The organism is Nocardia sp. NPDC050713 (genome assembly GCF_040654315.1).
GTDB lineage: Bacteria > Actinomycetota > Actinomycetes > Mycobacteriales > Mycobacteriaceae > Nocardia.
In genome coordinates this window covers 567,083-663,599 of sequence record NZ_JBFAHS010000002.1, presented here as the reverse complement: position 1 = coordinate 663,599, position 96,517 = coordinate 567,083, and the positions used below count along the sequence as shown (strand labels likewise).

At 69.0% G+C, this 96,517-nt stretch carries 98 protein-coding genes and 1 riboswitch (1 of these 99 only partly in view); of the genes, 43 read left to right on the top strand and 55 right to left on the bottom strand.

The genetic code is table 11. The annotated features are described in order from the left end of the window. Positions 1–249 precede the first annotated feature (249 nt). Both AB0H49_RS06505 and AB0H49_RS06500 read right to left on the bottom strand, forming a co-directional pair. Entirely contained in the window at positions 250–405 is a 156-nt protein-coding gene (locus AB0H49_RS06505; protein ID WP_357247907.1) for a hypothetical protein, read from the bottom strand. Between the two features lie 37 nt (positions 406–442). Then, positions 443–625 carry a hypothetical protein gene (locus AB0H49_RS06500; RefSeq protein WP_357247904.1) on the bottom strand — a complete coding sequence of 61 codons (183 nt, stop codon included), beginning with the start codon at positions 623–625 and terminating at the stop codon, positions 443–445. Positions 626–1,474: 849 nt separating this feature from the next. On the opposite strand from AB0H49_RS06500, the gene AB0H49_RS06495 reads away from it, so the two are divergent. Further along, positions 1,475–1,825 (top strand): hypothetical protein, encoded by a 351-nt coding sequence (locus AB0H49_RS06495; protein ID WP_355001698.1) that lies wholly within the window; start codon positions 1,475–1,477, stop codon positions 1,823–1,825. 40 nt (positions 1,826–1,865) lie between these two features. Here AB0H49_RS06495 and AB0H49_RS06490 read toward each other — a convergent pair whose 3' ends face one another. The 6 genes from AB0H49_RS06490 to AB0H49_RS06465 form a co-directional block, all read right to left on the bottom strand. After that, positions 1,866–3,068: a Dyp-type peroxidase gene (locus tag AB0H49_RS06490; protein WP_357247901.1), complete on the bottom strand. Its 1,203-nt coding sequence runs from the start codon at positions 3,066–3,068 to the stop codon at positions 1,866–1,868. Continuing rightward, positions 3,061–3,621, bottom strand: coding sequence for a copper chaperone PCu(A)C (locus AB0H49_RS06485; RefSeq protein ID WP_357247898.1), 561 nt, complete (start codon positions 3,619–3,621; stop codon positions 3,061–3,063). Before AB0H49_RS06485 ends, AB0H49_RS06490 begins: the two co-directional genes overlap by 8 nt. 370 nt (positions 3,622–3,991) lie before the next feature. After that, complete coding sequence (locus tag AB0H49_RS06480; protein WP_357247895.1) at positions 3,992–4,420, bottom strand: hypothetical protein; 429 nt, start codon at positions 4,418–4,420, stop codon at positions 3,992–3,994. A 185-nt stretch (positions 4,421–4,605) separates the two neighbouring features. Further along, the gene (locus AB0H49_RS06475; RefSeq protein WP_357247892.1) at positions 4,606–5,412 is read right to left on the bottom strand and encodes an SGNH/GDSL hydrolase family protein; all 807 of its coding nucleotides are present in this window, start codon (positions 5,410–5,412) and stop codon (positions 4,606–4,608) included. Positions 5,413–5,520: 108 nt separating this feature from the next. Next, positions 5,521–6,198: a hypothetical protein gene (locus tag AB0H49_RS06470; protein WP_355001230.1), complete on the bottom strand. Its 678-nt coding sequence runs from the start codon at positions 6,196–6,198 to the stop codon at positions 5,521–5,523. A gap of 65 nt (positions 6,199–6,263) precedes the next feature. After that, positions 6,264–7,670, bottom strand: coding sequence for an FAD-binding oxidoreductase (locus tag AB0H49_RS06465; RefSeq protein ID WP_357247889.1), 1,407 nt, complete (start codon positions 7,668–7,670; stop codon positions 6,264–6,266). Positions 7,671–8,052: 382 nt separating this feature from the next. Between AB0H49_RS06465 and AB0H49_RS06460 the strand changes: the two genes are divergently transcribed. The 3 genes from AB0H49_RS06460 (at position 8,053) to AB0H49_RS06450 (ending at position 11,967) form a co-directional block, all read left to right on the top strand. Next, on the top strand, positions 8,053–10,080 hold the full coding sequence (locus tag AB0H49_RS06460; RefSeq protein ID WP_357247886.1) for a heavy metal translocating P-type ATPase: 2,028 nt from the start codon (positions 8,053–8,055) through the stop codon (positions 10,078–10,080). A gap of 103 nt (positions 10,081–10,183) precedes the next feature. After that, positions 10,184–10,897, top strand: a complete 714-nt coding sequence (locus AB0H49_RS06455; RefSeq protein ID WP_357247883.1) for a response regulator transcription factor — start codon at positions 10,184–10,186, stop codon at positions 10,895–10,897. Then, positions 10,894–11,967: an ATP-binding protein gene (locus AB0H49_RS06450; RefSeq protein ID WP_357247879.1), complete on the top strand. Its 1,074-nt coding sequence runs from the start codon at positions 10,894–10,896 to the stop codon at positions 11,965–11,967. Before AB0H49_RS06455 ends, AB0H49_RS06450 begins: the two co-directional genes overlap by 4 nt. Positions 11,968–12,031: 64 nt before the next feature. Here the strand turns inward: AB0H49_RS06450 and AB0H49_RS06445 are convergent, their stop codons facing one another. Further along, a complete protein-coding gene (locus AB0H49_RS06445; protein WP_357247875.1) occupies positions 12,032–12,769 on the bottom strand; it encodes a hypothetical protein in 738 nt (245 codons plus the stop codon). A gap of 52 nt (positions 12,770–12,821) precedes the next feature. Here AB0H49_RS06445 and AB0H49_RS06440 point away from each other — a divergent pair, with 52 nt between their 5' ends. Continuing rightward, positions 12,822–14,309, top strand: a complete 1,488-nt coding sequence (locus tag AB0H49_RS06440) for a DUF4173 domain-containing protein (RefSeq protein WP_357247872.1) — start codon at positions 12,822–12,824, stop codon at positions 14,307–14,309. Between the two features lie 16 nt (positions 14,310–14,325). Here AB0H49_RS06440 and AB0H49_RS06435 read toward each other — a convergent pair whose 3' ends face one another. The 4 genes from AB0H49_RS06435 to AB0H49_RS06420 all read right to left on the bottom strand — a co-directional run bounded on the left by AB0H49_RS06435 (position 14,326) and on the right by AB0H49_RS06420 (position 16,649). Continuing rightward, positions 14,326–14,832, bottom strand: a complete 507-nt coding sequence (locus AB0H49_RS06435) for an LOG family protein (RefSeq protein ID WP_355001282.1) — start codon at positions 14,830–14,832, stop codon at positions 14,326–14,328. Positions 14,833–15,126: 294 nt separating this feature from the next. Next, on the bottom strand, positions 15,127–15,441 hold the full coding sequence (locus tag AB0H49_RS06430; protein ID WP_357247868.1) for a multidrug efflux SMR transporter: 315 nt from the start codon (positions 15,439–15,441) through the stop codon (positions 15,127–15,129). 1 nt (position 15,442) lies between these two features. Then, positions 15,443–15,757, bottom strand: a complete 315-nt coding sequence (locus tag AB0H49_RS06425; RefSeq protein WP_355001284.1) for a multidrug efflux SMR transporter — start codon at positions 15,755–15,757, stop codon at positions 15,443–15,445. Between the two features lie 10 nt (positions 15,758–15,767). Further along, positions 15,768–15,831, bottom strand: a riboswitch (guanidine-III (ykkC-III) riboswitch). A gap of 8 nt (positions 15,832–15,839) precedes the next feature. Beyond that, on the bottom strand, positions 15,840–16,649 hold the full coding sequence (locus AB0H49_RS06420; protein WP_355001285.1) for a DUF72 domain-containing protein: 810 nt from the start codon (positions 16,647–16,649) through the stop codon (positions 15,840–15,842). Positions 16,650–16,824: 175 nt separating this feature from the next. On the opposite strand from AB0H49_RS06420, the gene AB0H49_RS06415 reads away from it, so the two are divergent. After that, entirely contained in the window at positions 16,825–16,986 is a 162-nt protein-coding gene (locus AB0H49_RS06415; RefSeq protein WP_355001286.1) for a hypothetical protein, read from the top strand. 39 nt (positions 16,987–17,025) lie between these two features. Here the strand turns inward: AB0H49_RS06415 and AB0H49_RS06410 are convergent, their stop codons facing one another. After that, complete coding sequence (locus AB0H49_RS06410; protein WP_357247863.1) at positions 17,026–17,403, bottom strand: hypothetical protein; 378 nt, start codon at positions 17,401–17,403, stop codon at positions 17,026–17,028. Between the two features lie 168 nt (positions 17,404–17,571). On the opposite strand from AB0H49_RS06410, the gene AB0H49_RS06405 reads away from it, so the two are divergent. Beyond that, on the top strand, positions 17,572–18,081 hold the full coding sequence (locus tag AB0H49_RS06405) for a DUF664 domain-containing protein (RefSeq protein WP_357247860.1): 510 nt from the start codon (positions 17,572–17,574) through the stop codon (positions 18,079–18,081). A gap of 6 nt (positions 18,082–18,087) precedes the next feature. Here AB0H49_RS06405 and AB0H49_RS06400 read toward each other — a convergent pair whose 3' ends face one another. Continuing rightward, positions 18,088–19,665, bottom strand: a complete 1,578-nt coding sequence (locus AB0H49_RS06400) for a serine hydrolase (RefSeq protein WP_357247857.1) — start codon at positions 19,663–19,665, stop codon at positions 18,088–18,090. 254 nt (positions 19,666–19,919) lie between these two features. Between AB0H49_RS06400 and AB0H49_RS06395 the strand changes: the two genes are divergently transcribed. The 3 genes from AB0H49_RS06395 (at position 19,920) to AB0H49_RS06385 (ending at position 22,095) form a co-directional block, all read left to right on the top strand. Next, positions 19,920–20,543, top strand: a complete 624-nt coding sequence (locus AB0H49_RS06395; protein WP_357247994.1) for a S1 family peptidase — start codon at positions 19,920–19,922, stop codon at positions 20,541–20,543. Positions 20,544–20,894: 351 nt separating this feature from the next. After that, positions 20,895–21,254 carry a hypothetical protein gene (locus AB0H49_RS06390; protein WP_355001290.1) on the top strand — a complete coding sequence of 120 codons (360 nt, stop codon included), beginning with the start codon at positions 20,895–20,897 and terminating at the stop codon, positions 21,252–21,254. 61 nt (positions 21,255–21,315) lie between these two features. Continuing rightward, positions 21,316–22,095, top strand: coding sequence for a helix-turn-helix transcriptional regulator (locus tag AB0H49_RS06385; protein WP_357247854.1), 780 nt, complete (start codon positions 21,316–21,318; stop codon positions 22,093–22,095). Between the two features lies 1 nt (position 22,096). Here the strand turns inward: AB0H49_RS06385 and AB0H49_RS06380 are convergent, their stop codons facing one another. Next, positions 22,097–22,942 carry a fructosamine kinase family protein gene (locus AB0H49_RS06380; protein WP_357247851.1) on the bottom strand — a complete coding sequence of 282 codons (846 nt, stop codon included), beginning with the start codon at positions 22,940–22,942 and terminating at the stop codon, positions 22,097–22,099. A gap of 195 nt (positions 22,943–23,137) precedes the next feature. Further along, the gene (locus AB0H49_RS06375; protein ID WP_067783268.1) at positions 23,138–24,013 is read right to left on the bottom strand and encodes a TIGR03619 family F420-dependent LLM class oxidoreductase; all 876 of its coding nucleotides are present in this window, start codon (positions 24,011–24,013) and stop codon (positions 23,138–23,140) included. A gap of 147 nt (positions 24,014–24,160) precedes the next feature. Here AB0H49_RS06375 and AB0H49_RS06370 point away from each other — a divergent pair, with 147 nt between their 5' ends. After that, positions 24,161–24,784 carry a TetR family transcriptional regulator gene (locus AB0H49_RS06370; protein ID WP_355001293.1) on the top strand — a complete coding sequence of 208 codons (624 nt, stop codon included), beginning with the start codon at positions 24,161–24,163 and terminating at the stop codon, positions 24,782–24,784. 524 nt (positions 24,785–25,308) lie between these two features. Here the strand turns inward: AB0H49_RS06370 and AB0H49_RS06365 are convergent. Beyond that, positions 25,309–26,106: a DUF2470 domain-containing protein gene (locus tag AB0H49_RS06365; protein ID WP_357247846.1), complete on the bottom strand. Its 798-nt coding sequence runs from the start codon at positions 26,104–26,106 to the stop codon at positions 25,309–25,311. A gap of 94 nt (positions 26,107–26,200) precedes the next feature. Between AB0H49_RS06365 and AB0H49_RS06360 the strand changes: the two genes are divergently transcribed. Next, positions 26,201–27,292, top strand: a complete 1,092-nt coding sequence (locus AB0H49_RS06360) for a hypothetical protein (RefSeq protein WP_355001295.1) — start codon at positions 26,201–26,203, stop codon at positions 27,290–27,292. Here the strand turns inward: AB0H49_RS06360 and AB0H49_RS06355 are convergent. The 3 genes from AB0H49_RS06355 to AB0H49_RS06345 all read right to left on the bottom strand — a co-directional run bounded on the left by AB0H49_RS06355 (position 27,271) and on the right by AB0H49_RS06345 (position 31,009). After that, on the bottom strand, positions 27,271–28,551 hold the full coding sequence (locus tag AB0H49_RS06355; RefSeq protein ID WP_357247843.1) for an alpha/beta hydrolase: 1,281 nt from the start codon (positions 28,549–28,551) through the stop codon (positions 27,271–27,273). The genes AB0H49_RS06360 and AB0H49_RS06355 overlap by 22 nt on opposite strands. Before the next feature lie 45 nt (positions 28,552–28,596). Next, entirely contained in the window at positions 28,597–29,601 is a 1,005-nt protein-coding gene (locus AB0H49_RS06350) for an SMP-30/gluconolactonase/LRE family protein (protein WP_357247840.1), read from the bottom strand. 691 nt (positions 29,602–30,292) lie between these two features. Next, positions 30,293–31,009, bottom strand: a complete 717-nt coding sequence (locus tag AB0H49_RS06345; RefSeq protein ID WP_355001298.1) for a metal-dependent hydrolase — start codon at positions 31,007–31,009, stop codon at positions 30,293–30,295. 427 nt (positions 31,010–31,436) lie between these two features. Between AB0H49_RS06345 and AB0H49_RS06340 the strand changes: the two genes are divergently transcribed. Beyond that, a complete protein-coding gene (locus tag AB0H49_RS06340; RefSeq protein WP_355001299.1) occupies positions 31,437–31,841 on the top strand; it encodes a DUF6463 family protein in 405 nt (134 codons plus the stop codon). Here the strand turns inward: AB0H49_RS06340 and AB0H49_RS06335 are convergent. Beyond that, positions 31,822–32,628, bottom strand: a complete 807-nt coding sequence (locus tag AB0H49_RS06335) for a LysR family transcriptional regulator (RefSeq protein ID WP_357247836.1) — start codon at positions 32,626–32,628, stop codon at positions 31,822–31,824. The two genes, AB0H49_RS06340 and AB0H49_RS06335, sit on opposite strands and share 20 nt — an antisense overlap. Positions 32,629–32,695: 67 nt before the next feature. Between AB0H49_RS06335 and AB0H49_RS06330 the strand changes: the two genes are divergently transcribed. The 6 genes from AB0H49_RS06330 (at position 32,696) to AB0H49_RS06305 (ending at position 38,997) form a co-directional block, all read left to right on the top strand. Continuing rightward, complete coding sequence (locus AB0H49_RS06330) at positions 32,696–33,589, top strand: NAD(P)H-binding protein (protein WP_357247833.1); 894 nt, start codon at positions 32,696–32,698, stop codon at positions 33,587–33,589. Between the two features lie 800 nt (positions 33,590–34,389). Beyond that, entirely contained in the window at positions 34,390–35,001 is a 612-nt protein-coding gene (locus AB0H49_RS06325) for a phosphoribosylanthranilate isomerase (RefSeq protein WP_357247830.1), read from the top strand. A 132-nt stretch (positions 35,002–35,133) separates the two neighbouring features. After that, positions 35,134–36,303, top strand: a complete 1,170-nt coding sequence (locus tag AB0H49_RS06320; RefSeq protein WP_357247827.1) for a 3-oxoacyl-[acyl-carrier-protein] synthase III C-terminal domain-containing protein — start codon at positions 35,134–35,136, stop codon at positions 36,301–36,303. A gap of 170 nt (positions 36,304–36,473) precedes the next feature. Then, positions 36,474–36,908, top strand: coding sequence for a nuclear transport factor 2 family protein (locus AB0H49_RS06315; RefSeq protein WP_357247824.1), 435 nt, complete (start codon positions 36,474–36,476; stop codon positions 36,906–36,908). Positions 36,909–37,168: 260 nt separating this feature from the next. Then, positions 37,169–37,345: a hypothetical protein gene (locus AB0H49_RS06310; protein WP_355001304.1), complete on the top strand. Its 177-nt coding sequence runs from the start codon at positions 37,169–37,171 to the stop codon at positions 37,343–37,345. Between the two features lie 59 nt (positions 37,346–37,404). After that, a complete protein-coding gene (locus AB0H49_RS06305) occupies positions 37,405–38,997 on the top strand; it encodes an HD domain-containing phosphohydrolase (RefSeq protein WP_357247819.1) in 1,593 nt (530 codons plus the stop codon). 22 nt (positions 38,998–39,019) lie between these two features. Here AB0H49_RS06305 and AB0H49_RS06300 read toward each other — a convergent pair whose 3' ends face one another. From AB0H49_RS06300 to AB0H49_RS06290, 3 genes are all read right to left on the bottom strand, one after another. Then, positions 39,020–40,813, bottom strand: a complete 1,794-nt coding sequence (locus tag AB0H49_RS06300; protein ID WP_357247816.1) for an ATP-binding cassette domain-containing protein — start codon at positions 40,811–40,813, stop codon at positions 39,020–39,022. 96 nt (positions 40,814–40,909) lie between these two features. Beyond that, positions 40,910–42,112: a lipid-transfer protein gene (locus AB0H49_RS06295; protein ID WP_355001307.1), complete on the bottom strand. Its 1,203-nt coding sequence runs from the start codon at positions 42,110–42,112 to the stop codon at positions 40,910–40,912. Further along, a complete protein-coding gene (locus AB0H49_RS06290) occupies positions 42,105–42,494 on the bottom strand; it encodes an OB-fold domain-containing protein (protein ID WP_357247991.1) in 390 nt (129 codons plus the stop codon). The genes AB0H49_RS06295 and AB0H49_RS06290 overlap by 8 nt, the downstream gene beginning before the upstream one ends. Positions 42,495–42,681: 187 nt before the next feature. On the opposite strand from AB0H49_RS06290, the gene AB0H49_RS06285 reads away from it, so the two are divergent. Further along, a complete protein-coding gene (locus AB0H49_RS06285) occupies positions 42,682–43,464 on the top strand; it encodes a GTP-binding protein (RefSeq protein WP_357247812.1) in 783 nt (260 codons plus the stop codon). Between the two features lie 141 nt (positions 43,465–43,605). After that, entirely contained in the window at positions 43,606–45,822 is a 2,217-nt protein-coding gene (locus tag AB0H49_RS06280; protein WP_357247809.1) for a molybdopterin oxidoreductase family protein, read from the top strand. 272 nt (positions 45,823–46,094) lie between these two features. On the opposite strand, the gene AB0H49_RS06275 is transcribed toward AB0H49_RS06280, so the two are convergent. From AB0H49_RS06275 to AB0H49_RS06265, 3 genes are all read right to left on the bottom strand, one after another. After that, positions 46,095–46,829 carry an alpha/beta hydrolase gene (locus AB0H49_RS06275; protein ID WP_357247806.1) on the bottom strand — a complete coding sequence of 245 codons (735 nt, stop codon included), beginning with the start codon at positions 46,827–46,829 and terminating at the stop codon, positions 46,095–46,097. A 304-nt stretch (positions 46,830–47,133) separates the two neighbouring features. Next, positions 47,134–49,371 carry a molybdopterin-dependent oxidoreductase gene (locus AB0H49_RS06270; protein WP_357247803.1) on the bottom strand — a complete coding sequence of 746 codons (2,238 nt, stop codon included), beginning with the start codon at positions 49,369–49,371 and terminating at the stop codon, positions 47,134–47,136. Further along, positions 49,368–50,339, bottom strand: coding sequence for an enoyl-CoA hydratase/isomerase family protein (locus AB0H49_RS06265; protein ID WP_357247800.1), 972 nt, complete (start codon positions 50,337–50,339; stop codon positions 49,368–49,370). Before AB0H49_RS06265 ends, AB0H49_RS06270 begins: the two co-directional genes overlap by 4 nt. A gap of 291 nt (positions 50,340–50,630) precedes the next feature. Between AB0H49_RS06265 and AB0H49_RS06260 the strand changes: the two genes are divergently transcribed. Continuing rightward, on the top strand, positions 50,631–51,020 hold the full coding sequence (locus tag AB0H49_RS06260) for a hypothetical protein (RefSeq protein ID WP_357247797.1): 390 nt from the start codon (positions 50,631–50,633) through the stop codon (positions 51,018–51,020). A 162-nt stretch (positions 51,021–51,182) separates the two neighbouring features. Beyond that, on the top strand, positions 51,183–51,698 hold the full coding sequence (locus tag AB0H49_RS06255) for a GNAT family N-acetyltransferase (RefSeq protein ID WP_357247794.1): 516 nt from the start codon (positions 51,183–51,185) through the stop codon (positions 51,696–51,698). 200 nt (positions 51,699–51,898) lie between these two features. Here the strand turns inward: AB0H49_RS06255 and AB0H49_RS06250 are convergent, their stop codons facing one another. The 3 genes from AB0H49_RS06250 to AB0H49_RS06240 form a co-directional block, all read right to left on the bottom strand. Further along, complete coding sequence (locus AB0H49_RS06250; RefSeq protein ID WP_357247790.1) at positions 51,899–52,690, bottom strand: SDR family NAD(P)-dependent oxidoreductase; 792 nt, start codon at positions 52,688–52,690, stop codon at positions 51,899–51,901. A 140-nt stretch (positions 52,691–52,830) separates the two neighbouring features. Further along, a complete protein-coding gene (locus tag AB0H49_RS06245; RefSeq protein WP_355001337.1) occupies positions 52,831–53,439 on the bottom strand; it encodes a TetR/AcrR family transcriptional regulator in 609 nt (202 codons plus the stop codon). A gap of 41 nt (positions 53,440–53,480) precedes the next feature. Beyond that, positions 53,481–54,371, bottom strand: a complete 891-nt coding sequence (locus AB0H49_RS06240; RefSeq protein ID WP_355001338.1) for an alpha/beta hydrolase — start codon at positions 54,369–54,371, stop codon at positions 53,481–53,483. A 114-nt stretch (positions 54,372–54,485) separates the two neighbouring features. Between AB0H49_RS06240 and AB0H49_RS06235 the strand changes: the two genes are divergently transcribed. Further along, positions 54,486–56,342 carry a Na+/H+ antiporter gene (locus AB0H49_RS06235; RefSeq protein WP_357247786.1) on the top strand — a complete coding sequence of 619 codons (1,857 nt, stop codon included), beginning with the start codon at positions 54,486–54,488 and terminating at the stop codon, positions 56,340–56,342. On the opposite strand, the gene AB0H49_RS06230 is transcribed toward AB0H49_RS06235, so the two are convergent. Next, a complete protein-coding gene (locus AB0H49_RS06230; RefSeq protein WP_355001340.1) occupies positions 56,318–56,905 on the bottom strand; it encodes a TetR/AcrR family transcriptional regulator in 588 nt (195 codons plus the stop codon). The two genes, AB0H49_RS06235 and AB0H49_RS06230, sit on opposite strands and share 25 nt — an antisense overlap. A 192-nt stretch (positions 56,906–57,097) precedes the next feature. Between AB0H49_RS06230 and AB0H49_RS06225 the strand changes: the two genes are divergently transcribed. Beyond that, the gene (locus AB0H49_RS06225; RefSeq protein WP_357247782.1) at positions 57,098–57,769 is read left to right on the top strand and encodes a helix-turn-helix domain-containing protein; all 672 of its coding nucleotides are present in this window, start codon (positions 57,098–57,100) and stop codon (positions 57,767–57,769) included. Between the two features lie 38 nt (positions 57,770–57,807). Next, positions 57,808–58,461, top strand: coding sequence for an enoyl-CoA hydratase-related protein (locus AB0H49_RS06220; RefSeq protein ID WP_357247777.1), 654 nt, complete (start codon positions 57,808–57,810; stop codon positions 58,459–58,461). A 26-nt stretch (positions 58,462–58,487) separates the two neighbouring features. Here the strand turns inward: AB0H49_RS06220 and AB0H49_RS06215 are convergent, their stop codons facing one another. Continuing rightward, positions 58,488–59,216, bottom strand: coding sequence for a dienelactone hydrolase family protein (locus AB0H49_RS06215; RefSeq protein WP_357247775.1), 729 nt, complete (start codon positions 59,214–59,216; stop codon positions 58,488–58,490). 178 nt (positions 59,217–59,394) lie between these two features. After that, positions 59,395–60,033: a histidine phosphatase family protein gene (locus AB0H49_RS06210; protein WP_357247772.1), complete on the bottom strand. Its 639-nt coding sequence runs from the start codon at positions 60,031–60,033 to the stop codon at positions 59,395–59,397. A gap of 292 nt (positions 60,034–60,325) precedes the next feature. Between AB0H49_RS06210 and AB0H49_RS06205 the strand changes: the two genes are divergently transcribed. Continuing rightward, complete coding sequence (locus AB0H49_RS06205; protein WP_357247769.1) at positions 60,326–61,315, top strand: aminoglycoside phosphotransferase family protein; 990 nt, start codon at positions 60,326–60,328, stop codon at positions 61,313–61,315. A gap of 74 nt (positions 61,316–61,389) precedes the next feature. Continuing rightward, a complete protein-coding gene (gene ligD / locus AB0H49_RS06200; RefSeq protein WP_357247766.1) occupies positions 61,390–62,352 on the top strand; it encodes a non-homologous end-joining DNA ligase in 963 nt (320 codons plus the stop codon). A gap of 297 nt (positions 62,353–62,649) precedes the next feature. Here the strand turns inward: ligD and AB0H49_RS06195 are convergent, their stop codons facing one another. The 6 genes from AB0H49_RS06195 to AB0H49_RS06170 form a co-directional block, all read right to left on the bottom strand. Next, positions 62,650–63,195: a hypothetical protein gene (locus AB0H49_RS06195; protein WP_357247763.1), complete on the bottom strand. Its 546-nt coding sequence runs from the start codon at positions 63,193–63,195 to the stop codon at positions 62,650–62,652. Next, positions 63,192–63,650 carry a F0F1 ATP synthase subunit B gene (locus AB0H49_RS06190; protein ID WP_357247760.1) on the bottom strand — a complete coding sequence of 153 codons (459 nt, stop codon included), beginning with the start codon at positions 63,648–63,650 and terminating at the stop codon, positions 63,192–63,194. The genes AB0H49_RS06195 and AB0H49_RS06190 overlap by 4 nt, the downstream gene beginning before the upstream one ends. Before the next feature lie 4 nt (positions 63,651–63,654). Beyond that, positions 63,655–63,915 carry an ATP synthase F0 subunit C gene (gene atpE / locus AB0H49_RS06185; protein ID WP_067783390.1) on the bottom strand — a complete coding sequence of 87 codons (261 nt, stop codon included), beginning with the start codon at positions 63,913–63,915 and terminating at the stop codon, positions 63,655–63,657. 62 nt (positions 63,916–63,977) lie between these two features. Further along, positions 63,978–64,700 (bottom strand): F0F1 ATP synthase subunit A, encoded by a 723-nt coding sequence (atpB, locus tag AB0H49_RS06180; RefSeq protein WP_355001349.1) that lies wholly within the window; start codon positions 64,698–64,700, stop codon positions 63,978–63,980. Then, on the bottom strand, positions 64,697–65,062 hold the full coding sequence (locus tag AB0H49_RS06175; RefSeq protein ID WP_357247756.1) for a hypothetical protein: 366 nt from the start codon (positions 65,060–65,062) through the stop codon (positions 64,697–64,699). Before AB0H49_RS06175 ends, atpB begins: the two co-directional genes overlap by 4 nt. Positions 65,063–65,361: 299 nt before the next feature. Beyond that, the gene (locus AB0H49_RS06170) at positions 65,362–65,949 is read right to left on the bottom strand and encodes a DUF1992 domain-containing protein (RefSeq protein WP_357247753.1); all 588 of its coding nucleotides are present in this window, start codon (positions 65,947–65,949) and stop codon (positions 65,362–65,364) included. 157 nt (positions 65,950–66,106) lie between these two features. Between AB0H49_RS06170 and fadD11 the strand changes: the two genes are divergently transcribed. The 3 genes from fadD11 to AB0H49_RS06155 all read left to right on the top strand — a co-directional run bounded on the left by fadD11 (position 66,107) and on the right by AB0H49_RS06155 (position 70,330). Continuing rightward, positions 66,107–67,924, top strand: coding sequence for a fatty acid--CoA ligase FadD11 (gene fadD11 / locus AB0H49_RS06165; RefSeq protein WP_357247988.1), 1,818 nt, complete (start codon positions 66,107–66,109; stop codon positions 67,922–67,924). 118 nt (positions 67,925–68,042) lie between these two features. After that, entirely contained in the window at positions 68,043–69,089 is a 1,047-nt protein-coding gene (locus AB0H49_RS06160; protein ID WP_357247750.1) for a multicopper oxidase domain-containing protein, read from the top strand. Next, complete coding sequence (locus tag AB0H49_RS06155; protein ID WP_357247747.1) at positions 69,089–70,330, top strand: ZIP family metal transporter; 1,242 nt, start codon at positions 69,089–69,091, stop codon at positions 70,328–70,330. Before AB0H49_RS06160 ends, AB0H49_RS06155 begins: the two co-directional genes overlap by 1 nt. Positions 70,331–70,432: 102 nt before the next feature. Here AB0H49_RS06155 and AB0H49_RS06150 read toward each other — a convergent pair whose 3' ends face one another. From AB0H49_RS06150 to AB0H49_RS06140, 3 genes are all read right to left on the bottom strand, one after another. Beyond that, on the bottom strand, positions 70,433–71,446 hold the full coding sequence (locus AB0H49_RS06150; RefSeq protein ID WP_357247744.1) for an MBL fold metallo-hydrolase: 1,014 nt from the start codon (positions 71,444–71,446) through the stop codon (positions 70,433–70,435). Between the two features lie 302 nt (positions 71,447–71,748). Next, on the bottom strand, positions 71,749–72,987 hold the full coding sequence (mshC, locus tag AB0H49_RS06145; protein WP_355001355.1) for a cysteine--1-D-myo-inosityl 2-amino-2-deoxy-alpha-D-glucopyranoside ligase: 1,239 nt from the start codon (positions 72,985–72,987) through the stop codon (positions 71,749–71,751). 237 nt (positions 72,988–73,224) lie between these two features. After that, a complete protein-coding gene (locus tag AB0H49_RS06140) occupies positions 73,225–74,214 on the bottom strand; it encodes an aldo/keto reductase (protein ID WP_357247741.1) in 990 nt (329 codons plus the stop codon). 100 nt (positions 74,215–74,314) lie between these two features. Between AB0H49_RS06140 and AB0H49_RS06135 the strand changes: the two genes are divergently transcribed. Continuing rightward, a complete protein-coding gene (locus AB0H49_RS06135; RefSeq protein ID WP_357247738.1) occupies positions 74,315–75,181 on the top strand; it encodes an LLM class flavin-dependent oxidoreductase in 867 nt (288 codons plus the stop codon). Positions 75,182–75,205: 24 nt separating this feature from the next. Here AB0H49_RS06135 and AB0H49_RS06130 read toward each other — a convergent pair whose 3' ends face one another. The 4 genes from AB0H49_RS06130 to AB0H49_RS06115 all read right to left on the bottom strand — a co-directional run bounded on the left by AB0H49_RS06130 (position 75,206) and on the right by AB0H49_RS06115 (position 78,449). Then, a complete protein-coding gene (locus AB0H49_RS06130; RefSeq protein ID WP_355001358.1) occupies positions 75,206–76,015 on the bottom strand; it encodes an SCO1664 family protein in 810 nt (269 codons plus the stop codon). A 1-nt stretch (position 76,016) separates the two neighbouring features. Further along, entirely contained in the window at positions 76,017–76,601 is a 585-nt protein-coding gene (locus tag AB0H49_RS06125) for a DUF3090 domain-containing protein (protein ID WP_355001359.1), read from the bottom strand. Between the two features lie 89 nt (positions 76,602–76,690). Continuing rightward, positions 76,691–77,431 carry a histidine phosphatase family protein gene (locus AB0H49_RS06120; protein WP_355001360.1) on the bottom strand — a complete coding sequence of 247 codons (741 nt, stop codon included), beginning with the start codon at positions 77,429–77,431 and terminating at the stop codon, positions 76,691–76,693. An 85-nt stretch (positions 77,432–77,516) separates the two neighbouring features. Beyond that, a complete protein-coding gene (locus AB0H49_RS06115; RefSeq protein WP_355001706.1) occupies positions 77,517–78,449 on the bottom strand; it encodes an undecaprenyl-diphosphate phosphatase in 933 nt (310 codons plus the stop codon). Positions 78,450–78,680: 231 nt separating this feature from the next. Here AB0H49_RS06115 and AB0H49_RS06110 point away from each other — a divergent pair, with 231 nt between their 5' ends. The 4 genes from AB0H49_RS06110 (at position 78,681) to AB0H49_RS06095 (ending at position 83,147) form a co-directional block, all read left to right on the top strand. Further along, a complete protein-coding gene (locus AB0H49_RS06110) occupies positions 78,681–79,646 on the top strand; it encodes an aldo/keto reductase (RefSeq protein WP_355001361.1) in 966 nt (321 codons plus the stop codon). A gap of 22 nt (positions 79,647–79,668) precedes the next feature. Beyond that, positions 79,669–80,709 carry an ABC transporter substrate-binding protein gene (locus AB0H49_RS06105; RefSeq protein WP_357247731.1) on the top strand — a complete coding sequence of 347 codons (1,041 nt, stop codon included), beginning with the start codon at positions 79,669–79,671 and terminating at the stop codon, positions 80,707–80,709. Positions 80,710–80,782: 73 nt separating this feature from the next. Further along, positions 80,783–82,009, top strand: coding sequence for an iron ABC transporter permease (locus tag AB0H49_RS06100; RefSeq protein ID WP_357247728.1), 1,227 nt, complete (start codon positions 80,783–80,785; stop codon positions 82,007–82,009). A 283-nt stretch (positions 82,010–82,292) separates the two neighbouring features. Further along, positions 82,293–83,147, top strand: coding sequence for a heme ABC transporter ATP-binding protein (locus AB0H49_RS06095; protein WP_355001707.1), 855 nt, complete (start codon positions 82,293–82,295; stop codon positions 83,145–83,147). Positions 83,148–83,228: 81 nt separating this feature from the next. Here AB0H49_RS06095 and AB0H49_RS06090 read toward each other — a convergent pair whose 3' ends face one another. From AB0H49_RS06090 to AB0H49_RS06075, 4 genes are read right to left on the bottom strand one after another with little or no spacing between them, the layout of a single operon-like run. Continuing rightward, a complete protein-coding gene (locus AB0H49_RS06090) occupies positions 83,229–83,597 on the bottom strand; it encodes a YrdB family protein (RefSeq protein ID WP_357247724.1) in 369 nt (122 codons plus the stop codon). Between the two features lie 5 nt (positions 83,598–83,602). Beyond that, the gene (locus AB0H49_RS06085; protein ID WP_357247721.1) at positions 83,603–85,696 is read right to left on the bottom strand and encodes an MMPL family transporter; all 2,094 of its coding nucleotides are present in this window, start codon (positions 85,694–85,696) and stop codon (positions 83,603–83,605) included. Positions 85,697–85,711: 15 nt separating this feature from the next. Next, on the bottom strand, positions 85,712–86,248 hold the full coding sequence (locus AB0H49_RS06080; protein WP_357247718.1) for a hypothetical protein: 537 nt from the start codon (positions 86,246–86,248) through the stop codon (positions 85,712–85,714). A gap of 6 nt (positions 86,249–86,254) precedes the next feature. Continuing rightward, positions 86,255–86,611, bottom strand: a complete 357-nt coding sequence (locus tag AB0H49_RS06075; RefSeq protein ID WP_357247714.1) for a hypothetical protein — start codon at positions 86,609–86,611, stop codon at positions 86,255–86,257. Positions 86,612–86,762: 151 nt separating this feature from the next. On the opposite strand from AB0H49_RS06075, the gene AB0H49_RS06070 reads away from it, so the two are divergent. From AB0H49_RS06070 to AB0H49_RS06060, 3 genes are read left to right on the top strand one after another with little or no spacing between them, the layout of a single operon-like run. Beyond that, positions 86,763–87,788: a hypothetical protein gene (locus tag AB0H49_RS06070; RefSeq protein ID WP_357247984.1), complete on the top strand. Its 1,026-nt coding sequence runs from the start codon at positions 86,763–86,765 to the stop codon at positions 87,786–87,788. Then, positions 87,788–88,036, top strand: a complete 249-nt coding sequence (locus AB0H49_RS06065) for a DUF5703 family protein (protein WP_067783446.1) — start codon at positions 87,788–87,790, stop codon at positions 88,034–88,036. The genes AB0H49_RS06070 and AB0H49_RS06065 overlap by 1 nt, the downstream gene beginning before the upstream one ends. 5 nt (positions 88,037–88,041) lie before the next feature. After that, a complete protein-coding gene (locus tag AB0H49_RS06060) occupies positions 88,042–89,118 on the top strand; it encodes a quinone-dependent dihydroorotate dehydrogenase (protein WP_357247710.1) in 1,077 nt (358 codons plus the stop codon). Positions 89,119–89,143: 25 nt separating this feature from the next. Here the strand turns inward: AB0H49_RS06060 and AB0H49_RS06055 are convergent, their stop codons facing one another. Both AB0H49_RS06055 and AB0H49_RS06050 read right to left on the bottom strand, forming a co-directional pair. After that, complete coding sequence (locus tag AB0H49_RS06055; protein WP_357247707.1) at positions 89,144–89,539, bottom strand: hypothetical protein; 396 nt, start codon at positions 89,537–89,539, stop codon at positions 89,144–89,146. 15 nt (positions 89,540–89,554) lie between these two features. Next, positions 89,555–89,677 carry a hypothetical protein gene (locus AB0H49_RS06050; RefSeq protein ID WP_355001371.1) on the bottom strand — a complete coding sequence of 41 codons (123 nt, stop codon included), beginning with the start codon at positions 89,675–89,677 and terminating at the stop codon, positions 89,555–89,557. A gap of 389 nt (positions 89,678–90,066) precedes the next feature. Between AB0H49_RS06050 and AB0H49_RS06045 the strand changes: the two genes are divergently transcribed. From AB0H49_RS06045 to AB0H49_RS06030, 4 genes are all read left to right on the top strand, one after another. Beyond that, positions 90,067–91,551 (top strand): PfkB family carbohydrate kinase, encoded by a 1,485-nt coding sequence (locus AB0H49_RS06045; RefSeq protein WP_355001372.1) that lies wholly within the window; start codon positions 90,067–90,069, stop codon positions 91,549–91,551. Between the two features lie 205 nt (positions 91,552–91,756). Further along, positions 91,757–92,377 (top strand): GTP cyclohydrolase II, encoded by a 621-nt coding sequence (locus AB0H49_RS06040; RefSeq protein ID WP_357247703.1) that lies wholly within the window; start codon positions 91,757–91,759, stop codon positions 92,375–92,377. Positions 92,378–92,474: 97 nt separating this feature from the next. After that, entirely contained in the window at positions 92,475–93,164 is a 690-nt protein-coding gene (locus AB0H49_RS06035) for a GTP cyclohydrolase II (RefSeq protein ID WP_357247700.1), read from the top strand. Positions 93,165–93,326: 162 nt separating this feature from the next. After that, on the top strand, positions 93,327–95,159 hold the full coding sequence (locus AB0H49_RS06030; RefSeq protein ID WP_357247697.1) for a long-chain fatty acid--CoA ligase: 1,833 nt from the start codon (positions 93,327–93,329) through the stop codon (positions 95,157–95,159). Positions 95,160–95,223: 64 nt separating this feature from the next. Here AB0H49_RS06030 and AB0H49_RS06025 read toward each other — a convergent pair whose 3' ends face one another. Together AB0H49_RS06025 and AB0H49_RS06020 are read right to left on the bottom strand one after the other, a co-directional pair. Beyond that, complete coding sequence (locus tag AB0H49_RS06025) at positions 95,224–95,748, bottom strand: YbhB/YbcL family Raf kinase inhibitor-like protein (RefSeq protein WP_357247694.1); 525 nt, start codon at positions 95,746–95,748, stop codon at positions 95,224–95,226. A 30-nt stretch (positions 95,749–95,778) separates the two neighbouring features. Next, positions 95,779–96,517, bottom strand: partial view of a M20/M25/M40 family metallo-hydrolase gene (locus tag AB0H49_RS06020; protein ID WP_357247690.1) — the 3' portion only. It continues 623 nt past the right edge of the window; 739 of the gene's 1,362 nt are visible here — the last part of the coding sequence; its start codon lies beyond the right edge, outside the window; the stop codon is at positions 95,779–95,781.

Below are 96,517 nucleotides of genomic sequence, written 5' to 3'. Positions count from 1 at the left end.
ACAGCCTTCTCACGAACCTCGGGCGGGTAACGCTTCGACATGATGGCGACCATCTTCCTCTAAGAAGAAGCGGCCCCCAACCCGTGACAGTTCACAGCGATGCGAGAGCCCCAACTGGTCTGCGATCTGACAACCTCGAATTAGCGCGGACCAGGATCACCTCGATAGCGCCAGATCGAACGAATCTCAGCGCTCACCGGTAGTGACCGGCCAGGCCGGTCAGCGCGGGCTGGGGGGCATCTCGGCCGGTTAGCCCTGGTACTCCCATCCGTCTGGCCGCCATCCGGTCGGCATGTGCTCGCGGGCGAATGCGAGGTAGATGCGGATCAGTTCGGAGCGGTTCGGATCACCAGCCTTCATTACCAACCCTTCCTCGTTCGCGAGCTGTTCGATCTGTTCATCCAACAGCCGGATTCCGACATTCGTGCGGCGCGGTCCTTGCCTAGGCATGTGTGTTGTCCCGCTGCCGCGCGCGGTTGCGCCGGTCGTTCCAGATCAGCAGGATGGCGATGAGCGCCCAGCCGGCAAGGTAGGCGACGGCGCGTATGGGGTGCCAGTTGGTGGTGAGGAGGGCGACGCCAAAGACGGCGAGGCCGACGAGCAGCAGTGCTGTTCGGGTGGTCATCGTTTTCCTTTGTGCGCAGGGTTGTTGTTCAACTTAGAGAGTGGGACTCCTGTGGGTGGCGCCTTTGGATGCGTTACCTGGCGGGCGGGTATCTTTGGCTCCCTGGAACGCTGGCTTCTGCCTGACGTTGTCGGTACGCATGCTGTCGGCGAGCATTGCTGAAGTACTTACTTGGGTGGTGTGGCGGAGCCAGTGGATGCTGAGTCCCATGGTTTCGATTTCCGGGATGTGTCTGCTGAGGCGTGGAACAAGCCTTGGTAGCGGCCCTCAGCGATCGGGGTTCGGTGGGCGGATTGCAGGGGTTGGGCGCTGCCGGTGGCGCCGCGTTCGGAGGCGTGATGGGACAAGGCGTTCATCAGTGAGGGGGAAACCGGTTGCCAGCGTTCGGTGTTGCGTTTTCCCGTAAGCGGATGAGGAAGTGTGCCGGGTTGAGTTCCATGGGGCGCAGGGTCAGCGCTCCGCCGCGGCGGCAGGCGGTTTCGGTGTGCAGGCGCAGTAGCAGGATGTCGAGATCGGGGTCGCGTCCAGAGATGGTGGCGTAGTGGTTGATTGCTCTTGTGGGATGACCGCGTTCGAGAGACGGCCGCGCACGCACATCGCCGCTATGCCCACCGGCGGACGCCGTTCGATCAGCGGCGGCGGTAGTGGCGCGACGACTCGTCCGCGAAAGGCACCCGATCCCGGATAGTCCGCTTCAGTCGGGTGGTGGAGGGGAGCCAGCGTGACCTTCTCTGTCTCAGACAAACCGGCCTCCTGGTGTGGAATCGCCACGATTGGTGCCTTCCGCGATCGACGGAGTAAAACGGTCTTCTAACGCCCAAACCGTCAGGAGTTCGCAACGTGAGCGTGCTGGAATTCGTCTACAACGTCGTGGTCGTCACGCACTTACTCGGTATGGCCGCGGTGATCGGCGGGTACGCCGCCGGGCAGCCGAAGGTGAACGAGGTGATGGTGTGGGGTGCGCGGGCGCAGCTCATCACCGGGATCGTGCTGGTCGGGATGGCCGAGTCGATCGGTTCGCTGGACAAGGATCTGAACATGATGAAGATCGGCGTCAAGCTGGTGATCTCCGTGCTGGTCGCCGGGTTCGCCGAGGTGAGTCGCGCCGATGCCAAGCGGGGCAAGGATGTGCCGTGGATGACGCACGCGGCCGGTGGTCTCGGCATCGTGAACGTCTTCGTGGCCGTGCTCTGGAGCTGAGCGGGTGGAGGTCCGGGGCCGCAAACAGCCCCGGACCGTCTCACGACTCGAACAGCGTCTGGCCGAGGTAGCCGCCGGGTTCCGGCACGCCGGGCGGGATCACGAAGACCGACGATCCGATCGGCGTCGTCCAGACGTTCAGCGCGTCGACATCCGCCAGCCGCTGCTGCACCGGCAGGTACTGGGCGTCGACGTCGCGTTGATAGGCGGCGAACAGCAGCCCCGAGTTGGAGGTCTGGCCGGGGGCGGGGGCGTCGTCGTAGTTGTAGCCGCGGCGCAGGAACCGTTCGCCGTCGTGGGTGTGGCGGGCGCGGGCGATGTGCGCCGACGGCGGGATCACCGGAATGCCGTGCGCGTCGACGGCCGCGAAATCCGGTTCGTCGAATTCGCGGCTGCCGGTGAGCGGGGCGCCGTTGCCGAGCTTGCGCCCGACGGTGAGTTCCCTTCCCTCCGGGTCGATTTCGTCCCAGGTGTCCAGCGTCATGGCGATCCGGCGCAGCACCAGTGAGGTGCCGCCGGCGAGCCACGGCTGGGCGGCGCCGTCGTCCCAGACCAGCCGGTCGAAGTCCGGTGTACCGGCGGGGATGTTGACCGTGCCGTCGACCTGGCCCATCAGGTTGCGCGGGGTCTGGCCGGGCGCCGCGTCGCGGAAGCCGCGCTGCACCCAGCGCACCGTGAGCAGCGAGGTGACGCTGCGGCACAGTACCCGCACCGCGTGCGCGACGGTGGTGGCCTCGTCCGCGCAGACCTGCAGCAGCAGATCCCCGTCGCTCCACGCCGGTTCCAGCCGGTCGATGACGAACGGCGGCAACGGCCGCAGCCAGGCGGGCCTGCGGTGCTCGAGACCGGCGGCGGTGAAGACCCCCGGCCCCAGTCCGGCCGTCACCGTGAGCCGCGCCGGACGGGCCGCCAGCTCGGGTTCGGTGTCGGCCAGCGCCGCGGCGCCCTGGGTGAGGCGGGCGGCGTCGCCGGTCCAGATCTTCAGGATGCCCGCGATGTCGTCGCGGTCGAGACCGGGACGCAGATCGAATCCGACGAACGCGGCGTGCGTTTGTGGCGCGGTCGCGATTCCGGCCTGGTGCGGGCCGTAGAACGGTTCGCTGGCCGGTGCGGTGTGCGCGCCGGTGTCGCGGCCGGTGAGTGCGATCGCCCCCGCCCCGAGCCCGACGGCGCCCGCCGCGGCGGCGCCCCCGCCGAGGAGGCGCCTGCGGGTGAAGCCCCGGGATCTGATCGGCTCAGGCACCGGGCGCGGGGGCCGGGGCGGGTGCGCCCGCGTGATGGTCGCCGTCGGGCACGTAGTTCTCCTGGTTGCCGGGGAAGTCACGCACCTGCGCGGTGAAGGTCATGGTCGAACCGTCGTCGAAGGACAGCGTGACCGGGGTTTCGGAACCGGTGCGCAGCGGACCGTTCAAGCCCATGAACATGATGTGGTCGGCGCCCGGCGCCAGCGCGAGCGAGCCGCCCGCGGGGATGACGAACCCGCCCTTCTTCGGGCGCATCGTCTTGGTGCCCGCGGCGTCGGCCACCACCTCGTGCAGCTCGACGCGTTCGGAGGCGGGACTGGTCGCGGACACGACGGTCAGCGCCTTGTCGCCGGTGTTGGTCAGCTCGCCGAACGCGGCGGACATCCCGCTGTCGGCGGCCTTGATCCACTGGTCCTGAATGGTGATCGCGTCGGCGGCGCGCGCCGAGGCGGGCGTGCTGTCGTTGGACGAACAGGCGACCAGCAGCAGGGGAGTGGCGGCGAGCGCGACGGCGCCGCGTATGACGCGGGAGGTTCGGGTGATGGGGAACATGGAAAAGCTCCGTTCGGATTCGGGATGTGTGTGAGGGACCGCCACCGGTCCGGCGTCGTGTTCGCGCGGCAGAACGCCATCTGGTTCCCACGGCGCTTCGCGTTGTCGCGCAAGGGTTTACAGATGGATGGTGCGAAAGTCGCGCACTCCGAGCGCGGCGCACTGTGCCGCAGTTGGGCGGACGGGAGCGCTCTTACAGCATGTTCAGGCGTGCCGGATCTATCCGCCGGTGTCATATCTCGGCGTGGTGACCCCGTGCGACATGTCTCGGAGAGCCGACACCTATCGACGTCCGAGGCGGATACGACGGCGAAAGCCCAGGCGCTCGACGGATGTTTCGAGCCGCTGACTGCTCGGTGGCGGTGTGGGTCTACCGGTGAGCCGGTGGCCCCCGGGTCCCGATACCCGAACTGAGAAGCAGCCTGCGAGGGTTCGCGTCAGCGCGTGGCGCTATCCGAACGATCGGCGCGAGCGCGGGTACCGGTACGGTCCCCAACACGCGCACGATGCCCCGCACACTGGACGCCGCCCTCGCCAACGCCGCCTCGGCGCTGCGAATCAGCATCGCCCCCACCGGAATCGCCGCGAGGTGGGCGAACAGCATCATCGTGGTCGCGTGTGATCCATGGTGATGACCCGGAGACACGGTCAGGGCGGTATGCCCGACGGCCTGGCCGATCGCCAGCAGCCCCATGATTTCGACGAACCCGGCGCGCATTCGAAGCGAGCCCACGAGCACGCCCACGGCCGCGCAGGCCCCGATCAGCAGGGCGACCGACGGCTGCTCCAGTGCGACCACGCCACCGCCGAGCGCGTGCGCGGCGATACTGACAGCCCCCGATGCCGATCCGACGAAGGCACCGCGCAGCCGCGCCGATCCCTCCGCCGGTTTACGCACCGGGCCATACTACCGCCGGTCGTAGGCCTCGGACCAGACGGATCTCGCGCCGCTGCCCGGTGTTGCGGCGAGGCGTGAAAGCCGACTCAGGCGTTGGCGTCGTCCGGCCGCCGGACGAGCACGGGCAGCAGCTCGGGTCGTTTCGGCCGAATGCCGGTTCCGGAGGAACGGCCGCGCACTCGGCGGGCGACCCACGGAAGCATGTGCCGGGCCGTCCAGCTGAACTCGGTCGCGACGATCTCGGCCACGCTGTGCCGCACCGGCGGCAGCGGATCGCGCCAGGTCGCGTCGGCGCCGGGGAGGGTGAGAATGTCGGCGACGGCGCGGGCGACGAGGTCGTGGCCGAGCGGGCTCAGATGCAGGCGGTCGGCCGACCAGACCAGCGGGTGCGTGGTGGCGGCGACGGGTTCGAAATCGACCAGGGTGAGCCCGTATCGATCCGCGAGGCGGCGCATTTCGGCGTTGAGCTCGCGCACGCGCGGGGACAGCGGTCGCACGAAGGGCGCGATGCCGCCGATGTCGGGATAGGTGAAGGTGATCACGCGGGCGCCGGTGGCGGTGAGCGCTTCGAACATGGCGTGCAGGTCGGCGAGCAGGGCGGCGCGGTCGAGTCGCGGACGGATGATGTCGTTCATGCCCGCCATCACGGTGACCAGGTCGGGTCGCAACGCCACGGCGGGGGCGAGTTGTTCGGCGCGGATCTGGGCGGCGCGACGGCCGCGGATGGCGAGATTGGCATAGCGCAGGGCCGGTGCGCCCGCGCCGAGGAGTGCGGCGAATCGGTCGGCCCAGCCGCGGTGTCCGCCGTCGCCGTCGGGGTCGCCGATGCCCTCGGTCTGGCTGTCGCCGATGGCGACGTAGCGGAGGTAGGAGGGGACGGATCCGGTGTCCACGTTCGGCTCCTGCGGGTTGGCGGCGACGCGCGCGCACCGGGCACCTCCGGCGCAGCAACATCCTACGAGCGCCGTGCTGTTCGAGCCATTCGGTCGAGCCGCCGTGAATCAGAACGGCCGGAAGCCCGTACCGGGCCCGCCGATCCGGTCGATGTCGGCGAACACTGTGCCGATCTGCGTGGCCACCGCCGGATCGTGCACCGGTACCTGCGGGTGCTGACAGGCGACGTCGAAGACCGTCGCCCCGAACGCGGTGACGCCCACGTGGCCGACATTCATGCCGACCAGGCGATCACCGACGGTGACTGGTCCACCGGAATCGCCCGGCTTCGAACACACCTGGTTGCGGAACCACGACTCGTTCTGATCCCACACCACCCCGCAGCCGTAGCCGGAGGTGCGGCCGTTCTTGCAGACGATCGTGCCGGGCTGCGGCGGTGCGCCGACGTCCTCGATCACCAGCGGTCCCACGTTGCGCAGCGGCGTGACCCGGGTGGGATCGAACTCGATGACGGCGTAGTCGTCGACCACGTCGACCAGGACCACGACACCGACCGGTCCCGCTGTCAGCGCGTGTTCGGCGCGCACGGGCATGCCGCGCATGGTGCAGTGGCCTGCCGTCAGCCCGACGAGTCGCCCGGCGTTGTCGTACCCGATCGTGGTCAGCGTGCACGCCGCGTGCTGGCCGATCACGATGCCCGATCCGCCGCCGAGCACCGCCGGGGCCGCCGACGCGTGCCCGGGCGAGACCATGCCGATCACCAGCGCGGCGATCGCGGTCAGCACCACTCGCAGGGCAGGTCCGGCCGTCGCCCGCGTGGCGGACCGGAGAGGCCGTGTCGTCGCGGGATTCATGAGCGTGGCCCTGCGGTGGCGGCCGCGGGATGGATGTTGTGATGCAGGTGGAAGACGTTGCGCGGATCGTATTCCAGTTTGACCGCCGCCAGTTTCGCGTAGTTCTCCCGGCCGTAGCCCGCGATCACCCGGTCCGTTCCCTCGTTGCCGATGAAGTTCAGGTACACCGCTCCGGTGGCGTAGGGCCGCATCGCGGCGACGGTGTTCTTGACCCAGGAGATGCCGTACGCGTCGTCGGCGGGGTCCTCCCACAGTCCGAACGGGTGCACCACCCACGCGGCGCCGCGGTGGGGTTGCGGCCAGTCCCGTGCGCCCGCCGCGACGGCGCCGCCCCACGGCACGAGCAGGCTCTGCGACGGCGTGGGAACCGGCATGGCCATGCCCTGTTCGGCGAACCGCCGCACCGCTTCGTCCGGCAGGCCCGCGAGGTGTGCGTCGGACCAGTAGTTGCGGACGCCCGGCGGATCGTCGAGCGCGCATTGGATGTCGCAGTACGGCATCTCGGTGAGCAGCACGCCGTCCGGGCGCAGCGCGAACATCGGTGCGAGCACATCGCGCAGTTCGGCCGCGGTGCCCGCGTAGACGGCGACGCAGACCGCCAACCGCTTGCCATGGAGTTCGGTGGGCACGAAGTCCTCGGGCGGTCCGGTCAGATACACGACGGCTCCGCCGAGATCCTCGGTGACACCGCCCTCGACGAGGTCTCGGTAGGCAGTGGCGACCTCGAGTCCGCGCTCGGCTTCCCACAGCAGCAGGCCCAGCGTCGTGACCGGCAGCGGATGCAGCCGGAAGGTCAATCGGCTGGCCACGCCGAAATTTCCGCCGCCGCCGTGCAGCGCCCAGAACAGGTCGGGATGCTCGTCCTCTGAAGCTCGGACCTCGACTCCGTCGGCGGTGACGAGGTCGACCGACAGCAGGCTGTCGCTGGCCAAGCCGAATTTGCGCTCGAACCACCCCGAGCCGCCGCCGAGGGTCAGCCCGGCCACGCCGGTGCTGGACACTCGCCCTCCGGTGGTGCCGAGGCCGTGCGGCTGGCAGGCGCGATCGAAATCCGCCCAGGTGGCGCCGCCCTCGACGACCGCGGTGCGCGCGTGCGGGTCGACGGTGACCGACCGCATGCGCCGCAGATCCACGACCAATCCGCCTTCGGTGAGGCTCGCGCCAGCGACGCTGTGGCCGCCGCCGCGCACGGCCACCTCGAGACCCCTGCGGTCGGCGAAGGCCAAGGCGGCGCGCACGTCCTCGACGCCGGTGCACTGGGCGATCACCGCGGGCCTGCGGTCGACCATCGCGTTGAAGATCGCCCGGGCCGCGTCGTAACCGGAGTCCTCCGGTGCCAGCACCGATCCCGCGAACTGGGGCCGCAGGTCGTCCGCGGCAGCGTAGGGGGAGTGAGTGGTCATACCGCCTCCGTCGGACCGCTGTCGGCATCATGTCGGCAAACTTTCAACCGTCCAGTCACGCTACGCGCGCGGATGCGGGGGTTGGCGCGGTTGCCGAGAGCGATGCCGAGATGCAATCCCGGCGTGTCGGCGGTGGCCGGTGCGGTATCCGTCGCGATGCCCAGGGTTTGCCGGTGAATTGGGGCCGACCGCTCCGGTGCGATAAATGCCCAGCTGTCAACAGGTTTGGCGTCGCTCGAGGCGTCGGGATCGCGGCCGGGAAATATTCGAGGAGGCCGCGGCGATGTCGAGACCCGACATGGCCGATCGTCGCGGCGGGGACACGGTTCGGTGACGACGCCTTGCCTATGCAAATATAGCGATCTATGCATATGATCGCCGTATGAAGTCGACAGCGAACATGCACGAACACGGGCACTCGACTCTGGGCGAGCGCGGCGAGCTGATCTTCGCCATCGCCGCCGGTGTCACCTACGCCGCGGGCATGGCGGCGGAGTATCTGTTCTCCGCGCCGCCCTGGGCCGCGATCACGCTGTTCGCCGCGACCTATTTCCTCGGCGGCTTCTTCACGATCCGCACGGCCGTCGCGACGGTGCGGCGCGGCCGGTTCGAGGTCGACTTCCTGATGCTGGTCGCGGCGCTCGGCGCGGCCGCGGTCGGCAAGTGGGCCGAGGGATCGGTGCTGCTGTTCCTGTTCAGCCTCGGGCACGCGCTCGAGGAGTACGCGATGGGCCGCGCCAAGCGCTCCATCGAGGCGCTCGCGGACCTCGCGCCGAGCACCGCGCTGGTTCGTGGCGACGACGGCGCGGTGCGCGATGTCGATGTCGAGGACCTCGCGGTCGGCGATGTCGTCGTGGTACTGCCCAATTCGCGGCTGGCGGCCGACGGCATCGTGATCGACGGAACGAGCAGCGTCGACGAATCATCGGTCACCGGTGAGAGCATTCCGGTGGAGAAGAGCGCCCTGACCGGAGCGACCGTGGACCGCGCACCGGTGTCCGAGCCGCACCGGGTGTTCGCGGGCACGGTGAACGGCTCGGGCGCGATGGACGTCCTGGTGACCAGCCGCGCCGCGGACAGCATGCTGGCGCGGGTCATCACCATGGTCCGCGAGGCCGATACGCACAAGTCGCCCACCCAGCGCTTCATCGACCGGTTCCAGCTGTTCTACGTGCCTGCCGTGCTGGCCGCGGTCTTCGGTGTGCTCGCCTTCGGCATGATCGCGCTGACCGAACCGTTCGCCGACAGCTTCTACCGCGCGATGGTGGTGCTCGTCGCGGCCAGCCCGTGCGCGCTGGCGATCGCGACGCCCAGCGCCGTGCTCTCGGGTGTGGCGCGGGCCGCGCAGGCCGGTGTGCTCGCCAAGGGCGGCGGGCCGCTGGAGACGCTGGGCCGGGTCCGTTCCATCGCCTTCGACAAGACCGGCACGCTCACCTGGGGGCTGCCCCGGGTCACCGACATCGTCGCGGTCCGTCCGGAATCGCGCGCCGAGCTGATCGCGACGCTGCACGCGGTCGAGTCCTACAGCGACCATCCGCTGGCCACCGCCATCACCCGCGACCTCGCGCCGCTGCTGCCGGAAGAATCGGCTCGCCGCGCGACCGAGGTGAACTCGGTGACCGGACGCGGCGTGACCGCCCTGGTGGACGGACATCCCACCGAAGTCGGCAACCTCACCATGTTCGGCGAGCTGGAGGCCGACGGGGTGCCCGCGCCGATCGCGGACATCGTCGACGACCTGCACGCGCGCGGACGCACCACGATGATCGTCCGGCACGCGGGCGCCTACCTGGGTGTCGTCGGGGTGATGGACACCCCGCGCGCCGAGGCCGCGCCCGTCATCGCGCGGCTGCGCGCCCTCGGCATCGAGGACGTGGTGCTGATCTCCGGCGACCACCAGCGCGTCGCCGACGCCGTCGCCGCCGACATGGGCTTGGACGCCGCGCACGGCGGGTTGCTGCCGGAGGACAAGGTCACCATGATCGGGCGGCTCGGCGGCGGCACCGCCATGGTCGGCGACGGCGTCAACGACGCGCCCGCGATGGTGAACTCCTCGGTCGGCATCGCCATGGGCGCGGGCGGCTCCGCCGTCGCGCTGGAGACCGCCGATGTCGCGCTGATGGTCGACGACATCGGCCGCCTGCCCTTCGCCGTGGCGCTGAGCAGGCGCACCGCCAGGATCATCCGGCAGAACCTGACTTTCGCGCTGGTGATCGTCGCCGTCCTGGTGCCCGCGACGCTGATCGGCCTGCCCATCGGTCCTGCGGTGTTCATCCACGAGGGATCGACCTTGCTCGTGGTGGCGAATGCCTTGCGGCTGCTGCGTTTCCGGCGCGGCGCGGAGCACGAGGGCATCGTCCACGAGGCGCGCCCGGTCGACGCCGGTGGACGGATCACGTCGACAACCTGAACATGGGCGAAGGCCCGCCGATGAGGATGGCCGCCGGGAGTGCACACCGAATCTCCACAATTGCCGACGCTGCTCTCCACAGCGGGTGGTTAGGGTTCCGGGCATGGAGCTTCGGAATGGGGAGCGCGGCGCGGCGGCCAACGGGCAGGCGCGGCGGATTCTGGTGGTCGACGACGAGGTCACCATCGCCGAATCCGTGGCCGCGCGGTTGCGGGCGGAGGGGTTCGCCGTCGAACTGGCCCACGACGGACCCGGCGCGGTGGCCGCGGTCGAGGCGAACGAGCCCGACTTGGTCGTGCTGGATGTGATGCTGCCCGGCTTCGACGGCCTCGAGGTGTGCAGGCGCATCCAGGCCGGGCGCGGCGTGCCGGTGCTCATGCTCACCGCGCGCACCGACGAGACCGACCAGCTCGTCGGGCTCGGCGTCGGCGCGGACGACTACTTGACCAAGCCGTTCTCGATGCGCGTGCTCGCGGCCCGGGTGCACGCGCTGCTGCGCCGGGTCGAGCGCGCCACCGACCGGGAGGGCGCCGCGATCGTCGTCGGCGATCTGCGCATCGATCTGGAGCAGCATCGCGTCTGGCGCGGCGACACCGAAGCCAAGCTGACGCCACTGGAATTCGAGCTGCTCGCCCGGCTGGCGCGGCGGCCGCGGGTGGTGCTGGCCAGGGAACGTCTGCTCGAGGAGGTCTGGGATTGGGCCGACGCCGCGGGCACCCGCGCGGTCGACAGTCACGTGAAAGCGTTGCGACGCAAGCTCGGCGCGGATCTGATCCGCACGGTGCACGGCGTGGGTTACGCGTTGGAGGCGCGATGACCACCGACGCGCGCACGAAGGACGCCACACCGTCGGAGTTCACGCGCCGATGCCGCGCGCTCGCCGACACGGTGGCCGAGGCGCTTCCCCGGCCGCTGGATCCGGTGCGGTCGGTGAAACTCAAGCTGGCGATCCTGATGGTGGTCTCGGGTGGTCTCGCGTTCGGGTTCTTCCGTTTCCAGATCGGCTGGCTGCCGCCGCGAACCACCCTGACCGCGGTGTTGATCGCCCTGATCACCTCTCAGATCCTCGCGCACGGCATCACCAGGCCGTTGCGGGATATGACCGCGGTCGCTCAGCGCATGGCCCAGGGCGACTACACCCGCCGGGTGCGGGCGAGTTCGCGCGACGAGGTGGGGCAGCTCGCCGAGGCGTTCAACCGGATGGCCGCCGACCTCGCCGCCGTCGACCAGCAGCGCCGCGACCTTATCGCCAACGTCTCGCACGAACTGCGCACACCGATCACCGCGCTGCACGCCGTGCTGGAGAACCTGGTCGACGGTGTATCCGAACCCGATCCGAGCACGCTGCGCACCGCGCTGGCCCAGACCGAACGGCTCGGGCTGCTGGTCTCCGAACTGCTCGACCTGTCCAGCATCGAGGCGGGCGCCTTGGCGTTGGATCGCGAGAACATCCCGGTCGCGCCGTTGCTCGCCGAGGTGGTCGCCGAGGCCGAGGTGATGGCGGCGGCGCAGGGCCGCGGCGTGCGATTCAGCACCGACGTGCGGCCTGACACCGCGTGCGTCGACGCCGACCGTGCACGCTTGCACCAAGTGCTGATCAACCTGCTCGACAACGCCGCGCGGCACGGCCCGGCGGGCGGCGAGGTGCGGATCACCGCCCACGCGCAGCACGGCGAACTCGTCATCGATGTCCAGGACGAGGGTCCCGGCATCCCGGCCGCCGAACGCGCCACCGTCTTCGACCGCTTCACCCGCGGCGGACGCACCAACGGCGGCGGCACCGGACTCGGCCTCGCCATTTCCCGCTGGCTGGTCGACCTGCACGGCGGCACCATCGCCGTGGCCGACCCCGGCTCCCGCATCCGCGTGGTCCTGCCCGCACCCTGACGGGCCGGACCCGACCGAAACAACCCACCCACCGCAACCCGGACCGCCAGAGGTGCCGGGGCGATCACGCACACCCGAAATCGGAGGGGCTCATGAGTAAAGAACCGACCGGACGGAATGATTCGCCGCCCGAACCGCCGGACACAACGGCTGCGGCCCCGGAAAGCGCCAGCGAGAGTGCCACGCGGTCGACGGCCCTGGAGACGGCGGCCGCTGAGACTCGCGAAGGCTCCGATGGTGGAGCAGGATCGACCGGCCTCGAGATGGCGACGAGCCCGGCGGCCGCCGAAACGCGGAAAGGTTCGGCGGGTGGAGCCGACCAGTCGGCCGCCGCCCCCGACACGGCGACCGTCGCGTCCACCGACGGAAGCGACAAGACGGTGGACGGCGCGACGGTGGGTTCGTCCTCGCATGACGCCGCCGCGAAACGTACTCGCTCGCCCGGGTCGCCGGGTGCTGGCGAATCCTCGGACCGCGGCACGGCTTCGCGGGGGTCCGGCACGGTCTCGTCTGAGGCAGGCGAGCAGGCTGCGCGCGCCACGGCCGCCGCAGAGTCCGCGGATGCTCCGGTAGACGGCAAAACGGCGGCATCGTCGGACGCTTCGGCCGACGCCATGACTGCGACATCGTCAGTTGCTTCGGCAGAGGCCGGGGCGGTGACAACGCCGAGTGCTTCGGCTGACACCCGAACGGTGACCTCGTCGGATGCTCCGGCTACCAGCAAGACGTCGATTTCCTCCGACAAGACCGCCGAACAGCCCACCGAATCCGGGACGAAGCTCGTGAAGACCGCGGATACCACCGCGAAAGACCCTGACAGTCAGGCGAATTCGACCCCAGGCGCACTCCAGCCGATGAGTCCAGTACCCGGACGATCCGGCCTACTGACCATCGCGCCGATACCCAAGTGGCGCAGGGTCGCCTATCCGCTCGCGGCATTGCCCGCCGCCTTGGTCGCCGGAGTCGCGGCCGCGGTACTGGTCCCGTGGGACCGCCCCGGCATCGGCTGGGTGCTCGCCGCCTTGGTCGCCGCGGGCGCGGTGTTCGTCGTCGATCGACGGGCGCGCGCGTCAGTCGAGCAGGGCGAGTCGACCGGCGACCGTTCGATTCGCGCACTGCTGCGGCACAACCCGGCGCGACTGTGGTGGACCGCGCTCGCCCTGGCGCTGCTGGCGGTGGGCGCGGTGCGGGCGGCGGGGTGGCTGTTCGTGCTGTGCGTCCTGGCGGCGGTCTTCGCCAGTTCGCTCGCCGTGGTGCCGCGCCGCTCGGTGCACGGCATCTGGTACGACGCGATCGCCGTGCCGCTGGAAGCGTCCGCCGCGGTGCTGTGGGTGTCCGAGGGTGCGCGCCGGGCGCGCGACGCGCGAAAGACGCGCACGTGGCGGGCCGGACTCTCGGTGGGCGCGACCGTCGCGCTGCTCGCTGTCTTCGCGCCGCTGCTCGGCAGCGCCGACGCCACCTTCGGTTCGATATTGAACCGGCTGGTCCCCGCCGTCGACACGGGGTCGCTCGTGCGATGGACGCTGGTGTCCGTCGCGGTGGCGCTGGGGTGCCTCGGCGCGATGTTCCTGCTGGCCGGTCCGCCGAGGTCGGCGGATTCGATGCCGCGCGAGAAAGTTTCGGGCCGCACGGTGAGCCGGTGGGAGTGGGCGCTGCCGGTGGGCGCTTTGACGGCGCTGTTCGCCGCGTTCGTCGCCGCTCAGTTCGCGGCGCTGTTCGGCGGCGACGACTACGTGCAGAAGACCGCGGGCCTCACCTACGCGCAGTACGCGCGCAGCGGTTTCGGGCAGCTGTCCATCGTCACCATGCTGGCGCTGGCGGTGATCCTCACGGTGCTGCGGTTCGCCGACCAGGATTCGGCACGCGACCGAACGTGGCTACGCGCGCTGCTCGGCTCGGTGACCGCGCTGTCGCTGGTGCTCGTCGCCTCCGCGCTCGGCCGCATGTGGACCTATCAGCAGGCCTACGGCTTCACGGTGCTGCGCGTGCTCGTGGAGGCGTTCGAGCTCTGGCTCGGACTGATCTACGTGCTGGTGCTCGCGGCGGTGGTCCGGTTGCGCCGCGCCTGGCTGCCGCGCGCCGCGCTCGGCACGGCGTTGGCGACGCTGCTGATGCTCGCGATCCTGAATCCGGAACGCCTGGTCGCCGAGCGCAACATCGACCGCTGGACGAACGGCAAGACGCTCGACACGGACTATCTGAGCACCCTCTCGCCCGACGTCGTCCCCGCACTGGACCGGCTCCCGGAACCGATGCGCGCCGAGGTGCTCGAACCGATCCGCGACGACCTGCCCGAGGACACCTGGCAGAGCTGGAACCTCTCCCGCGCCGCCGCCCGCTGAACCCGGCGCGCCACACTCAACCCCGGCGTGACCCGATCGCGAGCCGCACCGCTTCAGCGGGGTCGGCGGCGGTGAGTGTGGCCTGCAACGGCTCACCCGCGGCGTCGAGGATCTGCCAACCGCCGAGCGAGACGACCGGGATATCGCCGCGGTGCCGTGCCAGCGCCAGTTCGGACAGCGTGCCCCAGGACCCGCCGATGACGATGACGGCGTCGGCGGAGCGCACCAGGATCGCGTTGCGCGCCTCGCCCATGTTCGTGAACAGCACGGCGGAAAGTCCCGCGCAGGCGGCGTCGCGGTCGATGTCGGGCCGCACCCCGATCACCAGTCCGCCCGCCCGCGACGCGCCTTCGGCGACGGCGGCCATCACACCGAAGCCGCCGCCGCACAGCACGGTCGCCCCCGCGGTGGCGAGCAGTCGGCCGACCTCGGTGGCGTTCGCGGCGTCGGCGCGGGTGCACGCGGTGGGCCCGCACACGGCGACCTGCTTGGCGTAGGTGCGTCGGGTGGTCAGCGCTGCCATATCGACAGTGTGCCGGGTCGAGGGGGCAGCCGCGGGTTCCTCCGGCGAGTCGCGCCGCGGCGTCGTCGGGGAAGCCGAACGCCATCTCGGTCTCCGCGCGCAACGCGGCGGTCCGTTCCATCGACCGGGTGTTGGCGTAGAGCGCCTTGTAGATGCGGTGCGAGCCGGGCGAATTCGCGGCGATGCGCTCGGCGAGATCGATGACATACCGATCGAGTTCGGCGTCGGGCGCGCAGTGGTCGACCAGCCCGATGCCCGCGGCTTCGGCGCACGCCACGCCGGTGTCTTCGCACCCTATTGCACGAACTTCAGTCCGATGACGCAGGCGATGATGCCGCCGAGGAAGGCGATCCTGGCCGCCGAGACGGTCTCGGCGCCGCTCGCCATGGCGTACCCGACGGTGAGCGCCGCACCGATGCCGATCCACACGGCGTAAGCCACGCCGATCGGTATGCGCCGGGTGGCCAGCGCCAACCCGATCATGCTCACCGCCAACGCGATTCCGAACACCGCCGTGGGCACCGGCCGAGAGAACCCGTCCGACATGCCGAGCGCGGTCGCCCACACGGCCTCGAACACCGCGCTGACGATCAGCAGCGGCCACGCCATCTCAGCTCACCGCCTTCAGTCCGGCCACACAGGCGACCAGCCCGCACAGCAGCAGCGTCCGCGCCAGGCTCGTCCGCTCTTTGCCGGTCGACACCGCCCACACCGCGGTGAGCACCGCGCCGACGCCGACCCACACCGCATAGGCGGTGCCGGTGGGCAGGCTGCGCATGGCGAACGCCAGTCCGATCATGCTGGCGACGAGCGCCGCCGCGAACACGAGGGTGGGAACGAGACGCCGGAAACCGCGGGATTCGGCGAGCGCCGTGGCCCATACGGCCTCCAACACCCCGGCGACGAGAAGAACGACCCAAGCCACGACCGACCTCCATGGTCAGTCTTGTCGCTGTCCGGGTACTGAGCCCTCGTCCGGAGGCCCGCCGCGGACCTTGTCTTCGACGCTAGCACGCGACGCGGGCCCGCAACGCCAGCGCGTCGCGCGGGGCCATCACCTTGGCGTCGTTGTCGAAGTAGACGTACACGTCGCCGTCGCGCGCCCAGGACCGGATCTTCTCGGCCCACATGTCCAGCCCCTCGTCGGTGTACCCGCTGACGTAGAGCTCGTCGTGCCCGTGCAGCCGGACGTACACGAAATCCGCGGTGACGTCCTCGAGCAGCGGATACTTGCCCGCCGCGTCCGCGACCACGAGCGCGATTCCGTGCTCGCGCAACAGCTCCGGGAATTCCGGCGTGACGAAGCTGGGATGCCGGATCTCCAGCGCGTGGCGCAGCGGCCGGTCCGCGTCGGCGGTGGTGTGGGCGGGGTCGACGCGGTGATCGTGTCTGCTCGCGATCTCGGCGGCCTGCGCGGTGCTGCGCGGCAGGTGGGCGAAGAAGCCGGTGAGCAGGTCCGGGTCGAACGGCATGGTCGGCGGCAGCTGCCACAGGATCGGCCCGAGTTTGGGGCCGAGAGCGAGAACGCCGGAGGCGAGGAAATTCGCCAGCAGCGTGTCGCCGTCGCGCAGCCGTTTCATGTGGGTGATGAAACGGCTGCCCTTCACGGCGAACACGAAGTCCTCCGGTGTCTGTTCGGCCCAGCGCAGGTAGCTCGACGGTCGCTGCAACGAGTAGAACGATCCGTTGATCTCCACGCTGTCCATTCGCTCGGACAGGTAGCCGAGCTCGAGCCGCTGGGTCAGTCCCACCGGGTAGAACACGCCGCGCCAGCCTCGGTACAACCATCCCGAGGTGCCGATCCGGATGTCGCCCATGGATCCCATGGTGGCAGGCGGGGCAGCGGGAGACGAGTTCGCGGGCGAGTGGCGGGGGTGGGTGAAAGGCGGAAAACGAGGCGCGGCAGGATCTTCGAGGGTTCGACGGCCCGCGGTTCGGGTACGTCATGGTCGGATCATTCGCTTTTCAACTGAGTTCAATCGGAGGAATCACATGTCGAAGGTCGATGCCGTGCGGCTGTCGAGCGTGCTGGGCATCGATGTGGCGCAGGCGATGCTGCGGCTGCGCAACGAACGGTATCCCGGCGAGAACGAGCACGACACGTGCCTGCGTCTGATCGCCGAGGCCGCGCAGCGCAGGCGCCACGGCGCCTGAGGCGCGTCGTCCGAGCCGAACGCAGGTCGGCTCGGGCTTCTATCGGTTGCGGTGATCGACGCGGCCGCAGTCGCCGCTGACGTGGAGCGCACCGTCCCCGCGCGACCTCGCCGAGAACCTGGCCAACGCCTCGCTCAACGCGCTGACGTCGCCGAAGGCGAGGGTGCGAGCGTCGATCGCACGGGCGATCTCGCTTTCCAGCTCGATCACACGCACCAGGACGCGCAGCACCTCCGCATCGCGCGGCCTCCACGTTTCCGCATCACGAACCAATTCCTCGGCGATCGCCCCGGCCCGGTGGAGATCGCGCACCGCGCCCGCGGCGTCGCGGCGGCGGACCGACAGCTGTGCCTGAGTGCGCAGGGCCTCGATGTCGCCGAGGCGAACGTCGAGATGGCGGGATCCGGGTGACGTCACGATGTCCTCACTGGGTACCTGTGGCAACGGGTGGTCCGGTTGTGTGCTCTACGCGGTGCAGTGCATATCGCCGGTGTACCCCGCGCCGTGACACTGTCGCGTGGATCGCCCCGCAGTGGGTAGGTCCCGAGGACGGGAGCACATCGACGACGCGAGGAGGCGATGGCGATGACGAGCGCGCAGCTGCTCACCGACGGGTACGAGCGGGTGAGGGAAGCGGTGTACGAGGCCGTGGACGGCTTGGACGAGGACGCGCTGACCTTCCGGATCGACCCGGGCGCCAACACGATCGCCTGGCTGATCTGGCACCTGACCCGGGTGCAGGACGATCATGTCGCGGACGTCGCGGGCACCGAGCAGGTGTGGACCGCACAGGATTGGTACGGCCGTTTCGGCCTGCCGCTGGACGAACAAGCGACCGGCTACGGCGACGGCCCCGAGGAGGTCGCGTTGGTGCGCGCGTCCGCCGACTCGCTGTCGGGCTACTACGACGCCGTGCACGAGCGGACCCTCGACTTCGTGCGCGAGCTGACCGACACGGATCTGGCGAAGGTGATCGACACCCGCTGGGACCCACCGGTCACCCTCGCCGTTCGACTGGTGAGCGTGATCTCCGACGATCTCCAGCACGCGGGCCAGGCGGCGTACGTGCGCGGGGTGTTCGACCGTACGAGGTGAACCGCGTCAGGTTCGGGTGAAGACGCCGAGACCGTCGGCGTCGAAGTATTCGAGGGTGAGGGTGTTCCCGGAGAAGGTGGCGCGGGAGACCGAGCCGGTGGTGGCGTTCTCGCCGGTCGGGGTGAACACGAAGGTGTCGCCGTCCCAGTGACGCAGCGGGAAACGCATGTTCCGCGGCCCCAGGGTGAGGGTGAGCGCGTCGTCCTCGACGGCGACGGTGGCCGGACCGTAGTAGGCGTTGTCGTAGCGACCCGCGTAGGACGGCAGCGGTTGCGCAGGGGCGGGCCGCGCGGGTGGTGACGCACCAGCCAGGCTGCCGCTCGGCGCGCTGAACGGCGCGAACGCCTCCCGATAGAGCGCGCGCCAGTCCTCGCGGACGGTGCCGAACTGGACGAGGTCGGCGAATTCGGCGTTGAGCGTCTCGGGCAGCCCGATCGGCGCGGCGTTGGTGAGCGTCACGATGCCGACGTTCACCGAGGGGATCAGGGTGAACGCGGTGGCGGCGCCGAGGTCGAAGGCGCCCGAATGGCCGAGCACGACCCGTCCCGCAGGGGAGACGCCGACGTTGAAGCCGTAGCCGTAGAACCCGGCGCGCGCGTCGAAGGCCGTCGGCGGGGCGGACACCGCTTGCGGCGACACCGCGGGTCGTAACGCGTCCGCCGCGAGGAACGGTCGGCCCTCGGCGAGCATCATCGTCATCCATTTGGTGAGATCGTCCACCGACGAACTGACCCCGCCCGCAGGGGACTGGGCGTCGGGATCGCGCGGCGGGTCCGCGACCCGATACGTGCCGTCGACGAGCACGTGACCGTCGGCGCGGTCGGTGCGTGCGCGGAAGTCGCTGTACCGCGAACTCGTCGAGGTCATGCCGAGCGGCTGGTAGATCTCCTTGTCCGACAGCGTCTCCCAGTCGGTGCCCGCCGCGGTGGCGACCGCGACGGCGGCGGCGGTGAGACCGAAATTGGTGTAGGCGTAGGAGTCGCGGAAGGCGTCCAGCGGCAGCTCCCGCAACCGCTCCAGCACCTGGTCGCGGTCGTAGCCGAGATCCTCGAGCAGATCGCCCGCGTGATCGGGGAGCCCGGACCGATGCGCGAACAGATCACCGACGGTGACCTTCTCGGTGACGTACGGATCGCTCAACGCGAACGTGGGCAGCAGCTGGCGCACCGGAGTATCCCATCGCACGGCGCCCGTGGGGACCTGCCGTGCGACGACCGTCGCCGCGAGCGATTTCGACACCGACGCCAGCTGGAACACCGTCTCCGGACCGACCTTGGCGTCCGAGCCCACCGCGCGCACGCCGAAACCCTTGCGGTACACCACTTTTCCGTCGTGCACGACAGCGACGGCGAGTCCGGGGACATGCGAGGTCGCCAGCAGGCTCTGGGCGAGTTCGTCGAGCCGATCCACCGCCTGGCCGACCTGTCCGTCGGGGATCGTCACCCCGGCGACCTGGTTCGGCGACTCGACGGAGGTGCTGGGCGCGGGCGACTGCGGAGCGGGTGCGTCGACGCAGCCGCCGACGAGCAGTCCCGCGGCCAGTAGCGCCGCGAGACCCGGAATTCTCCGCCGATCTCCGCGCACGGCCACTCCCGGGGCTCGTTGTCGACACAAACCCTCCTCGAGCGTAGAGCAACCGATCTTGCGACGAAAGGCTCGGCGGAGGGCGGTGGTGTTTGCCGCACGGGTTTCGCGGTAGTCCTCACCAACGAACCACTGACCGTCGGCGGACACCTCCGGTCGCCGACCCGCGGAGAGGAGCTTCGATGAGTCAGCTGCCGAAAGGCCGCGACGTCAGACGGCACACCGTAGTGACGCGCGGCGCTTCCGCCTTGGCGATGGCGGCCACGGTATTCCTCGCTCCGGTCGCGGGCACCGCGACCGCCGCCGATCCGCCGGTACTCGGCGGCGGCTCGGGCATCGTCATCGCCAACCAGGCCGAATGCACGCTCACCGCGATCGGCAATGATCGCGCCGGGCGTCTGGTCGGCCTCACCGCGGGACACTGCGGGAACGCGGGAGCGACAGTGCTCGCCGAATCCGATCCCAACTACGGCGTGATCGGCAGGTTCGCCCATACCGATCCCGTACTGGACTACGCGGTCATCGAATTCGACCCGGAGCGGGTCACGCCGGTGCGTCAGCTCGGCGACCTCGCGATCACCGGCCTCGGCGCACCGGCACGGTTCCCGGCGGTCGTCTGCAAGAAGGGCCGCACTACCGGAACCACCTGCGGCGTCGCGTGGGGCGGTGTGGGCCCGGCCGCCGAGACCTGGACCCAGTTGTGCGTGCTCGAAGGCGACTCCGGCGCGCCCGTGGTGGTCGGCACGACGCTCGTCGGCATGGTGAACGCCTACCTCGGCGTGGGTTGCTTCGGGCCGGAAGTGGGTACCGACATCCATGCGGTGGTCGCGGATCTGGACGCACGTGACCTCGTGGGTGCGGGTTTCCGGCCGATCTGATCGGCGCCGTTCGCGAAAGCTCGGCGGGTGCTCGCGGGTTGCCGCAGGTGAGCGATTGCCGGGCGGTTCGATCGAGGTGCGCGTCGGTGCGATCGCCGGTCCATCATGTGAATCGTGCGTCTTTTTCATCCTGCGCGCGCCAGTTCTCCTATTTCACCAAATGCCAATGGATTCCGTGTGCGTCGCATTAGTCAAGTGGTGCTCGAATCTCAACACGAGGCGTCCCGGTTTGGGGTTGGTCACAACGACCAGATCGCCCGGCGAGGGTGTTTGCCGAATTCGCGCCGCCGAATCGCTTTCGAGGTTGCTGGTGGATACCGTGGGGGCACATCGGGAGGAAGCGGAATCCACATGGGCCCCAACGACGCCGAGGACGACGGCATGTCTGCTCCGGTGCGGGACTTCGGCACGGCGATCCGCATGGGCCTCGACCTCGCGCTGGCGTTGGTGGAGGACACCGACACCTCGCTGGACGGCATGCTGCGCACCCTCGAGCGTCACACCACCCGGTGGGCGCTGGACGGTGTACCCATCGACGAGATCCAGCACGCGGTCCACGACGGCGTCAGATCCGGGCTCGCCCAACTGCGCGACGACGCGGAACCGGACCTCGACTGCGTACTCGTCGTGGATCTGCTCGACGTCATGACCTCGGCGGTGTCGCGCGCGTACGTGGCGGCCGACCGCACCGTGCGCGGCACCGCGCCCTGAGCCGCGCTCATTACCTCGCGGGTAATCGTGCGGCGCCCGCCGGATTCGTAGGATCGGCGAGGTGAGTACTCGAACAGCGGGCGATCTGCTGCGGCACTGGCGGCTCGAGCGTCGACTGAGTCAGCTGGAGCTGGCCGGCCGCGCCGAAACCTCCGCGCGCCACCTCAGTTTCATCGAGACCGGCCGCGCCACCCCGAGCCGCACGATGCTCGCGCACCTGTGCGATCACCTCGACATACCGCTGCGCGAACGCAACCGTCTGCTGCTGGCGGCGGGCTACGCGCCCGCCTACGCCGAACCGACCCTCGACACCCCCGAGATGGACGCGGTGCGGCAGGCGATGCGCCAGATCCTGGTCGGCCACGAGCCCTACCCGGCGCTGGCCATCGACCGGAACTGGAACATGGTGGAAGCCAACGCCGGTGTGGCAGTGATGCTCACCGGTATCGACGCGGGGCTGCTCACCGCGCCGGTCAACGCGCTGCGGCTGAGCCTGCATCCCGGCGGCCTCGCGCCGCGGATCGCCAACCTCCCCGAATGGCGCGGACACCTGTTCGCCCGGCTGTCGCGCCAGATCGAGATCACCGGCGCCCCGGAACTGATCGCGCTGCGCGCGGAATTGCGCGCCTACCCGGGCGGGGAAACCGAGGTCGCGCTACCGGAGCCGGAGCAGGTCACCGTCCCGCTGCGGCTGCGCCACGACGGCGCGGAACTGTCGTTTCTGTCGGTGACCACCGTGTTCGGCACGCCGATGAACGTCACCGTCGCCGAGCTCGCCATCGAATCGTTCTTCCCCGCCGACGCCGAAACGCGAAAGTACTTGAACGCGTTGAGTTCCTGAGTCATGCCGAGAGTGCGGCGCGGGCGGCGGCGAGAGTCTGCGCGCGATACCCGGAACCGAACAGCGCGACGTGCACCAGCAGCGGATGCAGCTGATGCAGCGGAACCCGAGAACGCCACCCCGCCGCCAGCGGGCGAGTCCGCTCGTAGGCGGCGACGACCCGATCCAGGTGCGGTGCGCCGAACAATGCGAGCATCGCGAGATCAGTCTCCCGGTGCCCGCCGTGCGCCGCCGGGTCGATGAGCACCACGCCCGCCTCGGTCCAGCGCAGATTGCCCGACCACAGATCACCGTGGAGGCGCGCCGGTGGCTCGGGCGGACCCGCCAACTCCTCGATGGACTCCATCACTCGCTCCAACAGCCGCACCCCGTCCGCGCCGAGCACGTCCGCGGTGCGGGACACGAACGGGCGCAACCTGCGTTCGGCGTACCAGCGTGCCCACGGACCCTCGCTCGGCGTGTTGTCCAGCGGGAGTTCGGCGATCCAGCCGGGCCACGGCGCGCCGAAGACCCCCGGCGAATCCGCGTGCAGCACAGCGAGATCCCGGCCGAAGCGTGCCGCCGCGGCAGGCGAGGGCGCGACGTCGGGCAACCACGGCAACACCAGCATCCCGTCCTCGGCGGCCAGCACCGGCGGAACCAGCGCGGAATGGCCCGCCCCGAGCCAGCGCAGACCGGCCGCCTCCGCCGCGAACACCCCATCCCGGTCCGCGGCGGCCTTGACGAAGACGACGCGACCGTCGGAAAGCTCCGCCCGGTGCAGCGTCCAGTCGTGGCTCGTCCCGAGGTCGGTCACCGCGTGGACGGCGACACCCAGCGATGCGCTCAATCGGTCGGCGATGCTCACCGCACCACCGTATGCGTACCTCCGCCTTCGCTACGGCCGTGCGCGGCTCGCGAACGGACTTCGTCCGACTGCGCCCCTGGTGCGTACCTGTGCCTTCGCTATGGCCATGCGCGGCTCGAGGCCCGACTTCGTCCGGCTGCCCTCGCTCGGCCGTGCGCGAGTCTTCGGGCGGGCATGCGGCCGACCGCGCCGATCTCAGGACGCGGTGCGCGCGATGACGTGCTCGGCGAACCGGGACAGGTTCGCGATCTTGGTCTCCAGACTCTCGGTGTCCTGATCGCGGGTATACGGATTGCGGAAGCCGACGATGACGTCGGTGACGCCCTTGTCCTCCAGCCGCTTCACACCGTCGACGGTGAAACCGTCCAGCGAGATGACGTGCACCTCGAAATCCTTGCGGGTGCCGTACTCGGCCCGCAGCTTGTCCAGCTTGGCCAGCAGCCGATCGAGCTCGGCGGGATCGCCGCCCGCGTGCATCCATCCGTCGCCGCGCTGGGCGGCACGCCGCAGCGCCGGACCGCTGTGCCCGCCGATGAGGATCGGGATCGGCTCGGTGGGCACCGGATTGATCTTGATCGGCGGCAGGTCGTAGAACTCGCCGTGGTACTCGAAATAGCCGCCCGCGGTGAGGCCGCGCACGATGTCGACGCACTCGTCCATGCGCGCGCCGCGCTTCTCGAACGGCACGTCCATGATCTCGAAGTCGTCCGGCCACGGGCTGATCCCGACACCGAGGCCGAATCGGTTGCCGCTCAGCGCCGCCACCGACGCGGCCTGCTTGGCCACCAGCACCGGCGGGCGGATGGGCAGCTTCAGCACGAACGGGGTGAACCGCAGCTTCGTCGTCGCGGCCGCCATCGCCGCCGAGAGCACGAACGCCTCGATGAACGGCTTGTCCTCCAGGAACTCCCGGCTGCCGTCGGGGGTGTAGGGGTAGGTGGCGTCGGAGTCGCGCGGATAGGCGACGCTGTCGGCCACCGCCATCGAGGTGTACCCGGCCGCCTCGGCGGCCTGCGCCAAAGGCACGTAGTAGGACGGGTCGGTCATCGTCTCCGCGTACGTGAACCGCATGGAATCAGCCTTCCTGCTCGGTCGTCGCCGGACAACAGCTCGTCGGTGGGCGGCACGCCCACGGCATCGCCATGGCGAACATCTCCCAGCCAATTAATCACTGGTGATTAACTTGGTCAAGACTCGGGTTCAGTACAGTGGGTGCCTATGCAAGCCGACGACTCGCGCGCCGCCCTGCTCGACGCGGGGGAGCGACTCATCGCCGAACGCGGCGTCGACGTCCCGCTGCGCGACATCGCCGCCGCCGCGGGCCAACGCAACAACTCCGCGGTGCACTACTACTTCGACTCCCGCAACGGACTCGTCGAAGCCATCGTCGAGCGCCGGATGAACCGCCTCGAACAGCGCCGCATGGAACTGCTCGCCGCCCACGAAGCCGACGGCACCGGCGCCGACCCGCACGCACTGGTCGGCATGCTCGTCGGACCCATGCTCGAACTCGTCGGCCAAGACCGCACCAGCCACTACGGCCGCTTCCTCGAAGTCGTCCGCACCCACCCTGTCATCGCCGACGCCCGCCGCCTCGCCGGCGCCGACCGTGCCGCGGTCCGCATCATCGCCACCCGCCTCGGCGCCGCGCTCCCGCAGCTGTCGCCCCGCCACCGCCGCCGACGCCTCGAAACCATGACCACCGTGCTGTTCGCACTCGTCGCCGACTACGAACGCGCACTCCAAGACGGCAGCCGCACCCCGCACCTCGACACCGACACCGCCGAGATCGCCGACATGCTCGTCGCGATGCTCACCGTGCCCGCCCGCGACCCGGCCTGAGCCCATGCGACCGACGTCGCCGCGGTCGCTGATCGGCGTGCTTGCCGGGCTGCCTCGCGGGCGCGTAACGCTCCTACTGCGCCTGAGCCTGAGAGCAGGGAGCGATCCGCTCGATCATCGAGCCGCGCCGCCTCGGCGAGTGATTATCCCGCCGAGGATCCGGTGGCTCTGCGGCGTTCTGCCCGATCATCCCGCTGCCACGCGGGATCGTAAAACTCCTACTGCGACTGAGCCTCAGGGCAGGAAGCGGCCCGTGCGATCATCGAGCCGCGACGCCTCGGAGAGGGAGCATCGCACCGAGGATCCGGCACCTCCGACGACGAGTCCGGCCTCGCACAGCGACCGCCGCATACTCGCCCCAGCATTCGCGGCCGCATCACGCACCACCCTCGCGGACGATGATCAGTGAATCCGCCACGACCGGCGGACATGCCGTCCGCCACCCCCGATACCGCTCCATGACAGCCAGCATCACCGAGTCCGCACGTGACCGGAAGCGTAGGACTACTCAGCCGACCGCGACCTCAGCCCTCCCGCGCCCGCCGCGCCAATTCCACTGTCGCCGCACGCAATCCGTCGACACCATCCAGCCGCTCCGCATAACCCACCCGGGTCCGCGCCACCCCGCGCGGCGTCTCCACCCGCAGGTCCAGCCCGTACCGATCCGCCCGCTCGCACAGCGCCGCCGTCGCATCCGGATAACCACCGAGCACCCGAGCCATCGACAACAGCGCGTCCGCGTGATCGTCGTTCAGATGCGCGACCGCCCGCGCCGCCACCGGCGCCACCGGATCCGCCTCGGCCGCCAGATACTCCTCGGCCGTCGCCGAATCCATCCGCCCGTACCCGCCGACCCACCGCACCCGGCCGACCCGCAACACCCACAGCGAGAAATCGCTGTACTCGACATACATCCGCGCCGCGGGCACCGCCGCCACATGCGCCTCCCGCGCTGCCGCCAACTCCGCGCCCACCGGACGCTCCACCACCCCCGCCAGCGTGATCCGCGAACCCGCCAACGGATCCGCGGGCCGCTCCGGCGCCACGATCGACAGACTGGCCCGCGCATCGCCCGCCAGATTCCGGCCGTGCTCGGCCATCCGCGACACACACAACACCGGCGCACCGTCCAACAACCCGTACGTCACGAACGACGCCCACGGCGCCCCGTCCTCGCTCAGGCTCGCCAAAGTCGCGATATTCGTCGCCGCCGCAACGGTTCTCGCCTCCTCCGCCGCCGAAGGCCGCGCCGCGTTCACCACCGCACCGAGCGGACCGGGCACCGACGGCGCGTCACCGGGATCACCGTGATCGAGAGTCATGGCCACCAGCGTGCCACGCCGAAACGCCGCCGGAGCCACAACCAATGCAACCCAATACCCCCACGCCGCCACCCGATGCGTGAGGATGTGCCACGTGACCCGATACGCATTCGACGCCGACCGCAACGCACTCGTCGCCATCTGGGCGACCGGACGCGGCGACCTGGCGGAGACGGTGGCCCTGCTGCCGCCGACAACACCCGAGCTGGCAACGGATCTGGCGTCGAATCTGACCACGCTGTCGCGCTTCCACTGGCGCACCTACACCCACCCCGCGGCCGCCGCGGGCGACCCCGACATCCCCGACAGCGAAGCCTGGCGCCGCGCCGAAGAACGCCGCAACTTCACCGAAGTCGAGAACGGCCTGCGCGACCCCAACCTGCCCACCGAAGCCGGACTGCTCGTCTCCTACAGCGGCGTCGTCGAATCCGCCCACCGCGTCGGCCGCTGCCTGCACAGCATCGACACCGACGAACTCACCGAGACCATCGTCGCCGAAATCCGCCGCGAGCAGGCCGCCATCGAAGCCGCCGAACTCGGCGACCTCTCCGGCCGCGCCCGCCAAGCCGTCGAACTCTCCCGCCCCGACGTCTCACCCGCCCAGGTCCACGCCGCGGACACTCTGCTGCGCACCGACCCACTCGGCGCGCCCGAACTGTTCACCGATCTCGACCCCGCCTCCGCCTCCGTCGCCGCCGCCCACTGGCTGCACGCCGCCGCCGAGGTCGCCGGCGAATTCGCCGACCTCCCCATCACCGACGTCATCGCCGAAGCCGACGACATCGAAGCCATCCCTGTCGAAACGCCCAGCCTCGTCCTGGAACGCCTCGACAGCGGCGAGACCGCCACCGACATCGTCACCGACCTCATCGCCGAAGCCGTCTCGGTCTCCGAAGGCCACCTGCCGGCGCCGTGGGCCGTGGTCGCCCGGGTCGCCGAACTCGAAGAGCACGCCCGCCGCTACGACTTCGACAAAGCCACCCGCGCCGCGCTGCTCGCCGAATTCCGGGTCAGCCGACTCGACCCCGCCCGCCCCGCACTCGACCTGCTGGAAGACCTCCTGGACGGCATCCGCGGCTGCCTGCTGCTCTACGCCGCGCACCACGACGACGACACCGACATCGAGGAGCGTTTCGCCGCCGACGTCCGTTTCGCCGCCGACAATCACTCCGAACGACTCTTCTGAGGCGAACCTCGACCCGCCCGGCCCGCACCGAGGGCTGCGGCGGGCTCACCGCCCAACCACCCACGCAACGCCTCGTACACGGCCTCGTGGTTCAGCAGCGTGAAATGATTCGCGCCCGGCAGATGCAGACCGTTCTCCTCCAGAAAACCGAGCCGCCGCGCCCGTCCGCGACCCGAACCGCTCGGGCTCAGCACCAGACCGTCACCGAAGACCCGGCCAAGCGGATGACGCGCACTCCTGGTGAACGTGGCGGTGACGAAATAATGGTCCGCACCCTCCAACAGCGGAACCTCTCGCACCGCACGCCGCTCCAACGCGTCGGCGTCCACCCCGCGCCAATCCTCGTCCACCAGCGAACCGTGCCGAAGATCCCGGATCCCCGCGCTGCGCCGCCGCAGCATCCGGCCCACCGGCCGGGTCTCCGGCAGCCGGACCAGCGCCGCCGACAACCGATGGACAACCTGCTCCAATGGCGCTCCCAGATGCGGCGAGCCGAGACACACCACCTGGCGCACCGACCGCACCCACACCCGATCCTCTTGCGCCGCACCGAAACACGCCGCCCGCGCCACCAGCCCGCCCATCGAATGCCCCACCAACGAGATGCGCCGCACCGGCACCGGCCAATGCTCGACCAGCCGCTCCATCAGATCGGACAGCTCCCGCGCGTTCTCGGAGATGTGCAGCCCGCTGTTGTACCGCACCTGAACGCACGCGCACCCCAGATCGGTCGCCAAGCGCTCGCCGTACGTCGCGCGCCCACCCAATCGCCACGCGTGCTCCGTCTCGACCAGGCCGTGCAGGAACACCACCAGGTGTCCGCTCGGCGCGAGGTGCGCGGTAATCGACTCCGGCGCAACGGGATTCCCATCCACCCGCAGCGACATCGGAGCCGCGAGAATCGGCATGCCGTCCTCGAGGCGGTCGCCGATCAGACCTTGCAGCGCCGCGAGGAATCCCGACCCCCACACGGTGCGGGACGGTGGCGCGCCCGGGATATCCGCCGCCCGTTCGCCCACCGCCCCCGCGGTGATCGCGGCGGTGCCGACGATCCGGTACACGCCGTCGCTGATCGCATCGTGCACCACCTTGACCGGCTCGGCAGCGGGACCGACGCCCCAGCGCACCGCGGCGAAAACACGATTCGACACCGCCCGATGGATCGTCGCGATGCCATCCACCGCGCCGCCCAGCTCATCACCCGCCAAACGGGCAAGGGCGCGCACCTCCGCCCGGCGTTGCGGGACACTCTCCGACATGGCATTCAGTGTACAACTGTGCACTGAGATTGTTTGGTGGAAGCCTCAGCGAGGCACGCGGGTCATGGCGATCGCCGACTCGGTCAAGCTGCCCAGATACAACATGCCCTCGTGCTCGACCATCCCGGTGACCATCGAGTACTCCGTGCCCTCGGTCTGCAAATCGTGCACGACTGTGCCATCGAAATCGACCGCGAGCACCCACACCGTCCGCGGCGGCTTCGGACGCGCCCACGCGGGCAGCGACCACACCACACGGCGCAGCACGCCGGGGCGGGGGAGTAGGCGGTCCAGCAAGGCATCTCGCGGCGCGGGCAACGTGATCCAGACCAAGCCGTCGCTGCCGAGCGCCATATTGTCCGGAAATCCCGGCAGGTTCTCGATCAGCCGATCGTGCGTACCGGCTCGCGGCCCGGTCAGCCAGTAGCGGGTCACCCGATACGCGCCGGTCTCGGCCACCAGCACGCACGAGCGATCGGGGGCGAGCACCACGCCGTTGGCGAATTGCAGTCCGCCCAGGAGGGTTTCGACCTTTCCGGAAAGGTCGCGCCGGAACAGGCGACCGGTGCCGGAATGTTCCAGCAGGTCACCCATCCACTGGTCCAGCGGGTAACGGGCCGAGGACGCGGAGAAGTAGATGGTGCCGTCGAGATCGCGAACCACGTTGCTGGCGAACGCGAGTCGCTCGCCGTCCACCTCGTCGACCAGCACCTCGAGTGTGCCGTCCGGGTCCAAGCGCAGCAGACCGCGCGCGAAATCGCAGATCAGCAGGGAGCCATCGGCATCGGCGTGCAGCCCGAGCGGGCGGCCGCCGGTGTTCGCCAGTTCGCGCACCGATCCGTCGACGGGGTCGACGCTCACGATCGCGCCGTTCGCGAGTCCCGCGATCACCTTCCCGTCCGGCGTGCGCACCACGTCCTCGGGTCCCTCGCCGGGGAGTTCGATGCGGGTGACCGGCGGTAGCGGGGGAGTGCTGCGCTTCGCGCGGGCCCGTTCCGGGGCGGGTGGGGGCGTCCAGCGGTGCGGTTGCATGGTCCAGCCTGCGAGCATGCGGTCAGCGTATCCGTGGGTGGGGTTGGTCTCGGCGAAAACCGACGGCAGAAAATTTAACATCGCGCTATGTAGATATGCGCATCTAACTATCTTTCCCTATACAGAACCCCAACGCCCGGCGAGCCGGGCGAAGCAAAGACAGGGGAGGGAAGCAGCACGCCATGCCGGGAACGATGGGGCGCGATTGGTGCCTTGCGGTAGTGGGCTGCGGCGCGGCAGGTGCTTACCGGGAACATCGCTGTGGTTCTGCTGGCGCAGCCGCGGCCCGGCGGCATCCCGTGAGCTGCTAGTGGATCGGTGAACTCGCAGGGGAGACGCTAGGAGGGCGGAACAGTTCCGGTGCGGACATGAGGTCGGCGAGCGCAGCGAAGCCGAGCTGATTGCGTTCGGCATCGGCGCTCGGTGGTGGCTGTCGGGCTCGTGAACAGGGGAGTGGCGCAACGTCTTGCGAGGCAGCGCACGCGACGGCTGAAGAGTTGAGACCGTCGAGGGAGGCGCTCGCATTCGATGGGGCTTCGGCGGACCTCGGCCGCATGTGGCCAATCGCTCCTTCATTGGGAATCCCGCTATCGAGATATGCATATCTAACTACCTGCCAACTCTCAACTAGCTGACACTTCTCACGATCTACCGATGAAAGAAGCACAGACAAGGGGAGGTGGGCCGACGCAGTGGCCCACCTCGTCCGCTACGGAGTCGTGGTGAAGACGTGCCACAGCACGCCGAGTGTGGCAACGGCGAACAGCGGTGTGAGGATCCAGGTTTCGACCTTGTTCCCGGTTCGTTCGATGATCGGCAGGCAGGTGCGGAGCTTGAAGGGCCAGAAGAGGCGGCAGCCGCGGTCGGTGAGGCAGTCGCCGATGAGGTGGGCGAAGGCGCCGAGGCCGACGCAGAACGGCAGCCAGGCGGGTCGATCGCTGATCCAGTGGTCCATGGCGAAGGTGCCCGCCGTGGCGAGCACGACGATGGTGCCCCAGGATCGGATCCCGTCGCCCGGCGGGTACAGGTGCAGGGCGCGCACCGCCAGCGCAAGCAGGAAGAACACGAGCGCGAGAGTGAATCCCCGGCCGATCCAATGCATTCCGGCCCACGTGCCGTACGCGGCCGCGATCACGAACGCGAACGAATGCGTGGCTTGCCGGTGTCCACCGGCGACTTTCGATATGACTTTGCAGAGGAAATAGGTGAGCGGGCCGAGCACATGCGCGATCGTTCCTTTGGGATGATCGGCATCGGGGAGCAGCGCCGCGCCCGCCGTGAGAAAGACGCCGAGAACGACGTCCACCGGCCCCAATCGGGCCTCGCTGCTCTGCAATACCGGATAGGTCAACGCCGCGAGAGGCAGCGTCGCCGCCGCCACCGACCAAGCGAACGCGCCGCTGGTCGCATGTGAATGTCCAAGCACTACTTCGAGATTAGTTGAACACCCGACCATTCGACATAATCCCAGCCTTGCGGATTATGTCAACCACTCCGTGCCGCTCTCGAATCGCTTTGGGGGAGTTGGCCTCTGGTCGCCGAGCGGTCCGAACTGGCCGTGCGTGCCGATCGCTGTGGCGCGAGATAGCCGACGCGCTGCCTGGTCGCCGGAGAAGTCGACCATGTTCTCACCGCGGAACAGGAGACCGGCGGATATGCCCCTCAGGGCGCGGCGATGTGACTCCTCTCATGCCTTCCCCATCTATACGCCACCGTATTTCATGGCTAGCCTCAGCTATACGCAGCCGTATGCAAGAACAGGGCCCGGTCGTCGCGGCGAGGCGAACGCATGTGGCGAGGCCGCAGCTGCGGAGTGGAGCCACACGGTTCCACGCACGGAGAGGGGAGTTCGCATGATCAAATGGGCAGGCTGGCTCATTGTGTTGTTTCCAGGAGTCGGGCACACGGTGGGTGCGCTCGTGGAGACTGCCCCGGACTACGCCACGGACTGGTTCAACGGAGAGGGGTGGAAGGTCGATGCCACCGCGATGAACTACGCCGAGGCCACGTTGTGGTACACCGTATTCAGCTTCGGCGTGCCCTTCCTCCTGATCGGCCTGATGGTGCTGTGGCTGGACCGTCGAGGCATCACGCCGCCAGCGTTCCTCGCGTGGGTTGTGGCTGGTTGGACCCTGGTCACCGTCGCGGTCGGCGGCCCGTCACCCTTGCTGGTCCTCTTGATCGCCGCTGGCCTATTGCTGGTCGGCTCCCGACGCGCCGCCCGTCGCGACAGCCGAATCAGTGCCGCAGCGTCGTGATGGCGATGTCGAGGAATTCGCGCAGGAGCTTGTCGTGGTGGTCCACGGCGACGACCAGGCATCTCTCAGCCCCGGGGGCGTCGGTGACGGGGCGGTGGACGAGGTCCGGGCGGACGTAGGCGCGCGCCACACTCACAGGGACGAGCGCCAGACCGTGCCCGGAGGCGATGAGCTCGAACTTCTCTTCCAGTGACAACGTCCGCCTGTTCCGGATGTCGAGCATCCGCTCACCATCGAGATCGGCCAGGGTGAGTTCCCGGCGCGACGCGAGCGGATGGGCCGCGGGCATACAGGCAACCCTAGGTTCGTGACCGACGGGGATGGCGCGCATGCCGGATTCATCGAAAGGTCTTCGCAGGTAACCGATCTGAGCTCGTCCGTCGCGCAGCGGCGCGTCCGGCTCCCACCGGCGCGCCGGGACGACATCGGTCTCGACCTCCGGGTGACGCCTCACGAATTCCCGGATCGCCTCCGACACACGCAATCCGGGGGAGAAGGCGACCACCAGCCGTCGCACGCCGCGGTCGACATCGTGTACGCGCCGCACCGCCGCGTCGACCGCCGCGAGGATCCCCTGCGCCTCCTCGTAGAGCTGCTTCCCGGCGGCGGTCAGTTCCACGTTGCGGGTGGTTCGCACGAGCAGTGCGCAATCCAATTCCTGCTCGAAAGCCTTGATCTGACGGCTCAACACGGGTTGGGCGATGTAGAGCTTCTCCGCCGCCCGGCCGAAGTGCCGGTGCTCTGCCACCGCGGCGAAGTAGCGGAGCTTGCGCAGATCCAGATCCATACCCTCACGGTATCAATCTGCGAAAAGGGTCTTGGACGCGGCGAAGAACTGTCACGAGACTCGAAGCATGATCGTAATCACCGCTCCCACAGGTCACATCGGCAGCAGACTGCTGGACATCCTGCTCGAAACACCCCATCGCAGTGAGGAATTGCGCGTCGTTGTGCGCGATCCCGGAAAGCTCCCCGAGGCGATCCGCTCCCGCGTCGATATCGTCACCGGATCGCACGGCGACGCCGACGTCCTGGACCGGGCCTTCGCCGGCGCGGACGCGGTCTTCTGGCTGGTTCCGCCCGACCTCTACGCGCCGGATCTGGACGCCGCGTTCTCCGGATTCACGCGCGCCGCCGTGAAGGCGTTCACCACCCACGACGTCGGCCGCGTCGTTGGTGTCTCGGCGCTCGGGCGTGGTACTCCCGTCGCGGGTCGCGCCGGGCAGGTGACGGCATCGCTGGCCATGGACGATCTCATCGCGAGTTCGGGCGTGGCCTATCGGGCGCTGGCGAACCCGTCGTTCATGGACAACCTGCTGTGGCAGGCGATTTCGATCCGCGACGACGGCGTTTTCACCGGCACCGCGGCCGCCGACAGCAAGGCGCCGATGGTAGCCACCCGCGATATCGCCGCGGCGGCCGCCCGCCTGCTGCTCGACCGCTCCTGGTCGGGGAGTGGCGAGGTCGCGTTGCTGGGACCGGAGGATCTGGCGCCGAACGACATGGCGCACATCATGTCCGAGGTGCTCGGCCGCCCCATCCGCTATCAGCGACAGTCTCTCGACGACTTCCGCACCGCACTGACCGCGCGAGGCGTCAGCGATCCGATCGCGACCGCCTACGTCGACATGATGCGCGCCAAGGAGAACGGCCTCGACCACGGCGTGCCGCGCACCGACGCGACCGCGAGCCCGACGAGCTTCCGCGAGTGGTGCGAGCAGATTCTGGCGCCAGCGGTCAGGGCCTGAGCACCAAGGCCGTCCGCGTCGTCGGGGTGTCGCGCGACGTCAGTCTCGCCGTGTTCGCCTAATGCGCGACGTGGCTGGCACGTCATTGCAGCCCGAGGGGACGGACGATGGTGCGTCGTTCGCGACATCGCCGGGGATGCGGGCCAGGCCCGAGTCGCGGGGAGTGCAGGCGAACCATTACTTGACATAATGTAGATTATCGGCGCGAGAACGGCGCCGCTGGAAGGGGTTGGATCTGCTTGCGGCGCTGCCGGTTTGCGTGCTGTGGCGCTGCGTCGGCCTAGTCGGGATCCTCCGTTCGGCGACCACGCTCGCGGGTTCCCGTGCTGCGCGGAACGCCGACGCGGTGTCCCCTTGGCCGCAGATTTCGCTGTCGGAAATTTTCCGGCGTTCCTCGGATCTCATCCGAATATCTAGGATTTGGCCAAGATTCGACTTGGCGCCACTTCCCCGCGCTCGGGAGATCACCAAGCAAAACGTCACTGTGACGTATCGCTTGGTGAACTTCCCAGACCTACCCATCTCGGCCTGACGTGCCAAGGATCTTCGTGCTCGGTGGGCCGACCGGTCGGCGAGGTATACAGGCCGGTGCCGAACAGCGCGGCGATCGCGAGCAGAGCGGTCACGGCGAATGCCACCTGCAAGGCCTCGACTGGCAATGTGGATGGCGTCGGCTGACGGTCTCACCGCACTCGGCGTCATCGTCCCCTATGAGCGTGGTCAGGTCCGTCGAGCGACGAGTTCGGCCGCGCGCCGCATGGAACGGAATAGCTCTTCCGGGGCGCGGTAGGTTCGTTGTCGTGTACGTGAAGATTTGCGGACTGACTTCCGTTGCCGCGGTGGACGCGGCGGTCGAAGCCGGAGCCGACGCGATAGGTGTGGTGATGAATCGGACCAGCCCCCGGCGGCTGGAGTTCGGCGCGGCTGCCGAGATCGTGGCGGCGGCCTTTGGCCGGGTCGACACGGTCCTGGTCGTCAACGACATGTCCGCCGTGGAGGGCGCGGAAACCGCCGCGAAGCTCGGTGTGACGGTGTTGCAGTTGCATGGTGCGTACACGCGCGACGACTTCACCGATGCGTTGGCGATCGTCCCGCGAGTCTGGCGGGCGACGTCTCTGAAGGCGGACCCCGATCTCACCGTTGGCGCGTTCGGTGAGGAGGCGCTTCTTCTCGACGCGCCGAAGCCGGGGTCCGGTGAACGATGGGACCTCTCGGAGCTCGAGGCTCGCAAACCCGAGGGCAAGTGGATGCTCGCGGGCGGGCTGAGCCCCGACAACGTCGTCGAGGCGATTCGCTCGGTTCAGCCGTGGGGCGTTGATGTGTCGAGCGGTGTCGAGGCGAGCCCTGGCGTCAAGGACCTGCGGAAGGTTCGTGACTTCCTCGCCGCGGCACGCAGTACCAGCGAGGACTGACTGCGCCGGCGCGCTCTGGGCAACACCGGGGGTGGGTGCACGCGCCCCCTTGGGGGTCTATTTGCCGAACATTTGCTCCTCGACGATGGGAGTACCCATCCCCGATCGCCCACGCGAGGAAGAACCGGCGCTATGTCCATTGTTCTCGATCAGGCACTGCTCACCCGCACGGCTGTGCACGCGCGCCAGCACACGACGCTGTCGGCGCCGCCGACGGCCGTACCCGTCATCGAGGCGATCGCGACCGGCGCGCCCAGTCTGGTCCTCGACCAATCGGAGGCAGCGGACTGGATGGCTGGACAGTTCACCGATCCGGAGCAGCGAACCCGGGTCAGGCGCATCTTCGGCAAGACCATGATCGACAGCCGGCGATTCGCGGTCGACCCGCTGGATCCTCGACTTCACGCGCCTGGTGGCGAAACGAGGAAGATCCAGGATCGCATGAACCTGTTCTACCGCCATGCCGTTCCATTGGCGATCGATGTGGCTCGGCGCGCGCTCGATGGTGTCGACCCGGCTGATCTCGGCCTTTTGGTGTTCGCCACGAGCACCGGTGTTATCGCGCCCGGCGTGGATGTCGCGGTCGTCGAAGATCTCGGACTGCCTCGGTCGGTCGCTCGCCTGGTGGTCAACTTCATGGGCTGTGCGGCAGCGATGAACGGAATTCGCACTGCCTCGGACTTCGTGCGGGCCAACCCGGGCAAGAAGGCGATGGTCCTGTGTATCGAGCTGAACTCGGTGCATGCCGTCCCCGTCGAAGACATCGACGACGCGGTGACTCACAGCCTGTTCGGCGACGGGTGCGGTGCGGTCGTCATCGGGGCACGGCGAGGGGCGGAGCAGGCCGAATCCGGGACGATCGTCATCCGGGACAACTTCACTCACCTGTTCGAGGGAACCGACGACGGCATCGCGGTCGGCGTCAACCACGACGGCATCAGCTGTGAGCTGTCCGAGAACGTACCCGAGTACATCTACAACGGCGTCGCTCCCGTCGTCGGAGACGTTCTGCGCCGCAATGGATTGCGGCAGCAGGACATCGATGTGTGGGCGATCCATCCGGGCGGGCCGAAGATCCTGCTCGAATCCGCGCGATCGCTCGGCCTGCCGCCGGAAGCCGCGTCGACGAGCTGGGATGTGCTGAGTGAGTACGGGAACATGTCGAGCGTCTCGCTGATCTTCGTGCTCGAGCGGATCGCCGGTCAGGCAGTGACGAACAAGCCGATTTCGACGGGCGTCGCGTTCTCGTTCGCGCCAGGAGTCACGATGGAGGGATTTCTCTTCGACGTCGTCCGCCGCTGATCATGCTGTTTTTGTCGCAGACCCGCATTGGCCGAGGACCGCACCGGCCGATGCCGGGGCCGCCGAGGCGCAGGCCTCGCCCGCCGTGCATGCCCCACAATCGGGGTCTCGAAAACGTTTGCGCGAGGGCTAGATTGGTGTGCGACCGAATGCGGAATGTGGTGACGATCATGGCGACTGTGCAGAACGCGAACAAGGAACTGGTGCGCGAGATCTTCGATCGGATGGCCCGCGGCGATATGCGCGCGCTCGGCGAGGCGATGGCCGACGATTTCGCGTGGATCTTTCCCGGCGACTGGTCCTGGGCGGGTACCTGGGCGCCGAAATCGGTTGTGCTGCACGAGATGTTGCGGCCGTTGATGGCGCAGTTCAGCAGCTATCGGCTGGAGGCGGACAGTATCGTCGGCGACGGCGATCGTGTCGTGGTGCAGGCGCGCGGCCACGGCATCACCACGCGAGGCGAGACGTACGAGCAGACCTACTGCATGATCTTCCGCGTCGCCGACGGGCGTCTGGCCGAGGTCGTCGAATACTGCAACACCGCCTTGGTCGAGCGAGTGCTCGAGCCGATCGGTCCCCCGCCGGGCGCGGTAGGCGGCGAGTGAAGTCGGCGCGACTCCCCCGCTGGGCGATTCGATTCGGGACTGGCTGTTTTCCCATGCCTGCGGTCTGAAACAACGTCCGCGACCTGTTCGAAGCTCGTGGAAACCGGACACATCGAACCGTGAGTATCTTTTTCACACAACAAACCCCCGGTGACCGGGCGATGTGGCGGCAAGCCTTGTCCCCGTCACCGCGTCGGCGGACCATCGAGGAGAGTCACGGTTGTAAGTCGTTATCGTCTCTCAGCAAAGGAACCATGGAAATGCTCGCCAAGGCTGCCGCGGCGCTCGCCGCGATTGTGATCCCGTTGTCCGTCTGCACCATCGCCGCGCCCACCGCGTCGGCCGCGCCCTCGCCCGAGACCACCCCCGCACTCGGCCCGGTGGTCATCTGCCTCAACATTCCGCTCGGATCGGTGTCGCTGAGCTTCTGCATCTGAGCCGACTTCTTCGGATGAGACCTGGCTTCCTGGGTGGCCAGGTCTAGGACAATGGGAAGATGCACCCGCACGGGATGCCGCCCGGCTCGGGAAAGGGTCTGAGCAGAGCCGAACTGCTCGCCGCGATATCGCTGGCGATCGACCTCGGTCTGGGTCAGCCGATGGAACACATGCTTCGCTCGTCCTTGATCGCGGCACGGATCGCCGAGCGGATGAGTCTCGACCCGCAACAGCGGGCGACGGTGTACTACGCCAATCTGGTCGGGTGGATCGGTTGTCACGCCGACTCCCACGAGCTCTCGGCGCTCTTCGGCGACGACATCGCCTTCCGGGCCGACACCTACACGGTGGACATGACCGGCCTCGCGTTTCTGCGGCTGATGACGAGTCATGTCGGACGGGGACTGCCGGGCTGGGAGCGCGGCATCCGTGCCACGTCCTTTCTGGTCACCGCCCGCAGCCAAGTCGCCACACTGATCCAGTCCCATTGCAGTTCCGCCGGGGTTCTCTCCGATCGGATGGGTCTGGACGAGCAGGTCGCGAAGGCGCTGGCCCATGCCTTCGAACGCTGGGACGGCCGGGGGTTGCCCAACGGTTCCCGCGGAGACGATATCCCGGTCGAGATCCACATCGCGCACGTCGCGGACGTCGTCGAGGTGCACCTGCGCACGGGCGGGCTCGAGCACGCCAAGGATGTCGTCCGTTCTCGGCGCGGCAGTCAGTTCAGCCCAGCCGTGGCGGCGGTGTTCGAGCGCGACGCGGCGGCGATCGTGGACGGGTTGCTCGAAATCGACGTCTGGACAGCGGCGTTGGCCCGAGCACCGGATCGTGACCGAACCTTGACGGCCGAGGAGAGCGACGAGTTGCTCGAGGCCATGGCCGATTTCGCCGATCTCAAATCGCCGTTCGCTCTGGGGCATTCGCGTGGCGTCGCGAACCTGGTGGCCGGGGCGGCCCGGCATCTGGGCATGTCGCCGTCGGACATCACCCATCTCTACCGTGCCGGTCTGGTGCACGGCCTCGGCAAAATGGGCGTGTCCAACCGGATCTGGGAGAAGAAGGGGCCGCTCACCACAGCCGAATGGGAACGGGTACGGATGTATCCGGATCTGACCGGCCGGATACTGAGTCGGGTCAACGGCTTGGAGCCGGTGGTGCCCCTCGCGATGAAGCACCGGGAACGGATCGACGGGTCCGGCTTTCCCCGGGGGATCGCCGGCGCGGAGTTGACCGCGCAGGACCGGCTGCTCGCCACGGCGGACGCTTATCAGCGATTGCTCGAGCCGCGTCCCGACCGGGCGTCGCTCGATCCTCACGGCGCTGCCGATCGGATACGAGAGCAGGCGCGCGCCGGACGCCTCGACGCCGAGTCGACTGCGGCCGTGCTCGCGGTGGCCGGTTCGCGGAACTCGCGGCGCACGCCCTGGCCGGCCGGGCTGACCGACCGAGAGGTCGAGATCCTGCGACTCGTCGCGCAGGGCCGATCGAACAGAGAAATCGCCGCCGAACTGTTCATCGCCGAGAAGACGGCGCGTAACCACGTCGAACGGGTCTACGCCAAACTCGGCGTGAACAACCGCACGCAGGCCAGTCTCGCCGCGATCGACCGGGGGCTGGCGGGCTTCCCGGTCCATACGGCCGTCGGACAGTGAAACATCCGCTGCCCCAGGTACTTCAGCGGGATGCGCCGGGCCGGGACCGCCGATCCAAGACCCATATCGTGGCCAGCACGAGGCCGACGGCGAACGAGGCGAGCGCGAGGAGACTGGCGCCGGTGCCTCCGTGGAAGGTGTCGCCGTAGGCGGACATGGCAGGCAGCGTGGCGGTGTAGCGCTCGAGATCCAGGTCGCGACCCAGCGCTTCGAATGCGTGACGGTTGGACAGGCCCAGACTCATCAAGCGTCCCGGGAGGGCCATCTCGTCGACGGGGACTATGGCGCCACCGAACAACACCTGAGGGAAGCAGAGCATCGGCAAGGCGAGGGCGGCCTGCGCGGCGTTGGAGACCGCGGCCGAGGCGAGCAATCCGAGGGCCAGTGCCGAGGTCGCCTCGATCACGATCGTCACGAACAGCAAGGCGGAGACGTCCCAGCCGACGGCGGGGAGCCGACCGAGCGCCCGCAGCACACCGAGCAGCACCGCGCTCACTCCGGCAAGCACCGGAAGCAGCGCTGTCACCTTGGACGCCACGTAGGCGCCCACGCTGAGTCCGGCCAGGCGCTCGCGCCGGAAGACGGCCATCTCCCCGACGATCTGGAGCAGGCCGTAGGTAAGGCCGAAGAAGAAGCCCGCGAACGCGATCCAGAACACGATCTGGGCCGGGCCGAGGTCGGCCGCGTTGCGCGGATCGAACGCGTCTCGCTGGAACAGCGTCGCCATCATCGCCGTGACGAGCACCGGTGAGCCGAGCAGGACCGCCAGGGTCAGCCGGTTGCGAAGGAGAACATCGACATTGCGTCGGCTGAGTAGCCACCATTGCCGGACCATGTCCGTGCGCTCGACGTCGGAACGGGTGGCGGGGATGGGCGGGAGAGCCGAGCCAGGCCGGTTCTCACCGCTGTCCGCGAATCGCTGCGCCCAGATCTGTGGGGTGTCCTCGTGAGCCAGCCGCTCGTACACCTCGGCGAGATCCTCGACGCCGAAGTAGCGCCGAGCCTCGGTCGGGCTGCCGGTGAAGGCCAGGTGACCGTCGCGCGCCAGGAACACCACCCGGTCGCATCGGTCGATGCCGGTCGGCTCATGCGTCGTGAGGACGACGGTGACCCCGCGCTGGCTGAGTCGGCGCAGCAGACGCATCACATCGGCCGCGGTCGACGGATCGAGCCCGGAGGTGGGTTCGTCGAGGAAGAACAGGTGTGGCCTGGTCAGCAGCTCGACGGCGATACTGGCCCGCTTGCGTTGGCCGCCGGAGAGCGCGCGGACCGGCACCTCGGCCCGATCGGCCAGGTCGAGGTCACGCATCGTCTCTTCGACCACCCGGTCCGCCTCGGCCGCCGAGGTGCCTGCGGGCAGCCGCAGCCGCGCCGCGTAGCGAAGCGTGCGGCGCAGGGGCATCTCGAGGTGGATGATGTCCTCTTGGGGCACGTAGCCGATACGGGAATCGGCGCTGACCCGGACCCCGCGGACGACGCCGTCGTGCCGAACCTCCCCGGCGGAGGGTGGTCGCAGTCCCGCGAGGATCTCCAGCAAGGTGCTCTTTCCCGCGCCGCTGCCGCCGGCGATGGCGACCAACTCGCCTGGTTCGACCGACAACGACAGCTTCTGGAGAATCTGTCGCGCCCCGACACGACGGCTTACGTCGACCGCATCGACTCGCCCGCCGATCGGCGTTCCCACTGAAGTGGGTGTATCGAACCGCTCGACGGTCGCCGATTCGAATGTCGATTCGGTCATGACCGGTGATCTCTGTGCTTCCCGAACTCGCTTCGTCATGCCCTGATCATCGGTCCGCCGCCACCGTGGTCGCATGAGGCGTTTGCCTCAAATCGCGCCCACGCAGCGCACGGTCACGGAACCCGGACATGGCCCGGGTTCCGGAGACCGACCTGGAAAAGACCCGCGATGTCAGCGGGTGGCGATGATGGCCGAGCCGTGGCCGAACAGGCCCTGGTTCACCGCGATACCCGCGCGGGCATTGTCCACCTGGCGGCCGTCGGCCTGGCCGCGCAGCTGCCAGGTGAGCTCACAGACTTGGGCGATGGCCTGCGCGGGGATCGCCTCACCGAAACAGGCCAGCCCGCCGCTGGGGTTCACCGGCACACGTCCGCCCAAGGTCGTCGCGCCGCTGCGCAACAGTGCCTCCGCGCCGCCCGTCTCGCAGAGCCCGATGTCCTCGTACCAGTCCAGCTCCAGTGCGGTGGACAGGTCGTAGACCTCCGCGAGGGACAGATCGGCGGGACCGAGCCCGGCCTCCTCGTACGCGGCGTGGGCGAGGGCGGAACGGAACGGTCGGGGCGGGGCTTCGACGGCCACCGCGGAGTCCGTCGCGAAATCCGGCAGGTCGAGAACGGTTTTCGGGAATGTCGGCGTGACGGTCGACAGCGCCCGGATGCGGACCGGGTCGGCGACGCCGTGCCGGCGCGCGTACTCCATCGAGGTCAACACCAGTGCGGCCCCGCCGTCGCTGGTCGCGCAGATGTCGAGCAGCCGCAACGGGTCCGAGACGATCGCCGAGGCGGCGACCTCCTCGACCGAAACCTCCTTGCGATAGCGGGCATGCGGGTTGTTCAGGCCGTGCCTGGCGTTCTTCACCTTGACCGCGGCGAAATCGTCGAGCGTGGCGCCGTGCAGCGCCATTCGGCGGCGGGCGTACAGCGCGAAATAGATGGGATTGGTAGCGCCGAGCAGGTGGAAACGCAACCAGTCCGGATCATCGCGTCGCTCACCGCCGACGGGCTGGAAGAAGCCTTTCGGGGCGGCATCCGCGCCCACCACCAGCGCCACGTCGCACAATCCCGCCAGGATCTGGGCGCGTGCGTTGGCGATGGCTTGCGCACCGGAGGCGCAGGCGGCGTAGCTGCTCGAGATCCGCGCACCCGACCACCCCAGCGCCTGAGCGAAAGTCGCGCCCGAGACGAAACCGGGGTATCCATTGCGGATGGTGTCCGCGCCGGCGATATAGCCGACGTCGAGGTGGTTCACTCCGGCATCGGCCAGCGCCGCGCGGGCGGCGACCAGCCCGTATTCGACGAAGTTGCGCCCCCACTTGCCCCATTGGTGCATGCCCGCACCGAGGACGGCGATGTCGCGATCGTTCGTGTCAGTCATCGATCGGCCTCCACATCCACACCGTGTGCTCCGCTTCCTCGTCGGCGTACAGCGTGCCGAGGGTCAATTCGACCGGCATGCCGACGGCCAGGTCGTCCACCGTGAGGCCGCGCACGACCTGCCCGAGAATCACCATCTGCTCGGCCTCGAGTTCCACTGCCGCAACGACATACGGCTCGAATGGATCGGGCGAGACATAGGGCGCCGGAGGTTTGTACCGAGCGTCCGCGTACGACCAGATCCGCCCGCGTCTGGAAAACAGATGCTCGACGAGCTCGGAGCCATCCTTCGGACCGGGACACTGCGGGTTCCGGCAGGCCAGCGTGTTCCGCGGGAAATACGGGGTGGCGCAAACCTCGCAGCGACTTCCCTTCAGGCGCACCACGCCGTCGTCCGCAGTGAACCAGTCTGGCACGGCGGGCCGTTGTTCTTTCTGCACAGCCCGACCGTATAGGAACACGTTCTACTTTGGGGTCGAATTCCGCTCCGGCGATCCGCCGGCGGAGGTACGGTCGGTCTGGATCGAGGACGTCCCGACACCTCGAGTCGATCTGGAGTACCGCAACGCGATGGGCGCCAAAGCTATTGATCCACAGGCAATCCGCAACGTCACCCTCGTCGGCGACCCCGACGAGACCATCCGGGTGGCCCACCTTCTGCGCCGCCGCTGCGGACAGCCCGGCTCCGGCGCCCGGGTCACGGTCGGTTGGACGACGGGCCGCGTCGAGCACACGATCCGTATCGCCGCGCTGACAAGCCATGCGCCCGTCGCGGAGCTGGAGCGGTCCATCCGGGTAGCCGACGGTGTGATCGCGGTCGTGAACGCCGCCGCGCGCCCCACCTCGCGCCTCGAGACGATGTTGCGGGTCGCCGACGACTACCAGGTCGCGCGCCTGTGCTTGATCAACGGACTCGACCACCCCGCCGCGGATTTCGACCGCTGCGTCCGCACGATCGCCGACACCCGCGGCGCGGTCCCACTGGCGCTGCAGATCCCCCTCGGCGCCCACCCCCCGTTCGAAGGCGTCATCGACCTGCTCTCGCTGTGGGCACTCGAACCACTGGCCGCCGAACTCTACGGCGGCCAGTGGGCAGTCGGCGAGCGGTGGTACGGCAAGCTCGTGAAAACGGTGATCGAACAAGCCCCTTCGGATCCGAACGTCTTCCCTGACATCCCGCTCGACCGGTTGCATCACCGCATCCGCTCCCTCACCCGCATCGGTGAGGTCGTACCCGTCCTGTGCGGTGCGGCGCCCACGAGTGATGACAGCGCCACGCTCCTGGACGCCATCGCCCGCTACCTGCCCTCCCCCATGGATGTCTGCCAACCCGAACACGCCCTCGACTATTGACGCACTCGCGCCGGATCGGTGCTCGCAGGTCACCGGAATCCGACCTGGGCAGGAGACCGAATTCCGACCGTAAGTGGATCTACGGCGGCGGGGGTGCGCGGTAGCCTGGGGCCAGCGACCGGCGGAAGGTGTCGAAAACCCATGAGCGCTACCACCATTGCCCGGCAGTGCACGTTGTGCGAAGCCCACTGCGGAATCCTGGTCACCGTCGAGGACGAGCGGGTCACGCGGATCGAAGGGAATCCCGAAGACGTGCTGTCGAAGGGATACATCTGCCCCAAGGCGACGGCGATGGGTGGGTTGCACCACGACCCGAACCGTTTGCGCACCCCGGTGCGGCGGGTCGGCGCGTCGTTCGAGCCGATCGGCTGGGACGAGGCGTTCGCCGAGATCGGCCGGCGGCTGCGAGCGGTGCGCGCCGAGCACGGACCCAGCGCGATCGGCATGTACCTCGGCAATCCCGCGGCGCACAGCTCGTCGGTGCTCTACGGCGCACTGCTGCGGGCGGTGCTGTTGACCCGCAACTTCTACACCGCGTCCTCGATCGACCAGTTCCCGCAGGAATTCGCCGCGTGGCGGATGTTCGGGTCGAATGTGCTGATGCCGGTGACCGATATCGACCGCACCGACCGGCTGGTGATCCTCGGCGCGAATCCGGCGGTGTCCAACGGGTCGATCACCACCATGCCGGGGGCGAAACTGCGGATCAAGGAAGTGCGCAAGCGCGGCGGCACGGTCGTGGTGATCGACCCGCGGCGCACCGAGACCGCGCGCCTGGCCGACGAGCACGTGGCCGTGGCCCCCGGCGGTGACGTGTATCTGCTGCTGGGCATGCTGCACGTGCTGGTCACCGAGGGGCTGTGCGATCAGGTCTCGGTTCGTGCGCAGTGCTCGGGGTGGCCGGAGTTGAAGTCCCTGGTGGCCGGGGTGACGCCGGAGGCGATGGCGCCGCACGCGGGAGTGGACGCCGAGACGATTCGCAGGCTGGCCCGCGAGCACGCGAGCGCGCCGTCCGCGGTGCTGTACGCGCGGATCGGGGTCTGTCAGCAGGTGACGGGCACGCTCACACATTGGCTGGTGAACACGATCAACGCCGTCACCGGGAATCTGGACCGGCCCGGTGGGCAGATGTTCGCCACCCCGCCGATCGACGCCGCGCGGTACGCGAAGTATCTGCCGATGGGCTACGGGGCCTGGACGGATCGCTCCGGCGCCTACAAGTCGTTCCGTTCGGAGTTGCCCGTGGCGGCGTTGGCGGACGAGATCCTCACCGAAGGTCGCGGCCGGATCCGGGCGATGATCACCTACGCGGGTAACCCGGTGTTGTCCACACCGCAACGCGGGCGGCTGGACGCGGCGCTGGAATCGCTGGATTTCTATGTGGCCGTGGACATGTACGTCACCGAGACCACCCGCCATGCCGACATCATTCTGCCGCCGATCTCCCCGCTCGAGCGCGAGGACCTCAACATCCTGTTCCCGGTGTTCAGCGTCCGCAACAACGTGCGCTACGACGCGCGGGTGTTCGAGCCGCCCGCCGACGGGTTGGAGGATTGGCAGATCATGGCCCGGCTGGTCACCGAGCTGCTTCCGCTGCCCGTGCGCGGGGTGACCGGGCGCGCGGTGAACGCGGTGTTCGAGCAGTTCAGTCCGGTGCGGCTGGCGTCGGCGGCGATGGCGGCGGGCCCCTACGGTGTGCTGCGGCAGGGGCTGGCCGGGTTGACCGTCGGGAAGGTGCGGGCGGCGGCAGGCGGAATCGATCTGGGACCGCTGCGGCCGCGGCTGCGGACACTGATCGGTACCCGGGACAAGAAGGTGCGTTTGGCGCCGCCGGACTTCGTGACGGCCGCGCGCCAACTGGTCGAGGACGCGGCGCGCGGCCGGTCGCTGACGGCGCCGTCGGACGGTTTCGATTTGAAGCTGATCGGTCGGCGGCATCTGCGCAGCAACAACTCCTGGCTGCACAACGTGCCGTCGATGGTGAAGGGCAAGGACCGCTGCACGGCGCTGATGCACCCCCACGACGCGGCCGAACGCGGACTCCGCGACGGAGCGCCGGTGACGGTTAGCTCCGCAACCGGCTCGATCGTGGTCACACTCGAGGTGAGCGACGATATCCGGCCCGGCGCGGTCGCCATCCCGCACGGGTGGGGACACCGCGAGCCCGGCGTCGGCTGGACGGTCGCGGCGTCGCTGCCCGGCGCGAACGTGAACCTGCTGCACGACCCTTCGTCGATCGACCCGTTCTCGGGTGCGTCGGCGGTCAACAACACCTGGGTCCGCGTGGAACCCGCACCGGTCGCGCCCTCCGATGCCCCGGAATCCGAGAAGCTCGCGGAGTCCGCACCGATGACCTGAGTCGTCGAGCGCGAAACCTGCTCGCCACCAACGTCTTCCGACGGCGGCGGCCACGCGTCCACATCCACTCGTGGAGATCCCCGAAGAGATGGCGTGCGCTGGTGGCCGAGCGCCCCAACCGCGGTGGTACCGCCGATGGCCGGTACCACCAGGGTCGGGGCGGTGGTGAATCTGCTGGCGACCGCTCATCGAGGAGGGGCGGAACCTGTCGTCGACGAGCGGAATCCTGGCCGACAGCTCCTATCGTCTGCCGCGGGCCTGACGGATCGGCCTCACCTCAGGTGCCGGGCGAAGAACCGGTTCGCCTCGTCGCCGGCGAACCGCGGGACGCCGGTATGCCCGCCCATATTGGCGTGCAGCGTCTTCTCTTCGGAGCCGAAGGCGTCGAATAGGTCCAGCGCCATGTGCCGGTCGTTTCCTTCGTCGTCCCATTGCAGCAGGACATGCAGCGGAATGGTGACCTGCCGGGCCTCCTCGAACATGGCGCGGGGCACGAAACTCCCCGCGAACAGAACGGCGGCCGAGATGCGCGGCTCGACCACCGCCAGCCGGACGCCGATGGAGATCACCCCTCCCGAATACCCGACCGGGCCGCCGATCTCGGGCAGCGCGAGAAGGGCGTCCAGGGCGGCCCGCCATTCCGGGACCGCCTTGTCGACCAGTGGGAGGACGAGCCGGTCGACGATCTCGTCATCGACCGGCTCGCCAGCAGTCACCGCCCGGCGCAGGTCGGCGCGGGCCTGCTCGGCGGCGGGCGAACGGGGCCGGTCACCGCTGCCGGGGAGCTCGATGGTGGCCGTGGCGAAGCCCTCCGCCGCGGCGTGCCGTGCGCGGGCCACCAGCCGGGGGTACATCATGGGCAGTCCGCCGGGGTGGCCGAGCAGGATCAGCGGCGCCGGTTCGGATGCTGATACGGACGTCCACAGAATGCCGGGGATCTCGCCGAGGGTGAACGCGCGCTCCACGACGCTGTCGTCGTCGAGGCGCTGTTCGGAAATGAATTGCACGGTAGTGCCTTTCGGGAGTGCTGTTGAACGGCGCTCCCGGACGACCTATCGCCCGACCGTGACCCCAGAGGGGAGCACCCATGTCGATACTGCGTTCACGGGTACCACCTCCTCGTTGTCTCTCACGGCCTTCGGAAAGTAGCAGCGGTCGCCATGGTCCGCCAACAGGTTTTCGCGAAGGCCCCGGCGAGCGCGCCCGAGTGGCCAGGTCAGCTGTTCACCGGACCGATCGAGTCGAGGAAGTGCCTGTGCCACTGCGACGCAGTCGCACGCGCGGGGCGAGTGCGGTGAAACCTTGTGCGCCTCAGGCTGGTTCGATGCGGGCGGGGACGTGTTTGTGCCAGGGTGTGCCCGCGATGGCGTCGCGCAGGGTGACGTCGGTGAGTTCGTTGAGTGCGACGCCGGTGCGGGTGCCGTCGGGCAGGTCGAGGCCGAAACCGTTGGGCAGGGAGACGTGGCCGGGTTGCATGCGGTCGGTGAGTTCGACGGTGGTGACGGCGCTGCCGCGGCGGGTGGTGACGCGAGCGCGGTCGTTGGCGCCCAGGCCGAGGCGGGTGGCGTCTTCGGGGTTCATGCGCAGTGCGCCGTCGGGATCGCGCCGACGCCACGTGTCGTCGCGGAAGATGGTGTTGGCGGTGAAGGAGCGCCGCTCCCCCGCGGCCAGCACGAACGGATAGTCGGCGCTGGTGTGGGTGGCGGCAGTGGTGTCCAGTGCGCGCAGGGCGTGCAGCAGTTCGGGGATGGCGAGGGGGATGCGTTTGCCGGGGTGCGGGACGTAGTCCCAGGCGTCGGCGTAGTCGTCGACGGTGAAGGTGACACCGGAGCGTCCGGCGAGGATGGCGTCGAAGAGGGCGTCGGCGTCGCGGTGTCCGGCGCGGCGCATGGCGGCGGGATGGACGCGGGCGACGCGCTGGGCCAACGCCCACAGCACCGCGGCGGCGCGCGCGCCGCCGGGCAGGGTGGGGCCGAGGGTTTCGTAGAGCAGATACGGCGCCAAGCCCGCGGTGTTCTTGTCGATGGCCACCAGCGCCGCGAAGGCCAGCGCGTAGGGGCGCCGGCCGAGGCGGGCGGCGGTGCGCAACAGCGCGAGCCGGGTGCGCGAGACCGCGCCGAGTTCGCGCAGCAGCCGCGCGTAGATCTCGGGTTCGGGCAGCGTGCCCGGTAGCGGGTCGAGCAGCGGCGCGCGCAAGTGGAACGTGTTGTGCGGGAATTCGAGAGTGAAGAAGGTGGCTTCCCACTTCTCGAACTGACTGGCCGCGGGCAGCACGTAATCGGCGTGGCGGGCGGTCTCGGTGAACGCGACATCGATGACGACCACCAGATCCAGCGCGTCGAGCGCGGCGCGGAAGGAGGTCGAATCGGCAAGGGAATGCGCGGGATTGGCGGACTCGACGATCATCGCGCGGAAGCGGTCGGGATGGTCGGTGAGTATCTCCTCGGCGATGGAGTTGCACGGCAGCATGCCGCCGAGGACGGGCGCGCCGGTGACGGGGCTGCGGCGGATGTCGCGGCTGTAGCCGGCCAGCGGGACCAGCCACGAGTGCGGTTGCATCGCGCCCGGTGCGGCGAAATTGCCGGTGAGCAGCCACAGCAGTTTGTTCAGATACGAGATGAGGGTGCTGTTGGGGCTTTGCTGCACGCCGAGGTCTTCGTAGGTGGCGACGCTGGCGGCGGTGCCGATGCGGTGGGCTGCGGTGCGCAGCAGCTCGACCGGGACGCCGCAGCGGTCGGCGTAGTCGGCGATGTCGACATCGCGCAGCGCGGCCACGACATCCTCGGCCTGGCTGGTGTGCGCGGAGAGGAAGCCGTGATCGAGCAGATCGTCGCGGACCAGGATGGCCAGCAGCGCCGCCAGACACCACGCGTCGGTTCCGGGGCGGACCTGGAGGTGGACGTCGGCGAGGTCGGCGGTTTCGGTGCGCACCGGGTCGATGACGATCATGCTGCGCGCGGGATCCTTGGCGATCTGCTGCAGGATGGTGCGGGCGCGCGGCACGCCGTGGGATTGCCAGGGGTTCTTGCCGAGGAACACCGACACTTCGGCGTGTTCGAAGTCGCCGGTGGTGTGGCCGCCGGTCAGGTGGGCGTCGACCCAGCCCTCGCCGGTCTTCTCCTGGGCGAGCGCGGTGGAGCGGTAGCGGCTGCCCAGGGCGCGGCGCAGGGCTCCGCTGTAGGCGCCGCCGAGGTGGTTGCCTTGGCCGCCGCCGCCGTAATAGAAGATCTTGTCGCCGCCGTGCCGGGCACGTACCTCTTCGAGCCGGGAAGCGACCTCGGAAATCGCGGTGTCCCAGTCGATTTCGGTGAAGGTGCCGTCGGGTTCGCGGCGCAGCGGGCTGGTCAGGCGGGCGCCGCCGTTCTGATAGTGGTCCAGGCGCAGCGCCTTGTTGCAGGTGTAGCCGGCGGAGGCGACGTGGTCTTTGTCGCCGCGGATCTTGGCGAAACGGCGACCGTCGAGCTGGATGAGCAGACCGCAGTTGTTCTCGCACAGAATGCAGGCGGTCTTGTGCCACGCTTCGGTGGCCGAAGGGGTGGGTTTCGTCATTTGCTCACCTGGTCTACGCGGGTGCCGTCGACCCATGGTCCGGGGTCGGCGAGGAAGGGTGTGTCGGCGAGGCGGTCGAGGTCCTCGAAGAAGGCTTCGGTGGTGCGGGCGGCCGCGGCGGTGGTGCCGACGGAGACGAAGCCTGCCTGTTCGGCGTCGAGACCGCGGGACAGAGATCTGTCGGTGCCGAAGTAGACGGCACGCTTGAGTTCGGCGACGACGACGGGATTGCGGGCGGCCAGCCGGGCCGCGGTCGCCTGGGTCGCGGCGAGGAGTTCGTCGGCGGCCACCACACGGTGCACCACACCGAGGCGCAGGGCTTCCTCGGCGGTGAACGGTGTGCCTTCGAGGATGATCTCGATGGCTTTGGCGGCGCCGAGCAGACGCGTCAGGCGTTGGGTCGCACCGCCGCCGGGGATGAGGTTGGCCAGTGTTTCGATCTGCCCGAGGCGCACGTGGTCGGCATCGGCGGCGTAGCGAAGGTCGCAGGCCAGCGCGATCTCGTGGCCGCCGCCGAGCGCGGGACCGTTGACAGCGGCGAGGTAGGCGACGCCGGAGCGGTTCATCCGCAGGGTGGTGCGTTTCCATCGATAACCCCAAACCAGCCCCGCGCCGAGCCCCCCGCCGCGGCGTTCGACGAGGTCCGCGACACCGGGAAGGCGCAGCGCGGCCGCGCTGGCGCGCAGGAACGGCGCCGCGACGCGGGCAGGAACGAACGGGTGCGGCATGTCGATCATGCCGGCCAGCGCGGCGGGGTCGGCGTGGGTGAGGAAACGGCCGGGCAGACCGCCGGTGAGTACGACCGCACCGACGGTGTCGTCGGCATCGACGGCGGCGGTGAAGGTGTCCAGATCGCGCACCACCGCCGGGGTCACGAAGTTCCACGGCGGGGCGACGATTCGCGCGGTGAGGACCCGCCCTTCTCGCTCTAGTTCGATGGTGTCCAGCTGCAGGTCGTCGGCGGACATCGGCGGCTCCTTCGGTGCGCGGCTGCGGTCGGAACGCGAGAGAAAGCGTCAGTGAACACGTTTCGGGGTCGCGTCGTCCCGATACCCGACTATGGAGTACACCATAATGGGTGTGTCAAGCCTCCAATGTCGCCGCCATGTGTCTGCGTTGCCTGCGTGATCAGCGGGACCGGAGGTGAGAGCCGTCGATGACCGAAATCCAACCTCTCGGGGTATAGCGGCGTGGGCCCGGTAGGGGTTGACTTGTTCGCATACTCAGCGCGGAGGTCCAAGGTCGAGAAAGGAACAGTCATGTCCGGCAAGACCAAACAGGCCCGCAAATCGGATACCGAGCCAACCGAGACCGCACCTTCGGTGGCTGGATCGGCGGGAGAACCCTCGGCAACCGAATCGAATATCGGACCCGCCGCGAACGGAGGAGTGCGTGTCCCGATTCCGACGGTCGGAGTGCGGATGGCGCGAGTCCCGCTTCCGCCCGGATCGCGCACGGCGGCCAACGGTGTCTCGTCGGTGACCACGGCGGTGCTGCATCGAGTGCCGGATCGGGAGTCGATGCTCTACTACGGCGGGCTCGGCGCGGCGGCCGCCACCGGACTGGTGTCGTGGCCGGTGGCCACGGCGATCGGGGTCGGTGTCTGGGTCGCGGAGCACGCCCGCAACGCCGCGTCCGCCAGCCGGTAACACCACGTCGAACAGCGAGAGCACGCTGCGGCCTGCGTCGGCCGCGCGGCATGTCCGCGGCCGCTGAACCCGCGCGACGGAAGTCGGTGCGGGAGGTGGTGTCGGCCGTCAGGGTGCGGTGTGCCTCCGGAAATGGCATGGCCGTGCGCGCACGGTTCTCCTATGTTCGGATTCGTGATCTCCGCTTCGCTACGCCCAGCCATGACCGCCGACGAACCCTTCCTCTGGGAAATGCTCTACGAGGCATCGCACGCCGCCGATCAGGGACTGACCGTGGCCGACCTGGAAACCATTCCCGCGCTGTCGCGTTACGTCGACGGCTGGGGAGCCGACGGCGATCTCGGCGTCATCGGCGGCCCGGCCGAATCCCCCTGCGGCGCGGCGTGGTTGCGCTTGCTGACCGGCACGGACGCCGGATACGGCTACGTCGACGACGCCACTCCCGAACTCGCGATCGCCGTCGCACCGCGGGCGCGCGGCACCGGCCTTGGCACGGCGATGCTCGAACAGCTCGTCACCGCCGCCGCCGGACGCTATCCGGCGATGAGTCTCAGCGTGCGCGAGGAGAACCCGGCACGACGGTTGTATCAGCGCTTGGGCTTCGTCGATGTCGACGGCTCGCGCATCGTCAACCGGGCGGGCACCACCAGCATCACCATGGTGCTGCCACTGCGCTGAGGACCCGCGGTTGCTCGCGGCGCTGGAAGTGCGCGGAGCTCCGTTTCACCGCGAGCAGATCGCCCTCCAGCGCTGCCGCCGACGTCCTCGAACAGCAGCGACCGGGGGCAAGCATCAGCGAACAGCAGCGACCGGGCGCACCGGTCGAGTAGCAGCGACCGGTGCTGCACGGGATCAGCTCGAGTGTCGTTCCGGCGTCCTCACCGTTTGGCGCGCTGCGCATCGGCCAATGTCGCCGCGATCTTGTCGGCGCCCGCGAGCCGCTGCACCCGCGCGGACAAGCCGGGCGCGATACCCGCCAGCAGCGCGCCGATGCGCACCTGGGCCGGGGCTACGTCGATCTCGCCGACATTGCGTTCCACGGCGCGACGCACCGCGGCCGCCACCTGATCGGGCGAGGAGGTGCCGGTGCCGAAGGCCGGGGGAACGCCCGCGTCGGCGAACATGCCCGCGTCGCGGACGAAGCCGGGGAACACCGTCGAGACGCCGACGCCGTGCGGGGCCAGATCCTGGCGCAGCGCTTGGGCGAAGCCGCGCAGCCCGAATTTGGTGGCGTTGTAGAGGGAGACCCGGGGTGAGGCGATCTTGCCCGAGATGGAGGAGATGAACACCAGATGCCCGCGTCCCTGGGCGACGAAGGGTTCGGCCAGCAGGCGGGCGGTGATGATCGGGGCGCGCAGGTTCACATCGAGTGCGCGGTCGATCTGCTCGAGGGAGTAGTCGGTGAGCAGCCCGCTGGCGGGCACGGCCGCGTTCGCGATGACGATGTCGAGCGGGCCCGCCGCCGCGAGCAGCGCCGAGACCCCGTCGGGGTCGGCCAGATCGGCGGGCACGGCGCGGGCGCCGGTCTGGGCGGCCAGCGGGGCCAGCACGTCGACGCGGCGGCCGGTGAGCACCAGCTCGGCGCCGCGTTCGGCGAACGCGTGGGCGATGGCGTGCCCGATGCCGCCGGTGGCGCCCGTGATCAGAACTCGTGAACCTGCGATCTTCATCGGCTGTACCGTCCCCTGTCGCCGCGGTGCGGAGAACGCGGGTCTGTCCCGCTTCTGGGAGCACGGTAGCGAGCCGAGCGGGTCGAACACATCCGCGCGCGGTCGGATCTCCGACTCCGACCGTGGTAGGGGTCGCCGGGTCAGTGCGCGGAGGTCGGGTAAAGCGCGCGCAGCTCGCCGACCGCGTCGTCGAGGGGTTCGATGCTGCGCTGGACCCGGCACAGCGCGATGGCGCCTTCGAAGGAGGCGACGGTGAGCACCGCCAGGCGTCGGGCCCGGTCGGCGGGGACGTCGTGGCGGGTCAGTACGTCGGTGAGCGCGGCGTGCCAGCGCTCGAAGACGGCGGCCGCGGCGCGCGCGAATTCTGGTGTCTCGTCGTTGGTTTCGACGGCGACCGCGAAGATCGGGCACCCCGCGCGGAACTGGCTCTCGCGCAGCGTGGTGCGCCACATCTCGGCGAACTTCTCCAGCGCGTCGACCGGGTCGCTGTCGCGGGTGAGGCGCTCGATGTAGCCGGACATGATCTCACCGGCGGTGGTGACGGCGTCGTTGACGAGCTGGGTACGTCCGCCGGGGAAATGGTGATACACCGAGCCGCGCGGTGCGCCGGTGCTGGCCAGCACCCGGTCGACGCTGGTCGCGCTGGCGCCGTGCACGCGCAGCGAGTCGATGGCCCCCTCGATCATCCGCTGTCGCGCGTTGGGCAGGCGGGTACGAGGGGAACCGTCGGTGCTGGATCGGCGTGCCACGCCCTCATTCTATGGGGTTGCCCATAGTGAAGGTGTGGCGGTCAGCGCACCCGGCTGCGGTGGAATTCCAGGAACGCCTCCAAGGTCCGTTGCGGCGCCTCGACCTGCGGGTAGTGGCCGATGTCGGGCAACTCCACCACGTCGGGATCCTCGATCAGTTCGCGGTAGCGTTGGACCATGTGCGCACCCGAGACCGGGTCGCGCAGCCCGTCGATCAACCGCACCGGCACCACGGCTTGCTGCAGCGCGCCGACCCAGCGTTCCCGATGCTTGCGCCGCTCGGCCATGTAGCGAATTATCTTGTGGCCGTTGCGTTTACCGTGCCGGGACGACCACAGCAGCCAGAACTGGTGCAGCTCGGCGGCACTGGGGCGGGTGTCGGGTCCGAAGACCGCCGCCAGGCTGCGCTTGAACGCGGTCTCACCGCCGAGAACCCCGACCATCGGTCCCAGCGGTCCGGCCAGCAGCCGCTGCACCCAGCGCGCGCGGTGGGTTTCGGGGAACAGTCCCCCGTTGAGCAGGCACACCGATTCGATGGTCAGCGAGTCGTCGCCGATGGCGCGGCGTTCGGCGTCGCGGGCCAGTAGTTCCTGGGCGACGGTGTCGCCGTAGTCGTGGGCCAGCACGTGGAAACGGTGCACGCTCTGTTCGCGCAGCAGTTGTTCGTGCAGGTCGGCTTGGTCGGCGATGCTGTAGTCGTAGGTGCGCGGCTTGGCCGACCAGCCGAAGCCGATCATGTCGGCGGCCAGGACCCGCGCGAACCGCTCACCGAGCCCGGGCCACACGGCATGCCAGTCCCAGGATGCGGTCGGGAAGCCGTGAATGCACAGCAGGACCCCCTCGGGTCCGCCGCCGCCCTCGGTCCAGAAGATCTGATGCCCGTTATGGGTGAACCGGTGTCCGTTGGCACGCCAATTCGCAAACTCCTCCATACCCGATAAGCATTGCCGGTGCGCGGGCGCGCGGCAGCGATTCCGGGGAATCGGCCTCGCGACCGCGTCGTCCACGGCGCGAACGCGGCGATGGTGGCGTTTTGGGAGAATGCGATGGTGCATGTCGCGATCGGGCTGGTGGTTCTCGTCGCGTCGGCGGCCGCGTTGGCGGCGCTGGCGCGGCGGTTCGGCGTCTCAGAACCGTTGGTGCTGACCCTGGCCGGGGTGGCGGCCTCGTATCTGCCGTTCGTTCCCGCGGTGCACCTGGAACCGGAGGTGGTGCTGCTCGGTTTGCTGCCGCCGCTGCTCTACACCGCGGCGATCCGGACCTCACTGGTGGATTTTCGCGCCAATATCGGCACCATCGCCTCGCTGTCGGTGGGTTTGGTGCTGTTCAGCACGTTCGCGGTGGCCGCGGTCGTGTGGTGGCTGCTTCCGGTGCCCTTCGCGGTGGCGGTCGCCCTCGGCGCGGTGGTCGCCCCGCCCGACGCGGTCGCCGCGACGGCGGTGGCGCGCCGGATCGGGATGCCGCGGCGCATCGTCACCATCCTCGAAGACGAGTCGCTGTTCAACGACGCGACCGCGCTGGTGGCGTTGCGGACCGCGATCGCGGCCTCGGCGGGCACGGTGTCGGTGTGGCAGGCGGGCGGTGATTTCCTGCTCGCCGCGGGCGGCGGCGCGCTGGTCGGCATCGCCGTCGCCGCCCTGCTCGCACTGCTGCGGCGGCGCATCACCGACCCCGTGCTCGACACCACGCTGTCGTTCCTCGCACCGTTCGCGGCATATCTGCCCGCCGAACAGATACACGCCTCCGGGGTGATCGCGGTCGTGACTTGCGGGATGATTCTTGGCCACGGTGCGCCGGTGTGGCAGTCGGCGGCCTCGCGCATCGCCGAACGCACCAACTGGCGCACCATCCAGTTCATCCTGGAAAGCTCGGTGTTCCTCATCATCGGTCTGCAGGTGCGCGCGATCGTGGAGGACGCGTGGAGCAGCGGGCTCGACCACACCACCCTGGTGATCTCGGCGATCGCGGTGCTGCTCGCGGTGATGGTGGCGCGGCCGCTGTGGATCTTCCCGTGGTCGCTGCTGTTCCAGCGGCTCGGACGCTCGACCGTTCCGCTGAGCTATCCGACGGTGGTGTCGTGGGCGGGCATGCGTGGCGTGGTGACCTTGGCCGCGGTCCTGCTGTTGCCCGAAGACACCCCGCAGCTGCCGGTGCTGAAGCTGCTGGCCCTGGTCGTGGTGGCGGGAACGCTGCTGCTGCAGGGCACCTCGCTGTCGTGGCTGGTGCGGCGCCTGCATCTGCGCGGTCCCAGCCGCTCGGAGGACGCGCTACAGAAAGCGAACCTGCTGACCCAGGCGGGCGCGGCCGGAATGGCGGCGCTGGACGCCGCAGCCGGACCCGACACCCCGCGGCAAGTCGTGCAATCGCTGCGCGATCGGCTGACCTGGCGCACCAACGCCGCCTGGGAACGGCTGGGCCGCGCCGAGTCCGAACAGCGCACTCCCACCGCCGAATACCGCAGGCTGCGCCTCGAGATGCTGCGCGCCGAACGCGAAACCGTACTGCGGGTGCGGGATTCGGGCGGCATGGACTACGAGATCCTCCAGCACGTGCTGGCACGGCTCGATCTCGAGGAATCGATGATCGACCGGTTCGACGAAACCGAGGAAGAACGCCGCGAACCCCTCGCCGCGCCCGCCGCGGCCGCCGACTGCGACCATCTGCGGGCCGCGCCGCTGCTGCGCGAACCCACCGAACCCGATCAGTGCGCCGAATGCGTCGCCGAAGGCCAGAGCTGGGTACACCTGCGAATGTGTCTGACGTGCGGGCACATCGCCTGCTGCGACTCCTCGCCGGGCAACCACGCCACCGAACACCACGCCGCCACCGGGCACCCGGTGATGCGCAGCGTGGAACCCGGCGAAGCCTGGCGCTGGTGCTACGTCGACGAACTGCTGGGCTGAGCACCCACCGGCGCCGGACGGCGCGCGTGCGAGTAGATCAGGCGGGCGTACTCGGTGAGCAGCCGCCGCAGTGACAGATTCTCCCCGCCCGCCGCGATCTGCTGGTAGCCGATCAGCATCGCCATGCCGAGCGAGGTGACCACGGCGGCGGTCTCGTCGTCGCCGACCACGCCGTTGATCACCTTCTGCACGGTGCGCCGCCGCGACTCGTCGACCCGCTTGACCGCCAGATTCACCGATTCGTCGTTGGCGGCCCACGCCCGGATCGCGGCCTCGGCCGCGTGATGCAGACCCGCCGCCAGATCCGACATCGCGCGCACGTCGTCGTCGGGATCGCCCTGATTGAACTTCAACGTGCGCAGGATCAGCACCTGCCGGTTCTCCCAGTGCTCGAGCAGCGCGTCGACGAAACCCTGCCAGCTGCCGAAGTGGTGATAGAACGAGCCGCTGGTGACCCCGAGCCGACGGCACAGCAGCCCGATGTTGAGACCCTTGAACCCGAGTTCGGCCAGCACCTCCAGAGCGGTGTCGAAGTACTGCTCCTTGGTGACCACTCGTGACATGCGGATGCCGTTCTGCTCGTGCGGGCAAGGGGGAGGGCCCGAACAGTACCGCATCGCTTCGCGCGCGCGTGCGGGCACAAGCGAATCCGCTAGGTGACGCGCGGTAGCTGTTACCGCGCGAAATATGCAGTGCCCCTGGCGAACCGAATCCGGGTTGGATAACAGAGCAATTGCTCTGTTATAGTCGGCGCCATGCCACGACCCCGCACCCACGACCCCGGCGCCGTGCTCGACGCCGCGGAATCGCTGGCCGTCCGCGGCGGCCCGGCCGCGGTCACCATCCGCGCCGTCGCCGCCGCCACGGGGGTGTCCAATGGCGCGCTGTACCACACGTTCGGGTCGCGATCCGGAGTGTTGGGGCGCGCGTGGTTGCGGGCCGCGCGGCGGTTTCTCGCGGTGCAGAACGAGTTGATCGAGGCGGCCTCCGGATCGGAAGGCGATTCGAGCACCGGCGCAGGCGAATCGAAAAGTGCTGCCTGTCAATTGGATTCATCGGCTGAGGCCGTGTGGGACGACGCGATCGTGGCCGCCGCCGAGGCGCCGAGCGTGTTCGCCGAGCGATTCCCCGACTCCTCGCGCCTGCTGCTCACCGTCTCGCGCGAGCAGCTGCTCGGTGAAGACCTGCCCGAGGACGTGGCCGCCGAAGTTCGCGCCGCCGAACGCGCGCTGATCGACCTGCTGGTGGGGCTCGCGCAGCGCCGATGGGGCCGCCGCGACCGCCGCGCGGTCGAGGTGCTCACCACCTGCCTGGTCGACCTGCCGACCGCCATCCTGATCCGCCGCGAGCGGATCGCCGAACCCTTTGCCCGCGAACAACTTCGGGCTGCCGTCCGCGCCGTGCTCGCGGTCGGACCGCCCCCCTGATCCGCAAGTCCCGACCACTCTCGACGAAGGAACCCGCTATGCCCACACTGGAATACCACGACAAGATCGCTGTCCTCGTCCTCGGCGCCGACGAGAACCGCTTCTCCCCCGACTTCCTCGACGAAGTGAACGCCCACCTCGACACCGCCCTCGCCGACGGCGCCCAGGGCCTGCTCACCACCGCGAGCGGCAAGTTCTACTCCAACGGACTCGACCTGGACTGGCTCGGCGCCAACGCCGACCGCGCCCAGTGGTACGTCGGACGCGTGCAAGCGTTGTTCGCGCGAGTGCTCACTCTGCCCGTGCCCACCGCGGCCGCACTGCCCGGACATGCCTTCGGTGCGGGCGCCATGCTCGCTATCGCCCACGACTACCGCGTCATGCGCGCCGACCGCGGCTACTTCTGCTTCCCCGAAGTCGACATCCGCATCCCCTTCACCCCCGGCATGGCCGCCCTCATCCAAGCCAAACTGCCCCCCAAGACCGCGGTCGCCGCCATGACCACCGGCCGCCGCTACGGCGGCGAGGCCGCGGCCGAAGCCGACATCGTCGACGCGGCCGCCCCGGAAGGACAGGTCACCGCCGCGGCGCTGGAAATGCTGCTTCCTCTGGGCGGCAAGGACTCCGGCACACTCGGCGCGATCAAGAACACCATGTTCGCACCGGCCGTCACCGCGCTGACCGCGCCGTAGACCCGCCGAGTGCACCGGCGGCCGACTCAGCGCGGCGGGGCGTTATGGCTATCCGCCAAGTGGGTCTCGAAGAACGCGAAGATGCGTCGCCAGGCGTCGGCGGCCGCATCGGCGTTGTGACCCAGGCCGGTGACGCGCAGCAGCCGGTCGCCGGGGAAGGTGTTCGCGAAGCCGTGCGTGACTCCCGGATAGGTCTTGATGTCGTGGGCGACGCCGAAATCGGTGAGCGCGCGCTCGAGCTTGGCGGGTGCGCCGACCAGCGATGGATCGAGGCGGGCGTAGCTGGCCACCACCGGGCAGATGCCGTCGAGCAAGCTGCGGTAATCGCCGTACAGGCCCGGATAGAACGGAGCCGCGGCATCGAAACCGCGCGGCGCCGTCAGCAAGGCGAACCCGCCGCCCATACAGAAACCGATCACGGCCGTGCGCCCGGTGCACGCCGGATCGGACACCAGGCGGTCGCGGGCGGCGAGGATGTCGCGCACCGGGACCACGTCGGCATCGGTTTTGCCGCCGGTGAACCACAGCGCCCGCATCACCGCCCGCATGCAGCGCGCGCGACCTCGCGAGAACAGATCCGGGGCGATCGCGAGGTAGCCGTGCTCGGCGAGCATCGCGACGTGTCCCTCGAGGTCCGTACCGAGGCCGAGGACATCGTGGACGACGACAACGCCAGGCCAGGGACCCGCACCCGCCGGGCGGGCCAGCAGCGCGGGCAGTGGGCCGTCCGGTGCGGATAGCTCGACGGTGTCCATGATCGGAAATGTACGCCGGGCGGGGCGTGCTCGAGCCGCCTTCGGCGCAGTGCCCGATCACGGCGGCGGTCCGTTCGCGGTCCAGCTCAGCCGGACCGCGGTGACGAGTGTGGCCCACTACAGAAGGGGCGTAGCTGGTCGAGAGCGAATCGCTGTTTCTGGCGTACCCCACCGCGGGTCAGTTCGGTTCCACCTCGAGATGCCGGGTGTCACCGAGGCTGGTGACCGCACGGTTGTGGAAGAAGTCGTCCTCGGTGAGCACCGTGATGCTGCCCGGCGCGGCGCGGAAGGCGACGTAGTCCGCCGAGTCGATCGGCATCCCGATCCAGGCCGCGAGCACGAATGTCAGTGCGCCCCCGTGTGTTACGACGACCTGGTGTTCACACGGGTCGTCCACGATCGCCCCCATTGCCGCGTAGATACGTTGGGCGAGTTGTAATTTCGTCTCCGCGCCCGCGATTCCCTCGTCGTGGCGCAGACGTTCGCCCACGGCGGGCGGCGGGACGAATCGCCGGTCCAGCCACTCCTGCGGCCTGCCGCCCGCTTCGCCGTAGGACTTCTCGCGCAGTCTCTCGTCGAAGATCGGCGTCACGTCGAGCGCCTTGCCGATCGCTTCGGCCGTCCGCGCGGTACGCAGCAGATCCGAGGAGTGCACACGCCCCTCGGCGTCCTCGGCTATCCGCGCGCGCAGCGACTCGGCGATGGCCGCCGCGGCGCGCTCGCCTGCCGTGGTGAGCTGTGAGTCGTACCATCCGCCGACCAGTCGGTCGACGTGATGGGTCGCCTCCGGGTGGGTGACGACATAGATGTGGCGCACTGAATCTCCTTCTCGGGTGGGACCGCAGCGGCGCACACAGCGAATCGACGGGATCCCCTCCGACTTTCACAGTATCGGCGCGAACTCGAAGAACGTCGGCCCGCCGGACGACGTTCGGCGGGCGGCGCTTTCCGCCTCGACATGAACAGGCGCCTCAACCTGAGAATTGGAGCGAGACGATTCGCCTTGTTATGGTGGGGCCATGGCTTTCCTCTTCTTCGTCTGAGTCCGGGCACGGCCCATGCCGCCGTTTCTGCTGTCCGTAGACCTCTCGTATGCCCAGGAAAGCCCTATGCGCGACCACGCCCACACCTCCCTGCCCACCACCATCGTGACCACCTTCCTGACACCACAACAGCGCGCCGACCGCACCGCCGCCGCCGTCGAGGCAGCCATCGCGGCCGGGTGTGAGTTGGGCCTGACCGTCACCGAGCCCACGGTGCTGCACGACGTCTTTTCGGTCGTCGTCCACCTGGCCCCCTCGCCGGTCGTGGCCCGAATTCCCACCGTCCTACCCCGCCCGGACGACCTGGCCGCCCTCGCGCGCCGCCAGCGGGACGAGCTGGATGTCACACGATGGCTGGCCGACCAGAAAATCCCCGTGATCGCCCCCAGCCCGCTCGTGCCGCGCGAACCCGTGCAGCGCGACGGGTTCTCGATGACGTTCTGGCCGTTCATCGAGGAGGCCCGGGACAAGGAACCCGACTACGTCGCGAACGCCGAGAGCGTCGCCGACCTGCACGCGGCACTGCGCGCCTACCCGGGCCGTCTGGAGTTCCTGTCCGCGGCCGACCCGGAGTTCATCGCGGACAGCCTCGCCCGGCTCGACCAGCATCCCGACCTGATCGGAGCGGCCGAGCTCGACCGGGCCCGCCGCGAATGGCAGTTCCTCGAACCCCTCGTACGCTCACGCAGCGCCTTCGAGGCTCGGTTCCCCGGCATCGACCTCCAACCCATCCACGGTGACTCCCCGCCCGCGAACATCTTCCACGCGGTGGACGGCGACCGCTACGCCGACTTCGAACTGGTCACCCTAGGGCCCGTCGAGTGGGACCTGGCCGCTCTCGGCCCCGAGCACGAAGCCGCCTACAACCGCGGCGCACGACGCAACGGGACGAGGCCGCTCGACGAGGAGGTCCTCGCCTTCGTCAACGCCCTGGGCATGCTGCGGGTCATCGCCACCCTCACCCTGGTCCCGCAGCTTCCCGAACTGATGGAGTACCTCGAGCCCGCGGTCGACCACTGGCAGACGACGCCCTTCGCCGCTGGCATGAGCAGCTGATATCAACCGACTGATAACCGGTGACGCCACCGCCGGCTCCGCGCAGGTCAATTTGCTGAAGATATGCTGTATCGGTGGTGTCCGCGCCGTCGCCGATGCTGGCCCTCTCCGGACGACCGCCCGGAAATCCGGACGGTTGGGCCTTCGAGATGAAATGGGACGGCATGCGCGCCGTCGCCGCGGTGGCCGAAGGCGACTGTCAGCTCTACAGCCGAAACCGCAAACAGGTCACCGGCTCGTTCCCTGAAATCGCCGCCGCCGTCGCCGCGGCGGTCGGCGAGCATCAGGCCACCATCGACGGGGAGATCGTGGCGCCGGAAGGGGCGAGCGGCGCGCCGTCGTTCTCCCGGCTCCAGCGCCGCATGCACGTCCGCGCGCCATCGGCGCAGCTGATCAGGGATGTTCCGGTGCTGTACATGATCTTCGACCTGCTCGCCCTCGACGGCCACGCCACCACCGCCCTGCCGTACCGGCAGCGGCGGGAGTTGCTCGCCCAGCTCGACATCGCCCGCCCGCCGATCCAGTTGTCGCCCTATTGGACCGACATCGAGCCCGAGGCGCTGTCGGCGGCCGCGGCGGAGAACGGGCTCGAGGGTCTGGTCGCCAAACGCCTCGACTCCACGTATCAACCGGGTGAACGGTCGCGCAACTGGATCAAGATGCCGTTCCGGAAAACCACCGAAGCAGTCATCGCCGGATGGTTGCCCGGAAATGGCCCGTTCGCCAACGCATTCGGGTCGTTGATTCTCGGCGCGCACGATTCGGCGGGACGGCTGGTACATATCGGCAATGTCGGGACCGGATGGAAAATCGCGGAACGGCGCAGTCTGCGCACCCGCCTGGACGAACTCGCCCGCCCCGACACACCTTTCGACGTACCGCCGCCGCGCGCGGTCGCCGTGCTGGCGCACTGGGTCGAGCCCGAGTTGGTCGCCGATATCGAATACCGGGAAGCCACCCCCGAGGGACTACGGCATCCCAGCTGGCGGGGTATCCGCATCGACAAATCCCCCGACGAGATCGAAGTGCCTTTATAGGATCGTTCCGCATGTCGATTGGTACGCCTTCGCGCACAACGCAACAGCGCGCTGCTCGAACTGGCCGGCGAGGTTCCCTGGCCGATCCTGGCACAGACCACCGGCATGCACATCACCACCGCCTTGCGCTGGAGCACGCTCGCCGCCCGCGTCTGGACGAGAACAGGAATGGTTCCCATCACTGTGCCCGTCACCAGGGCACTGTTCCGGCGTCGTCGAAGAATCTGCCAGTCGGTGCTAGACGCCGAGTGCGCCCGGATCGACGGATCCGGGCGCTGGGTGGCGGTCGAGGCGAGGTCAGCTCAGGCCGCTGAGGTCCTCGGTGGCCCTGGCTCGCGCTGTCAGCTCGTCGAGGAAACGATCGATGCTGCTCGATCTGGCGAGCGGTGATTCGAGTAGGTCACGGGCTATGGATTCGGCGCGGTCGATGACCGCTGTGGTGAGGTCGTGGGTGAGTTCTTCCTCCAGTTGCCGATGTGCCAGAGCGACGTTGCGCAGGCCTTCTCGGCGCACCCGTTCGACTTCGGCCGCCGCGGTGTCCCGCAGTTCGGTGACGATCCGGTCGGCGTCATCACGCGCCTGGTGGCCGATGCGTGCGACCTCGACCTGGGCGGCCGCGACCGCCTTGGCGAAAGCGCGTTCGGCGGCGGCCAATTCGGTCGCGGCGTCCGCGCTTTCCGTCATCTGTTCCTCGATCGTGCGCTGCGCTTTGCGCATGACCGTCCGAACCTGCGGGGCAACCCATTTCGACAGTGCGCCGAGGATGACGGCGAAGCCGAAGAGCTGGCTGACGAATACGGGCCAGTCCCAGGTGATGTCGTAGACACCGCCGCCGGTGTTCATCGTTGTCCACCTCCGATCACCCGATCCGCCAGGTCGTGCGCCATGGGATCGAGATGCGTGTCGAATCGTGCCGCCGCCGCGGCGGCCTGGGTTCGCAGTTCCGCGGTGGCCGTGGCCACCATCTCCTCGGTCTGATCTCGAGCGCGATCGCGGTGCGCGACCAGGATCGCTCGGCCTTCGTTCCTGGCCTGTCCGCGTAGCCGCGCCGCGTCGGCGTGGGCCTGGGCGAGCGCGGACCGGTAGCGGTCCTCGGCCGCGGCGAACGCTTCCCGCGCCTGTCGCCGGTGGGCGGCGGCTTCGGTGACGCGGGCCTCGCGTTGGTCGAGAACCTCCCGGATCGGTGGTACCACGAACAGCCAGATGACCGCGAACACGATGAGGAAGATCGCCAGCTCGACGAAGAACGTGCCGTTGGGAATCAAGAAGTTCTCGGCCGCGCGGATTTCGGTGTTCATGGCGCTACTTGCCCGGCGCCGCGAACGCGAACAGTGCCATGAACGTCAGATTGATGAAGTACACGGCGTCGACGAGGCTGACCGCCATCAGGTAGTTGCCGCGCAGCTTGCCCTCGGCCTCCGGCTGCCGGGAGATGCCGTTGATCAGCGCCGAGCCCGCCATGCCGTTGCCGTAACCGGCGCCGATCGCGCCACCGACCATCATCAGTCCACCGGCGACCAATGCCGCCGCCTGAACCACCGTCTCGTGCGTTATGTCGGCCATGTGTCATTCCTTTCCTCGAATGATCCAACATTTGTGTGCGGTGCGGGATGTGCGCCTGCCGCTCAATGCTTTTCGTGTTCGACGGCGGTGGCCTGCCCGAAGTAGAGGACGGTCAGCAGGGCGAAGATGAAAGCCTGGATGAGTCCTACGAACAGGTCGAACAGCTTCCATGCCGCGTTCGGACCCCAGCTGAGCCAGGCGGGCAGCAGTGCGATCACCGAGATCATCACTCCGCCCGCGAACATGTTGCCGAACAACCGCAGCGCCAACGACAGCGGTTTGGCGATCTCCTCGATGACATTGATGACAACCATCGGACCCCAACCCATATGGCCCTTCAGCAGCTGCTTCACATGTCCGATCGGACCGCGGCGTGCCACGCCGGCGGCCTGGTAGGCGACGAAGACGAACAGGGCGAGCGCGTAGGTGAAATTGACGTCGGCCGCGGGCGGTTTGATCAGCTCACCGGCGCCGTACTGCACCGGCAGCACCGACAGCCAGTTCGACAGCAGCACGAAGACGAACAGCGTCACGGCCAGCGGCAGGACGAATGGTGCGATCCGTAGTCCCACAGCGCTTTCCACCTGCGCGCGCATCTGCACGGTGACCGCTTCGAAGAACAACTGCACGCCGCCGGGGACCCCGGAGGTCAGCTTGACGCGCAGGGAGAACGCCAGACCCAGCACGACGGCGGCCGCGACCACGGTCGCGACGATCGTGTCGACGTGAAAGTCCATTCCGAACAGGTGCGCGGTTTCGTGGTGTCCCACTTCGACTTTCGTCATCGAGCGCTCCGCAGAGTCGGTGCGGCCGCCCAGAACGCGGCGCCGATTTGAAAGGTCACCAGGCCGTACAGAATGCCCAGTCCGTCCGGGCGTGTCAGGACACCGGCGACCAGCGCGAGCACCGTGACGGCGAACAGCCGGATCCCGGTGATGGCCGCCAAAGGCCCTTTGCCGGAAGTGTTCTCACTCACGAGCTCGGCCACGCCCAGGCGGGTGAGATACGCGTTGGCCAATCCCAAACCTATTCCGGCGCAGATGAATACACCCAACAGCAGCCGATCCTGCATCCCGGCGGCGGCGAGAATCGTGATCCCGGCCGCGGTTGAGACGATGATCGGGCCGCGGTCACCGTTGACCGTCATGTGCCCTCCCTCGGCGATGAATGGCGGTGGAAGGCAATGCCTTCCGCGTCACAAGGTCATTCTTGCTTACTACGCCCCGTAGTACAAGAGAAGCGGACAAATCGGGCATATCGGTCGTGCGATGGCGAGACCAGCGACCCGAGCCGCGAACTCTTGATGGCATGAACATATCACGTAAGTTGGTACATGCATACCATCAACGGTTGCGGTTCGAGTGCTGTGCGCGCAGAGGGATCGCACTGGCGCCGCGCCGAAATCGACGTTCCCGGTGGCGCAATTTGCACGGGTGCGATTCGGCGTCAGCGCCAGAAACGTTGCCACCAACGGCGCTTCGGACGGGCGGACGATTCCGCCACCACACCCTGCGCCGATGACCCCACCTGTTGCTCCGAAGGTTCGCGCGCGCGTTGCGTCGAGCTGGTCGCGCGTCGAGCCGAGGTTGCAGACGCGCGGCGCGCCGAATCCGTACCTCCGCTCGACGCGGACGCCTTCTCCTCCCGCCACCGCCGCACCACCGTGTCGGCGTCGACCGGCCCCACCGGCACGTGTGGCGGCGTCGGTACCCGCACATAGCGGACCACCCGCTGATTCAGTTCGGCGACCGCGGCGCGCACCTCACGCTCGGTGTCCAGTTCGGCGACCGTCTCGTGAATTCGCTCCACATCCCGGCGCAGAACCAGCGATTCCGGCAACATACCGTCGGCTCGAATCCCCTCGCGCCGCAGATAACTCCGTAACCACCAGTTCTCGTCCACCTGGGTGCCGACCCCGGGAATCGGCTGACCCGCCCCGTGCAGATTGTCGAATTCCCCGCGCTCGGTTGCCTCGCGGACCTGCTTGTCGATCCACGATTCGAAGGTCTGATCCGGCGGTTTGCGCTCGGTCATGTCCTCCAGCCTACCGACGGTTCGGCGACGTCGTTCGCGCCGACCGCGCTGGCAGGTAAGTGCCTGTCCGCGAACAGGTTTCGGAAAAAGCCAGCGCGCAACACCCCGCCCGACCTACCGTCGGAGCACAGTGCCGGGCGTCGTGAGTGAGACCGAAATGACCGAACCGAACACCTCTTGTGCCGCATTCCAGCGCGTCGCCGCGATCGATCCGGACGCGGTAGCCGTCCGCTCGATCGGCGGCGAGCAGAGCCTGACGTGGCGTGCGTATTCCGAACAGGTCCGAGCCGTCGCGGGCGGGCTGAGCGCGCTCGGCGTGGGGCGCGGTGACACCGTGGCCCTGATGATGGGCAATCGCGTCGAGTTCTATCCGCTCGAAGTCGGCGCACAGCACACCGGCGCCACGTCGTTCTCGGTGTACAACACCCTCGCGCCGGACCAGTTGCACCATGTGTTCACCAATGCGGGCAACCGGGTGGTGATCTGCGAGGAACAGTACGTCGAGCGGGTCCGCGGCTGCGGCGCGCCGATCGAGACCATCGTGTGCGTCGACGGCGCGCCCCAGGGAACCATCGGTGTCGACGAGCTCATGGCCTCGGCCGCTGCGGATTTCGATTTCGAGGCGACCTGGCGTGCCGTGCGCCCGTACGACATCGTCACCCTCTGCTACACCTCGGGCACCACTGGCAATCCCAAGGGCGTGGAGATCACCCACGAGAATCTGCTGTTCGAAGCCCGCGCGTTCGCCTCGGTGCTGCCGGTCGAATTCGGCGACCGTCAAACCTCCTACTTGCCGACCGCGCACATGGCCGACCGGTTCACCGCGCTGTACCTGCAGGAGGTGTTCGGCACGCAGATCACCGCCGTCCCCGAGCGCGCGCAGCTGCCCGCCGCGCTGCTCGACGTGCGCCCCACCATCTGGGGCGCGGTGCCGCGGGTGTGGGAGAAGTTCAAGGCGGCGATCGAGTTCTCCGTCGCCAACGAGCCCGATCCCACCACCAAGGCCGCCTTGCAGTGGGCTCTCGACACCGCCCGCCGTAAGGCCGAGGCCCGGCTGCGCGAGGAGCCCCTCGATCCCGCTCTCGCCGAGGAGTGGGCGCGCGCCGATGCCGCGGTGCTGTCGAAGCTGCGCGCGAAACTCGGTCTGGATCAGGTGAAGTGGGCGATATCGGGCGCCGCGCCGGTGCCGCCGGAGACGCTCGGGTTCTTCTTCGGGCTGGGTATCCCGATCTCCGAGGTGTGGGGGATGTCGGAGCTGACCTGCGTGGCCAGCGTGAGCCCGCCGGAGCAGGCGCGGTTGGGCACCGTCGGCAAGCTGCTGCCCGGGCTGGAGGGCTCCGTCGCCGAGGACGGTGAGTTCCTGGTGCGTGGACCGCTGGTGATGCGCGGCTATCGCAAGGAGCTCGACGAGACCGTCGCGGCGCTCGATGACGACGGCTGGCTGCACACCGGCGACATCATCACCGTCGACGAGGACGGTTACCTGAAGGTGGTCGACCGCAAGAAGGAGTTGATCATCAACTCGGCGGGCAAGAACATGTCGCCTGCCAATATCGAGAACGCCATCAAGGCCGCCACCCCGCTGGTCGGCTCGCTGGCGGTGATCGGGGATCGGCGGCCGTTCACCACCGCGCTCATCGTGCTCGACGCCGAATCCGCGGCGCCCTATGCCGCTCAGCACGGGCTGCCGGATTCCTCGGCCGCCGCACTCGCCGCCGACCCCGGAGTGATCACGGCGATCGCGCGCGGGGTGGCGGCTGGCAATGCGGCGTTGTCGCGAGTCGAGCAGGTCAAGCGGTTCACGATCCTGCCGGTCTTCTGGGAGCCGGGCGGCGACGAGATCACCCTGACGATGAAGCTGCGCCGCAAGCCCATCGCCGAGAAGTACGCGGCCGAGATCGAAGAACTCTACGCGGACCGACCGGATGGTTCGGTTCACGAGCCGATCGAGGCGCTGGACACCGCGGTGCGCTAGAGCCCGAGCCGACCGGTCTGGACGGTTACCCACACTGTTGTATTAGCGATCCCACAGATCTAACTTAGGTAATACGAAAACTCTGTGGGTAAGGCGTGCGGTGGTGCAGCGTGACCTGATGGGGGAGCCTTCGCGCCGCGGCTTTCTGGCCGGCGGCGGCGCGCTGCTGGGCCTGGGTGGCGCGGCGGTGGCGGCGCGCGCGGGTCTGTCCGAGGCGCGACCGCGCTCGGAACAGACCGGCCACGGTATGCACGGGGCGGTCGCCCACGGCGGCGGGGTCAGCGGGCCCACTTTCCGCATCGGTTCGGTGGTCGACCACCACGGCAACGGATTCGACCCGACCGAGATCCTGCGCGACTTCGACTACGGCACGGTCACCGAAGCCGCCGACGGTCGCACCGTGCGGGAGTGGGAGATCGCCTCCACCGACAAGGAACTCGAGGTCGCGCCCGGCGTGCAGTTCCCGGCGTGGGTGTTCAACGGCCGCATCCCGGGACCGACGCTGCGCTGCACCGAGGGCGACCTGCTGCGCATCACCTTCACCAACGGCTCGCAACACCCGCACACCATGCATTTCCACGGCATCCATCCCGCGGAGATGGACGGCACCCCCGGCCTCGGCGCCGGACTCATCGCGCCCGGGCAGAGCACCGTCTACGAATTCGACGCCATCCCCTTCGGCGTGCACCTCTACCACTGCCACGTCGGGCCGCTGGCCGAGCACATCGCCCGCGGCATGTACGGGACGTTCATCGTCGACCCGCCGCAGCCGCGTCCGGCCGCCGACGAGCTGGTCATGGTGCAGCACGGCTACAACACCACCTTCGACGCCGAAGGCAACCAGCTCTACGCCGTCAACGGCATCCCGTTCCACTACATGCACGAACCGGTGCGCGTGCAACGCGGTGAACTCGTGCGCATCTACCTGGTCAACGTGCTCGAGTACGACCCGGTCAACAGCTTCCACATCCACGGCAACTTCTTCGACTACTACCCCACCGGCACCCGGCTGCAACCCGCCGACTACACCGACACGATCGTCCAGGGCCAAGGCCAGCGCGGCATCTGCGAACTGCGGTTCCCGTACGCGGGGAAGTTCATGTTCCACGCGCACAAATCCGAGTTCGCCGAACTGGGGTGGATGGGATTCTTCGAGGTGACCTGATGAGCGAACGCAGTGAGCGAATCATGAGCGAGCGCACCGAAACTGCCGCATCGCAGAAGTCCGAGGCTCCCGGATGGTTGTCGACCGTGGCGGTGGTTCTGCTGCTCGGCTTGGCGCTGGCGGCACTGGCCGTAGTGGGTGGGCGTTCGCTGCCCGAGCGGATCGGTCCACCGGTGGAAGAGATCGCGGTCGAACAGGTTCGGATGTCGCCGGGCCGCATCGATCTCACCGTGCGCAACGCCGGACCCGATCCGGTGCGGGTGGCGCAGGTGTTCGTCAACGACGCGTTCGTCGACGTCCGCGGCGGCGAGGAACCGATCGGACCCCGCCGCAGCACCGTGCTCACGCTGGATTATCCCTGGCAGGAAGGTCAGCCGTATCTGGTCTCCATGCTGACCTCCACCGGACTGGTCGTCGAACACGAGATCGCCGCGGCCGTCGAGACACCCACCGGCGGGCGCGACCTGTTCGCGGTGATGGCGCTGCTCGGCGCCTACGTGGGCATCATCCCGGTCGTTCTCGGCATGCTGCTGCTTCCCGTGCTGCGGCGAATCGGCAAGGGCGGCATCCGTTTCCTGCTCGCGGTGACCGTCGGGCTGCTGCTGTTCCTCGCCGTCGACGCCGTCTTCGAAGGGTTCGAGCTCGGCGAGCGTTCCGGCGGCGCGTTCGGCGGCATCAGCCTGCTCGCGCTCGGGGCGATTCTCGCCTTCCTCGCGCTCACCTTCGTCTATCGCTGGCTCACCCGCCGCGCCGACGCCTCGGACGGACGCGGCGGCACCCGGCTGGCGCTGATGATCGCCATCGGCATCGGACTGCACAACCTCGGCGAGGGCCTGGCCATCGGATCCGCCTACGCGCTGGGCGAACTCGCGCTCGGCGCGGCGCTGGTCATCGGGTTCGCGTTGCACAACACCACCGAAGGATTGGCGATCGTCAGCCCGCTACTGACGGCGGCCCGGCCGGGGGTGCTGCGACTGCTCGGGCTCGGGCTCATCGCGGGCGCACCGGCGATCCTCGGCGCGGTGCTCGGCGCGGGCGTCAACAATGCCGAACTGTCGCTGCTGTTGCTCGGTCTGGGCATCGGTGCGATCGCGCAGGTCGTCGTGCAGATCGCGCCCGCACTGCGCACCGCGGACGATCGCGACACCGGAACCGTGGCAGCGATGGACTCCACCGCGATCCTGGGAGTCGCTGTCGGCGTAGCGGCGATATACGCGACAGGTCTACTCGTATTGCCCTGAGCACCAAACGATTCCGAGCCAGCTGGCACACAGGTTTTGCACGCCGCACATAGGCATCGTCTGTGTGCGGCGTGCGAAAGGTATGTGGAACGCGGCCGCGGTTCAGAGTGTGAAGGTGAGGCGGTCGGGGCTGAGGTAGTCGGTGGGGTCGTGCATGGTGCGTAACTCCGGGCGTCGCCCGGAAGCCAAGCGGGCGAGTTCGGTGCGCAGCGGGGCGTCGTAGGTGGCGGCGCTGGCCGTCAGGCCCGGCAGCCAATTGTCGTGGTGGGACGGGACGAACAGCGCCGGGCCCAGCGCCTCGACGTACTTGCGGGGATCGCGCAGACCGTTGGTGATCTGGTTGTAGCCCTGCACCGCGCCGATGTGCACGTCTGTGGACGGCAACCCCGCGAGCACGTCGAACACCTCGGGCGCCTTCTCGGTGAGCGGGCCCGCGGAATCGTGCCAAGTGAGCGTGAAACCGGGGACGCGGAATTGGTAGAGCAGCACACCGCCCTCCGGATCCAGTAAGCGCGGCAACGTCTGGCGCAGATCGGTGAGCGTCGGATGGTGGCGCAGGATCGGTCCCAGTTCCGGACGCGGAAAGAACCGCCGCGCCTCGTCGGCCGGATCCTGCGGGGTGCGAGCCGAATGCAAGTGCCGGACCGCGGTGACCGCGACCCCACCGACGGTGACCTCGTGGCGCTGCCCGATGGGCGTGTGGGCGTCACCGAGCGCCTCCGACGGAAACGTGGCCTCGGGCACCTGGGCGCGGACGGCGGCGCAGTGCTCGGCCGTGCCGTAGACCGTCGCGCCGCTGGCCTCGGCGATCGCGCCCGCGTCACCGGCGTGGTCGAAATGGCCGTGACCGATGAAGATCGCCGCCGGACGCAAGTCCGCCAACTCCTGCGTCGTCGCGGGCACATAGCCGGAACTGGTCACCCGGGGTACCCACGCGTCGAGCAGGAACACCGAACCGCCCAGCGCAAGCGCGTAAGTCGTGCAGCCGACCCATGACAGCACCACGCGATCGGCCGGTACCGCACCCGTCTCGGGATCGGCCGCCGCACCGAAGAACCGCCGCCGCGCCGCCGTCGTCCGCGCGTCCCCCGCCTCGCCCACCGGTTCCAATCGCATCGGCCGCCCCCACGCCCCGCGGAACCCAGCGATCAGCGAACCAGGATGCAGATTGCACATCCGTGCACCAGATCACGGAAACCCGGCATCTGGCAACCCCTCAGGGTCCGTCCCGCCGCGTCCGGGAACGCGGCGGGCGTCGTGTGAGTACATGATCGAAGCGGCGAGACCGGCTGTGACCCGGGGGTACTGGCGGGTGACCGGCCCGGGGCGAAGGTTATCGCCCACCGAATCCGTGGTGGTTTGCAGACGACCGGGCGGTGTAGCGGACGACCCGTGGCGGCACCGGCGGCGCGCAGCCCTTACAGCTCGACGCCGAGCAGCGCGTCGACGGCCGTGGCGACCAAGCCGGGCGCCGCGGTGTCGGGGCCGCCGTATTCGAGCGCCTGCGCGACCCAGTTGTCCACGGCGGCAAGGGCTTTGGGGGTGTCGAGGTCGTCGGCGAGGTGCTGGCGCAGGCGGGCCACCGTGTCCTCGGCGACGGGGCCGGAAGCCAGGGCGGTGGCGCTGCGCCAGCGGGCCAGGCGCGCCTGGGCGTCGGTGAGGACCTCGTCGGTCCACATGCGGTCCTGGCGGTAGTGTCCGGCGAGCAGGCCGAGGCGGATGGCGGCCGGGTCGACACCGGAGTTGCGCAGCTTGGAGACCAGCACCAGGTTGCCCTTGGACTTCGACATCTTCTCGCCGTCCAGGCCGATCAGCCCGGCGTGCACGTAGTGGCGGGCGAAACGGCGGCCCGCGATCAGGGATTCGGCGTGCGCGGCGGAGTACTCGTGGTGCGGGTAGATCAGGTCACTGCCGCCGCCCTGGATGTCGAACTCCGGGCCGAGGCGGTTGAGCGCGATCGCCGAACACTCGATGTGCCAGCCAGGCCGGCCCGCACCGAACGGGGCGGGCCAGGACGGCTCGTCGGGACGGGCCGCGCGCCACAGCAGCGCGTCGATGGTGTCGCGCTTGCCGGGGCGGTCCGGATCGCCGCCGCGTTCGGCGAACAGCCGCTCCATGGTCGCGCGGTCGTAGCCGGACTCGTAGCCGAACTGTTCGTTGGCATCGGCGCGGAAGTAGATGTCGGGGTACTCCGCGTCCTCCACGACGTACGCCGCACCCGAGGCGAGCAGTTTCTGGACGAACTCGACGACCTCGTCCACCGACTCGATGGCGCCCACGTACTCGCGCGGCGGCACGATGCGCAGCGCCCGCATGTCCGAGCGGAACAGGTCGATCTCGCGGGTGCCGAGATCGCGCCAGTCCAGGCCGTCGCGGGCGGCGCGCTCGAACAGCGGGTCGTCGACGTCGGTGACGTTCTGCACGTAGTGCACGTCGTGGCCCGCGTCGCGCCACAGCCGGTTGACCAGGTCGAAGGTCAGGTAGGTCGCGGCGTGTCCGAGGTGGGTGGCATCGTAGGGGGTGATCCCGCAGACGTACATGGTGGCGGTGGCGCCGGGGGTGACTGGCCGCACCCGCGCGTCGGCGGTGTCGTACAACCGCAACGGTGGCCCTGCTCCGGGGACGGTCGGTAGGGCGGTATCGGACCAGGACTGCATGATTCGAGGGTAAAGGTGTGGCCGAGTTCATCGCCGCTCGCCCCGGCCGCGCGGGCACCCCGAGCGCCACACGACCCTATCGGGACCAGCCAAAACGAGACCGCTACCAGAAGTCAATGGTTTTGCTCTCGCGGAAAAGAACATTCGACGAATCGTGCGGGCTCCGGTTCACGCCCAAACCTGCAGACGACTTCGCCGCATCAGAGCCTCGCGCAGTTGGCGAGAAACCGCGGCGACCTATACGAACGCTCTGCCGCGCCCATCCACTCGCGTCGCCGCGGAGCCGAAGACGAACGGATGCGGTTCGGACTCGGCGAGGAAGTCGCCGGGGAACCCGCGCTCGAACGGCGCCGCAGCCTCCAACCGGCGCACCGCGTCCTCGGGCAGGGTCAGCTGGGCGGCGGCCAGATTCTCGCTGAGTTGCTCGACGCTGCTCGCCCCGACCAGCGGCAACACGGCGGGCGACTTGTGCCGGGTCCAGGCCAGCGCCACCTGCGCGGGTCGCGCCCCGAGTTCGGCGGCGACCTCGGCGACCGCGTCGGCGGCGGCACGCTCGCGGTCGGTGAACGCGGCCGGGTCGACCCGTCTGCCGGTCGAGCCCGTCAGTATCCCTGCGGCCAGCGGCCGCCACGCGGTGACGCTCATCCCGAACGCCTCCGCCATCGGCAGCAGTTCGCGCTCGATATCGCGCTGGAGCAGGTTGTAGGGCACCTGGAGCCCCGCGAACGGCGTGCGATCCCGCCACTGCGCCAGAGTGTTGGCGCGCGCGACCACCCAGGCGGGCGCGTCCGAGATTCCGAGGTAGCGCACCTTGCCCGCGGTCACCGCGTCGTCGAGGGCGCGCACGGTCTCCTCCAGCGGGGTGTGCCGGTCCCACACGTGCACCCAGAAGATGTCGACGTAGTCGGTGCGCAACCGCCGCAGGCTGCGCTCCAGCGAGAGCATCAGGTTCTTGCGGTGGTTGCCCGCGCCGTTCACGTCGTCGGGGTCGCGGCTGAGGGTGTACTTGGTGCCGAGCACGAAACGGTCGCGTCGTTTGTCGAGAATCTCGCCGAGGATCTCCTCGCTGTCGCCGTAGGCGGAGGCCGTGTCGAGTGCGTTGCCACCCGCGTCGGCGAAGGCGTCGGCGATGTCCCGCGCCTGTTTTGTTTCGTCGAAAAGCATTGTGCCTAGGACGATTTCGGAGATTCGTAGGCCGGTGTTGCCGAACAGTCGGTAGCGAAGCATGGGACGAGTCTCACGCGGTAGGCGCGCGGTAGGGAGGCCCTGGCAGGGTCACCCTCGCGAACCGCCGAACCTGTCGGTGCCGACCGCTACGGTGGCCGGGGTGACGGTACTCGGCGCTATCGCACTTCCCCAGCTCCCGCCCGAACGGCTGCCCGAGATCGCCGTGGTCGCCGAACAGAGCGGCTTGGCCGAATTGTGGCTGTGGGAGGACTGTTTCTGGGCCGCGGGTAGCGCGTGCGCGGCCACCGTGCTCGCCCACACCGAACGACTGCGCGTCGGGATCGGGGTGCTGCCGGTGCCGCTGCGCAACGTGGCGCTCACCGCGATGGAGATCGCGGCGCTGCTGCGAATGCACCCCGGTCGGTTGATCCCCGGCATCGGGCACGGCGTGCAGGACTGGATGGGGCAGGTCGGCGCCCGCGTCGGCTCCCCGCTGACCCTGCTGCGCGAACAGCTCACCGCGCTGCGCGCCCTGCTGCACGGGCAAACGGTCGACGCCGCGGGCGCCTACGTCCGCCTGGATCGAGTCGCGCTGGACTGGCCGCCGCGCACGCCCCCGCCGCTCGCCGCGGGCGCGAGCGGACCGCGAACGCTGCGGCTGTCCGGCGAACTGGCCGACGCCACCGTCCTCACCAGCGCCACCACGCCGGAGGGCATCCGCGCCGCCCGCGAACTCATCGACGAAGGACGTGCGAAAGCCGGACGCACCGACCCGCACCGCGTGATCGTCTACCTCCTCGCCGCCACCGGACCCGACGCGGCCGAACGCCTCGCCGCCACCCGTCGACGCACCGGTCTGCCCGACAGCGTCGGAGTCGTCGGCGACGCTCAGGCCATCGCCGACGCAGTCCACCGATGGTCCGCGGCAGGCGCCGACACCGTCGTCCTAGAACCCACCCCCGACGAGCCGGACCCGCTCGCCTTCATCCGTTTCGCGGGCGAACGGGTGCGCCCGCTGCTCGAGTGAACGCCGCCGCGCCGGAAGCCGACCTCAGAACGCTGGCCATGGAATCGGCCGCGACGTCCGCGGCACCGGCATCACCGGCTGATCCAGCAACTCCTTCGTCCGGCCCGCGAGCGCGTCGATCTCCGCGTCGGTGATGTGCGCGGCGAGCGCGTCGGCGAGTTCGCCGGGCAGGGCGGCCGCGAAGGCGGTGATGTCGGCGACCAGGTCGTCGCCGATCGGCCGACCGGCCCAACCCCACAGCACCGTGCGCAACTTGTGCTCACTGTGCAGGCAGATGCCGTGGTCGACGCCGTACACCTGACCGTCGACGCCTTCCAACGCGTGTCCGCCCTTGCGGTCGGCGTTGTTGAGCAGCACGTCGAGCACCGCCATGCGCCGCAGACGCGGGTCGTCGGCGTGAATGAGGGACACCTCGTTGCCCTCCCCGTCCAGCGCGCGCAACACCTCGCAGAAACCAGCGGGCACCGCGCCCGGCGGGCACAGGTCGACCAGATCGAGGCGATTGCCGCGCTCGGTGTGGTTGTCGACCGCGTCCACCCAGCGCTGCACCATGCCGGGACCGTACGGACCCTCACGCAGGATCGTCTCCGGGATCACGCCCCAGCCGAGAGCGTCGGAGATCAGATACGACGCCACCTCGCGCCCGGCGAGGGTGCCATCCGGGAAATCCCACAGCGGCCGCTCCCCGCGCACCGGCTTGTACACCACGCGCAGCGGATGACCATCGACATCCGAGTCGACCACATCGCAGACCAGCGTCACGTTGCTCGCGGTGCGTATCCGCCCGATCACATTCAGCTCACCGCTGGCGAACCTTTCGTCGACCCGCGCCACATCACTCCTCTAGCTCGGCCGCGCCGAAGATGTCCCCGCGCTTGTAGCCGTTGGTTCGCACACACATGTGCCCGCGCGAGGAGAGCGGCTCCCCGCACAGCGGGCACGGCGGGCGGCCCGCCGCGATCACCCGCGCCGAACGCAGCGCGAACTCGCGGGCCTGGATCGGTGTCAGGAACACCCGGACGGCGTCGGGGCCCTCCTCGGTGTCGTCGAGCACCACCGACTCGTCCACCTCGGTCTCGGTGATGGCGAGCAACTCCACCACGACGGCGCCCGCGTCGGCGTCCCAGCCCAGACCCATGGTGCCGACCCGGAATTCGGCGTCGATCGGCGTCACGAGCGGATCGGTGTCGGCCACGTCGTCGGCCTGCGGCGGCACCTGGGCGCCGAAACGGCGCGCCACCTCGTCCAGCAACAGTCCCATACGGTCGGCGAGCACCTTCACCTGCTGCTTCTCCAGCAGCACGCTCACCACGCGCGGCTGCTGCACCGCTTGCAGGTAGAAGGCGCGATCGCCCGGCTCACCGACGGTCCCGGCGACGAAACGATCGGGGGTGCGAAATACATGGATTGCTCGTGCCATCTGCACCTCCTGATGCGTGACCCTGATCGACTACCCGCGGCGCCCGGACTCCCGCAACACCGTCTACTCGTTTACAAGGAATCTCAAAGCTACGCATTCCCATTATCCGCACTAGCAGTACCGCCTAGCTCGCCGCCGGGAACCGGTCCGGACGTATCGGGGCGATCGTTGTCCGCGTCGCTGTCTCGCGGTCGCGGTCTGATCGCCTCCAACGCGCTCAGGTCCGAACCGGTGTCGTTGAGCCGCCACACGTAGGGGGCGTGCGGGGTGTAGCGGACGACGCTGATCGACGCTGGTTCCACCACGATCCGCTGGAAGCCGTCCAGGTGGATGCCCAGCGCGTCGGCGAGCACGGACTTGATCACGTCACCGTGCGTGCACGCCACCCACAGCACATCCTGGCCGTGCCGCTCGGCGAAGACGCGATCGTGCTCGCGGATCGCGGCGACCGCGCGGTGCTGCACCTGGGCGAGTCCTTCGCCGCCGGGGAACACCGCGCCGGAGGCATGCCGCTGCACGACCTTCCACAGCGGTTCGGTGAGCAGTTCGGCGATCGGCCTGCCGGTCCACTCGCCGTAGTCGACCTCGATGAGCTGGTCGTCGTACTCCGGTTCCAGCCCGAGCTTGTCGGCGAGCGGGCCGACCGTGCGCTGGCAGCGCAGCAGCGGTGAGTGCACGATGTGCTGGATCGGCAGCCCGCCCAGTCGTTCGGCGACCGCGCGGGCCTGATCGGCGCCGTGTTCGGTGAGGTCGACTCCGGCGCTGCGGCCGGCGAGAGTGCGGGCGGTGTTCGAGGTCGACACGCCGTGCCGCAGCAGGATCACCGTCATGCGGCCAGCCTAGTGGGCACAGCCGGACGGAGTCCGCCCGAAAACCCGCGCGTGGCCGCAGCGAAGGCGGCTGTACGCCCGCGGATCATGTCGCCGACACCACCCCGCCCGCGAGCAGACCCATGATCACCAGGCCGAGCACGATGCGGTAGCCGACGAACCAGTTGAACGAGTGCTTCGACACGAACTTCAGCAGCCACGCCACCGAGGCGTAACCGACGACGAACGACAAGAGCGTGGCGACCAGCAGCTGCGGGCCCGAGGCGTTGAGTCCCTCACCCGCGGGGGCGAACGCGTCGGGCAGGCTGAACAGGCCGGACGCGGTCACGGCGGGAATGGCGAGCAGGAAGGAGAAGCGCACGGCGGCCTCGCGCTCGAGCCCGAGGAACAGGCCCGCCGAGGAGGTGGCGCCGGAGCGAGACACACCGGGGATCAGCGCCAAGCACTGGGCGAAACCCATCACCAGTCCGTCACGGGTGGTGAGCTGTTCGATCGGTCGCCGCTTGGCGCCGTAGTACTCGGCGGCGGCGATCACCAGTGCGAAGGCGATCAGCATGAACGACACCAGCCAGAGGTTGCGCGCGCCGGTGCGGATCTCGTCTTTCAGCACGTAGCCGATGACGCCGATCGGGATGGTGGCGATGATCACATACCAGCCGATGCGGTAGTCGAGTTCGCGCTGCCGATCCTCGGCCAGACCATAGGGAACGCCGTCGCCGGTGATGACCGGGAGCTTCGTGGTGACCTGGTCGGTGATCGGCACCGTCTCCCTGGACCTGGCGCTGACCTTCTCGGCCATGGTGGTGAACCAGGCGACGACGATGCGCCAGATGTCCTTGGCGAAATACACCAGCACGGCCGCTTCGGTGCCCAGCTGGGTGACCGCGGTGAACGAGGCGCCCGCGTCCTCGCCGAAGAACACCGAGGAAACGATGCGCAAGTGCGCCGAGGAGGAAACCGGCAGGAATTCCGTCAGACCCTGCACCAGTCCGAGTACCAGCGCCTGTATCCAGGTCATCGACTCGCCCACGCAACCTCCTCTTCCGTTGCCCGAAACCGCCGTTCCGACTGGGCAATTGGTCCAGCGACGACACCGTTCGCCGGAAAAGCGGCGCCGCAATACCGCAGCGACAGTACATGTCGCCCGGTGAAGCGGTGATTCCGGCCGCTGCCCGGCGCCGCGCGGCGGCCACCGCGAGCGGCCCCCAGCATTTACGCTTGGCGCCGTGATGAAAGCGCGGATCCGGTGATGGAACAGCGGACGGTCGGACGCAGCGGCCTACGGGTGTCCCGGATAGGACTGGCGACCCACACCTGGGGCCTGCAGACGGACGCCGACGACGCGGCGGGGCAGCTGGTGGCCTTCGCCGAAGCGGGCGGCACCCTGGTCGACACCTCCCCCGCGTACGCGGGCGGCGCGGCGCAGCGGATCCTGGCCGATCTACTCGGCGACCTGGTCTCGCGCGACGAGCTGGTGCTGAGCGGCTGCGCGGGCGTGCTGCCGCGCACCGAACCGGCCCAGACCACCGTGCCGGGTCCGGCGCCGCGCACCGAGATCGACGCGTCGCGGCGCGGACTGCTGCGCCAGCTCGACCGCACCCTGCTCGAACTGGGCACCGATTACCTCGACATCTGGCATGTCGCCGCCTGGGATCCCGGCACCCCGCTCGACGAGATCGCGGCCACCCTCGACCACGCGGTGCGCTCCGGCAAGGTCCGCTACGCGGGCGTGCGCGGGTTCAATCCGTGGCAGCTGGCCAGTCTGGCCGCCATCGCGCCGATCTCCGTCGCGCACACGCCCTATTCGCTGCTCGCGCGCCGTGCCGAAAACGAATTCGTCCCCGCCGCGCAGCATCACGGCGTCGGCGTGATCGCGTCCGCGCCGCTGGCAGGCGGCATCCTGACCGGCAAATACCGCGACGGCGTTCCCGCGGACTCGCGCGGCGCGGACGAAGCGACCGCCGCCGAGATCCGCCACCGCCTCGACGAACGCGCGACCCGGGTGGTCGACGCGCTGGTCACCGCCGCCGACGGGCTCGGCACCTCGCCGCTCGCGGTCGCGCTGGCCTGGATCCGGGACCGGCCGGGCATCGCCAGCATGATCGTCGGCGCCCGCGACATCGGACAGCTCACCGGCGTGATGGCCGCCGAGACCCTCGAATTGCCACGCGCGATCGCGGCCGCACTGGACGACGTCAGCGCGCGCACGGAATGACGCGGACATTAGGCTTGCCTTCATGAGGCTCGTCGACCGTGCTCGTCCCGGAGTGGTTCGCTCCCTCCTCGCCGCCCTCGCTTTGACACTGATCGCCGGAACCGCGGCATGCGGCAACGACAGCGAAGCGACCGGTTCCGGACAGCGCGGGCCGAGCACCGCCACGGTGGGCAATCTGGATCCGGTGCCGATCGGTCCCGCCCCCACACCGGTGCTGCCGGTGACGGTGCGCTCCTTCGACGGCACGGAGGTGACGGTCACCTCGGCCGACCGCATCATCGCCGCCGACCGCTACGGCACCCTCGCCCAGACCGTCTGGGCGCTCGGCCTCGGACCCAACCTCATCGGGCGCAGCACCTCGGCGGCGTTTCCCGCGGTGCTGGACCTGCCGAACGTGACCGGCGGCAGCGGCTCGCTGAACGTGGAATCCATTCTGGCGCTGCGGCCCACCGTGTTTCTCACCGACACCACCAGCGCCGCGCCCGCGGTGCGCGAGCAGCTGCGGGCGGCCGGGGTGACCGTCGTCTACTTCGATCCGCAGCGAACCATGGACGGTGTGGCGCCGCAGATCGAGGCCGTCGCCGCCGCACTCGGCGTCCCCGAGCGCGGTCGGGAGCTCGCCGAGCGCACCCGCGACGAGATCGCCGCCGCCTCCGCCGCGGTCCCCGCCAAGGACAAGCCGTTGCGCATCGCGTTCCTGTACCTGCGCAGCACCGCCATCACCATGATGGCCGGGCCGGGTTCCGGTGCCGACTCGCTGATCACCGCCATCGGCGGCGAGGACGCGGGCACCGTCGCCCAACTCACCGAACCGTTCACCGCCATCACCAGCGAAGCGATGATCGGCGCCGCGCCCGACGTCCTGCTCGTCATGACCGACGGGCTGAACTCAGTCGGCGGAGTGGACGGCCTGCTGAAGGTGCCCGGCGTCGCGCAGACACCGGCCGGGAAGAACAAGCGCGTGGTCGACATGTCCGACGCGGTGCTGCTCAGCTTCGGACCGAATACTGGGCGCGTGGTCGCGGCGCTCAACGAGGCCGTCTACGGCTCCGCGCCCACATGAGCGAACGCAGTGAGCGAATCGTGTGCCAGCGCGCATCGCGCATGCCGGGGCCGAGCGTCAGCGAGGCGCAGGCATGAGCGACCCGGCTCGCACGTCTTCCGGAACTTCGGCCAACGGGGTCGGCCCCGCGCAGGAGAACGGCGCGGGCGGGCTCGACGGAGGTCCACAGCGGCCGGAGATCACGACCGGCGCGAGCTCGGCACCGGTCGAACCACCCGCGAACACCGCCGACGCTCATGGCACACCGATCCCTACGGGCACGCGCTCGATCTCCCGGATCACCGTCGCCTTCGCGGTCGCGATCGCGGCGCTGGTGGTGCTGGCACTCGCCTCGGCCGCCATCGGACAGGTGCCGACCTCGCCCGCCGAAGTCGCGGGCAGTGTCTTGCACCGGATCAGTCTGGATTGGGGCCCGTTGCCCGCCCATCCGTCCGGTGACGTGACGCTGTGGGAGGTGCGTTTCCCGCGCGTCGTGCTGGCCATGCTGGTCGGGGCCGCGCTGGCGACAGCGGGTGCGTTGTTGCAGGGCGTGTTCGCCAATCCGCTGGCCGAGCCAGGCGTCATCGGCGTCTCGGCGGGCGCCGCGGTCGGCGCGGGCACCGTGATCGTGGTGGGCGGGGCGTTCGTCGCCGCGTGGTCGGTGGCCGCCGCGGCGTTCGTCGCCGGGTTGTTGACCACGCTGCTGGTGTATCTGCTCGCGCGATCCAACGGCCGCACCGAAGTGGTGACCCTGGTGCTCACCGGCGTCGCCATCAACGCCTTCGCCGGTGGTCTGATCGCATTCCTGCTGTTCGTCGCCTCACCCGCGGCCCGCGATCAGATCGTGTTCTGGCAGCTGGGCAGTCTCAACGGCGCGAACTGGGACTCGGTGGCGGTCGTCGCGCCGCTCGCCGCGCTCGGTGTGTTCGCGGCGATCGTGGTGGCGCCGCGCCTGGATCTGCTCGCGCTCGGTGAGTCCGCGGCTCGCCACCTCGGCGTCGACGTGGAACGGCTGCGGCGCAATGTGATCGTCATCGTGGCGGTGCTCGCCACCGCGGGCGTCGCGTTCACCGGGATCATCCTGTTCGTCGGCCTGATCGTCCCGCACCTGGTACGCATGATCGTCGGCCCCGGCCATCGCGTGCTGATTCCGCTCAGCGCCATCGTCGGCGCGGTGGTGCTGCTCGCCGCCGACGTCGCCGCCCGATCCCTCGTCGACAACGCCGACCTGCCCCTCGGCATGCTCACCTCCCTCATCGGCGGGCCGTTCTTCTTCTGGCTGCTTCGCCGCACCCGTGCCCGCGCGGGAGGCTGGGGATGAGCGCGGCCCGCACGCACCGGTGTCTCGATCATGCAGTCGATGCAATGCCGCACACCTCGCCAATCCAGTGGGGTCGTCGACCGCGTCCAGCAGTCGTTGCCCAGGAGCGACGGGTCGTCGCCCGGCACGCCGAATCATCTCGCGTGTCGCTCGGTCACACCGCGCGTACGCCCGGTGACGCGCTCGACCCGATGACGGAGGCCGCCGGTCAGTGGGGTGCTGCCGCACGCGGACGCACAAGAAACTCGCAGTACCAAGGCCGGGCGGTGACCACGTGAGCGGAATGCGGCAAGGGCTTGGCGCGATGCTCGGACGGACGCACGAGGAGCCGGTGCGGCCCGAGCGCGGCGCGGTGACCTTGCGGGCGCGCGGGCTGAGCGTGGACCGGCGAGGCGGAGCGAGCGGGCACGCGCGCCGAGTGCTCGAAGCCGTCGATTTCGAGGTCGCCGCTGGCGAGGTCGTCGCGCTGGTGGGACCGAACGGTGCCGGAAAGTCCACGCTGCTGGCCGCGTTGGCCGGTGAACTCACACCGAGCGAGGGCAGCGTCGAACTGGACGGTCGCGCCCTCGACCACTGGACTCCGCTGGACATGGCGCGCAGACGTGCTGTACTGCCGCAGAGCCACACCGTGGGCTTCCCGTTCACCGCGCGCGAGGTCGTCGCCATGGGGCGCGCGCCATGGGTGCGCACCGCACGCGGCGAACGCGACGACGAATTCATCGCCGCCGCGATGACATCGGCCGACGTCGGTCATCTGGCCGCGCGCTCGTTCCCGACGCTGTCCGGTGGCGAACGCGCGCGCGTCGCGCTGGCCCGCGTGCTGGCCCAGGACACCGCCACCTTGCTGCTCGACGAACCCACCGCCGCACTGGATCTCGGCCACCAGGAAGCGGTCCTGCGTTTGGCGGCCGAGCGGGCGACGGCGGGCGCGGCGGTCGTCGTCGTCCTGCACGACCTCGGCATCGCCGCCGCCTACGCCGACCGCGTCGCCGTGTTGGAGTCCGGCCGCATCGCCGCGGACGGCCCGCCGCGCGAGGTTCTCACCACCGAATTGCTGAGCCGCGTCTACCAGCATCCGGTGGAAGTCCTCGACCATCCGGTCACGGGCGCCCAACTGGTCCTGCCGGTCCGTCGCTGACCGCTCGCTCTCGCCGGCCTCCGTCAGACGACGGCCGATGCTGGCGCGCGGCCACGAAGTTGTGCGGGGTGTCGTCCGCCCCTACTCCCCGACCCGCACCTGCAATCCATCCTGCGTGACGAGCCTGACGGTCGCGTTCACACCCCACAGCACGAAGAACCCGATCCCGAGCACCGGCGTCACCGCGACGGCCCAGGCCACCGCTCCCCCGCCGAACCAGATCACCTCCAGCGCCACCCGCCACCACCCGGTGAGCGGGAACCGGGCGTTGGCCGCCGCGCCGAACAACGCCCACATGAGCACGAACAGCGCGGGTGCGAGCACACCGGCGGTCAACCGGGGCACCAGTCCGCCGGACAGCGTGAAACCCCAGAACGCCGCGCCCGCGATCACGCCCAGTTCCAGCAGGAACATCAGGAACAGATTCGCCCCGATCAACCCCCGTCGCATGCCCCTCATCTCCAGATCAGTTTCAGTACCGCGGGTGTGAGCAGCATCCGGATGACGGTCGCGTCGATGATCAACGCCGCGATCATGCCGTAGGCGATGTATTTCATCAGCACCAGATCGGAGAAGCCGAACGCGCCGGTCACCACGATGAGAATCGCGGCGGCCGAGGTGATCACACCGCCGGTGTGGGCGATGCCGTAGCGGATGGCCTCCGGTGCGTCGGCTCCTGCCTCGCGCGCCTCGGCGACCCTGGACAGCAAGAAGACCTCGTAGTCGGTCGACAACCCGAACACCACCGTCACGATCAACGCCAGCACCGCGAACATCAACGGCCCCGGCGTGAACTGGAAGACCTCCGACCCGTGTCCTTCCACGAAGATCCAGGTGAGGATGCCCAGCGTCGAGACAAGGCTCAGCCCGCTCATCGCGACGGCCTTGAGCGCGAGCACCATCGAACGAAACGCCAGGTAGATGACCAGGAGCGCGGTGCAGATCAGGATCGCCAACAGCGTGGGCAAACCCTCGAGCAATCCGTTGATGCTGTCGCGTTCCAACGCGGGCACCCCGGCCACCATCACCTCGACACCCGGCGGTTCGGGTATGGCGCGCAGCGCGGCGATCACGGCGTCGGCCTCGCGTTTGTCGGTCAGCCCCGCGTTGAGGACGTTGACGCCGTCCTTGGTCGGCGCGGCCGGTTCGAAGCGCCCGGTCAGCCCGGGCACCTGGTTGGCTTCGTGGCGAATGTCGCCGAGCTGCTGCGAATTCGCCCCGACCACCACGAGTTTCAACGGTTCGGTGCGGAAGCTGGGAAACAGCCGGTCGAAGTCTTCTTGGGCGACGCGGGCCGGATTGTCCTCGGCCAGATAGCGTTCGCTGATCCCGCCGAACTCGATGTTGCGCAGCGGGATGCTCAGCGCCAGCAGTGCGAGCACGATCGGCGCCGCCACCGCCCACGGCCGCCGCATGGCGAACAGCGCGAGCCGGGAGAAGAATCCGGCGTCGATCTGGGCTTCGGTCTTGGTGCGGGAGAAGCGTTTCCAGCCGAGGAAGTCGATGCGCCGACCGACGATGCTCAACGCGGCGGGCAGCGCCGTCACCGAGAGCAGCGCGGCGAGCAGCACCGAGCTGATGCCGCCGTAGGGCACCGAGCGCAGCACGCCGTTGGGGAAGATGAACAGCGCGGCGAGGCTGATCGCGATGATCGCCGCCGAGAACAGCACCGTGCGTCCCGCGGTGGCCACGGTGCGAGCGGTCGCCTCCTCCACGCTGCGCCCGGTGGCGAGTTCCTCGCGGAAGCGGGTGACGGTGAACAGACCGTAGTCGATGGCCAGGCCGAGGCTGACCAGCGTCATCACCGCGTTGGCGAAGACGTTGACCTCGATGTGGTCGGTGAGCACGCGCAACATGCCCTGCGTGCCCATGATCGTCATCCCGCCGATGATCACCGGCAGCACCGCGCCGATCACGCCGCCGAAGACGAAATACAGCATGATCGCCACGATCGGCAGCGCGATCAGCTCCGCGCGCTGGATGTCGTTCTGCATCCCGGTGTTGATGCCCTCGACGATCGGCTGCAACCCGGCCAGTTGCACCGTGGTTCCGCCCGGTCCGCCGCCCGCGTCGCCCGCGCCGAGCGAGTCCTTGATCGCGAGATAGTTCTCGACGGTGGCGGTGCCCTCGCCGCGCAGCCCGACGCTGGCGAAGGCGTGTTTCTTCGTCGGGTCGCTGGCGCTGGCCGTGAACGGGCTGTCCCAATAGCTGTCGATCTTCAGTATCCGGTCCGGATAGCGTTCGAGCAGGCCGCGCAGCTGGGCGGTGACCGCGGCGCGCACCTCCGGTGAGTCGACGGTGCTGCCCTCGGGGACGGTGTAGACCAGGATCAGGTCGCTGTCGGTGTCACGGCCGAAGGTCGCGTCGGCGAGTTCGGAAGCGGCCACCGATTCGCTGCTCTCGTCGAACCACCCCTCCTGGCTGAGCCGGTCGATCAGGTCGCGGCCGTACCAGCCCGACAGCAGGACGGCCAGCGCGAACCCCGCGAGCACGAGATAGCGGTAGCGGTGGACGAACCGGCCCCACCCCAGGAAACCCGAATGCAGCATCGATGGGCCGAGCCGCTACCCGCACGCCGGGGTGCGGTAGTCGGCCGAGCGCAGGATGCCGCACAGGTCGGTGCGCGAGATCTTCCAGCGCCCGTCGAGATAGACGAAGTGCACCACCGTGGTGCGCACGGCGGTGCCGGTGCCATCCTTGTCCAGGCGCATGGTGGCGGTCAGGGTGCCGTCGCGGTTGTCGAAGACGGGATCGGTGACGCCGTAGATGGCGCGCGGGTTGTCCTGCAGCGCCCGGTACATGTCCGGGATCGCGTCGCGGAAGGCGTCGCCGTCCTCGATCAGCGCGGTGCGCTCGGTGTCGGGCAGCGCAGGGTCGAGTGCCCGCTTGATCTGAGCGTCGAGTTCGGCGGCGGTCGGTATCGGCCGGTTGGCGATCGCGCTGGAGGTGGCGGCGGAGGAGGAGGACAGTTCGGCGATGGCCTTGGAGCGGGCCGCCTCGACCGAGGCCTCGTCCGGGCCCGAATCGCACGCGGCGACCGCGACGAAAGCGACACCGGCGGCCAAGGTCAGCGCGATACGGGAGATTCGTGTGGAGTGCATCACTACCTACATACCATCGATGACGGAACTGATCCGTCCCAGCAGAGCGCGCACGGTCGTGACGTCCCGATCGGCGGCCGCCTCGACCAGGGCGGCGTCGGGGATCATGTCGCGCACAAGCGCGACCACACTGCGTTCGTCGTCCAGATCGACGTCGGTGACTCGTACTTCGGCGACCGCGACCACATCTTCCGGGCCGGGCACGTCGTTGCCCAGATCGGCGCGGTAGATCTCGAGCGTCAGGATCGAGCGCACCGTGCGGAACGCGTACGGCCTGCCGTCGGCGGTGGTGCCGAACCCGTGAGCAAACGGACCAACGGTTATGTCATCGATGGCAAATCCCGATGCATGGTCGGCTTTCAACCGGATCTCCCTGAGTCGGACACTGTTTGATTACACCGTAACCCCCATCACGGGTAATTCGGTGCTGCCGCCACCCCGGTCGGCGGTGGTGTTGCGCCATCATGGTCAGATGGTGACGTCGCGTTGATTCGTCGGTAGGAGGAGTTCGGTGGTGCGCCCTCGCGGCTCGGTCCCCTCAGCGCTGGTGGGCGTGGCGGTGCTCGCGCTGCTGGCCGGCTGCTCCTCCGACAAGGGCGAACGCGACGTCCCGACCCGCGAACCCGCCACCGCGGCCGTCGCTCCCGCGCCGCAAGCCGCACCCGCGGGTGACGTGATCGGCATGAACGCCCCGATTCGGGCCATGCTCGCCGACCCAGGCACCGGTCAGCTCGCGGCGCTCGACAAGAGCAGCGACGACACCGCCGTGCTCTTCCTGATCGATCCGGCGACCGCGGGCCGACGGACCGTCACCCTGCCCGCGCACGGAACCAGCCTGTCCGCGGGCAAACCGGGCGAGGTCCTGGTCACCGCGACCGGCTGGATCTTCCGCGTCGACGTCGCCACCGGCGCGGTCACCGAGACACCCGTCGAGGGCGACCCGCGCTCGGTCCGGCAGCGCGAAGACGGCACGCTCGTCGTCGGCACCGCCGACGGCGCCGTGCGCACCCTCGGCCCCGGCGGCGAAGTTCTCGACACTGTCTCCGGCCTGGTCTCGGCCGACGTCGTCGCCCTCACCGCCGATCGCGTCGCGGTGCTCGACCGCCGCCAGACCTCCGTCACCGAGATCGACCCCGCCGAGGACCACCTCGGGCTCGCGCTGCGCGCGGGCGACGGCGCGACCAACATGATCTCCGACCACTTCGGCAGGGTGATCGTCACCGACACCGCGGGCGAGGAACTGCTCGTCTACACCACCGGACCACTCGTCCTGCGTCAGCGGTTCCCGGTAGGATCGTCGCCTTACGCGCTCGCCTATGATCGACGGTCCGACACCGTGTGGGTGACGTGCACCCAGAGCAACGAAGTCGTCGGCTTCGATCTGTCGACGGGTATACCGAAGGAAGTGGGACGCTATCCGACCGTCCGGCAGCCCGAATCGGTGACCGTGGACGAGCGCACCGGTGACCTTTTCGTCGGATCCGCCACCGGTGACGGTGTCCAGCGGATCCGCGCGGACCAGCTGAAGAGAGGGCAGTGATGGCGCCGAAAAGCTCCCGCGCAGCATTACCGGCGAACTGGGAGACCAGCAGCGACGACTACGAATACGTCCCGCTGCGCTTACCGAAAGACGTGACCAGGGTGACCGCCTCGATGCGCCTGGCGATTCAGGCCGAATTCGGCGGATGGGAGCTCTCGCGCGTGCGCGCCTACACCGACGGCAGCCGCAAGGTGCTGCTGCGTCGTCGCAAGACCTCGCTACTACCCCAGCCCGAGCCGGGGATGTGAACCGGATGTACGCACTGCTGCTTCGCCTGATGTTCTTCGTTCCGCCGGAACGCATCCATCACCTGGCCTTCGCCGCCATGCGCGTCGCCGCCCGGTTCGCCCCGACCAGGCTGCTGCTGAAGCGGCTCGCCGTCGTCGAGGATCCGATCCTGCGCAACACCGTCTTCGGCGTTCAGTTCCGCGCGCCGCTCGGCTTGGCCGCCGGTTTCGACAAGAACGCCGAGGGCGCCGACATCTGGGGCCCGTTCGGCTGGGGCTTCGCCGAGATCGGCACCGTCACCGCGCAGGCCCAGCCGGGCAACCCCGCGCCGCGGCTGTTCCGGCTGCCCGCCGATCGCGCACTGATCAACCGGATGGGCTTCAACAACCACGGCGCCGCCCGCGCCGCCGACCAGCTGCGCGCCAAGGCCGCCACCGTCCCGATCGGCGCCAACATCGGCAAGACCAAGATCGTCGACCCGGCCGACGCCGCCGCCGACTACGCGACGAGCGCGGCCCTGCTCGGCCCGCTGGCCGACTTCGTCGTCGTCAACGTCAGCTCCCCCAACACCCCCGGCCTGCGCGACCTGCAGGCCGTCGAATCGCTGCGCCCGCTGCTGCGGGCCGTGCTGGACACCGTGCGCGTTCCGGTCCTGGTGAAAATCGCCCCCGACCTGTCCGACGACGACATCGACGCCGTCGCCGACCTCGCGCTCGAACTCGGTCTCGCGGGCATCGTCGCCACCAACACCACGATCCGCCGCGACGGGCTGCGCACCGACGCCGCCGCGGTCGCGGCCATGGGAGCGGGCGGCCTGTCCGGCGCCCCTGTCGCCGAACGCTCGCTCGAAGTGCTGCGCCGCCTGTATCGGCGGGTCGGCGATCGTTTGGTGCTGATCTCCGTCGGCGGCATCGAAACCCCCGATCAGGCCTTCCAGCGCATCCTCGCCGGCGCCAGCCTGCTGCAGGGTTACACCGGTTTCATCTACGGCGGCCCGTTCTGGACCCGCAGGATCCACCGCGGCCTCGCCGCGCGCCTGCGCGAGAACGGCTACACCTCGATCGCCGAGGCCGTCGGCGCGGAGAACGTCGCGCGAACCTGAATCCCGCCGCGTCCCTGCGGCGCGGTCATCCGTACACGCGGGGCGGTCCGCTCGTGCGCTGCGATACGCACCGCCCGCGCGGACCGCTCGGCGGATCGCATGCGCCGACCGGGCCCGGCGCGGACTCGTCCGGCCGATCTCGCAGCCGGGCCACGATCCGCTTGTGCAGCAGAATGATCGCGTGGTCGAGCAGGATGCCGAGCCGGTCGGCGCGCTCGGCGGCATGGGCGTGCGCGATGCGGTCGTGCACCATGTCCGGGTCGCTGAGCAATTCGTCCAGCTCCATGCCCGCGAACGCCTGCTCGCGGGAGAGAACGCGACCCGGCAACCAGCTCAGCCGCCAGGCGTCGGCGCCGTCGCGGTAGGCCGATTCGGGCGTCAGGTCGCTGATCATGGTCCACTCGGTGGTTTGAATGGTCATGGCTGCCTCCGGTGACTACAGCCCGAGCAGAATCTGCTCCAGGGAAATTCCGAGTTGTCCGGCGTAGTGCACCGCCCGCGAGTGAGCGATCCGATCGTGCCGGTAGGTCTGGGTGCTGACGATCTCGGCGAGATCCATCCCCGCCAGTGCCTGTTCGCGGGTGAGCAGGCGGTCGGGCAGCCTCGGCCGCCAGACGTGGTCCGATGATCGGCGACGCGTCGCGCCGATTCGTTGGTGCGATCGCTGGTCGTCGACCGATCGGTGGTGTAGGCGGCTGCGAATGCCTCGTGTCGGACATCCGGAGGTCGAAGGGGGTCACCGAAGAGTTTCATCACCAAGGCCCTCCCGAGTCCGCTGGTGGGGACGACCAATCGCCCAAAATCAGTGTGGCATTTGCCTTTTGTCCGGTCAATTGCCGGAGTATCTTGGGGATTGCCGGTCTCATTGCCCGCTAAACACCCATATCGGGGCAATCTCCGCACAAGCACAACGAATTGGCAACGACGCGATGGAGGGCGGACTCGCCGATGGCTCCGCAGAATCCCCGCACGATCGCGATTCGCGACATCCTGACCCGCTTGTGCACCTACTACGGGCTGCGCCCGGAACGCTTGGGCCACACCGAGATCGACGTCACCAGCCTGCTCGAGCTGCCGATCGTCCGTCAGCACGCGCAGCGCACCGGGCGGCCCGCGAGCGAGTCCCTGCTGCCTGTCGTGCGCGACACGGCGCGGCGGTTGCCGCCCACCGATCGTCTGATCGCCGATTCGTCGTTGGCTCTCGGACTTTTTCGTGACAACCCCCCTGACGGAATCGATCTGGCCCGTCTCTACGCCGACAAGCTCGGCCCGCGCCGCGACTATCTCGTCGAGCACTGGCTGGGCCTGCACCGAGCGCTCGGCGTCGACCGTGTTCCCGAAGCGCCGACGGTCAAACGGCTGCGGACCTCGTCGGAGGGCGACACCTTCACCGCCCTGGCCGAGCTGCTCACCGCCGACACGGGCTACGCCATTCCCAAGGCGATGCCGAGCGGCAAGATCCTTGTCTCGCTCCCTGATTCGGTGCGCCGGCCCAAGTCGGTGACGGTGGTCGGCGACGCCGTCATCGACCATCTCTATCGTGTCGACGGGTTTCCGACCGCCGACCGAACGGCCAACGGCAGCTTCTTCCGGCCTCCCGGTGGCAAGGGCCTCAATCGCGCGGTGGCGGCCGCGCGCCTCGGTTTGGACGTCGCGCTGGTCTCCGCGGTCGGCGACGACGAGGACGGCGCGGAGATCCTGGACTTCCTGACCAAGGAGAACGTTCGCTGCGATCTGGTGAAGACTGTCGAGGGCGGCCGGTCCCCGGTCACGGCCGTGATCATGAACGACAGCGGCGAGACGATTCTGATCGGGTGCAAGGACGACAGGGTCAAGCTCGAGGTGGCGGATCTGCACACCGGAGCCGTGCACGCGGCGATGGCGAGTTCGGAGGTCGTGCTGCTGACCCTCGAGCACCCCAAAGGCATCGCCGAACAGGTGCTCGCGATGGTGCGCGGTATGCGGCCCAGACCGAAGGTGATCGTCTGTCCGTCGCCGAGTCCGGCTGTGCCGCAGGACCTTTACCCGTATCTCGACATCGTGGACTACCTGGTCGGATCGCCTTCGGAATTGAACGCGATGCTACCGGTCGTCACGACCGCCTCCACCGCCAAAAGCGCACAGATCCTGCGCGGGCTCGGAGTTCGCACGGTCTGCGCGATCGAGAAATTCAGCTGCTCGGTGTTTTCGGAGCCCTTGGAACTCGAGGTCGGACACTTCGAAGGGGCGTTGAAGAAATCACCCGGCGCCGCCGCCGCGTTCTCGGCCGCGTTGGCATGCCGTCTGATCGAAACCGACGGTGAGCTGGCCGCGAAAGACTTCGTCTGGGCCACGGCGGCGATGATTCCCACCCAGCAGCTCGGCGCGGTGCCGCGCGCGATGCCGGACCGGGACCGAATCGACGATGTGGTCCGGCAGGGCAGCGGATCGTGACCAGGGCGGCGCGGCCGAAATTAACGCAAAAGACCTGGTAGTAACATGTGTGTTCGCTTCGCGCGGGGTACAGTCTCGAGGTCATCTCGGATGTGCGGCAGCGGCCGCACCTGTTGAGTCGGAGGAGCGGTTGACGACGGTTGCGTCGGATCTTGCCGAAGCCGGTCATCGGTTCACGCGCAAGGGGCGTGACACTCGCGTTCGCGTGATCGAGTTACCCGATCGCGGCGACGGAGGCGGCCACATTCTCGTCTTCGGGGACATCACCGACGGTTGTCTGGTCCGGGTGCATTCGCGATGCCTCTACGGCGAGGCACTGCGGTCGGACGACTGCGACTGCGGCCCGGAACTGGACAAGTCCCTCGACATGATCCAGGACGCGGGGTCCGGGGTCTTGGTCTATCTCGAGCAGGAAGGCCGCGGCGCCGGTCTGCTCGCCAAGGCGCGCGGATACCTGGAGAGCGAACAGTCCGGCGCGGACACCTTCACCAGCTACGAGAAGCTGGGCTATCCGCCGGACGCGCGCTCCTACGAGCAGGCGGCTTGCGCGCTGGTCGACGTGCTGAACCTGCGCAGCGTCCAGCTGCTGACCAACAATCCGGTCAAGATGCACGCGCTGCGCGAAGCCGGTCTCACGGTGCAGGTGGTGCCGCTGGTGACCGAGGCGTTGAGTCAACGCGCCATCGACTACCTCGACGCCAAACGCCGCAGGCGCAGGCACTGGATTCCCAACGGCGAATCGCCGTGGTCGGCCGAGCAGACCATACTGCCCCGGTCGGAGGCCGCCGAGCCCCCACGCGAAAGCGCGCCGCCCGTTCTGGTCTAGCCACTGCTGCGACGCCCGGCCTGCGGCTACCATAGATGGATTGCGCGACTGGGGATTCCGCAGTTCGCCGGCCCGCTGCAGCGTGCATCGGAGGGGCATGGACCAAGCGGCATTCCATCTCCGCGAGACCGGGCATCGTCTGACTCGCAAGGGACGCGAACTCCGCGTTCGAGTCATGGCGATACCCGGCGCCGAGGACGGCGGGCACGCCATGATCTTCGGTCCGATCGCCGATGCCTGCCTGGTGCGCATCCATTCGCGCTGCCTCTACGGCGACGCGCTGCGCTCCGACGATTGCGATTGCGGGCCCGAACTCGATCTGTCGATGGACATGATCCAGAACGCCGGATGCGGGGTGCTCGTCTATCTCGAACAGGAGGGCCGCGGCGCCGGATTGGTCGACAAGGCGCGGGGTTTGCGCACCAGCGAGGTGTTCGGGCTGGACACCTTCGACAGCTACGAACGGTTGGGGCTCTGCGCCGACACCCGCTCCTACGAGAACGCGGCCCGCGCGCTGGTGCACCTCGGTCTGCGCTCGGTGCGGCTGCTGACGAACAACCCGGACAAGGTGCGCGCGCTGACCGATCTCGGCATCGCGGTCACGGTGGTGCCGCTGGTGACTCGGCCGCGCAGCGAGCGCGCCCGCCGGTACCTGGAGGCCAAGCGACGAAGGCGCGGTCACACGATCCCGGACGAGAGCGCGTCGGCGCTCGGGCGAGCGGTGTGGCGATCGCGATGGCGGTGGTTCATGCCGAGCTGCTGGTGGCGTCGACTTCTCGCGCTGTAAAGGCCGTCACTTTTGTCCAGGTCTGGCTACCATGAGTGAGCCACGCCACTCGTTGACCCCGCATCCGGCGAGAAGATGACCTAGAGTCTGGCGCAATGCGTCAGCGCTTGGCGCCGAGCGCATCGGGTCGGTTCACCGACAGGATCATCGGGAACAGGGAAAATGAGCACTACAGAAATCGGTTACGCGCACGAATCAGGCAAGACGGTCTACACCGTTCCCGAGGCGTTCCAGGAGACCATCAAGCTGCGGCCGGATCAGGTCGCGCTGCGCACCGTCGGCGGCACGACCGAGATCAGCTGGCGGGAGTACGGCAGACGGGTCGAGGCGATCGCGGCCGGACTCGCGGCATTGGGCGTCAGCCGCGGCGACACCGTCGGGATCATGCTCACCAACCGGCCCGAATTCAACCTCGTCGACACCGCCGCACTGCATCTGGGCGCGACGCCGTTCTCCATCTACAACACCAGCTCCGCCGAGCAGATCGCGCACCTGTTCACCAACGCCGAGAACAAGGTGGTGGTCACCGAACGCGTGTTCCTCGACGTGATCACCAGCGCGGGTGTCGAACTCGCGCACACGATCGTCGTGGACGGCCCGGCCACCGGCGCGACCACGCTGGCGGAGGTCGAGGCCAACCCGGCCGCCGACTTCGATTTCGCCGCCGCCTGGCAGGCCGTGGAGCCCGGCGACCTGGCCACCCTGATCTACACCTCGGGCACCACCGGCCCGTCCAAGGGCGTGGAGATCACCCACCGCAACGTTCTCGCCCAGATCATCGCGCTGGTCAACGGCGCGCTGCCGGTCGGCTTCGACGACCGGGCGATCTCCTACCTGCCCGCCGCGCATGTCGCCGACCGCATCTCCGGGCACGCCATCAGCCTGCTCACCGGCATCCTCATCACCTGCGTTCCGGATCCGCGCGAGATCGCCGCGGCGCTGCCCGACGCACGCCCGACCGTCTTCTTCGGCGTGCCGCGCGTGTGGCAGAAGATCAAGGCGGGCATCGACGGCAAGCTGGCCACCGAACCGAGCCCGGTCAAGAAGTCCTTGGCGGCCTGGGCCATCGGCACCGGCGTCGCCGCCGCGCGCGCCGATCTCGCGGGCAAGGGACGCGGTCCGGTGCTCGGGTTGCAGTACAAGATCGCCGACGCGCTCGTGCTCTCGAAGCTGCGCCACGCCCTGGGCTTGGACAACCTGAAGGTCGCCGCGTCCGGTGCGGCCGCCATCCCGCCGGAGACCCTCGAGTACTTCCTCGGTCTGGGTTTCACGGTCACCGAAGTGTGGGGAATGTCCGAGACTTCCGGCGTCGCCACCTTCACCGAGCTGGACAAGCCGCGCCCCGGTTCGGTCGGCCGCGCGGTGGACGGGCTCGAGCTGCGCCTCGGCGAGGACGGCGAGCTGCTGGTGCGCGGCCCGATCGTCACGCCGGGCTACCGCAAGCAGCCCGACAAGACCAAGGAGGCGCTCGACTCCGACGGCTGGCTGTCCACCGGCGACGTGGCGACCATCGACGCCGACGGCTATGTGCGGATCGTGGACCGCAAGAAAGAGCTCATCATCAACGAGGCGGGCAAGAACATCTCGCCCACCAACATCGAGAACGCGGTGAAGGCAGCGTCCTCGCTGGTGGGTCAGGTGGTCGCGATCGGCGAGGCCAAGCCCTACATCTCCGCGCTGATCGTGCTCGACCCCGACACGGCCGCCATCCGGGCCAAGGAAATCGGCGCTCCCGCCGAGGATCTCGCGGCGCTGGCCACCCGCAAGGAGATCGTCGACGAGGTGCTCGCCGCGGTCGAAGCCGGTAACCGCAAGCTCTCGCGCGTCGAGCAGATCAAGCGCTTCACCATCGTCGGCAAGCCGTGGGAGCCGGGCGGCGACGAGCTGACCCCGACCATGAAGCTCAAGCGCAACCCGATCGCGGCGAAGTACGCCGAGGAGATCGCGACGCTGTATTCCACCCCGCTGCCCGAGACGGTGGTCAACGTCTCCTGAGTCGTGCTGGAAGCACTGTGGCCCCGAGCGAAAAGCTCGGGGCCACGGTCGTTTTCGGGCGAGATTACTGCTCGTAGGTACCGATCAGGGTGGCGCGGGCCAGGGTGTGGGAGAACAGGTTGAAGCCGAGGAAGGCGGGCGACGCGTCGGCGGGGATGTCCAAGCTCTCCACGTCCACCGCGTGCACCACGACGAAGTAGCGGTGCGGGCCGTGGCCGGGCGGCGGTGCGGCGCCGACGAATCCGGCGAAGCCGCCGTCGTTGCGCAGGGTCACCGCCCCCGCGGGCAGCGAACCGCCCTCGCTGCCTGCGCCGCTCGCCAGCGAGGTGACCGAGACCGGGATGTCGGCCACGGCCCAGTGCCAGAAGCCCGAAGCAGTCGGGGCGTCGGGGTCGTAGACGGTGACGGCGAAACTCTTGGTCTCGGCCGGGAATCCGGACCAGGACAGCTGCGGGGAGACGTCCTTGCCTCCGGCGCCGAACACGCCGCTGACCTGATCGTTGCCGAGCGGGCTGCCGTCGGTGACGTCTTCGGAGGTGAGGGTGAAATCGGGGACCTGAGGTAATGCGTCGTACGGGTTGTAGGTCATGGTTCCTCTTTCGAAGCCGTGGTGTGCGGATCAGCTGTGCAACAGGAAGTGTTCCAGTACGCGGGTGCCGAACTCGAGAGCGTCCACCGGAACACGTTCGTCCACGCCGTGGAACAGGGCGCTGAAGTCCAGTTCCGGCGGCAGCCGCAGCGGTGCGAAACCGAAACAGCGAATCCCCAGGCGGGCGAACGCCTTCGCGTCGGTGCCGCCGGAGAGCATGTAGGGCACCGTGCGGCCCTGCGGGTCGTTGGCCAGGATCGCGTCGTTCATGGCGTCGACCAGGTGCCCGTCGAAGGTGGTCTCGTAGGAGTCGAGCTTGGTGATCCACTCGCGTTCGACATTGGGGCCGATCAGCTCGTCCACCTCGCGTTCGAAGGCGGCCTGGCGGCCCGGCACCACCCGGCAGTCCACCACCGCCTCCGCGGTCTGCGGAATGACGTTGGCCTTGTAACCGGCCTGGAGCATGGTGGGATTGGCGGTGTCGCGCAGGGTGGCGCCGATGATGCGGGAGATGGTGCCCAGCTTGGCGAGCTGGCCCTCGATGTCCGGGCTCTCCGGGTCGAAGGGGATGCCGGTCTCCTCCGACACCGCGGCGAGGAACTCGGCCACCGAATCCGAAAGCACCAGCGGGAAGGTGTGTTTGCCGAGCCTGGCCACCGCGTCGGCGAGGATGGTGACCGCGTTGTCCTCGTGCAGGAACGAGCCGTGCCCCGCGCGCGCCTTGGCGCGCAAGCGCATCCAGCCCAGCCCCTTCTCGGCGGTCTCCACC

Bases quoted from the DNA above. Each gene is read 5' to 3' on its own strand.
- AB0H49_RS06500 (WP_357247904.1), bottom strand. From the start codon at position 625: ATGACCACCCGAACAGCACTGCTGCTCGTCGGCCTCGCCGTCTTTGGC.
- AB0H49_RS06485 (WP_357247898.1), bottom strand. From the start codon at position 3,621: ATGTTCCCCATCACCCGAACCTCCCGCGTCATACGCGGCGCCGTCGCG.
- AB0H49_RS06465 (WP_357247889.1), bottom strand. From the start codon at position 7,670: ATGACCACTCACTCCCCCTACGCTGCCGCGGACGACCTGCGGCCCCAG.
- AB0H49_RS06460 (WP_357247886.1), top strand. From the start codon at position 8,053: ATGAAGTCGACAGCGAACATGCACGAACACGGGCACTCGACTCTGGGC.
- AB0H49_RS06455 (WP_357247883.1), top strand. From the start codon at position 10,184: ATGGAGCTTCGGAATGGGGAGCGCGGCGCGGCGGCCAACGGGCAGGCG.
- AB0H49_RS06450 (WP_357247879.1), top strand. From the start codon at position 10,894: ATGACCACCGACGCGCGCACGAAGGACGCCACACCGTCGGAGTTCACG.
- AB0H49_RS06440 (WP_357247872.1), top strand. From the start codon at position 12,822: ATGAGTCCAGTACCCGGACGATCCGGCCTACTGACCATCGCGCCGATA.
- AB0H49_RS06435 (WP_355001282.1), bottom strand. From the start codon at position 14,832: ATGGCAGCGCTGACCACCCGACGCACCTACGCCAAGCAGGTCGCCGTG.
- AB0H49_RS06430 (WP_357247868.1), bottom strand. From the start codon at position 15,441: ATGGCGTGGCCGCTGCTGATCGTCAGCGCGGTGTTCGAGGCCGTGTGG.
- AB0H49_RS06420 (WP_355001285.1), bottom strand. From the start codon at position 16,649: ATGGGCGACATCCGGATCGGCACCTCGGGATGGTTGTACCGAGGCTGG.
- AB0H49_RS06415 (WP_355001286.1), top strand. From the start codon at position 16,825: ATGTCGAAGGTCGATGCCGTGCGGCTGTCGAGCGTGCTGGGCATCGAT.
- AB0H49_RS06405 (WP_357247860.1), top strand. From the start codon at position 17,572: ATGACGAGCGCGCAGCTGCTCACCGACGGGTACGAGCGGGTGAGGGAA.
- AB0H49_RS06395 (WP_357247994.1), top strand. From the start codon at position 19,920: ATGGCGGCCACGGTATTCCTCGCTCCGGTCGCGGGCACCGCGACCGCC.
- AB0H49_RS06390 (WP_355001290.1), top strand. From the start codon at position 20,895: ATGGGCCCCAACGACGCCGAGGACGACGGCATGTCTGCTCCGGTGCGG.
- AB0H49_RS06375 (WP_067783268.1), bottom strand. From the start codon at position 24,013: ATGCGGTTCACGTACGCGGAGACGATGACCGACCCGTCCTACTACGTG.
- AB0H49_RS06370 (WP_355001293.1), top strand. From the start codon at position 24,161: ATGCAAGCCGACGACTCGCGCGCCGCCCTGCTCGACGCGGGGGAGCGA.
- AB0H49_RS06365 (WP_357247846.1), bottom strand. From the start codon at position 26,106: ATGACTCTCGATCACGGTGATCCCGGTGACGCGCCGTCGGTGCCCGGT.
- AB0H49_RS06355 (WP_357247843.1), bottom strand. From the start codon at position 28,551: ATGTCGGAGAGTGTCCCGCAACGCCGGGCGGAGGTGCGCGCCCTTGCC.
- AB0H49_RS06350 (WP_357247840.1), bottom strand. From the start codon at position 29,601: ATGCTCGCAGGCTGGACCATGCAACCGCACCGCTGGACGCCCCCACCC.
- AB0H49_RS06340 (WP_355001299.1), top strand. From the start codon at position 31,437: ATGATCAAATGGGCAGGCTGGCTCATTGTGTTGTTTCCAGGAGTCGGG.
- AB0H49_RS06335 (WP_357247836.1), bottom strand. From the start codon at position 32,628: ATGGATCTGGATCTGCGCAAGCTCCGCTACTTCGCCGCGGTGGCAGAG.
- AB0H49_RS06330 (WP_357247833.1), top strand. From the start codon at position 32,696: ATGATCGTAATCACCGCTCCCACAGGTCACATCGGCAGCAGACTGCTG.
- AB0H49_RS06320 (WP_357247827.1), top strand. From the start codon at position 35,134: ATGTCCATTGTTCTCGATCAGGCACTGCTCACCCGCACGGCTGTGCAC.
- AB0H49_RS06315 (WP_357247824.1), top strand. From the start codon at position 36,474: ATGGCGACTGTGCAGAACGCGAACAAGGAACTGGTGCGCGAGATCTTC.
- AB0H49_RS06310 (WP_355001304.1), top strand. From the start codon at position 37,169: ATGCTCGCCAAGGCTGCCGCGGCGCTCGCCGCGATTGTGATCCCGTTG.
- AB0H49_RS06305 (WP_357247819.1), top strand. From the start codon at position 37,405: ATGCACCCGCACGGGATGCCGCCCGGCTCGGGAAAGGGTCTGAGCAGA.
- AB0H49_RS06300 (WP_357247816.1), bottom strand. From the start codon at position 40,813: ATGCGACCACGGTGGCGGCGGACCGATGATCAGGGCATGACGAAGCGA.
- AB0H49_RS06295 (WP_355001307.1), bottom strand. From the start codon at position 42,112: ATGACTGACACGAACGATCGCGACATCGCCGTCCTCGGTGCGGGCATG.
- AB0H49_RS06285 (WP_357247812.1), top strand. From the start codon at position 42,682: ATGGGCGCCAAAGCTATTGATCCACAGGCAATCCGCAACGTCACCCTC.
- AB0H49_RS06280 (WP_357247809.1), top strand. From the start codon at position 43,606: ATGAGCGCTACCACCATTGCCCGGCAGTGCACGTTGTGCGAAGCCCAC.
- AB0H49_RS06270 (WP_357247803.1), bottom strand. From the start codon at position 49,371: ATGACGAAACCCACCCCTTCGGCCACCGAAGCGTGGCACAAGACCGCC.
- AB0H49_RS06265 (WP_357247800.1), bottom strand. From the start codon at position 50,339: ATGTCCGCCGACGACCTGCAGCTGGACACCATCGAACTAGAGCGAGAA.
- AB0H49_RS06260 (WP_357247797.1), top strand. From the start codon at position 50,631: ATGTCCGGCAAGACCAAACAGGCCCGCAAATCGGATACCGAGCCAACC.
- AB0H49_RS06255 (WP_357247794.1), top strand. From the start codon at position 51,183: ATGTTCGGATTCGTGATCTCCGCTTCGCTACGCCCAGCCATGACCGCC.
- AB0H49_RS06250 (WP_357247790.1), bottom strand. From the start codon at position 52,690: ATGAAGATCGCAGGTTCACGAGTTCTGATCACGGGCGCCACCGGCGGC.
- AB0H49_RS06240 (WP_355001338.1), bottom strand. From the start codon at position 54,371: ATGGAGGAGTTTGCGAATTGGCGTGCCAACGGACACCGGTTCACCCAT.
- AB0H49_RS06235 (WP_357247786.1), top strand. From the start codon at position 54,486: ATGGTGCATGTCGCGATCGGGCTGGTGGTTCTCGTCGCGTCGGCGGCC.
- AB0H49_RS06230 (WP_355001340.1), bottom strand. From the start codon at position 56,905: ATGTCACGAGTGGTCACCAAGGAGCAGTACTTCGACACCGCTCTGGAG.
- AB0H49_RS06225 (WP_357247782.1), top strand. From the start codon at position 57,098: ATGCCACGACCCCGCACCCACGACCCCGGCGCCGTGCTCGACGCCGCG.
- AB0H49_RS06220 (WP_357247777.1), top strand. From the start codon at position 57,808: ATGCCCACACTGGAATACCACGACAAGATCGCTGTCCTCGTCCTCGGC.
- AB0H49_RS06215 (WP_357247775.1), bottom strand. From the start codon at position 59,216: ATGGACACCGTCGAGCTATCCGCACCGGACGGCCCACTGCCCGCGCTG.
- AB0H49_RS06205 (WP_357247769.1), top strand. From the start codon at position 60,326: ATGCGCGACCACGCCCACACCTCCCTGCCCACCACCATCGTGACCACC.
- AB0H49_RS06195 (WP_357247763.1), bottom strand. From the start codon at position 63,195: ATGAACACCGGCGGCGGTGTCTACGACATCACCTGGGACTGGCCCGTA.
- AB0H49_RS06190 (WP_357247760.1), bottom strand. From the start codon at position 63,650: ATGAACACCGAAATCCGCGCGGCCGAGAACTTCTTGATTCCCAACGGC.
- atpE (WP_067783390.1), bottom strand. From the start codon at position 63,915: ATGGCCGACATAACGCACGAGACGGTGGTTCAGGCGGCGGCATTGGTC.
- atpB (WP_355001349.1), bottom strand. From the start codon at position 64,700: ATGACGAAAGTCGAAGTGGGACACCACGAAACCGCGCACCTGTTCGGA.
- AB0H49_RS06175 (WP_357247756.1), bottom strand. From the start codon at position 65,062: ATGACGGTCAACGGTGACCGCGGCCCGATCATCGTCTCAACCGCGGCC.
- AB0H49_RS06170 (WP_357247753.1), bottom strand. From the start codon at position 65,949: ATGACCGAGCGCAAACCGCCGGATCAGACCTTCGAATCGTGGATCGAC.
- fadD11 (WP_357247988.1), top strand. From the start codon at position 66,107: ATGACCGAACCGAACACCTCTTGTGCCGCATTCCAGCGCGTCGCCGCG.
- AB0H49_RS06160 (WP_357247750.1), top strand. From the start codon at position 68,043: ATGGGGGAGCCTTCGCGCCGCGGCTTTCTGGCCGGCGGCGGCGCGCTG.
- AB0H49_RS06155 (WP_357247747.1), top strand. From the start codon at position 69,089: ATGAGCGAACGCAGTGAGCGAATCATGAGCGAGCGCACCGAAACTGCC.
- AB0H49_RS06150 (WP_357247744.1), bottom strand. From the start codon at position 71,446: ATGCGATTGGAACCGGTGGGCGAGGCGGGGGACGCGCGGACGACGGCG.
- mshC (WP_355001355.1), bottom strand. From the start codon at position 72,987: ATGCAGTCCTGGTCCGATACCGCCCTACCGACCGTCCCCGGAGCAGGG.
- AB0H49_RS06140 (WP_357247741.1), bottom strand. From the start codon at position 74,214: ATGCTTCGCTACCGACTGTTCGGCAACACCGGCCTACGAATCTCCGAA.
- AB0H49_RS06125 (WP_355001359.1), bottom strand. From the start codon at position 76,601: ATGGCACGAGCAATCCATGTATTTCGCACCCCCGATCGTTTCGTCGCC.
- AB0H49_RS06120 (WP_355001360.1), bottom strand. From the start codon at position 77,431: ATGACGGTGATCCTGCTGCGGCACGGCGTGTCGACCTCGAACACCGCC.
- AB0H49_RS06115 (WP_355001706.1), bottom strand. From the start codon at position 78,449: ATGACCTGGATACAGGCGCTGGTACTCGGACTGGTGCAGGGTCTGACG.
- AB0H49_RS06110 (WP_355001361.1), top strand. From the start codon at position 78,681: ATGGAACAGCGGACGGTCGGACGCAGCGGCCTACGGGTGTCCCGGATA.
- AB0H49_RS06105 (WP_357247731.1), top strand. From the start codon at position 79,669: ATGAGGCTCGTCGACCGTGCTCGTCCCGGAGTGGTTCGCTCCCTCCTC.
- AB0H49_RS06100 (WP_357247728.1), top strand. From the start codon at position 80,783: ATGAGCGACCCGGCTCGCACGTCTTCCGGAACTTCGGCCAACGGGGTC.
- AB0H49_RS06095 (WP_355001707.1), top strand. From the start codon at position 82,293: ATGCGGCAAGGGCTTGGCGCGATGCTCGGACGGACGCACGAGGAGCCG.
- AB0H49_RS06090 (WP_357247724.1), bottom strand. From the start codon at position 83,597: ATGCGACGGGGGTTGATCGGGGCGAATCTGTTCCTGATGTTCCTGCTG.
- AB0H49_RS06085 (WP_357247721.1), bottom strand. From the start codon at position 85,696: ATGCTGCATTCGGGTTTCCTGGGGTGGGGCCGGTTCGTCCACCGCTAC.
- AB0H49_RS06080 (WP_357247718.1), bottom strand. From the start codon at position 86,248: ATGCACTCCACACGAATCTCCCGTATCGCGCTGACCTTGGCCGCCGGT.
- AB0H49_RS06065 (WP_067783446.1), top strand. From the start codon at position 87,788: ATGGCGCCGAAAAGCTCCCGCGCAGCATTACCGGCGAACTGGGAGACC.
- AB0H49_RS06060 (WP_357247710.1), top strand. From the start codon at position 88,042: ATGTACGCACTGCTGCTTCGCCTGATGTTCTTCGTTCCGCCGGAACGC.
- AB0H49_RS06055 (WP_357247707.1), bottom strand. From the start codon at position 89,539: ATGACCATTCAAACCACCGAGTGGACCATGATCAGCGACCTGACGCCC.
- AB0H49_RS06050 (WP_355001371.1), bottom strand. From the start codon at position 89,677: ATGGATCTCGCCGAGATCGTCAGCACCCAGACCTACCGGCACGATCGG.
- AB0H49_RS06045 (WP_355001372.1), top strand. From the start codon at position 90,067: ATGGCTCCGCAGAATCCCCGCACGATCGCGATTCGCGACATCCTGACC.
- AB0H49_RS06035 (WP_357247700.1), top strand. From the start codon at position 92,475: ATGGACCAAGCGGCATTCCATCTCCGCGAGACCGGGCATCGTCTGACT.
- AB0H49_RS06030 (WP_357247697.1), top strand. From the start codon at position 93,327: ATGAGCACTACAGAAATCGGTTACGCGCACGAATCAGGCAAGACGGTC.
- AB0H49_RS06025 (WP_357247694.1), bottom strand. From the start codon at position 95,748: ATGACCTACAACCCGTACGACGCATTACCTCAGGTCCCCGATTTCACC.